Annotated in this window: 93 protein-coding genes and 4 tRNA genes (2 of these 97 cut by a window edge); 58 read left to right on the forward strand and 39 right to left on the reverse strand. The window is 60.9% G+C overall.

Annotation, left to right across the window (positions count from 1 at the left end; genetic code table 11):
- Both BUE92_RS23980 and BUE92_RS23985 read right to left on the reverse strand, forming a co-directional pair.
- A protein-coding gene (locus BUE92_RS23980) for an NEL-type E3 ubiquitin ligase domain-containing protein (protein WP_256673999.1) crosses the window boundary here: on the reverse strand, positions 1-3,370 show its 5' portion. Its footprint begins 1,346 nt before the window's first position; only the first 3,370 of its 4,716 coding nucleotides appear in the window; its start codon is at positions 3,368-3,370; its stop codon lies beyond the left edge, outside the window.
- Between the two features lie 105 nt (positions 3,371-3,475).
- The gene (locus tag BUE92_RS23985; protein ID WP_073526678.1) at positions 3,476-5,113 is read right to left on the reverse strand and encodes an AMP-binding protein; all 1,638 of its coding nucleotides are present in this window, start codon (positions 5,111-5,113) and stop codon (positions 3,476-3,478) included.
- Positions 5,114-5,263: 150 nt separating this feature from the next.
- On the opposite strand from BUE92_RS23985, the gene BUE92_RS23990 reads away from it, so the two are divergent.
- From BUE92_RS23990 to BUE92_RS24005, 4 genes are all read left to right on the forward strand, one after another.
- A complete protein-coding gene (locus BUE92_RS23990) occupies positions 5,264-6,427 on the forward strand; it encodes an isovaleryl-CoA dehydrogenase (protein ID WP_032896578.1) in 1,164 nt (387 codons plus the stop codon).
- A 12-nt stretch (positions 6,428-6,439) separates the two neighbouring features.
- Entirely contained in the window at positions 6,440-8,047 is a 1,608-nt protein-coding gene (locus tag BUE92_RS23995) for a carboxyl transferase domain-containing protein (protein ID WP_073526679.1), read from the forward strand.
- A 133-nt stretch (positions 8,048-8,180) separates the two neighbouring features.
- On the forward strand, positions 8,181-8,987 hold the full coding sequence (locus tag BUE92_RS24000) for a gamma-carboxygeranoyl-CoA hydratase (protein WP_073526680.1): 807 nt from the start codon (positions 8,181-8,183) through the stop codon (positions 8,985-8,987).
- Positions 8,984-10,909, forward strand: a complete 1,926-nt coding sequence (locus tag BUE92_RS24005; RefSeq protein ID WP_073526681.1) for an acetyl/propionyl/methylcrotonyl-CoA carboxylase subunit alpha — start codon at positions 8,984-8,986, stop codon at positions 10,907-10,909. Before BUE92_RS24000 ends, BUE92_RS24005 begins: the two co-directional genes overlap by 4 nt.
- Here BUE92_RS24005 and BUE92_RS24010 read toward each other — a convergent pair.
- Positions 10,906-11,541 (reverse strand): LexA family protein, encoded by a 636-nt coding sequence (locus BUE92_RS24010; protein WP_073526683.1) that lies wholly within the window; start codon positions 11,539-11,541, stop codon positions 10,906-10,908. The two genes, BUE92_RS24005 and BUE92_RS24010, sit on opposite strands and share 4 nt — an antisense overlap.
- A gap of 178 nt (positions 11,542-11,719) precedes the next feature.
- On the opposite strand from BUE92_RS24010, the gene BUE92_RS24015 reads away from it, so the two are divergent.
- A complete protein-coding gene (locus tag BUE92_RS24015) occupies positions 11,720-12,013 on the forward strand; it encodes a DUF6124 family protein (RefSeq protein ID WP_073527209.1) in 294 nt (97 codons plus the stop codon).
- Between the two features lie 463 nt (positions 12,014-12,476).
- Entirely contained in the window at positions 12,477-13,628 is a 1,152-nt protein-coding gene (locus BUE92_RS24020) for a M14 family metallopeptidase (RefSeq protein ID WP_073526684.1), read from the forward strand.
- A gap of 54 nt (positions 13,629-13,682) precedes the next feature.
- Here the strand turns inward: BUE92_RS24020 and BUE92_RS24025 are convergent, their stop codons facing one another.
- Together BUE92_RS24025 and BUE92_RS24030 are read right to left on the reverse strand one after the other, a co-directional pair.
- A complete protein-coding gene (locus BUE92_RS24025; protein ID WP_073526685.1) occupies positions 13,683-14,222 on the reverse strand; it encodes a cytochrome b in 540 nt (179 codons plus the stop codon).
- Entirely contained in the window at positions 14,219-15,301 is a 1,083-nt protein-coding gene (locus tag BUE92_RS24030; RefSeq protein WP_073526686.1) for a catalase family peroxidase, read from the reverse strand. The genes BUE92_RS24025 and BUE92_RS24030 overlap by 4 nt, the downstream gene beginning before the upstream one ends.
- Before the next feature lie 167 nt (positions 15,302-15,468).
- On the opposite strand from BUE92_RS24030, the gene BUE92_RS24035 reads away from it, so the two are divergent.
- The 4 genes from BUE92_RS24035 to BUE92_RS24050 all read left to right on the forward strand — a co-directional run bounded on the left by BUE92_RS24035 (position 15,469) and on the right by BUE92_RS24050 (position 19,213).
- Positions 15,469-15,975 carry a sigma-70 family RNA polymerase sigma factor gene (locus BUE92_RS24035; protein WP_073526687.1) on the forward strand — a complete coding sequence of 169 codons (507 nt, stop codon included), beginning with the start codon at positions 15,469-15,471 and terminating at the stop codon, positions 15,973-15,975.
- Positions 15,972-16,709 (forward strand): anti-sigma factor family protein, encoded by a 738-nt coding sequence (locus BUE92_RS24040; RefSeq protein WP_073526688.1) that lies wholly within the window; start codon positions 15,972-15,974, stop codon positions 16,707-16,709. Before BUE92_RS24035 ends, BUE92_RS24040 begins: the two co-directional genes overlap by 4 nt.
- Positions 16,710-16,791: 82 nt before the next feature.
- The gene (gene zapE, locus BUE92_RS24045) at positions 16,792-17,886 is read left to right on the forward strand and encodes a cell division protein ZapE (RefSeq protein ID WP_073526690.1); all 1,095 of its coding nucleotides are present in this window, start codon (positions 16,792-16,794) and stop codon (positions 17,884-17,886) included.
- A gap of 37 nt (positions 17,887-17,923) precedes the next feature.
- A complete protein-coding gene (locus BUE92_RS24050) occupies positions 17,924-19,213 on the forward strand; it encodes a protein kinase (protein WP_073526692.1) in 1,290 nt (429 codons plus the stop codon).
- Between the two features lie 133 nt (positions 19,214-19,346).
- Here BUE92_RS24050 and BUE92_RS24055 read toward each other — a convergent pair whose 3' ends face one another.
- Together BUE92_RS24055 and BUE92_RS24060 are read right to left on the reverse strand one after the other, a co-directional pair.
- Positions 19,347-20,051 (reverse strand): YebC/PmpR family DNA-binding transcriptional regulator, encoded by a 705-nt coding sequence (locus BUE92_RS24055; protein ID WP_003192227.1) that lies wholly within the window; start codon positions 20,049-20,051, stop codon positions 19,347-19,349.
- Between the two features lie 150 nt (positions 20,052-20,201).
- The gene (locus tag BUE92_RS24060; RefSeq protein ID WP_073526695.1) at positions 20,202-21,056 is read right to left on the reverse strand and encodes a LysR substrate-binding domain-containing protein; all 855 of its coding nucleotides are present in this window, start codon (positions 21,054-21,056) and stop codon (positions 20,202-20,204) included.
- 111 nt (positions 21,057-21,167) lie between these two features.
- Here BUE92_RS24060 and BUE92_RS24065 point away from each other — a divergent pair, with 111 nt between their 5' ends.
- The 3 genes from BUE92_RS24065 (at position 21,168) to BUE92_RS24075 (ending at position 23,895) form a co-directional block, all read left to right on the forward strand.
- Entirely contained in the window at positions 21,168-22,292 is a 1,125-nt protein-coding gene (locus tag BUE92_RS24065) for a 2-aminoethylphosphonate--pyruvate transaminase (RefSeq protein ID WP_073526697.1), read from the forward strand.
- 100 nt (positions 22,293-22,392) lie between these two features.
- Entirely contained in the window at positions 22,393-23,220 is an 828-nt protein-coding gene (gene phnX / locus BUE92_RS24070) for a phosphonoacetaldehyde hydrolase (protein WP_073526699.1), read from the forward strand.
- Between the two features lie 114 nt (positions 23,221-23,334).
- Positions 23,335-23,895 carry a cytochrome b gene (locus tag BUE92_RS24075; protein WP_073526700.1) on the forward strand — a complete coding sequence of 187 codons (561 nt, stop codon included), beginning with the start codon at positions 23,335-23,337 and terminating at the stop codon, positions 23,893-23,895.
- 107 nt (positions 23,896-24,002) lie between these two features.
- On the opposite strand, the gene BUE92_RS24080 is transcribed toward BUE92_RS24075, so the two are convergent.
- Both BUE92_RS24080 and BUE92_RS24085 read right to left on the reverse strand, forming a co-directional pair.
- Positions 24,003-24,890 carry a 1-aminocyclopropane-1-carboxylate deaminase/D-cysteine desulfhydrase gene (locus BUE92_RS24080; protein WP_073526701.1) on the reverse strand — a complete coding sequence of 296 codons (888 nt, stop codon included), beginning with the start codon at positions 24,888-24,890 and terminating at the stop codon, positions 24,003-24,005.
- Between the two features lie 56 nt (positions 24,891-24,946).
- Complete coding sequence (locus tag BUE92_RS24085; protein ID WP_073526702.1) at positions 24,947-26,986, reverse strand: NADPH-dependent 2,4-dienoyl-CoA reductase; 2,040 nt, start codon at positions 26,984-26,986, stop codon at positions 24,947-24,949.
- A gap of 211 nt (positions 26,987-27,197) precedes the next feature.
- On the opposite strand from BUE92_RS24085, the gene BUE92_RS24090 reads away from it, so the two are divergent.
- The 3 genes from BUE92_RS24090 (at position 27,198) to BUE92_RS24100 (ending at position 30,710) form a co-directional block, all read left to right on the forward strand.
- Positions 27,198-28,328: a carbon-nitrogen hydrolase family protein gene (locus BUE92_RS24090; protein ID WP_073526703.1), complete on the forward strand. Its 1,131-nt coding sequence runs from the start codon at positions 27,198-27,200 to the stop codon at positions 28,326-28,328.
- Positions 28,329-28,332: 4 nt separating this feature from the next.
- Positions 28,333-29,367: an AraC family transcriptional regulator gene (locus BUE92_RS24095; RefSeq protein WP_073526704.1), complete on the forward strand. Its 1,035-nt coding sequence runs from the start codon at positions 28,333-28,335 to the stop codon at positions 29,365-29,367.
- A 326-nt stretch (positions 29,368-29,693) separates the two neighbouring features.
- Positions 29,694-30,710, forward strand: a complete 1,017-nt coding sequence (locus BUE92_RS24100; RefSeq protein ID WP_073526705.1) for a transketolase-like TK C-terminal-containing protein — start codon at positions 29,694-29,696, stop codon at positions 30,708-30,710.
- Between the two features lie 4 nt (positions 30,711-30,714).
- On the opposite strand, the gene BUE92_RS24105 is transcribed toward BUE92_RS24100, so the two are convergent.
- Positions 30,715-31,185 (reverse strand): MarR family winged helix-turn-helix transcriptional regulator, encoded by a 471-nt coding sequence (locus BUE92_RS24105; RefSeq protein ID WP_073526707.1) that lies wholly within the window; start codon positions 31,183-31,185, stop codon positions 30,715-30,717.
- A gap of 144 nt (positions 31,186-31,329) precedes the next feature.
- On the opposite strand from BUE92_RS24105, the gene aceE reads away from it, so the two are divergent.
- Entirely contained in the window at positions 31,330-33,990 is a 2,661-nt protein-coding gene (gene aceE / locus BUE92_RS24110) for a pyruvate dehydrogenase (acetyl-transferring), homodimeric type (protein WP_073526709.1), read from the forward strand.
- Between the two features lies 1 nt (position 33,991).
- Here the strand turns inward: aceE and BUE92_RS24115 are convergent, their stop codons facing one another.
- Both BUE92_RS24115 and BUE92_RS24120 read right to left on the reverse strand, forming a co-directional pair.
- Entirely contained in the window at positions 33,992-34,795 is an 804-nt protein-coding gene (locus BUE92_RS24115) for a DUF2242 domain-containing protein (protein ID WP_073526711.1), read from the reverse strand.
- Positions 34,796-34,884: 89 nt separating this feature from the next.
- Positions 34,885-35,784 carry a LysR family transcriptional regulator gene (locus tag BUE92_RS24120; protein ID WP_178380749.1) on the reverse strand — a complete coding sequence of 300 codons (900 nt, stop codon included), beginning with the start codon at positions 35,782-35,784 and terminating at the stop codon, positions 34,885-34,887.
- Positions 35,785-35,901: 117 nt separating this feature from the next.
- On the opposite strand from BUE92_RS24120, the gene BUE92_RS24125 reads away from it, so the two are divergent.
- Both BUE92_RS24125 and nhaA read left to right on the forward strand, forming a co-directional pair.
- Positions 35,902-37,083 (forward strand): MFS transporter, encoded by a 1,182-nt coding sequence (locus BUE92_RS24125; RefSeq protein WP_073526713.1) that lies wholly within the window; start codon positions 35,902-35,904, stop codon positions 37,081-37,083.
- Between the two features lie 118 nt (positions 37,084-37,201).
- Complete coding sequence (nhaA, locus tag BUE92_RS24130) at positions 37,202-38,545, forward strand: Na+/H+ antiporter NhaA (RefSeq protein ID WP_073526717.1); 1,344 nt, start codon at positions 37,202-37,204, stop codon at positions 38,543-38,545.
- 81 nt (positions 38,546-38,626) lie between these two features.
- Here the strand turns inward: nhaA and BUE92_RS24135 are convergent, their stop codons facing one another.
- The 10 genes from BUE92_RS24135 to BUE92_RS24180 all read right to left on the reverse strand — a co-directional run bounded on the left by BUE92_RS24135 (position 38,627) and on the right by BUE92_RS24180 (position 48,052).
- Positions 38,627-40,501, reverse strand: a complete 1,875-nt coding sequence (locus BUE92_RS24135; protein WP_073526719.1) for a SurA N-terminal domain-containing protein — start codon at positions 40,499-40,501, stop codon at positions 38,627-38,629.
- Between the two features lie 228 nt (positions 40,502-40,729).
- Positions 40,730-41,002, reverse strand: coding sequence for an HU family DNA-binding protein (locus BUE92_RS24140; RefSeq protein ID WP_003174819.1), 273 nt, complete (start codon positions 41,000-41,002; stop codon positions 40,730-40,732).
- A 149-nt stretch (positions 41,003-41,151) separates the two neighbouring features.
- Positions 41,152-43,548 (reverse strand): endopeptidase La, encoded by a 2,397-nt coding sequence (lon, locus tag BUE92_RS24145; protein WP_073526721.1) that lies wholly within the window; start codon positions 43,546-43,548, stop codon positions 41,152-41,154.
- Positions 43,549-43,736: 188 nt separating this feature from the next.
- Positions 43,737-45,020: an ATP-dependent Clp protease ATP-binding subunit ClpX gene (gene clpX, locus BUE92_RS24150; RefSeq protein ID WP_003192254.1), complete on the reverse strand. Its 1,284-nt coding sequence runs from the start codon at positions 45,018-45,020 to the stop codon at positions 43,737-43,739.
- A gap of 112 nt (positions 45,021-45,132) precedes the next feature.
- Positions 45,133-45,768, reverse strand: a complete 636-nt coding sequence (gene clpP / locus BUE92_RS24155; RefSeq protein WP_003192255.1) for an ATP-dependent Clp endopeptidase proteolytic subunit ClpP — start codon at positions 45,766-45,768, stop codon at positions 45,133-45,135.
- Positions 45,769-45,859: 91 nt separating this feature from the next.
- The gene (gene tig / locus BUE92_RS24160) at positions 45,860-47,170 is read right to left on the reverse strand and encodes a trigger factor (protein ID WP_014718988.1); all 1,311 of its coding nucleotides are present in this window, start codon (positions 47,168-47,170) and stop codon (positions 45,860-45,862) included.
- Positions 47,171-47,571: 401 nt separating this feature from the next.
- Positions 47,572-47,647, reverse strand: a tRNA-His gene (locus BUE92_RS24165).
- A gap of 77 nt (positions 47,648-47,724) precedes the next feature.
- A tRNA-Leu gene (locus BUE92_RS24170) sits at positions 47,725-47,809 on the reverse strand.
- A 58-nt stretch (positions 47,810-47,867) separates the two neighbouring features.
- Positions 47,868-47,943, reverse strand: a tRNA-His gene (locus BUE92_RS24175).
- A 32-nt stretch (positions 47,944-47,975) separates the two neighbouring features.
- Positions 47,976-48,052: transfer RNA gene (locus BUE92_RS24180), tRNA-Arg, on the reverse strand.
- Between the two features lie 275 nt (positions 48,053-48,327).
- On the opposite strand from BUE92_RS24180, the gene folD reads away from it, so the two are divergent.
- A complete protein-coding gene (gene folD / locus BUE92_RS24185) occupies positions 48,328-49,182 on the forward strand; it encodes a bifunctional methylenetetrahydrofolate dehydrogenase/methenyltetrahydrofolate cyclohydrolase FolD (protein ID WP_073526723.1) in 855 nt (284 codons plus the stop codon).
- A 207-nt stretch (positions 49,183-49,389) separates the two neighbouring features.
- Positions 49,390-50,313, forward strand: coding sequence for a D-alanyl-D-alanine endopeptidase (pbpG, locus tag BUE92_RS24190; protein ID WP_073526726.1), 924 nt, complete (start codon positions 49,390-49,392; stop codon positions 50,311-50,313).
- A 24-nt stretch (positions 50,314-50,337) separates the two neighbouring features.
- Here pbpG and BUE92_RS24195 read toward each other — a convergent pair whose 3' ends face one another.
- On the reverse strand, positions 50,338-51,003 hold the full coding sequence (locus BUE92_RS24195; protein WP_073527211.1) for a peptidase C39 family protein: 666 nt from the start codon (positions 51,001-51,003) through the stop codon (positions 50,338-50,340).
- Between the two features lie 336 nt (positions 51,004-51,339).
- Here BUE92_RS24195 and BUE92_RS28565 point away from each other — a divergent pair, with 336 nt between their 5' ends.
- Complete coding sequence (locus BUE92_RS28565; RefSeq protein ID WP_178380746.1) at positions 51,340-51,501, forward strand: hypothetical protein; 162 nt, start codon at positions 51,340-51,342, stop codon at positions 51,499-51,501.
- Here BUE92_RS28565 and BUE92_RS24200 read toward each other — a convergent pair.
- Positions 51,498-51,908, reverse strand: a complete 411-nt coding sequence (locus tag BUE92_RS24200) for a PA0061/PA0062 family lipoprotein (protein ID WP_073526728.1) — start codon at positions 51,906-51,908, stop codon at positions 51,498-51,500. The genes BUE92_RS28565 and BUE92_RS24200 overlap by 4 nt on opposite strands.
- A gap of 206 nt (positions 51,909-52,114) precedes the next feature.
- Between BUE92_RS24200 and BUE92_RS24205 the strand changes: the two genes are divergently transcribed.
- Genes BUE92_RS24205 through BUE92_RS24215 form a run of 3 tightly spaced genes read left to right on the forward strand, consistent with a single transcriptional unit; the run spans position 52,115 to position 57,894 of the window.
- Positions 52,115-55,336 (forward strand): efflux RND transporter permease subunit, encoded by a 3,222-nt coding sequence (locus tag BUE92_RS24205; RefSeq protein WP_073526730.1) that lies wholly within the window; start codon positions 52,115-52,117, stop codon positions 55,334-55,336.
- Complete coding sequence (locus tag BUE92_RS24210) at positions 55,326-56,495, forward strand: efflux RND transporter periplasmic adaptor subunit (protein WP_073526732.1); 1,170 nt, start codon at positions 55,326-55,328, stop codon at positions 56,493-56,495. The genes BUE92_RS24205 and BUE92_RS24210 overlap by 11 nt, the downstream gene beginning before the upstream one ends.
- Complete coding sequence (locus tag BUE92_RS24215) at positions 56,479-57,894, forward strand: efflux transporter outer membrane subunit (protein WP_073526735.1); 1,416 nt, start codon at positions 56,479-56,481, stop codon at positions 57,892-57,894. Before BUE92_RS24210 ends, BUE92_RS24215 begins: the two co-directional genes overlap by 17 nt.
- 119 nt (positions 57,895-58,013) lie before the next feature.
- Here the strand turns inward: BUE92_RS24215 and BUE92_RS24220 are convergent, their stop codons facing one another.
- Together BUE92_RS24220 and BUE92_RS24225 are read right to left on the reverse strand one after the other, a co-directional pair.
- Positions 58,014-59,297: a Zn-dependent hydrolase gene (locus tag BUE92_RS24220; RefSeq protein WP_073526737.1), complete on the reverse strand. Its 1,284-nt coding sequence runs from the start codon at positions 59,295-59,297 to the stop codon at positions 58,014-58,016.
- Between the two features lie 177 nt (positions 59,298-59,474).
- Positions 59,475-60,962 carry an NCS1 family nucleobase:cation symporter-1 gene (locus BUE92_RS24225; protein WP_073526739.1) on the reverse strand — a complete coding sequence of 496 codons (1,488 nt, stop codon included), beginning with the start codon at positions 60,960-60,962 and terminating at the stop codon, positions 59,475-59,477.
- A gap of 592 nt (positions 60,963-61,554) precedes the next feature.
- Here BUE92_RS24225 and hydA point away from each other — a divergent pair.
- The 3 genes from hydA to preA all read left to right on the forward strand — a co-directional run bounded on the left by hydA (position 61,555) and on the right by preA (position 65,797).
- Positions 61,555-62,994, forward strand: a complete 1,440-nt coding sequence (gene hydA, locus BUE92_RS24230) for a dihydropyrimidinase (protein ID WP_073526740.1) — start codon at positions 61,555-61,557, stop codon at positions 62,992-62,994.
- 161 nt (positions 62,995-63,155) lie between these two features.
- Entirely contained in the window at positions 63,156-64,523 is a 1,368-nt protein-coding gene (locus BUE92_RS24235) for an NAD(P)-dependent oxidoreductase (RefSeq protein ID WP_073527212.1), read from the forward strand.
- Positions 64,523-65,797, forward strand: coding sequence for an NAD-dependent dihydropyrimidine dehydrogenase subunit PreA (gene preA, locus BUE92_RS24240; protein WP_034127958.1), 1,275 nt, complete (start codon positions 64,523-64,525; stop codon positions 65,795-65,797). Before BUE92_RS24235 ends, preA begins: the two co-directional genes overlap by 1 nt.
- 635 nt (positions 65,798-66,432) lie before the next feature.
- Here the strand turns inward: preA and BUE92_RS24250 are convergent.
- A complete protein-coding gene (locus tag BUE92_RS24250) occupies positions 66,433-67,053 on the reverse strand; it encodes a TetR/AcrR family transcriptional regulator (RefSeq protein WP_014719000.1) in 621 nt (206 codons plus the stop codon).
- Positions 67,054-67,169: 116 nt separating this feature from the next.
- Here BUE92_RS24250 and copC point away from each other — a divergent pair, with 116 nt between their 5' ends.
- From copC to BUE92_RS24300, 9 genes are all read left to right on the forward strand, one after another.
- On the forward strand, positions 67,170-67,535 hold the full coding sequence (copC, locus tag BUE92_RS24255) for a copper homeostasis periplasmic binding protein CopC (RefSeq protein ID WP_073526741.1): 366 nt from the start codon (positions 67,170-67,172) through the stop codon (positions 67,533-67,535).
- Between the two features lie 3 nt (positions 67,536-67,538).
- The gene (gene copD, locus BUE92_RS24260) at positions 67,539-68,396 is read left to right on the forward strand and encodes a copper homeostasis membrane protein CopD (protein ID WP_073526742.1); all 858 of its coding nucleotides are present in this window, start codon (positions 67,539-67,541) and stop codon (positions 68,394-68,396) included.
- Between the two features lie 277 nt (positions 68,397-68,673).
- On the forward strand, positions 68,674-69,936 hold the full coding sequence (locus BUE92_RS24270) for an OprD family porin (RefSeq protein ID WP_073526744.1): 1,263 nt from the start codon (positions 68,674-68,676) through the stop codon (positions 69,934-69,936).
- Positions 69,937-70,147: 211 nt separating this feature from the next.
- A complete protein-coding gene (locus tag BUE92_RS24275) occupies positions 70,148-70,966 on the forward strand; it encodes an NAD-dependent epimerase/dehydratase family protein (protein ID WP_073526746.1) in 819 nt (272 codons plus the stop codon).
- Between the two features lie 26 nt (positions 70,967-70,992).
- A complete protein-coding gene (locus BUE92_RS24280; protein ID WP_073526748.1) occupies positions 70,993-71,868 on the forward strand; it encodes an SMP-30/gluconolactonase/LRE family protein in 876 nt (291 codons plus the stop codon).
- Positions 71,869-71,913: 45 nt separating this feature from the next.
- The gene (locus tag BUE92_RS24285) at positions 71,914-72,876 is read left to right on the forward strand and encodes a TRAP transporter substrate-binding protein (RefSeq protein ID WP_073526751.1); all 963 of its coding nucleotides are present in this window, start codon (positions 71,914-71,916) and stop codon (positions 72,874-72,876) included.
- Positions 72,877-72,942: 66 nt separating this feature from the next.
- Positions 72,943-73,470 carry a TRAP transporter small permease gene (locus BUE92_RS24290; protein WP_073526754.1) on the forward strand — a complete coding sequence of 176 codons (528 nt, stop codon included), beginning with the start codon at positions 72,943-72,945 and terminating at the stop codon, positions 73,468-73,470.
- Between the two features lies 1 nt (position 73,471).
- Complete coding sequence (locus tag BUE92_RS24295; protein ID WP_073526756.1) at positions 73,472-74,752, forward strand: TRAP transporter large permease; 1,281 nt, start codon at positions 73,472-73,474, stop codon at positions 74,750-74,752.
- 160 nt (positions 74,753-74,912) lie between these two features.
- Positions 74,913-75,773 (forward strand): aldose 1-epimerase, encoded by an 861-nt coding sequence (locus BUE92_RS24300; RefSeq protein WP_073526759.1) that lies wholly within the window; start codon positions 74,913-74,915, stop codon positions 75,771-75,773.
- Positions 75,774-75,894: 121 nt separating this feature from the next.
- On the opposite strand, the gene BUE92_RS24305 is transcribed toward BUE92_RS24300, so the two are convergent.
- The 6 genes from BUE92_RS24305 to BUE92_RS24330 all read right to left on the reverse strand — a co-directional run bounded on the left by BUE92_RS24305 (position 75,895) and on the right by BUE92_RS24330 (position 86,073).
- Positions 75,895-77,040, reverse strand: coding sequence for an HlyD family secretion protein (locus BUE92_RS24305; RefSeq protein WP_003192298.1), 1,146 nt, complete (start codon positions 77,038-77,040; stop codon positions 75,895-75,897).
- Positions 77,037-78,680: an MFS transporter gene (locus BUE92_RS24310; RefSeq protein ID WP_073526760.1), complete on the reverse strand. Its 1,644-nt coding sequence runs from the start codon at positions 78,678-78,680 to the stop codon at positions 77,037-77,039. Before BUE92_RS24310 ends, BUE92_RS24305 begins: the two co-directional genes overlap by 4 nt.
- Before the next feature lie 181 nt (positions 78,681-78,861).
- Positions 78,862-83,493: an SET domain-containing protein-lysine N-methyltransferase gene (locus tag BUE92_RS24315; RefSeq protein WP_073526761.1), complete on the reverse strand. Its 4,632-nt coding sequence runs from the start codon at positions 83,491-83,493 to the stop codon at positions 78,862-78,864.
- 141 nt (positions 83,494-83,634) lie between these two features.
- The gene (locus BUE92_RS24320) at positions 83,635-84,441 is read right to left on the reverse strand and encodes a sulfite exporter TauE/SafE family protein (RefSeq protein WP_073526762.1); all 807 of its coding nucleotides are present in this window, start codon (positions 84,439-84,441) and stop codon (positions 83,635-83,637) included.
- Positions 84,442-85,686, reverse strand: coding sequence for an NAD(P)/FAD-dependent oxidoreductase (locus BUE92_RS24325; protein ID WP_073526763.1), 1,245 nt, complete (start codon positions 85,684-85,686; stop codon positions 84,442-84,444).
- A gap of 51 nt (positions 85,687-85,737) precedes the next feature.
- Complete coding sequence (locus BUE92_RS24330; protein ID WP_073526764.1) at positions 85,738-86,073, reverse strand: ArsR/SmtB family transcription factor; 336 nt, start codon at positions 86,071-86,073, stop codon at positions 85,738-85,740.
- Positions 86,074-86,167: 94 nt separating this feature from the next.
- On the opposite strand from BUE92_RS24330, the gene BUE92_RS24335 reads away from it, so the two are divergent.
- Positions 86,168-87,031 (forward strand): MBL fold metallo-hydrolase, encoded by an 864-nt coding sequence (locus BUE92_RS24335; protein WP_073526765.1) that lies wholly within the window; start codon positions 86,168-86,170, stop codon positions 87,029-87,031.
- A 498-nt stretch (positions 87,032-87,529) separates the two neighbouring features.
- Here the strand turns inward: BUE92_RS24335 and bkdR are convergent, their stop codons facing one another.
- The gene (gene bkdR / locus BUE92_RS24340) at positions 87,530-88,018 is read right to left on the reverse strand and encodes a Bkd operon transcriptional regulator BkdR (protein WP_003174877.1); all 489 of its coding nucleotides are present in this window, start codon (positions 88,016-88,018) and stop codon (positions 87,530-87,532) included.
- Positions 88,019-88,213: 195 nt separating this feature from the next.
- On the opposite strand from bkdR, the gene BUE92_RS24345 reads away from it, so the two are divergent.
- The 5 genes from BUE92_RS24345 (at position 88,214) to BUE92_RS24365 (ending at position 94,372) form a co-directional block, all read left to right on the forward strand.
- Entirely contained in the window at positions 88,214-89,449 is a 1,236-nt protein-coding gene (locus BUE92_RS24345) for a 3-methyl-2-oxobutanoate dehydrogenase (2-methylpropanoyl-transferring) subunit alpha (protein ID WP_054898243.1), read from the forward strand.
- Between the two features lies 1 nt (position 89,450).
- Entirely contained in the window at positions 89,451-90,509 is a 1,059-nt protein-coding gene (locus BUE92_RS24350) for an alpha-ketoacid dehydrogenase subunit beta (protein WP_005789444.1), read from the forward strand.
- Positions 90,510-91,775, forward strand: a complete 1,266-nt coding sequence (locus BUE92_RS24355) for a dihydrolipoamide acetyltransferase family protein (RefSeq protein ID WP_073526768.1) — start codon at positions 90,510-90,512, stop codon at positions 91,773-91,775.
- A 4-nt stretch (positions 91,776-91,779) separates the two neighbouring features.
- Entirely contained in the window at positions 91,780-93,159 is a 1,380-nt protein-coding gene (gene lpdA, locus BUE92_RS24360; protein WP_073526770.1) for a dihydrolipoyl dehydrogenase, read from the forward strand.
- A gap of 193 nt (positions 93,160-93,352) precedes the next feature.
- Positions 93,353-94,372: a branched-chain amino acid aminotransferase gene (locus BUE92_RS24365; RefSeq protein WP_073526771.1), complete on the forward strand. Its 1,020-nt coding sequence runs from the start codon at positions 93,353-93,355 to the stop codon at positions 94,370-94,372.
- A gap of 113 nt (positions 94,373-94,485) precedes the next feature.
- On the opposite strand, the gene BUE92_RS24370 is transcribed toward BUE92_RS24365, so the two are convergent.
- Complete coding sequence (locus BUE92_RS24370) at positions 94,486-95,379, reverse strand: GNAT family acetyltransferase (protein WP_073526772.1); 894 nt, start codon at positions 95,377-95,379, stop codon at positions 94,486-94,488.
- 282 nt (positions 95,380-95,661) lie between these two features.
- Here BUE92_RS24370 and ctlX point away from each other — a divergent pair, with 282 nt between their 5' ends.
- The 7 genes from ctlX to BUE92_RS24405 all read left to right on the forward strand — a co-directional run bounded on the left by ctlX (position 95,662) and on the right by BUE92_RS24405 (position 101,544).
- Complete coding sequence (ctlX, locus tag BUE92_RS24375) at positions 95,662-96,588, forward strand: citrulline utilization hydrolase CtlX (RefSeq protein WP_073526773.1); 927 nt, start codon at positions 95,662-95,664, stop codon at positions 96,586-96,588.
- A gap of 11 nt (positions 96,589-96,599) precedes the next feature.
- On the forward strand, positions 96,600-97,646 hold the full coding sequence (locus tag BUE92_RS24380; protein WP_073526774.1) for an ornithine cyclodeaminase: 1,047 nt from the start codon (positions 96,600-96,602) through the stop codon (positions 97,644-97,646).
- A gap of 227 nt (positions 97,647-97,873) precedes the next feature.
- The gene (locus tag BUE92_RS24385) at positions 97,874-98,653 is read left to right on the forward strand and encodes an ABC transporter substrate-binding protein (RefSeq protein ID WP_032896457.1); all 780 of its coding nucleotides are present in this window, start codon (positions 97,874-97,876) and stop codon (positions 98,651-98,653) included.
- Between the two features lie 143 nt (positions 98,654-98,796).
- Positions 98,797-99,498, forward strand: a complete 702-nt coding sequence (locus tag BUE92_RS24390; RefSeq protein ID WP_014719023.1) for an ABC transporter permease — start codon at positions 98,797-98,799, stop codon at positions 99,496-99,498.
- On the forward strand, positions 99,495-100,208 hold the full coding sequence (locus BUE92_RS24395; RefSeq protein ID WP_073526775.1) for an ABC transporter permease: 714 nt from the start codon (positions 99,495-99,497) through the stop codon (positions 100,206-100,208). Before BUE92_RS24390 ends, BUE92_RS24395 begins: the two co-directional genes overlap by 4 nt.
- Before the next feature lie 3 nt (positions 100,209-100,211).
- Positions 100,212-101,042 (forward strand): ABC transporter ATP-binding protein, encoded by an 831-nt coding sequence (locus BUE92_RS24400; RefSeq protein WP_256674001.1) that lies wholly within the window; start codon positions 100,212-100,214, stop codon positions 101,040-101,042.
- Positions 101,043-101,046: 4 nt separating this feature from the next.
- Positions 101,047-101,544 (forward strand): Lrp/AsnC family transcriptional regulator, encoded by a 498-nt coding sequence (locus tag BUE92_RS24405; RefSeq protein WP_003192319.1) that lies wholly within the window; start codon positions 101,047-101,049, stop codon positions 101,542-101,544.
- A gap of 139 nt (positions 101,545-101,683) precedes the next feature.
- Here BUE92_RS24405 and BUE92_RS24410 read toward each other — a convergent pair whose 3' ends face one another.
- From BUE92_RS24410 to BUE92_RS24425, 4 genes are all read right to left on the reverse strand, one after another.
- Entirely contained in the window at positions 101,684-102,517 is an 834-nt protein-coding gene (locus BUE92_RS24410) for a TIGR03915 family putative DNA repair protein (RefSeq protein ID WP_073526776.1), read from the reverse strand.
- Entirely contained in the window at positions 102,514-103,734 is a 1,221-nt protein-coding gene (locus BUE92_RS24415) for a putative DNA modification/repair radical SAM protein (RefSeq protein ID WP_073526777.1), read from the reverse strand. Before BUE92_RS24415 ends, BUE92_RS24410 begins: the two co-directional genes overlap by 4 nt.
- Positions 103,735-103,908: 174 nt before the next feature.
- A complete protein-coding gene (locus BUE92_RS24420; RefSeq protein WP_073526779.1) occupies positions 103,909-105,246 on the reverse strand; it encodes a lysine N(6)-hydroxylase/L-ornithine N(5)-oxygenase family protein in 1,338 nt (445 codons plus the stop codon).
- Positions 105,247-105,365: 119 nt separating this feature from the next.
- The gene (locus tag BUE92_RS24425) at positions 105,366-105,848 is read right to left on the reverse strand and encodes a sigma-70 family RNA polymerase sigma factor (protein ID WP_073526781.1); all 483 of its coding nucleotides are present in this window, start codon (positions 105,846-105,848) and stop codon (positions 105,366-105,368) included.
- 326 nt (positions 105,849-106,174) lie between these two features.
- Here BUE92_RS24425 and BUE92_RS24430 point away from each other — a divergent pair, with 326 nt between their 5' ends.
- The 8 genes from BUE92_RS24430 to BUE92_RS24465 all read left to right on the forward strand — a co-directional run.
- Positions 106,175-107,344, forward strand: coding sequence for an efflux RND transporter periplasmic adaptor subunit (locus tag BUE92_RS24430; RefSeq protein WP_073526782.1), 1,170 nt, complete (start codon positions 106,175-106,177; stop codon positions 107,342-107,344).
- A gap of 1 nt (position 107,345) precedes the next feature.
- Positions 107,346-109,316, forward strand: a complete 1,971-nt coding sequence (locus BUE92_RS24435) for a MacB family efflux pump subunit (RefSeq protein WP_073526783.1) — start codon at positions 107,346-107,348, stop codon at positions 109,314-109,316.
- Positions 109,309-110,721, forward strand: a complete 1,413-nt coding sequence (locus BUE92_RS24440; protein WP_073526784.1) for an efflux transporter outer membrane subunit — start codon at positions 109,309-109,311, stop codon at positions 110,719-110,721. Before BUE92_RS24435 ends, BUE92_RS24440 begins: the two co-directional genes overlap by 8 nt.
- Positions 110,722-110,828: 107 nt before the next feature.
- Complete coding sequence (locus tag BUE92_RS24445) at positions 110,829-111,584, forward strand: alpha/beta fold hydrolase (protein ID WP_073527213.1); 756 nt, start codon at positions 110,829-110,831, stop codon at positions 111,582-111,584.
- A gap of 112 nt (positions 111,585-111,696) precedes the next feature.
- The gene (locus BUE92_RS24450) at positions 111,697-112,464 is read left to right on the forward strand and encodes a FadR/GntR family transcriptional regulator (protein WP_073526786.1); all 768 of its coding nucleotides are present in this window, start codon (positions 111,697-111,699) and stop codon (positions 112,462-112,464) included.
- Between the two features lie 229 nt (positions 112,465-112,693).
- Positions 112,694-113,896 carry an ABC transporter substrate-binding protein gene (locus tag BUE92_RS24455; protein WP_073526787.1) on the forward strand — a complete coding sequence of 401 codons (1,203 nt, stop codon included), beginning with the start codon at positions 112,694-112,696 and terminating at the stop codon, positions 113,894-113,896.
- Positions 113,897-113,953: 57 nt separating this feature from the next.
- Complete coding sequence (locus BUE92_RS24460; protein ID WP_073526789.1) at positions 113,954-114,814, forward strand: branched-chain amino acid ABC transporter permease; 861 nt, start codon at positions 113,954-113,956, stop codon at positions 114,812-114,814.
- A gap of 1 nt (position 114,815) precedes the next feature.
- Positions 114,816-115,343, forward strand: partial view of a branched-chain amino acid ABC transporter permease gene (locus tag BUE92_RS24465; RefSeq protein ID WP_073526791.1) — the 5' portion only. 483 nt of this gene lie beyond the right edge of the window; only the first 528 of its 1,011 coding nucleotides appear in the window; its start codon is at positions 114,816-114,818; its stop codon lies off the right edge, out of view.

Below are 115,343 nucleotides of genomic sequence, written 5' to 3' on the forward strand. Positions count from 1 at the left end.
CGCTCGCATTGATCGTGACCAAACCCTCACCACCGTTGGCAAACTCCGGCAGACGCATGAAGTTGTTGTTGCTGATATCCAACCAACGCAAATCGCCAAATGCGCTTAAGAAAGGCAAGGATGCATCCGAAAGATACATTCTCGATAAGTCCAGACAGTCCACATGATCCATATTCGCTGTGATCGGCGGCAACTCACCGACTTGCTCATCGGCCAAACGCAGGATGTACCTCATAGGCTCCTGCTCGGCAACCAGAGCCTGTTGCGGCGACCTGCGTTGCCATGCGTCTTTGAGAATATTGGCCACCCGGCCCCGGGTCCTGCGCTGTTGCCACTCACCTGCGTCGCGCCACGCATCCAGGTCGGCCTTGAATTTCGTAAATTCGCGATTGAGTTCTTCCATTTTTGCCAGGAACTCAATATCGCCGACGCCTTGCAGCCCCCACATCTGCTCCACCTGCTCAATGGACTGGGTTGGATAAAGGTCTAGCGCTGCCTTTTCACACGCATAAGGCCGACGGCCCGCTGCACCTACCGGACTCAAGGGGTAACCCACACGCCCATCAGCCAGGCGCATTGGTGGTTTGTAGCGTGGTTTGACAGGCTGCATCCGTAACAACCTGCGCAGTTCCTTGCGCGGCATCAGTGGCATTTGCTCCAACGCCTGCTTCAGGCTCGCACCACCATCATGGGTAGTCAGTTTCATCGATCTCCACGCTTCGGGCGAAACCGCTGACTGGACAGCCCCATAAATATCAGCCTGCGAATTCAACACCGCAAACTTGTCGTCCTGGACTTCATAAAGGTTCTTGGGGCCAAACTTGATAAAGCGACGCTTGACGGCCGCATTCTCTGGTCCCAACGAATCCAGCAGACGCTCTCCTGCGGGCAGCCGTTCAACGATATCGATGCGCAAGTCGGATGGCCAACCAGGCAGCTTATTCAGGCTGTGCAGTACCATGCGTTGTGCGTCGTCATTGCCCAGGGTTTTGCGATACAGCCCTTCATAAGCCCGCGCCAGACGTACTTGTTGTTGATAATGGCGAGCCTCTTCAGCCAGGCGCAATGGCAGGCGATTGTGTTCCGTGAGCATCTGCATTTCTGCGCCATTGGCACCGTTCAACAGCTCTTCGACCACCGCCTTGGGCAGCGAGGGGAATGAACGTTTGATTAGTTTTGCGAGCTCGCTACCTGCGCTCTCGGCTGCGATATAACGCTGGGCGAAAAGCTCAGACTGATACGCCGCCCTTCGTGAAGCGCTGACAGTGCCGGACTCCTGTGCTGCCACACTGTCTATTTCAAATCGCTTCAAGGTATCGGCCAGCAGCGCAGGCAGTGCTGACTGATGGACATGCACCTTGCGCAGCATGTCCACGTCGATTGCAGCCATTTGCATGATGCGGTTGAGCTTGAGCGGCTCATCAGCAAAACGCTCAGCCACCGGGCCCAACCGACGCATCAACTGCGACTCGGTCAGTGCCAACGGGTTCTCGTGCTCATGGGCCCAGGCCTCGGCGCTCGTACGGCTTACCCGTGGGGTATAGGCTTTCGGATCGTGTGGATGCAAGATCTTGTAGTCATTACCTGACCCGACCTGCTCCACCCGGTAATACGCCGTGTTTTCCCGCAGGTACAACCCTCCTTCATGTTCAATCAGCCCGTCCCCATTTACAGTGAGTTCCTCAGGAATCGATACCTGTTGCTGGTAGGGCCTCAGATCAGGCGCATGCAGGCGGATATTTCCGTCAGGACAACGCACATGGGCCAGGCTCTCGACAAATGCGCTCTTGGCCCAGGGTAACAATCTGGCGCCCACGACGGCGATCGCCACATTGAAGCCAATGGCTGAAACGTGAGCCCAGGCCGCTTTCTTATCCCCCTCCTCCCAGGCCTCTATACCCGAGGCGACCTCTTGCAACATTTGCAATGCGCCGACCACCAACATAACGGGTGCCAGCTCTGGAAAGACAAAGACAGCCACGTTTAATACATTCAACGCGGTACTGCCCAACCTGACCAGCCAGGCGTTACGCGCGCGCACGTCCGCAGCGTCGGTGGAGACGGCCATCGCTCGGGCGTTGCTCAGCATCAAGTCCAGCTTTTTCCGCGAATGGTCCTGCCAGAGCAAGGAATAACGCGTTCCGTAGCTGGCGGTGAGCGACTTTATATTTTTCTTGCTCGAGTCGAAGTCTTCAAACTCTGCCAACTGCCCAGTGGGATCGAGATGCTGCTTGAGCCTGGAAAAAAAATCCCCCTGCCGCTCGTGGGGTATGAACTGACAGAAAAACTGCCGATAGCTGGCCATGCATAGTCGCTCGACCAAATCAAACTTGAGCGCCGCCAGGTCCGTGTACTCCTTCAGCATGCAAACGGGGTCTCCCGGAATAAACGCCAGGCAAGGCTCGCTCAAGAACACCACATTACCGCGCACGGGATAGTGAATATTCACATGACCGATGACGATGATTTGCTGAAGCGGTTGCCCCAGGAAGTTCAAGCTGGAAAAGGTGACTGCCTTACCACGCCATTGCAGACCCTGCTGACGTCTCATCAGCTGTTGTATCAGTTGGTAGGCATCGTGACGGATGTCCCCGCACCCAACTGCGACCTCAGCGGCGAATTGCAACTGATGCCGGGTCGCATTCACCATAAGGTTACGCACAGCCCTGGTCTTGCTGCCCATCTCGGTTCCAGGGAGGTCCAGTGGGCTAATGAACGACTCGACATGGGCCTGGTAGCGCCCTCCCAAGTCCAATTCGCGGCACAGGCTGGCGAACGCATGCGGCGCTATCGAGACTTTACGGTGGAGAACGTCCGACTCGTTGAATGTGCCGCGCCCAGCGTGCTCATGGAAATCATAGCGAGTGACAAGGCTGACGCTCCCGTCGGCCTTCTCAAACGTGTCTTCCAGGGCAAAATTGCCCAGCGCCGCCTCGATTAGGCTCACGCCTTGGTAGTAGCAATACCCGGAAGCTTCAATGCTACCGACCTTTGAACGATCGGGGGGCATGAACGCCTTACGCGCGAAGAACAGCCGTTTTACATCGTAGTCTCCAGCAAACTTTTCTTTCAGTGCCGCCACCAGCAGCGGCTCGGAAAACGCTATGACACCTTCTAGCCCGTTAAAAACACTATCCAGCCGGTTCAGCGATTGGAAGCTACGCGCATAAGCGTCACTCAGTGCCGATTTCCTGTCCGGCGAAAGCGCTCCATACCATTGCGGCATCGTGAATTGCGTTTCAGAAAACTCCTTTTTACGCTTGAGGTCGGCGGCGCCATACCAGGATGGCAACCGATCCTGTATCACCCGTGTATGCACGCTCCGAACCGCCAATGATTGACTGCTGCCAGGTTGATCAAGCTCACTCATTTACCGAATTCCATTTGATAGAACAAACGACCAATCTGCGGTCATTCGCTTTTCAAACAGCGGTATTCATCTACCTCGCACTCAGGGTATACAGGCCGCTACCGCTCATTCGCGGACAGACGCCAACTCCTCAATGCTGATCTCGCGCATGCGAAATTTCTGAATCTTGCCCGTCACCGTCATCGGAAACTCATCCACGAATTTGAAATGCCTGGGTGTCTTGAAATGGGCGATACGGTCCTTGCACCAGCTCAACAGTTCCAGCTCGTTGGCCATCTGGCCGGGATGGAATTTGATCCAGGCCACGATCTCTTCGCCATAGCGCTCATCCGGAATGCCAATGATCTGCACGTCCGCCACGGCCGGATGGGTAAAGAAAAACTCTTCCAGCTCGCGCGGGTACACATTCTCGCCCCCACGAATGATCATGTCCTTGTTACGCCCGGCAATGCACACGTACCCCTGCTCATCCATGGTTGCCAGGTCGCCAGTGTGCATCCAGCCGGCATCATCGATGGCCCCGCAGGTGCCTTCAGGGTTGTTCCAGTAACCGAGCATCACGCTATAGCCTCGGGTGCACAGCTCACCGATCACACCGCGGGCCACGGTGTTACCGGCCTCGTCGACAATCTTGGTTTCCAGTTGCGGCTGGGTGCGGCCCACCGTGGTGACACGCCGTTCTATATCGTCATCCGCGCCGGTCTGCAGCGACACCGGGCTGGTTTCGGTCATGCCGTAGGCGATCTGCACTTCACGCATGTGCAGTTCGTGGATGACCCGGCGCATCACTTCGATAGGGCATGTCGCCCCGGCCATGATGCCGGTGCGCAGGCTGGCCAAGTCGAACTCGGCCCGGCGTGGGTGATCAAGCAGGGCGATAAACATGGTCGGCACGCCATACAGGCCGGTGGCTCGTTCTTCAGCGACGGCAGTCAGCGTCAGCAACGGGTCGAAACCGTCATTGGGATAGATCATGGTGGTGCCATGGGTAATGCAACCGAGGTTACCCATGACCATGCCGAAGCAGTGATACAGCGGCACCGGGATCACCAGACGGTCCCCTGCCGTCAGGCCCAGGCTTTCACCAACCATGTAACCGTTATTGAGGATGTTGTGGTGACTGAGGGTGGCGCCCTTGGGAAAGCCAGTGGTGCCGGAGGTGTACTGGATGTTCACCGGTTGATCGAAATGCAGGCTGGCCTGGCGGCTGTGTAGTTGCTCCACCGGCACGCCTGCGCCAAGGGCCGCTAACTGCGACCAGGGCAAGAACCCCGGCGGCGGGCTGGGGTCGAGGCTGATGAGGCTGCGCAGGTCGGGCTTCAGCGCCTGGAGCATGGCGTGGTAATCGGAGCTCTTGAACGAACCGGCGCATACCAGCCATTGGCAGCCGGATTGCTTGAGCACATAGTCCAACTCGCCGCTGCGATAGGCCGGGTTGATATTGACCAGGATCACCCCGAGCTTGGCGCTCGCCATCTGGCAGACCAGCCACTCGGCGCAATTGGGTGCCCATATCCCCAGGCGGTCGCCGACTTGCATACCCAGGGCGAGAAACGCCCGAGCGTGCAGATCAACCGTCTCGGCCAGTTGCCGCCAGGTGTAGCGCCGCTGTTGGTGACGGACCACCAAGGCTTCGCCATCAGGATATTGCGCGACGGTGTGATCGAACGCCTGGCCGATGGTCATGGCCAGCAAGGTCTTGTCCTGGGAGCCACGGCTGTAACTCTGGTTCGGTTGATCCATAACGACCCCTGTTATCTTTTTTGTAGGTTGACGTATACGTAAACTACGATTGACAGCGCCGTAACGCAAGCTTACGTTAACGTAAAGGTGAGCGCCCTCCTCCCGCGCCCTGCCCACACAACAACAAAGCTCACATTAAGGTGCCTGTCCATGAGTTACCCGTCCCTGAACTTCGCCCTCGGCGAGACCATCGACATGCTGCGCGACCAGGTGCAGTCCTTCGTGGCCAAGGAGATCGCACCGCGCGCGGCCCAGATCGACATCGACAACCTGTTCCCCGCCGACCTGTGGCGCAAGTTCGGCGACATGGGCCTGCTGGGCATCACCGTGCCCGAGGAATACGGCGGTGCCGGCCTGGGTTACCTGGCCCATGTGGTGAGCATGGAAGAAATCAGCCGTGGCTCGGCCTCGGTGGCGTTGTCCTACGGGGCGCACTCCAACCTGTGCGTCAACCAGATCAACCGCAACGGCAACCACGCACAAAAACTCAAGTACCTGCCCAAGCTGATCAGCGGCGAACACATCGGCGCCCTGGCCATGAGCGAGCCGAATGCCGGTTCCGACGTGGTGTCGATGAAACTGCGCGCCGACAAGCGCGGCGACCATTACGTACTCAATGGCAGCAAGACCTGGATCACCAACGGCCCGGACGCCAACACCTATGTGATCTACGCCAAGACCGATCTGGAAAAAGGCCCCCACGGCATCACCGCCTTCATCGTCGAGCGCGACTGGAAAGGCTTCAGCCGCAGCAATAAATTCGACAAGCTGGGCATGCGCGGCTCCAACACCTGCGAGCTGTTTTTCGACGACGTCGAGGTACCCGAAGAAAACATCCTCGGCGTGCTCAATGGCGGCGTGAAAGTGTTGATGAGCGGCCTGGACTACGAGCGCGTGGTGCTCTCCGGTGGCCCTACCGGGATCATGCAGGCATGCATGGACTTGATCGTGCCCTACATCCACGACCGCAAGCAGTTCGGCCAGAGCATCGGCGAATTCCAGTTGATCCAGGGCAAGGTGGCCGATATGTACACCCAGCTCAACGCCAGCCGCGCCTACCTCTACGCGGTGGCCCAGGCGTGTGAACGCGGCGAGACCACGCGCAAGGACGCTGCGGGCGTGATCCTCTACAGCGCCGAGCGCGCCACGCAAATGGCCCTGGATGCGATCCAGATCCTGGGCGGCAATGGCTATATCAATGAATTCCCCGCCGGGCGCCTGCTGCGTGACGCCAAGCTCTACGAAATTGGTGCGGGCACCAGTGAGATTCGGCGGATGTTGATCGGTCGCGAACTGTTCAACGAAACCCGCTGAAGGAGCACGCCCATGGCCACCCTGCACACCCAGCTCAACCCGCGCTCGGCGGAATTCGCCGCCAACCGCGCGGCGATGCTTGAACAGGTCGACGCCCTGCACAGCCTGCTCGCCCACGTCCACCAAGGGGGCGGCGCCAAGGCCCAGGAACGCCACACCTCCCGCGGCAAACTGTTGCCCCGCGAGCGTATCAACCGTCTGCTCGACCCGGGCTCGCCGTTTCTCGAGCTGAGCCAACTGGCCGCCCACCAGGTGTATGGCGAAGACGTCCCGGCTGCCGGGGTGATTGCCGGCATCGGCCGGGTGGAAGGCGTCGAATGCATGATCGTGGTCAACGATGCGACGGTCAAAGGCGGCTCCTATTACCCACTGACCGTCAAAAAACACCTGCGCGCCCAGACCATCGCCGAGCAGAACCGCCTGCCGTGTATCTACCTGGTGGACTCCGGCGGCGCTAACCTGCCGCGCCAGGACGAGGTGTTCCCCGACCGCGAGCACTTCGGGCGGATCTTCTTCAACCAGGCCAATATGAGCGCCCAAGGCATTCCCCAGATTGCCGTGGTGATGGGCTCGTGCACCGCCGGCGGCGCCTACGTGCCGGCCATGGCCGACGAAGCGATCATGGTGCGCCAGCAAGCCACCATCTTCCTCGCCGGCCCGCCGCTGGTGAAGGCCGCCACCGGTGAAGTGGTAAGCGCCGAAGACCTGGGCGGTGCCGATGTGCACTGCAAGGTCTCCGGCGTGGCCGACCACTATGCCGACAGCGATGAACACGCCCTGGCCCTGGCTCGGCGCAGCGTGGCCAACCTCAATTGGCGCAAGCAAGGTGAGCTGTTGCAACGCCCGCCGGTGGCGCCGCTGTACAGCAGCGAAGAGTTGTACGGCGTGATCCCGGCGGATGCCAAGCAACCCTTTGATGTGCGCGAAGTCATCGCACGGCTGGTGGACGGCTCGGTGTTCGATGAGTTCAAGGCCCTGTTCGGCACGACCCTGGTGTGCGGCTTTGCGCACTTGTATGGCTACCCGATAGCGATCCTGGCCAATAACGGCATCCTCTTCGCCGAAGCCGCGCAAAAAGGCGCGCACTTTATCGAACTGGCCTGCCAGCGCGGGATTCCGCTGCTGTTCCTGCAAAACATCACCGGCTTTATGGTCGGCCAGAAGTACGAAGCCGGCGGCATTGCCAAGCACGGCGCCAAGCTGGTCACCGCCGTGGCGTGCGCCAAGGTCCCGAAATTTACCGTGATCATCGGCGGCAGCTTTGGCGCGGGTAACTATGGGATGTGTGGCCGCGCCTACGACCCGCGCTTTTTGTGGATTTGGCCCAACGCACGCATTGGCGTGATGGGTGCCGAACAAGCCGCCGGGGTGCTGGTGCAGGTCAAGCGCGAACAGGCTGAGCGCGCCGGCAACGGTTTCAGTGCCGAGGAGGAAGCCGCGATCAAGCAACCGATCCTCGATCAGTATGAAACCCAGGGCCACCCTTACTACTCCAGCGCGCGCTTGTGGGATGACGGCGTGATCGACCCGCTGCAGACCCGCGACGTGCTGGCCCTGGCCTTGTCTGCCGCACTGAACGCCCCCATCGAGCCGAGCCGCTTCGGCGTGTTCCGCATGTAACCTGTAGGAGCGAGCTTGCTCGCGAAGAACCTCAGGGCAACGCGGTCATTCAGAAGCCCCGCGTTATCGTTGACGACTTTCGCGAGCAAGCTCGCTCCTACAGGAGGCCTCTCATTATCATGGAGCTCCTTGCATGAGCGATTTCAACACCCTCGAACTGATCACCGACAGCCGTGGCTTTGCCACGCTGTGGCTCAGCCGTGAAGCCAAGAACAACGCGTTCAACGCCGAGATGATTCGCGAATTGATCCTGGCCCTTGACCGCGTACAAGGCGACCCGTCCCTGCGTTTCCTGGTGCTGCGCGGGCGTGGCAAACACTTCAGCGCCGGTGCCGACCTGGCCTGGATGCAGCAGTCGGCCGAGCTGGACTACCACACCAACCTGGACGACGCACGGGAACTGGCGGAGCTGATGTACAACCTGTCCAAGCTGAAAATCCCCACGCTGGCGGTGGTGCAGGGCGCGGCCTACGGGGGCGCGCTGGGCCTGATCAGCTGCTGTGACATGGCCATCGGTGCCGACGACGCGCAGTTCTGCCTGTCAGAAGTGCGTATCGGCCTGGCACCGGCGGTGATCAGCCCGTTCGTGGTGCAGGCCATCGGCGAACGCGCTGCCCGTCGCTATGCACTGACAGCCGAGCGGTTCGGCGGCCAACGCGCACGGGAGATCGGCTTGCTGGCGGAAAGTTATCCGGCCGAGAGCCTGGATCAACAGGTGGACCAGTGGGTCACCAACCTGCTGCAAAACAGCCCGGCGGCCATGCGTGCCAGTAAGGATTTGCTGCGCGAAGTGGGCAACGGGGCCCTCACCCCCGCATTGCGACGCTATTGCGAAAACGCTATTGCGCGCATTCGGGTGAGCGCCGAGGGCCAGGAAGGTTTGCGCGCGTTTCTGCAAAAACGTGCGCCAAGTTGGCAAACCCAGGAGCCGCGTTCATGAGCACACTCACCACCGTTCTGGTGGCCAACCGTGGCGAAATCGCCTGCCGGGTCATGCGCACCGCCAAGGCCATGGGATTGACCACCGTGGCTGTGCACAGCGCCATCGACCGCGATGCCCGCCATAGCCGTGAAGCCGATATCCGCGTCGACCTGGGCGGCAGCAAAGCCACCGACAGTTACCTGCAAATCGACAAGCTGATCGCCGCCGCCCACGCCAGCGGCGCCCAGGCGATTCACCCCGGTTACGGCTTCCTCTCGGAAAACGCCGGCTTCGCCCGGGCCATCGAGGCGGCAGGCTTGATCTTCCTCGGCCCGCCCGCCTCGGCCATCGACGCCATGGGCAGCAAATCCGCGGCCAAGGCTCTGATGGAAACGGCTGGCGTACCTCTGGTGCCGGGTTATCACGGCGAGGCCCAGGACCTGGAGACCTTCCGCGCCGCCTGTGAGCGTATCGGCTACCCGGTGCTGCTCAAGGCCACGGCGGGTGGCGGTGGCAAAGGCATGAAAGTGGTCGAGGACGTCAGCCAATTGGCCGAAGCCCTGGCTTCCGCCCAGCGTGAGGCGCTGTCGTCCTTCGGCAACGGGCAGATGCTGGTGGAGAAATACCTGCTCAAGCCGCGGCATGTCGAGATCCAGGTGTTTGCCGACCAGCAGGGTCATTGTTTGTACCTCAATGAGCGCGACTGCTCGATCCAGCGGCGCCATCAGAAAGTCGTGGAAGAAGCCCCGGCGCCAGGCCTGAGTGTTGAACAGCGTCGGGCCATGGGCGAAGCGGCGGTGCGCGCCGCCCAGGCCATCGGTTATGTCGGCGCGGGTACGGTGGAATTTTTGCTGGACGCCCGTGGCGAGTTTTTCTTTATGGAGATGAATACGCGCCTGCAAGTGGAGCATCCGGTGACCGAAGCGATTACCGGCCTCGACCTGGTGGCCTGGCAGATTCGGGTTGCCCAGGGCGAGGCGCTGCCGATCACGCAAGAACAGGTCGCGTTGAACGGTCATGCGATTGAAGTGCGGCTATATGCCGAGGACCCGGCCAATGACTTCCTGCCGGCCACTGGGCACCTGGCGCTGTATCGCGAGTCCAACCCCGGCCCTGGGCGCCGGGTGGACAGCGGCGTCGAGCAAGGGGACAGCGTGTCGCCCTTCTACGACCCGATGCTCGGCAAGTTGATTGCCTGGGGCGAAGACCGCGAACAGGCGCGCCTGCGCTTATTGAGCATGCTTGATGAGTTTGCGGTCGGTGGGCTCAAGACGAACCTGGGCTTTTTGCGGCGCATCATCGGGCACCCTGCGTTCGCGGCGGCCGAGTTGGACACTGGCTTTATCCCGCGCTATCAGGATGAGCTGTTGCCAACGCCAGGGGCCTTGAGCGATGAGTTCTGGCAAGCGGCGGGCTCGGCGTTCATGCAGAGCTTGCCGGTGGGTGACGGGCCTTGGGCCAATCGCCAGGGCTTTCGCGCGGGCCTGCCTGCCGAGATGTCGCTGCACCTGAGTTGCAATGGGCAGGACCGGCTGGTGACGCTGGCGGGGCACACAGCGCAGTTATGCGATGAACAGTTGCTGACTGAACATCAGGGCGTGCGCCGTGCTCATCTGGCAGTGCGCAATGAAGGCAGCCTGTTCCTGCGTTGGGAAGGCGAGATGCATGCCGTCAGCCTGTTCGATCCGATTGCGGCGGTCGAGGCCAATCAATCTCATCAGGGCGGCCTCACCGCCCCCATGAACGGCAGCATCGTGCGGGTGCTCGCAGAGGTGGGCCAAACCGTTGAAGCCGGGGCTCAACTGGTGGTGCTCGAAGCCATGAAGATGGAACACAGTATCCGTGCGCCCCACGCCGGGGTGGTCAAGGCGCTGTTCTGCCAGGAAGGTGAAATGGTGGCCGAAGGCAGCGCGCTGGTGGAGCTTGAAGCGGCCGGCTAGAACTTCGCCGTGGCTTGCACCACCACACCCAGGAGGCGGCAGCCGTCGGTGAGCAGCACCTTGGGGTAAGTGGGGTTGAGCGGCACCAGGTAGTGCTGGCCGCTTTCTTCCTGCAATTGGCGAAAGGTCGCCTGGGGATTACCGGCCCATTGGGCCACCACCAGTCTGCCGGGCTCGGGCGCGATGGCCGGGTCAACCAGGATCATCATGCCAGCCGCAATGCTCATGCCCGTGGGGGCGGTCATGGCGTCTCCCGTCACCGGCAGCCAGAATGCCTCGCCTTGAGCGTGGTAATCGGTCAGTTCGTAGCGCTCGGCTCTATACGGCGCACGCTCCTCACGCAGCTCGCAGGCCTGCTTCCAGTCGCTGACCGGGTAGCGGAAATACGGGTTGTAGTGCGGTTCCAGTTCTGGCGCTTGCGCAGCCCGCTCACGAATTTCCAGCGCCACCTCCAAGTACCCCAACCCCAGTTCGGCCAGCACGCGGTTCATGTCCGCCAGGCTCGGCACGCGGCGTTTGTTGAGCCAATGGCCGACGCCGCCCTGGGACATGCCCAGGCGCTGCGCCAGTTCATCCTGCGTGACCTTGCGGTCTTTCATGTTGGCTTTGACCAACGCTATCCAGTTATCCATGGCGCATCACAATACGGCGCCCATTTTTGCGGGCAATAAACAGTTTGTAGTAATCCATAAAACGACATGAATACGATACGTACTATCATCAAGCCCAAGGATTTCGACACCCACCGGAGTACTGCCGCTTATGACGACCCGCACGCACCCAACGCCCGAACTGACTGAAGTAAACGACATGTGCAACAGTGGCGCGGCCCAGCGCGCACTGGACTATTACTTGAAAGAAAATCGGTCGACGCCCGATGCGGACGGGGCCATGTTCGCGATCAAACCCGAAGTCAGCCAGGAGGAAGCCCTGGTACACGCCTCGGACCTGTTGCGCAGTGCAGCGGCTACCGCCTACGAGTCGGCGTGCAGCCATCAGGGCAACCAGCGCGACCTGGCGTTTTCGGTGGTGTATTTGATCGATATGGCGAAGGCGATGGTGGAGCGGTCGTTGCAAGCGCCAAGAGCAGCGGCAAACGCATAGCAGGCATGAAAAAAAATATTTCTATCCCACGGATAAAAACATTTGACTTGCAAATGATAATGATTATTATTGGGCTCAGCTGATCGCGAGATCAGTCGATAGACCAAGAGACCTTAGGTCGGACTCTTGGAATATCTCCTCATCAGGCTAATCACGGTTTTTGACCCGGCTCTTTGGCCGGGTCTTTTTTTTGCCAGTTTTCCTGGCGTGGCTTCAGGCTAATGAAGACTGTGTGTTGCTTGATGGCGCGCATGGTAGCAAAAGACTATCGCCCAAAGAAAGTCGTCCGAGTGCTCTAGCGCGTATCTCTGCGAATTAGCGCTTGAGAATCAATCTCATAGACTCTAAGCTGCGGCGGCGTCACGGATGACGCCCCCTCCCCTGCAACAATTTTTGCATCCAGGTTTTACCGAACGCCTGTGTAAGATAGCCGCCACATCACTCATATTCAGGCAACCAGACTATGACCGTGGCCTTGACCTCTATCAAGATCAGCACCGACTTCGACAGCGGCAACATCCAGGTCCTGGATGCCAGCGACGCTTATCAGTTGTTGCTGGCAATCAAACCCGACACCCGCAGCGATCACTACCAATGGTTCCACTTCAAGGCCGAAGGCATGCACGTGGGGCACACCCATACCTTTCGCTTGAGCAACGCAGGGCGCTCGTCCTACAAGCATGCCTGGAGCGGCTACAACGCCGTGGCGTCCTATGACCATATCAACTGGTTCCGGGTACCGACGCGCTTTGATGGCGAGATCCTGCACATCACCCTCCAGACCCGGCAAAAGCACGTCTGGTTCGCCTACTTCGAACCCTACAGCCGTGAACGCCACGACTGGCTGATCGAGCAAGCCCTGAAGTACGCCGGGGTCACCCTGCTGGCCACCGGCAAGAGCGCTGAAGGCCGCGATATCCAACTGCTGCGCCGAGGCAAAGGAATCGAAGGCCGGCGCAAGGTGTGGATCATCGCCCAGCAGCACCCCGGTGAACACATGGCCGAATGGTTTATGGAGGGCGTGATTGAGCGCCTGCAAAAGGACGGCGACGCCGAACTGAAAAAACTGCTGGCCGTCGCCGATCTGTACCTGGTACCGAACATGAACCCGGATGGCGCCTTCCATGGCCACTTGCGCACCAACGCCATGGGCCAGGACCTCAACCGCGCCTGGCAAAGCGCCAGCCAAGAACGCAGCCCGGAAGTCCTGTTCGTCCAGCAACAGATGGAAAAGTACGGCGTGGATATGTTCCTCGACATCCACGGCGATGAAGAGATCCCCTACGTGTTCACCGCCGGCTGCGAAGGCAACCCCGGCTACACCCCGCGCATCGAAGCCCTGGAAACACACTTTCGCAGCCATTTGAGCCACCTGACCCGCGACTTCCAGACCACCCACGGCTACACCCGTGACCTCCCCGGCGAAGCCAACATGACCCTGGCCTGCAACGCGGTGGGAGAAAAGTACGACTGCCTGTCCCTGACCCTGGAAATGCCCTTCAAGGACAACGACGACGCGCCTAACCCGCAAACCGGTTGGTCAGGCGACCGTTCGAAACAGTTGGGCAAGGACGTATTGAGCAGCATCGCCGATATCGTCGGGCGCTTGCGCTAACCCCTGAGGCGAGCTCTTGTGGCGAGCGAGCTTGCTCGCTCGCCACAAGAGCGGTCAGTCCTTGCTGCCGGTCATGCTTTGCAAGACACCGTCGCGGCGGATCAAACCGTGGAACAACGCGGCCGCCAGATGCACCAGCACGGTGAGAAACAGCAGATAGGCCAGGTAGCCGTGGGCCTTGCGCAACAGCGCGAACAACGGCGCATTCGCCCCCACCAGCGCGGGCAGTTGCAGGTTACTGCTCAGCATCACCGGGTCGCCAGCCGCTGAAATCATCGCCCAGCCCAGCAGCGGCAACACCAGCATCAAGGCGTACAACAGCACATGGGAAGCCTTGGCTGCGAGCCTTTGCCATACCGGCAAATCCGCTGGCAACGGCGGCTGACGCGTGGAAAAACGCACCACCAAACGCACGACCACCAGTGCCAGAATCGCAATGCCCAGCGGCTTGTGCAGGTGGATCAGCCACTCATGGCGCTCCGACACCGACGCCGCCAAACCCGCGCCGATAAACAGCATGGCGATGATCATCAACGCCATCAGCCAGTGCAGCACGCGCGCCAGGGGCGCAAAGAACCGTGGTTGAGCATTCATGGCTTCGACTCCTGAGGGGCGCTGTGCAACGGGCTGACTTCACCGGCGCGGCGCAGGTACGAACTGGCATACGCGGCCGAACGGGCGGCCAGCAAGGGGTCGTTGGAGGCTTGGATACCACTGGGCAGAATCAACGGGTCAAAGTTGATATCGCGGCAATCACCGTCTGCCTGAGGCTGGCTGCTTTGCAGCACCAACGTACCGGCGTTGAGTACCTTGTGCGCGCCGGTCCAGGGCTTGCTTGCGTCGTCCAGCGGGTCGCCGGGGTTGGCCAGGGTCATGTTCAACTGCCAACGCAACGGCCCGGCGCTCAGGCGTCGCACCAAGTCCTGCTCGAGGAAGTCACTGCCAGCAGGTGTGGTATCACCCGCCGCGTCCTGGCTCTGGGGCACCACCTCCCAACGCACGGCCTGACGCGTACCATCGGCAGCCACCAGGTAAAACGCGTTGATGCCGTTATAGGTTTCAGTCGCATAACTGGCCGATGGCTTGGCGGTCTTGACCCAGGCCAGGAATGGCGCTGTCTCCGGGTGTGCGGCGAAAAACGCCGGCATGCTTGACGGGTTCGGCTTGCCCGTGGCCGGGTCTGGCGCGCCGGCCTTGAGCAACTGGTAAAACGCCTCGGGCGTGCCCACCGGGAACACCGGCATGCTGTTCATCCCCGTACGCCATTGCTGGACGTTGGCCTGGCTGAACTGCACGGCGAAACTGCGAATCGGCACACTGCTGTCCGGCGCGTAGGGGTTACCGCTGGGCAAGGCAAACCGGCCGATGATCGGGGTCTTGGCCTCGCTGAACACCTGGGCGCTGGAATAGGCACGGGCCTCGGTACTGCTCTGGAAATAACCCGCCACGCATACGCCCTTGGCATGGTTACGGCGAAAGCCCGGATGCACGCCGTTATTGGTTTCCAGGGCATTGACCAAGGTTTTTGGCCGCAGGCGTTGTGGGTCGAGCGTGCCATTGACGTAGGCAAATGCGCCGGCAACAACCGCAACCACAGCACCGATGCCGGCGAGTCGTGCGATCAGGCTCGCAGTGCTCAAGGGAGGACGGGGGGGTGATGAGTGATCTACCATGCAGGAACTCCAGGGCCAGAGGCCTCAGGCTGAAACATAAGGTCGGAGCATTAAGACGAACGCCGATTGGCTCTATTCCCAGGCCCTGGATTTATTTTGCGGGACGGGGAATAACCTTCAACGCCGAACGTCTCTCTAGTCCCAGCGTAGTGACCAGCCAGACGCCCATGCATGAACTCGACGAACAGTTGCGTGAACTCATCCCCAGGTTGCGGCGTTTTGCCGTGTCCCTGACGCGCAACAGCAGCAGCGCCGATGATCTGGTGCAATCGACCCTGGAGCGCGCCATCGTCGCCTGGGCCGATAAACGTATCGAGGGCGACCTGCGCGCCTGGCTGTTTTCGATCCTCTACCGCCAGTTCCTCGACGCCCACCGCCGCAGCCGCCGCTATGCGCGCATGCTTGAATTCTTTACCGGCCGCGATGACGTGCAACCTTCGGTGGAACGCACGGTGCTGGCCCAATCCACCCTGCAAGCCTTCGACCAACTGAACACCGAACAGCGCGCCCTGTTGCTGTGGGTGTCCGTCGAGGGCTTGAGCTACAAGGAAGTGGCCGAGATCCTCAAGGTACCCATTGGCACTGTGATGTCACGCCTGTCCCGCGCACGCCAAGCGTTACGTCAACTCAGCGATGGCGAAATGACCGGCCCTTCCCTGCGGAGACTCAAATGATCAGCCTGCCCCCCAGCGAACGCGATTTACATGCCTACGTCGATCACCAATTGCTCGACAATGATCGCCGTGTGCTTGAAACCTGGCTGGCCAGCCACCCCGAAGTGGCGGCCCAGGTACAGGCCTGGCAACAGGATGCGCAGTTGCTGCGTGCGTCGTTGAGCGGCGCCCTGCAACAGCCGCACAACCCGGCATTGGACCCGGCGCTGATTCGCCAGCGCATCAAGAAACAGTCCCGTCGGCACCTGGCCACGGCGGCGTTGTTGCTGATCGCCGTGAGCCTCGGCGGGTTTGGCGGTTGGCACGCCCGTGAAGCCACCCAGCCGCCGCTGTTGCCGATGACCGACGCCATGCAGGCCTACCGCCTGTTTGCCCAGGACGGCATCATGCCCGCCGACTACAACGCCCAGGACCGCGGCACCATGCAAGCCTGGCTCGACCGCTACTTCAATCAAGCCCATCGTTTGCCGGACCTCAGCCAAGCCGGTTTCAAGCCGGTCAGCGGGCGCCTGCTCACCACCGACCAAGGCGCGGCGGCCATGGTGCTGTACCAGGATGCCCAAGGCCGGCGCATCAGCTTCTACATCCGCCCGCCGGGCCCGAACAACGGTTTCCTGCCTCGCGGCAGCCGCAGTGCCGATGGCTTGCAGGCCGACTACTGGTCGGGCGGCGGCTACAACTACGCGATGGTCAGCCCGGTGGATCAGGCCGCCGCGCTGCAGGTGAAATTCTAGAACCCGGCGCCCAGCATGGAGTTAGCCATTTCAGTTCGCACGCCCTACAGTGAACGACCACCGCAATACAGAGTGATTATTCTTGGCCGTGCTTGCCCTGCTCCAGCGCCTGCTGGGTAAAAAAACCGACGCCTCGGACGCCTCGCCTATCCCGGCGTATTTTCAAAAAAAAGCCGTACAACAGGGCTATACCCTCAGTGATGGGCAAATCCGGGCGATTACCGCCCTGAATCGCGAGGCCCAGCACCTGCTCAACGGCCAGGCCACGCGCAGCCTGTACCTGCACGGCCCGGTGGGGCGCGGCAAAAGCTGGCTGTTGGACGGATTTTTCCAGGCACTGCCCATCGCCGAGAAACAGCGCGTGCATTTCCACGAATTCTTCACCCGGCTGCACCAGGGCATGTTCCTGCACCGTGAGCATGATGACGCTCTGGGCGTTACCTTGGATAAGCTGCTGGCCGGCTGCCGCGTGCTGTGTTTCGACGAATTCCATGTGCACGATATCGGCGATGCGATGCTCATCAGCCGCTTGTTCAAGGCCTTGTTCCAGCGCGGCGTGCTGGTGCTGGTGACCTCCAACTACCCGCCGGAAGGATTGCTGCCCAACCCGCTGTACCACGAACGCTTCAAGCCGGTGATCGAGCTGATCGCCGCGCGCATGGAGGTGCTGGAAGTCACTGCGCCTCAGGACTTTCGCAACCTGGCTCAGGCCCACGCCCAACAACGCTTCACGGGCGGCCAGTATGTCTGGCCAGGTACGGCAGACCAGCGTGAAAGCCTGGGCCTGCCTGCCACAGATTGCCCGGCGCAAACCCTGAAGGTCGGCACTCGGCAGTTGCAGTGCCGAGGCCATCAGGCACGAACCATCGCGTTCACCTTCAACGACCTGTGCGAACAGCTCACGGCGGTCATGGATTACCTGTTGTTGTGCCAGGACTTCGACCACTGGATCATCGACGGCCTGCCGCAGCTGGCCGAATGCCCCATCGCCGTGCAACAGCGCTTTATCAACCTGGTAGACGTGCTCTACGACCAAGACAAGCAACTGACACTTATCGGTCACCAGCCCCTGGATAAATGCCTGGAAGGCCAGGCCATCGACCTCGCCCGCACCGCCAGCCGCCTGCGCCAATTGCACACGCTCTGCCCGCAACCCGCGCCCGAGCCGCTATCATGAGCGCCTTTTACGCCTCCTTCCGAGCACTGCGCCCTGCATGAATACCCTCGCCCAACTCAAGGCTGGCCAATTGGCTGGCGTTACGCGCCTGGACCTGGCCTGCGGGCTGACCGAGTTCCCCCGGGAAATCTTCGAACTGGCCGATTCGCTGGAAATCCTCAACCTCACCGGCAACGCCCTGAGCAGCCTGCCCGACGACCTGCACCGCCTGACGCACCTGCGTGTGCTGTTCTGTTCGGACAACGCCTTTACCGAACTGCCGCATTGCCTGGGCCAGTGCGCCAAGCTGAGCATGATCGGCTTCAAGGCCAACCAGATCAGCCAGGTACCCGCTGCCGCCCTGCCGCCGCTGTTGCGCTGGCTGATCCTCACCGATAACTGCATCAGCCAGTTGCCCGATGAACTGGGCCAACGCCCCTTGCTGCAAAAGTTGATGCTGGCCGGTAACCAGTTGGCCGACCTGCCGCCAAGCCTGGCCCAGTGCCAAAACCTGGAGTTGCTCCGCATCGCCTCCAATCGCCTCACCCACCTGCCGCAGTGGCTGCTGACCCTGCCGAGCCTGACCTGGCTGGCCTACGCCGGCAACCCGGTGGAAATGGCCGTGCAGGTAAGCGCCGACGAGGCGACGCCGAACATCGCCTGGCAGGAACTTGAAATGGGCGAAGTCCTGGGCGAAGGCGCTTCGGGGATTATTCGCAAGGCGCTGTGGAAACCCCGTGCGTTGCCAGTCGCGGTCAAGCTGTACAAGGGCACCATCACCAGCGACGGTTCACCGCTGCATGAAATGCAAGCCTGCATTGCCGCCGGGCTGCATCCCAACCTGATCAAGGTGCAAGGACGCGTCATCGGCCACCCCGACAACCAGGCCGCGCTGGTGATGGAGCTGATCGATCCGAGTTACCGCAACCTCGCAGCCCTGCCGAGCCTGGCGTCGTGCACGCGGGATGTCTACGAACCCACCACCCGTTTCAGCCTGGACGTGGCACTGCGCATGGCGCGGGACATTGCTTCGGTGGCGGCGCACCTGCATCGGCACGGTATTACCCATGGTGACCTGTATGGTCACAATATTTTGTGGAACGCAGCAGGTGATTGCTTGCTCGGAGACTTTGGCGCGGCGTCATTCCATGCCACGGCGGACACGCCGGAAACCCGTGCGTTGCAGCGTATTGAAGTGCGAGCGTTCGGGGTGCTGCTGGGGGAGTTGTTGGAGCGGGTGGGAACCAGCGACGAAAGCTTGCAGGCACTGAAACAACGCTGCTGCCAGCCGGATGTGCTGGCGCGACCGAGCTTCGAAGAGATCGAAGCCTTGCTGCACGCTATCTAACTGTAGGAGCGAGCTTGCTCGCGAAAAACTCACCGGCGCTGCGTTTATTCAGGATGCACGCGTTATCGTTGACGTTTTTCGCGAGCAAGCTCGCTCCTACAAGGCAATTTGACCGCGTGTACTCAGATAGAAATCAGCCCGCCAGGCCGACAAACATATCCTGGACATCATCATGGTTGTCCAGGCCTTCCAGGAACGCCTCGACTTCAGCCATCTGCTCATCGGTCAAACCGCTGACCGGGTTCTTGGAGATATAGCCCAGCTTGGCCGACAGCACGGTAAAACCCTGCTCCGGCAACGCTTTCTGCACGGCATCCAGGTCGGTGGTTTCGGTGATGAACAAGGTGGCGCCTTCTTCACCCTCTTCAAAGTCCTGGGCGCCTGCTTCGATGGCGGCCATTTCTGGATCGGCGTCCGGCGTGTCCGGCGATGCTTCGATCAGGCCCACATGGTTGAAATCCCAGGCCACCGAACCGGAAGCGCCCAGTTGGCCCTTGCGGAAGGCCACGCGGATTTCCGCCACGGTGCGGTTGATGTTGTCGGTCACGCACTCGACGATCAAAGGTACCTGGTGGGGCGCGAAACCTTCGTAGGTCACGCGGTGGTATTGCACGGTTTCACCGAGCAGACCGGCGCCTTTCTTGATCGCGCGGTCCAGGGTTTCCTTGGGCATCGAGGCTTTTTTGGCCTGTTCCACCACCAGGCGCAGGTGCGCGTTGGTCGCGGTATCGGCGCCGTTGCGGGCGGCGATGGTGATTTCTTTCACCAGCTTGCCGAAAATCTTGCCCTTGGCATTGGCTGCCGCTTCTTTATGTTTGACTTTCCACTGTGCGCCCATGACTCACTCTCTTATTTCCATCGCGCCGAAACGTCTACTGGCCGGCGCTTTGGGGGCAGAGTTTATAGCGCAAGAACGCTTCGTTCCACCAAAAAACCGGCCAGGGTACTCAGGTGCGCAAGGGTTAGATCGCGATGTGTGCAAGCGTCTTCACGCCAACTCGAAAAACGCCTGAATCAAGCGCAGCGAGCGACGGCGCTCCATGCAGCCGAGCATATGCCGGTTCAGCAGGCCATCGCCGAGGATCGGCACCGCCTGTACACGCGGGTCCGGGCTGACCTCCATCGACGACACCACGCCCACGCCCAACTCTGCCGCCACCGCCTCGGCCACAGCTTCCCGACTGTCCAGTTCCAGCAGCACTTTGGGTTGCACATTCGCCGCCAGGCACGCGTTATCAAAGGTGCGGCGGGTGATGGAACTGGGCTCGCGCAGCACCATGATCACCTCATGCAGCTGCGCCAGTTCAATACCCTCAGGCTGCTTGGCCCACGGGTGCGCGGCCGGCACCAAGGCGCAAATCCGTGACTCGTCCAGGGATTGCAAGTGCAGGCCATTGCGTGGCTCCACCTCGGTGAGCACCGCCACATCCGCATGTTCGGACAGCAGTGCCGCCAGGGTCTCCTGGGCATTGCCCAAACGCAGGTTCACGGTAATGCCAGGGTAGCGCGCGCGCAGGCTGGCGATCATCGGCATCACCAGATGCGGGCCATCCGCCGCCACTTCCAGGCGCCCGGTGAGCAACTGGCGGTTGGCCTCCAGCATGGTTTGCGCCTCGTCGACCAAACCGAAGATCGCCCGAGTGATGGCCGCCAGGCGCGCGCCTTCCTCGGTCAATTCCACCCGGCGTGCGGTGCGGCGCAACAGCGGGATCTGGTAGTGCTCTTCCAGCGCCTTGATATGCCCGGTCACCGCCGGCTGGCTGATAAACAACCGAGCCGCCGCGCGAGTAAAACTGCCCTCGCGGGCCACCGCATCGAATGCACGCAATTGGAACAGGTTCATAGCTATCGGCCTCACTGATAGCTCGTATAACAACAAACAATTTGATTGATGACAAGCCAAACTGCAATTTAGGCGCCGTAGCTTCAACCCCGACCCTTGCGAGGATTTGAGATGACCACTGCCGCGCCGATCCTGTTGACCCCTGGCCCCCTGACCACTTCGACCCGCACCCGTCAGGCGATGATGGTGGACTGGGGGTCATGGGATGATCGCTTCAACCAGCTCACTGCCAGCGTCTGCACACAGTTGCTGGCGATCCTCAACGGTGCCGACAGCCATCATTGCGTACCGTTACAAGGCAGCGGCACCTTTGCCGTCGAAGCCGCCATCGGCACTTTGGTGCCCCGCGAGGGCAAGGTGCTGGTGCTGATCAATGGCGCCTATGGCAAGCGCCTGGCGAAGATCTGCGAGGTGCTTGGCCGCGCGTTCAGCACCTTTGAAACCGCCGAAGACGAGCCCACAACCGCTGCCGATGTGGATCGCCTGCTGCGCGCCGACAGCGCCATCACCCACGTCGCGCTGATCCATTGTGAGACCAGCACCGGCATTCTCAACCCGCTGCGGGAGATCGCCCAGGTGGTCGAACACCACGGCAAACGCCTGATCATCGACGCCATGAGTTCCTTCGGCGCGCTGCCGATCGATGCCCGCGAAGTCCCGTTCGAAGCGTTGATCGCCGCCTCCGGCAAATGCCTGGAAGGCGTGCCGGGCATGGGGTTTGTCTTCGCAGAAAAACATGCGCTGGCCGCTGCCCAAGGCAACTGCCATTCCCTGGCGATGGACCTGTTCGACCAGCACAGCTACATGACCAAAACCGGCCAGTGGCGCTTCACCCCACCCACCCACGTGGTCGCCGCCCTGCATGAAGCGCTGTTGCAATACGCCGAGGAAGGCGGCCTGCCCGCCCGTCACCAGCGCTACGCGAATAACTGCCAGGCATTGCTGGACGGCATGGCCGAACTGGGCCTGCGCAGCTTTCTGCCAGCGGCGATCCAGGCGCCGATCATCGCCACCTTCCACGCCCCCGACGATCCTCGCTACGAGTTCAAAGCGTTCTACGAACGGGTCAAGGCCAAGGGTTTCATTCTGTACCCGGGCAAATTGACCCAGGTGGAAACCTTTCGCGTGGGCTGCATCGGCCATGTCGACGCGGCCGGCATGCGCGCAGCCGTCAAGGCCATCGCCGAGGTGCTGCAAGAAATGTGTAGGAGCGAGCTTGCTCGCGAAGAGCGTTAACGATAACGCGGGCATCCTGAGTTAACGCGGCGCCTGGATGTTTTTCGCGAGCAAGCTCGCTCCTACATAGATGAATGTCATTACCCACAGGATCTGAACCATGAACTATCAAAACCCCAACACCCTCCAGGCCGTTATCCTCGACTGGGCCGGCACCGTGGTCGATTTCGGCTCCTTCGCCCCCACGCAGATTTTTGTCGAGGCCTTCGCCGAGTTCGACGTGCAGGTCTCTATCGAGGAAGCCCGTGGCCCGATGGGCATGGGCAAGTGGGACCATATCCGCACCCTCTGCGACCAGCCGCAGGTTGCCGAACGCTACCGCCAGGCGTTCGGCCGCACGCCCACCGACGACGACGTGACCGCCATCTACCAGCGCTTCATGCCGCTGCAGATCGAGAAAATTGCCGAGCACTCGGCCCTGATCCCCGGCGCCCTCGACACCATCGCCACCCTGCGCGGCCAAGGCATCAAGATCGGCTCCTGCTCCGGCTACCCCAAGCAGGTGATGGACAAGGTCGTGGCCCTGGCCGCCACCAATGGCTACGTCGCCGACCACGTCGTGGCCACTGACGAAGTGCCCAACGGCCGACCATGGCCGGCCCAGGCGCTGGCCAACGTGATCGCCCTGGGCATTGATGATGTGGCGGCCTGCGTGAAGGTCGACGACACCGTGCCGGGCATTCTCGAAGGCCGTCGTGCCGGCATGTGGACGGTGGCCCTGACCTGCTCCGGCAACGCCCTGGGCCTGACCTACGAGCAGTTCCGAGCCCTGGACAGCGCCACCTTGGCCAGCGAGCGCACGCGTATCGAAGCGATGTTTGCAGGTTCGCGCCCGCACTACTTGATCGACACCATCACCGACCTGCCGCAGGTCATCGCCGACATCAACGCGCGCCTGGCCCGTGGGGAAATGCCGCAGGCTTACTGACAGAGGTCAAAACAACGGCATTGGCAACAAGCGCACCACTCAAAACAGGCATAGAGTTAATGCACTCCATCGCTAAAGAATGGAGGTATGCCCTGATGAGTGAGGAACACAGCGATGCCGTGGAAAAATTCCGATACACGCTACAGCACTATGTCGATTGCGTTGCACTGGTTGATGGTGGTGCTGCTGGCGGTGGTCTACGCCTGCATTGAACTGCGCGGCCAATTCCCCAAAGGCAGCGGTGCGCGCACCTTGATTGTTGAGATGCACTTCATGCTCGGCCTTACCGTGTTTGTACTGGTATGGCTGCGCCTGTTTGCACGCAGCCTGGGGATGGCGCCGAAGATCCTGCCGGCACCGCCACAATGGCAGAGCCTGCTGGCGACGCTGATGCACGCTGCGTTGTACGCGTTGATGATCGGCATGCCGATTGCCGGTTGGTTGATTGTCAGCGCCGAAGGGCACTCGGTGATGTTCTATGGGATGGAATTGCCGCCGTTGATTGGGGAAAACAAGGCACTGGCCAAGGAGATTGAAGGCTGGCATGTGCTGTTTGGCCAGATCGGGTACTGGCTGATCGGGCTGCACGCGTTGGCGGGAATCTTTCATCATTACGTGATGCGCGATAACACGGCGCTGCGCATGATGCCGGGTGGGCAAAAACGCATCAGCTGATAGCCGCTACCCTGTAGGAGCGAGCTTGCTCGCGAAGAACTCCCAGGCAACGCGATCATCCAGAATGCACGCGTTATCGTTCAGGTTCTTCGCGAGCAAGCTCGCTCCTACAGGAAGCCTCGGCGGCCTTGCAGGCCGCCGGTATGGATGAAGATCAGGCGCGTGCCGGGGGCAAAGCGTCCGGCCTCGATCTGCTGTTTCAACGCCAGCAGCGCCTTGCCGGTGTAAAGCGGTTCCAGCGGTAGACCGCACGTTTGTTCGGTGCGCTGGATGAAGTCCAGCAACAGCGGATCGACCTTGGCAAAGCCACCGCGACTGGCGTCCAGCAATGTATAACCGTCCTGCACGATGACACTCACGTTCTGCGCCACACCGTGATCATCCGGCACCGCCAGGGCGCCATACACCGGATGCGCGCCCGCCTCCGCCAGTGCCAGCCCGGCCAGTGTCGTGCCGGTACCCGCCGCCAACCACCAGGCGTCGTAATCGCTCCAACCGAGCTTGCCCAACTGCGCCCGCGCCTGCTCGACCAACACGCCACAGCCCTGCGCCCCGGCCAGCCCACCGCCGCCTTCGGGTATCGGATAAAAGCCAGGATACTGCTCGCGCCAAGGCAACCAGAAACCCGCTTCATGCCGCCCCCGATAACCGCCATAACCGAGCCAATGCAGCTGCATGCCAAACGCTTTGAGGTCGAGAACCGTGGGGGTGTCTTGAGGATGGCCCCGCAGCAGGCCGACCGTGGGAAAACCAAAGCGCTTGCCCGCCGCCGCCAGCGCATGCAGATGGTTGGAGTAGGCACCGCCGAGACTGATCACACCGGTAGCCCCAGCGCGTCGGGCCTGGGCCAGGTGCTCGGTGAGTTTGAACCACTTGTTGCCGCTGATCAGCGGGTCGATACGGTCCAGACGCAGCACGGCCAACTCGACCCCGTTCAGCCAATCAAGCTGCAAAGGTTCAAGGGGCGCGTGAGGAAGCCAGTCGAAAGGGCCCATCGGCAGGTATCTGAATGAAAAAGGGGCGGTAGTCTAACACCGCCCCTCTTGTCGCCTTACAGCTCGGCAGCCAAGCGCGAGCCCTGGTTGATGGCGCGCTTGGCATCCAGCTCGGCCGCCACATCGGCGCCGCCGATCAGGTGCACTTTCTGGCCGGCAGCGACCAGGCCGTCGTGCAATTCACGCAACGGATCCTGGCCGGCGCAGATGACGATGTTGTCCACCGCCAGCACCTGCGGCTCGCCCTCGGCGCCGATGCGGATATGCAAGCCCTCATCGTCGATCTTCAAGTACTCGACGCTGTTGAGCATCTGTACCTGCTTGTTTTTCAAGCCGGTGCGGTGGATCCAGCCGGTGGTTTTGCCCAGGCCGTCGCCGACCTTGGAGGCCTTGCGTTGCAGCAGGAACACTTCACGCGCCGGCGCATGCCGTTCGGGCTTGATCCCGGCCACACCGCCACGGGCCTCGAGTTGGGTGTCGATGCCCCACTCTTTCCAGAACGCTTCGCGGTCCAGGCTGGTGGATACGCCTTGGTGCACGAGGAACTCCGACACGTCAAAACCGATACCGCCGGCGCCGATCACCGCCACGCGCTTGCCCACCGGTTTGCGCTCCAGGATCACGTCCAGGTAGCTCAGCACCTTGGCGTTGTCGACACCGGGAATCGCCGGAGTACGCGGAGCGATACCGGTGGCCAGGATCACCTCGTCATAACCACCCGCTACCAGTTGCGCAACATCCACACGGGTGTTGAGGCACAGCTCGACGTGGGTGGTCTGCAATTTGCGTTTGAAATAACGCAGGGTCTCGAAGAACTCTTCCTTGCCCGGCACGCGCTTGGCGATATTGAACTGGCCGCCGATCTCGCTGGCGGAGTCGAACAAGGTCACCTGATGCCCGCGCTCGGCGGCCACGGTGGCAGCGGCCAGACCCGCAGGGCCCGCGCCGACGACCGCGACCTTTTTGATCTGCTTGACTGGCAGGTAATTGAGCTCGGTTTCGTAGCACGCCCGCGGGTTGACCAGGCAGGTGGTGAGCTTGCCGCCAAAGGTGTGGTCCAGGCAGGCCTGGTTGCAGCCGATACAGGTATTGATTTCATCGGCACGCCCGGCGGCGGCCTTGTTGACGAACTCGGGGTCGGCGAGAAACGGCCGCGCCATCGAGACCATATCGGCGTCGCCTTCAGCCAGGATCTGCTCGGCGATTTCCGGGGTGTTGATGCGGTTGGTGGTGATCAGCGGGATCTGTACCGAACCGCGCAATTTGGCCGTGACTTTACTGAACGCACCGCGGGGTACCTTGGTGGCGATGGTCGGGATACGTGCTTCGTGCCAGCCGATACCGGTGTTGATGATCGTCGCGCCGGCCTGTTCGATGGCCTTGGCCAACTGCACGATTTCTTCCCAGACGCTGCCGCCTTCCACCAGGTCGAGCATCGACAGGCGGAAGATGATAATGAAGTTCGGGCCTACGGCTTCGCGTACGCGGCGCACGATTTCCACCGCCAGGCGCATGCGATTTTCAAAGCTTCCGCCCCAACGGTCGGTGCGATGGTTAGTGTGGGCGGCGAGGAACTGATTAATGAAATAGCCTTCGGAGCCCATGATTTCGACGCCGTCATACTCGGCGACCTGGGCCAGCAGCGAGCAGGTGACAAAATCCTGGATCTGCTTTTCGATGCCCTCTTCATCCAGTTCCTTGGGCTTGAACGGGTTGATCGGCGCCTGGATAGCGCTCGGTGCCACCTGCTTGGGGCTGTAGGCGTAACGCCCGGCATGGAGGATCTGCATGCAGATCTTGCCACCCGCGTCGTGCACGGCTTGGGTAACGATCTTGTGCTTGCTCGCCTCTTCTTCGGTGGTCAACTTGGCTGCACCGGCGTACACCCCGCCTTCATCATTGGGGCCAATGCCGCCAGTGACCATCAGGCCCACGCCGCCACGGGCGCGCTCGGCAAAATAGGCCGCCATACGCTCGAAACCGCCGGGCTTTTCTTCAAGGCCTGTGTGCATCGAACCCATCAGGGTACGGTTGCGCAAGGTGGTAAAACCCAGGTCCAACGGGGCCAGCAGGTGCGGGTAGGCAGCAGCGGTCATGGTACAGCTCCACAACGGATCATCACGGGACGTGGCGCACTCGAACGGCGTGCCATCGGTTTATGTCCCACAGACTAAGAGGCGGTGGACCACGGCTCAATGACTGAAACTGACAAGTTATTGATCCAAATGCACAGCGCCCCTTGGCAAGCCACGCCATGGGCCCTACCCTAGTCGCGAACCCTGCACCTGGTCTGTTGTCTGTTGCCCCATGCGTAAACTTCTAGCGTTCACCGTCATCATGGCCCTGGTTGCCTCCCTCGCCGCGTATCTGGTCTGGACCCAGGAGCGCCCCGTGGCGCATTACCTGTCCGACCTGCGCATCACCCTCGCCGTCAATGAGGGCGAACCGGCCGATCGGGGCAACCTGCTCGGCATTCAGCCGGAACTGTTCCCTGCCGACTACCAGAGCCTGGAACGCCTGCACCTGAAGCTGTCGGCCTACCTGCAACACGCCCGGGACCTTGGGCTGATCAATGCCAAGACCGTTGTAGTGCTGCCGGAACATATCGGCACCTGGTTGATGCTCGGCGGAGAAAAGAATGAGCTGTACCAGGCCGCTCACCTCAAGGACGCCATGAACTGGCTGTCGATCAGCAACCCGCTGCAATTTGCCAAAGCCTGGATCAGCGCCACTGGCGACAACCGCATGGACGATGCGTACCTGCGCATGAAAGCCCCGGCCATGGCCCGCGACTATCAAGTGGTGTTTGGCGGCCTCGCCAAAGAATTTGGCGTGACCCTGGTGGCCGGTTCCATCGCCCTGCCTAACCCGAGCGTGATCCAGGGGCAACTGGAGATCGGCCACGGCGCGCTGTACAACGCCAGCATGGTGTTCGCCGCCGACGGCTTGCCGCTGGGCCAGCCGCAGCGCCAGCTCTACCCGATCTACGATGAACGTGGCTTTATCGAGCCTGGCGATGAGCATGTCGTCAACGTTGTCGATACACCTGCCGGGCGCCTGGGCATTCTGGTCGGCAGCGACAGTTGGTACCCGGACAACTACCGCAAACTCAACGAGCAAGGCGCGCAACTGATCGCAGTGCCTGCCTTTGTTACCGGCCGCGACACCTGGGAGCGTCCATGGCGCGGCTTCAAGAGCGTATCCACGCCCTCTGAAGTGAGCCTCAAGCCTGAAGAAACCAGCGAGGGCGCTGCCTGGCGTCGTCTCACCCTGATCAGCCAGCCCCCTGTCAGCCAAGCCACCGCAGGCATGAGCGTGTTTCTGCGCGGGCAGTTCTGGGACCTGGGCAGCGCCGGCCAGAGTTTTCTCAGCCGCAATGGGCAAGTCTTCGCCGATGGCGACGCCCGTGGTGCACGCCTGCTGAATATCTGGCTGTAGCGCCTTGAAGCCGGTGCGCCTGGGGGATCTGTCGGTGGGCTTCGTGCACACCCTGGCCGACGCCATCCACAGCCACGGCCTGGATCCACAGCCCCTGCTGCTGCAATACGGCCTCGATCCATCTCGCCTGGCTGAGGCCGGCGCACGCTTGTCGATCCCGCGCTACATGCGCCTGGGCCACGCGGCCATCCAACTGACCGGCAACCCCGGCCTGGGCCTGCGTATGGGCCAGCTCAGCCGCTTGAGCCAAGCCGGTCTTGCCGGCGTCACTGCCGCCCAAGCGCCCACAGTGCGCGAAGCGGCACGCACGCTCACACGCTTTGAAGCACTGTACGGCTCTAACTATCGCGGGCAATCAAGCTTTCATGAAGACGCCGAAGGCGCGTGGCTGAGGTTTTATTCCATCAGCCCCTATAACGCCTATAACCGCTTTGTGGTGGATTCGATCATCGCCGGCTGGCTGCAGCAACTGTCCGGCCTGGCGCAACAGCCGGTGCAGGCCCAGCGGATTGAAATCGAATTCGACGCGCCGGACTACCACGACCACTACAGGATCCTGGGAGAGGGCGTGGTCCACTTCGGCGCCGACGTCAATCAACTGCGCCTTAGCCAGTCAACCCTGGCGCTGCGCAACCCGCAGCATTGCCCAAGCACCTGGCACCTGTTGCTACAGCTGTGTGAAAGGGAGTTAGAGCAGTTGACCCGCACCCGCAGCCTGCGCGAGCGCATTACCCGGTTGCTCGGGCCGATGCTCAATGGCGGCCGGGAACCCGACCTGGAAGAAGTGGCCGCACGCTTGAAGCTGCCAACCTGGACATTGCGGCGCAAACTGGCCGAGGAAGGCACACAGTTTCGCGCGATTCTCAATGACACCCGTCGCGACCTGGCCATGACCTACATTCGCGATACGGAACTGGCGTTCGGCGAGATCGCCTACTTGCTCGGTTTTGCTTCGGCCCAAGCCTTCCAAAGGGCCTTCAGACGCTGGAACAACCAGACCCCAGGGGAATTTCGCCGCAGTCAGCGACAATCCGCCTGAAGTCAGTGTTACAGCTCAGTGGCATCGTCGACAGGGTCCAGTGGGTCTAGCTCGAATGCCTGGTACTCCAGCAGCTCTTCCTGGTAATCGTCCATGGTGGACTCCTTTTCGTGTTGAAAGCGGTTGCAGATTAATGACCTGCGAACCCAGCCTAAAGTGCCGTCATGACGAAAAAATGTCGACGTCGTGACATTCCTGCTCTTGAGATTAAACGTAGCAGGGCTGGAGTGATTTAGCGGACGGCCCACTTTAATGCAATTGCAATCATTGCAAGTGCAATCATATTTCCATTAGGGTACAAGCCTACGTTGCCAGGAGCTTGAACCATGCCCGCCTCTACCGCGCACGCTGCGCAGCTCTGTATTCACGCACTGAACAGCGCCGAATACTCCGCCAGCTCGCCGCTGGACGCCGTCTTGACCATGGCCGACACCCTGGAATCCGCCCGGCAAGCCTGGGTGATTCGTGGCCAATCGCTCAGTCGCCGGGTCGACAACTGGCCCATTTGGTTCGCGCGCGATACGGGCGAAAAGCCGATGCTGTACCTGCACCGCGCGTCGTCCTCTGCACAGTTGTGCGCACTCTCGAAGCTGACAGCCCAGCGTGGCATCTTGTGCAATGACATTGAAAACCAACCGTCCCCGTGGCCCAAGGGAGCGCGCCCCTCACTGCCGCTGTGGCTGGCGACTCATCCACAGTGCACACCCTATGACCCTGCCTCGGGGGACGAAGCGAGGGCGATTGTGCTGGCGGGATTACGCACCTTGTATGTCGACGGCAAGCCCGGCTTTTACTATCTGGCGCTGCATGATCAGGACGGCAACGCGACACTGGGTACACAGGACCATGAGGGCGCGCACAAAGGTATGTACCCGATCCAACATGGCCCGGTGGCAGATGTGCGCTTGCTCGGTGCTGGTCGGGCTTTCGAAGAGGTGCTGCAGGCCGCTCGGCTGCTGGAACAGGACTGGCAAATTATCGCGCACGTGTGGAGTTGCCCCAGTTATACGCGGCTGGCCCGTGAGGCGGCGGCGGCCGCACGCTGGAACCGCTTGCATCCCACAGCGCGCAAACGCAGCTGTCATTTACGTGATTGCCTGGCGGCAAGCACAGCGCCGGTGATTGCCGTCACTGGCTACCCGCAGGCTATCGTCGACCCGCTGGCAGCGTATGTGGATGCGCGGTTTGTGGCGCTGGGGGCAGGTTCGGTGCAGGCAGCCGCGCCGAGTCGTTATTGGATAGCAGTGTCAGCACTCAGGGCATTGGCGCAGGAGGGCCGTATCGACAATCGAGAGGTTGAAACAGCAATGAATCGTTATGCACTGACAGGCGCCCACAGTTGATTGCTCAGGGCTTGCGCCGGCTTCGAGTCTGCACGCCGGCCTCCATCGCCAACCCTGCTGTGCGTTCCAAGGCGTCGGCAAACGCTTGGCGTTGCTCGGGCTCGATTTGCGACAGAAATAGCTCATCCACCGTATTTTCGTAGATCTTCCACATCTTTTTACGCAGCGCGCGACCGGCATCGGTGATCGAGGCAAACGCCGCACGCCCATCGCCATCTGAGCGAGAGCGCACCACCAGGCCGTCCTTTTCCAGGCGGTCCACCAGACGCGTGAGGTTGTAGCGCTCGATGGCCAGCACATCGGCCAATTCGTGCATGCGACGGGTTCCGTCGGGCCCGCTTTCCAAGCCCCACAACGCGTCATACCAGGCGTAAGGCGGCAGGTCCGCCGCAGCCAGCCGCCGCTCGATTTCACGGATGACTGTCCTGTGGGCCCTGACAAAACGGAACCATACATCCGGTTCTTTCGACGACATGCAACACCATCCGGGGAATTTCAAGAAGGTTGCAATAGTAGCTCATCCCGCGCTAGATTCCGGCATGTAGTTGCAATTGCAATTATATTTGCATCACTCCCACGAGGAGCTCGCTGCTTGAATCCGCCTACCCTGGAGCCTCACATGACCCCGAATGACGCAGTAAGACTCGACGATGATCCACAGGAAACCCGCGAATGGCTGGAGTCCATCGAATCGGTGCTGTCCACCGAGGGCCGCCCCCGCGCTCATTACCTGATCGATCAGTTGCTGGATTTCGACGTAGCACGGCATGGCGACTTCTACGGGCGGGTGACCACCCCCTACGTCAATACCATCCCGGTTGAGCGCCAGCTGCCCTACCCCGGCAACCAGGCTATCGAGCGACGCACCAATGCGTTTATCCGCTGGAACGCCATGGCGATGGTATTGCGCGCTGGCAAACACTCAGGCGTGGGTGGGCATATCGCTACTTACGCGTCAGCCGCCGTGCTGTATGACGTAGGCTTCGATCATTTTTTCCGTGGCCGAACCGACACATTCGATGGCGACCTGGTGTACATCCAGGGCCACTCCTCACCAGGCATTTATGGTCGCGCCTACCTGGAGGGCCGCATCAGCGAAGCGCAGCTGGATAACTTCCGTCGCGAGGCCGATGGCAAGGGCCTGTCCTCCTATCCTCACCCACGGTTGATGCCGGACTTCTGGCAATTCCCTACGGTATCCATGGGCCTGGGCCCCATCACTGCGGCTTACCAGGCGCGCTTTATGCGGTATCTGGAGTTCCGAGACCTCAAGCAGCATCAGGGTCGCAAGGTCTGGGCATTCCTCGGTGATGGAGAAATGGACCAACCCGAATCCCTGGCGGCGATTTCCCTGGCGGGCCGCGAAAAACTCGACAACCTGATCTTCGTGGTCAACTGCAACCTGCAACGCCTGGATGGTCCGGTGCGCGGCAACGCCAAGGTGATCCAGGAATTCGAGAGTCTGTACCGCGCCGCCGGCTGGAATGTGATCAAGGTGATCTGGGGCGGCGGCTGGGACGCACTGCTGGACAAGGACCAGAGCGGCCTGCTGCGCCAACGCATGATGGAATGCGTGGACGGCGACTATCAGAATTACAAATCCCAGAATGGCGCCTATGTGCGTGAACACTTCTTTGGCAAATACCCGCAGTTGCTGGCGCTGGTTGCGGACATGTCCGACGACGATATCTGGAAACTTTCACGGGGCGGGCATGACCCGGACAAGGTCTACAATGCCTACGCCGCCGCCGTGCGCCATAAGGGCCAGCCCACGGTGATACTGGCCAAGACGGTCAAGGGCTTCGGCATGGGTGAAGCTGGCGAAGGCCAAAACATCAACCACCAGTTGAAGAAGATGGGGGCCGACGCGGTAAAAGCTTTCCGCGACCGCTTCGGCTTGGAGGTCGACGATGACCGGCTCGAAGAAATCCCTTACCTCAAACCCGCCGTCGACAGCGAAGAGGCCCGCTACTTCGCCGCACGACGACGGGCACTGGGAGGCTATGTGCCGGCGCGTTACACCGGCACTGCGCCGTTGCAAATCCCCGCGCTGAGCGCCTTCGCCACTCAACTCAAAGACACCGGTGAGCGCGCCATCTCCACCACAATGGCCTTTGTGCGCATCCTCGGCACGCTGCTCAAGGACCCGCATTTAGGCAAGCTGATCGTGCCTATCGTGCCGGATGAGTCGCGCACCTTTGGCATGGAAAGCCTGTTCCGCCAGATCGGTATCCACTCAGCCGTCGGCCAGCTCTATACCCCACAGGACGCCGGGCAATTGAGCTACTACAAAGAGAGCAAAGACGGACAGATCATGCAGGAAGGGCTGAATGAATCCGGCGCTATTTCTTCCTGGATCGCGGCAAGTACGTCCTATAGCAACCATGGCCTGATGACCGTGCCGTTCTATATTTTCTACTCGATGTTCGGCTTCCAGCGCGTCGGCGACCTGGCCTGGGCGGCGGGCGATGCGCGAGCGCGGGGTTTCCTGCTGGGCGCCACGGCCGGGCGCACCACGCTGATGGGTGAAGGCTTGCAGCATGACGACGGGCACAGCCATATCCTGGCCTCGGTGATTCCCTGCTGCGTGGCCTACGACCCGACTTTTGCCTATGAACTGGCGGTGATTATTCGCGAGGGTATGCGGCGCATGTATGTCGAACAGGAGGACATTTACTACTACATCACCCTGCTCAACGAAAACTATCCGCACCCGGCGATGCCGGAAGGCGTTGAAGAAGGCATTCTCAAGGGCATGTATCCGCTGAGCACGCACCCGCAAGCGCAGGTGCAACTGATGGGCAGCGGTTCGATCTTACGCGAAGTAATCGCCGCGGCTGAGCTGCTTGCCAAGGATTTCGAGGTGCAGAGCGATGTCTGGAGTGCCACCAGCCTGACCGAGCTACGCCGTGACGGGCACGCGGCAGAACGCTGGAACCTGCTGCACCCGCAAAGCGAACCACGCCTGAGTTACGTCGAAACCTGCCTCACCGGGAAAAGCGGGCCAATGGTGGTGGCGACGGACTACATGAAGTTATTCGCCGACCAAATCCGCCCTTTTGTACAGGGTCGCCGTTTTGTAGCCCTGGGCACGGATGGGTTCGGGCAGTCGGATACACGGGAAACGCTGCGTGAGTTCTTCGAAGTAGACCGCCACTTCATCGTGCTGGCAGCCTTGAAGGCTTTGGCCGATGACGGCCTGATCGGTCGCGACAGAGTGGTCGAGGCCATCAGCCGCTACGGGATCGACGTCGACAAAGCGAACCCCGTAGCCGTCTGAGTTACTGGGCCGGCGTTGGCAGGGCTGGAATCGGCTCTGTCGGTGCCGGCAGGCTTGGGATGGTTGGTTCAGGCGCGGGCTCAGTGACAGGCGCCGGGTTCACCTGCGGGTTCGGCGCGATCGGTGCCGCCTCAGGTGGAGGTGCAAGCAGTTGCGCAGCGGGCGCCATCGGTACGTCCTGGGGTGCCTCGACCTTCTCGGCTACCGGAGCGGCCTTGGGCTCGGGCACGCCCAGGTCGGCCTTGGGCTGCTCTGGAATATGCTCGGCCTGCTTTACTTCCTGCGGCAGGAACACGTCCACCAACGCGAAGTAACGCTCGTAGAACTTCGGTGCAGAGACGGTCTCGCTTGCCACCTTCACCATCGAGTCGTCGGTGGAGCCAATCGGCATCGACACCGAGCCCAGCACGCCCACACCGAGGCTCGCGGAGTTGTTGACCTTCTTCAGTGCATAACGGTCCTGCAAGGCGTTGGCAAACATCGTCGAGTGATTGCTGCCCTTGCCATCAGCGGCGCACACCACATTGAAACTGATCTGCAGGTGGGTCTCGCCGGTCTGCTGGAAGCTCTTGTTGCCGGCCACCAACTTCGGATCGCTGCTGGTGATGATGTAGCCCTGGCTCAGCAGGGCACGGCGCGCAGCTTCACAGGCCGCCACATCGCTGACCGGGTAATCGCGGGAAAACGTACCGGAATCGTCGAAGTTCTCATGTTCGTAGATAGCGGTCTTGGGTGACGAGCAGCCCGCAGCGCCCGCCAGCACCAGCGCCAACCCGAGATTGCGCAAGTGAAATGATGTCGACATTGAAAATCCTGAAGAAAACGGTCCGGACGGTATTGTGCAACAGAACGCGACATCGAAGCGCGCATTCCTGTCGGTAAAACATCTCAGGCTCAGGAAGCGGCGTCAGTAGGAAAAAGCCCGGCGCACATGTGATCGATAAAGACCCGCAGCTTGGCCGAAGCATGGCGACTGGCCGGCCACAGTAACCAGAAACTGCCGCGATGTTCGAGGTGCTCGTCCAGCACCCGCCGCAACCGCCCTTGCCGTACGGCCTGGTTGACCATGTAGTCCGGCAGGCACGCGATGCCAAGCCCTTCCTGAACCACGTGATTGAGGGACTCGATGGTGGTGCTGACCAGCGGTGCACGCAAGTTCAGCTCTGCGGCTCCAGGCACGTGGCGCAGTGGCCAGGGCTCCAGTTTGCCGGTGGCGCAGAATTTGTGCCGCAGGCAGGCGTGATGATTCAGGTCCTGTGGCCGATGGGGGGTGCCGTGCTGGTCGAAGTAGCCGGGCGTACCGACAAGGACCAACTGGTAATGCCCTAGATGGCGCACCATCAAGCGCGAATCTTCTGGCTTGCCGGTGCGAATCACCGCGTCGAAGCCCTCCTCTATCACATCCACCATGCGGTCGGAAAAATCCACATCCAATTCGATGTCCGGGTAGGCACGCATAAAATCGCTGATCACCGGCATCAACAAACCACGCACTTGGGGCACACTGACCCGCAGCTTGCCGCGAGGCTTGGCAGTGACCCCAGTCAATTCCTGTTCGGCCGCTTCCAACTCCGCCAGGATGCGCCGCGAACGCTCCAGGAACAGCGCGCCCTCGCTGGTCAGGGTGATGCTGCGGGTGCTGCGATGAAACAACCTGACGCCCAGGCGCTCTTCCATCCGCGCAATGCTTTTACCCACCGCCGACGATGACACGCCCAGTGCGCGGCCCGCAGCGGTAAAGCTAAGGGTTTGCGCGACCTGCACAAAAACCGAGAGACTGCCCAGATTGTCCATGGTGATGCCTTTGTCGATTGCGGACATCAACATCCGATAAGTTCGGAACCTTAGCCTGTTTTTCCGCGCCTCGCAGCCACCTACCCTGGCTCCTTGCCCTTTTCAAGGAGAGCCCCGATGAACGACAGTCCCCAATTGGTCGATACAGCCCCCCACGCTGAACCCCTGCCCCTGGCCGGCCTGCTGGCGTTGGCCTGCGCCGGCTTTATCACCATTCTCACCGAGGCAATGCCCGCCGGCCTGTTACCGCAAATCGGCGCAGGGCTTGGGGTATCCCAGGCCCTGGTCGGGCAACTGGTGACGCTCTATGCGCTCGGCTCGTTGCTCGCCGCTATCCCGCTGACATTGCTGACCCGTGGCTGGCGCCGGCGGCCGTTGCTGTTGATCGCCATCGGCGGCTTTGCATTGGTTAACAGCGTCACCGCGTTCTCCAGCCACTATGGCTTGACCTTGGCTGCACGATTTTTCGCCGGTGTGTTCGCGGGCTTGCTGTGGGCCTTGCTGGCGGGTTACGCCAGTCGTATGGTCGCGCCTCATCTGCAGGGCCGGGCGATTGCCGTGGCCATGCTGGGCGCGCCGCTGGCCTTGTCCCTCGGCGTGCCCGCCGGCACCCTGCTGGGTACTCTTGTCGGATGGCGCGCCAGTTTTGCCATCATGACTGGCCTGACCCTGTTACTGCTGGTATGGGCGCGTTGGCAACTGCCAGATTTTGCCGGTGAACCGCCAAGCAAACGCCTCGGCTTACGTCAGGTACTGGCGTTGCCAGGCATCCGGCCGGTGCTCTGGGTGACCTTTACCTACGTGCTGGCCCATAACATTCTCTATACCTACATCGCCCCTTTGCTGGTGCCCGCCGGTATCGACCGCGAGATTGATCGCGTGCTGCTGGTGTTCGGCCTGATGGCCCTGCTGAGCATCTGGCTGGTAGGCATCTGGATTGATCAACACCTGAGGCTGCTGACCCTCATCAGTTGCGCGATGTTCGCCGTTGCGGCCCTGCTGCTCGGATTGTGGTTCAACTGCGTAGTCGTTATTTATGTCAGCGTGGCGTTGTGGGGACTCGCCTTCGGCGGCCTGCCCGCTTTATTGCAAACCGCGCTGGCCAAATCGGCTGGCAATTCGGCCGATGCCGCCCAATCGATGTTGGTCACAGTATGGAACCTGGGCATCGCCGGGGGTGGATTGGTGGGCGGCCTATTGCTCCAACGTTGGGGAGTTGTGGCATTTCCATGGGCAGTTCTAGGATTGGTCGTGTTGGCGCTAGGCGCAATTCGGGGCAAAGCGCAGCCCGCACGATGACAAGTTTGTTTACAACTTATTCCTCACCTTCCTATCATCGCCCCAGGGTGCGTTGCTGCATAAAGCACGGCGCAGGTTAAAAGCCAAGCATTGGTCGGGCCGCCAATGGAGATTTGTCGTGCCTGATAAACACCCCGCCATCCCCCGCCCCCAGCGTTTGACTGAGGGCGCGCTGTCCGCCCTTGAGCGCTTTTCACACATCGAAGCCGTCAGCGGTATCGTGCTGCTGTTGGCCGCCATCGTCGCGCTGGTGTGGGCCAACAGCCCCGCCGCCGCGACCTACGAGCATTTCTGGAACACGCCCATCACCCTCGGGCTGGGCGATTACAGCGTGTCGCGCTCCCTGCATTTTCTGGTCAATGACGGGCTGATGACCATTTTCTTTCTGGTGGTCGGTGCCGAGATCCGCCAGGAAATCAAAGACGGCGCCCTCGCCAACCTGAAGCTGGCCACGCTGCCGTTGGGCGCGGCGTTGGGCGGCGTGCTGATGCCCGCACTCATCTACACTCTGCTCAACCACGGCACCGCCGCCGCGAGTGGCTGGGCGGTACCCACCGCGACCGACATCGCCTTTGCCGTGGGCGTGCTCGCGTTGCTGGGCAAATCGATTCCCAGTGGCGTGCGCATCCTGCTGCTGGCCTTGGCGATCATCGATGACATCGTGGCGATCCTGATCATCGCGATCTTTTTCACCGCCAGCCTCGACTACATGGGCTTGGTGATTGCTGCTGGCGGGCTGGCCCTGGTGCTGGTGTTCCAACGCATGGGCATCAGCAAGGCGGCGATCTACCTGCTGCCAGGCGCTATCGTGTGGTTTGGCCTGCTCAAGACCGGCGTGCACCCAACGCTCGCCGGGGTGATCCTGGGCTTGATGACTCCCGTCAATTCCAAGCCCACCAGGGAACGCCCGCTGGAAACCATCGAACGCACCTTCAACGAGCTGATGGACCGGTTCTCGCAACCAGCCGAAGGGGCCCAGCAAGTCGCCACGCCCCTCAAGCAATTGCGCGAAGCCCAGCGGGAAATACTGCCGCCGGTGCAGCGTGTTCAATCGGCGTTGCACCCCTGGGTAGCGTTCGGCGTGATGCCGCTGTTTGCATTGGCCAACGCCGGTGTGAGCCTGGACGGTTTCAATCTGGATGACCCGCTGGCCCACGGTGTGTTCATGGGCGTCATCTTCGCCCTGGTGCTCGGCAAGCCTCTGGGCGTGATGCTGGCGAGCCTGGCGTTGGTCAAACTCAACATCTGCAAGCTGCCGGACGGTGTGACCTGGACGGGCGTTGGCCTGGTCGGCCTGTTGGCGGGGATCGGTTTCACCATGTCGATCTTTATCTCTTCCCTGGCATTTTCCGACCCGGCCCTGCTGGCGGCTGCGAAGCTGAGCGTATTGGCCGCTTCAACCCTGGCGGCGGTGATCGGGTTGACGTGGGGCAAGCTCAAGTTTGCAGCTAAGAACGCCTGAAGCGCATTCAGCACTCACTTTATCAAGGGCAAAAAAAGACCCCGGCCTTTTCAGGTCGGGGTCTTTTTATTCAGGCCGGCATCAGTACTTCTTGATGTCTGCCTGGGTTTCCAGCTGCTTGCGGTAGGCCGCAAAGTCCTGCTGGCCAATACGGGAAGCGAGGAAGCGGCGGTATTGCGCCTTTTCTTCGTCCGTAGGGGCCGCCGCTTCGTTCACGCCGTTCAAGCGCACGATCACCAGGCTGCCATCGCGCAGGGTCACGGTGGTGAAGGTCGGCTTGTCCTTGGCCGCAGGCTTGGGCATGCGGAACAAGGCTTGCAGCACGGCCGGGTCGATGGAGTCCTGACCACGGGTAGCTGCCTCAGTCACCTTCCAGGCCTGGCCGTCAACCGGCTGGTCCAGCGCGGTCTTGCCATCACGCAGGCTGGCGATCAACTCGTCGGCATGGGCTTTGGCGGCAGCGCTCGCGCGCTCCTTGGTCATCTGGGTGCGAATGGCCGCAGCGACGCTCTCCAGCGGCAACTGGGCCGGCTTGAGATGCTCTTTGGCACGCAGCACGATGATGGTTTCCGGGTCCAGCTCGATAGCGCTGCTGTTGGCACCTTCATCCAGCACTTCCGGGCTGAAGGCTGCAGTGACCACGGCACGATTGGCCGCAACACCTTCGCCACCTTCACGGCCAAACGGCGCGGAAGTGTGGACGGTCAGCTTCAAGTCAGACGCCGGCTGGGCCAGGTCAGAGGCTTCGAATGCCGCATCTTCCAATTGCTTGGTCGCTTCGACAAAACGCTGTTCCACCTGCTGTGCCTTGAGCTCGCGGGTCAGCTTGTCTTTAAGGCTGGCGAACGACGGCACCTCAGGCGCTTCAACGCCCAGCAACTTGATCAAGTGCCAGCCGAAGGCAGTGCGCACCGGCGTCGACACCTGGTCTTGCTTCAAGCCGTACAGCGCGGTTTCGAAGTCCGGGTCATAAACGCCAGGGCCGGCAAAGCCGAGGTCACCGCCATTGTTGGCCGAACCTGGATCCTGGGAGAACTCCTTGGCCAGGGCTTCGAACTTCTCACCCTTGGCCAGGCGCGCCTGGATGTCTTCGATCTTGGCCTTGGCTTGCGCCTCGGTGACCTTGTCGTTGACCTCAATCAGGATGTGCGCGGCACGACGCTGTTCAGCGAGGTTGGCGGTTTCCTTCTCGTAGGCAGCCTGCAGCTCATCGTCCTTGACGCTGACCTGGTCGAAGAAGGACGACTTCTTCAACTCCAGATAGTCGATGACCACCTGGTCCGGGGTCATGAACTCTTTGGCGTGCTGGTCGTAGTAGGCCTTGACCTCGTCGTCGGTGAGTTTCACCGCCGCAGGGTCAGCCTTGATGTTGACGGTAGCGAAGTCGCGGGTCTGTTTTTCCAGACGTGCAAACGCCAGCACCTCGGCGTCGGTCACAAAACCACTGCCGGCGATACCTGCGCGAACCTGGCCGATCAGCATTTCCTGGGTCAGCATCTGACGGAATTGCATGCGGCTATAGCCCAGCTGACGGATCACCTGGTCAAAGCGTTCGGCGTTGAACTTGCCGTCCACCTGGAATTCCGGCGTCTGCAGGATCACCTGGTCCAGCGCCGCTTCCGAGAAGCCGAACTTGGAATCGGCAGCACCTTGCAGCAGCAGCTTGCGGTCGATCAGGCCCTTGAGGGCAGCATCGCGCAGCAGTTTTTCGTCCAGCAGGGAAGCATCGAAATCCTTGCCCAACTGTTGCATCAGCTGGCGCCGTTGCATGTCGACGGCCTGGCTCAGCTCGGTCTGGGTGATTTCTTCACCATTGACCTTTGCCACGTCCTGCGTGTTATTACCCGAAGCCTGGAAAATGGCTTCGATACCGGTGAACGCCATCAAAGCGACGATGATCCCGATAATGGTCTTGGCAATCCAGCCTTGTGAATTGTCCCTGATATTTTGCAGCATGCGTCCCCCAGAAACGGTTGAACTTCAAAAATTAGGCAACCGTGGAGCGTGGGTAGAGTCCGGATAGAAGAAAGGCGCATCCGAGGATGCGCCTTCTCGTAACTGGCGGAGCGGACGGGGGTTCGAATCTGCACCCCCGGCGTGGCGACCCGATAAGGGGGTCAACTACCGCTCCGCTGCCAGGCCAGACCTGCGTCCGACCCGGGTAAGCAAAGGCTTGAACGAAGCTTAGTTAACGGCTTCTTTCAGGGCTTTACCGGCTTTGAAACCTGGTTTCTTGGCAGCAGCGATTTGCAGTGCTTTACCGGTCTGTGGGTTACGGCCAGTGCGAGCTGGGCGGTCAGTCACAGAGAAAGTACCGAAGCCTACCAGTACCACGGAGTCGCCGGCCTTCAGAGCGCCAGTGACGGATTCGATTACTGCGTCCAGCGCACGGCCAGCAGCAGCTTTCGGGATATCAGCGGATGCAGCGATAGCATCAATCAGTTCCGACTTGTTCACTCTAAGTCCCCTTATATATCTATTGAGTATGATTCTAAGTTTTTTGGTAAAAAGCAAAACCAGTGCTGAATGGCCTACAGACACTTAAGAGCCGCTTTATAACAAGGGCTCTAAAAAGCTGTCAAGGAAGCCCCCCAGGCTCCAACACATTAATGCGTGCTAATTCTTTCCTTGGAATCGGACTCGCGTTTTTCGTCCTTCGCGACTATCTCCGGGACCACATCCGGCAAGGGCTCCGGCGCGTATTGCAGCGCAATTTGCAGGACCTCGTCAATCCATTTAACCGGTTTAATCTGAAGATCCTGCTTGATATTGTCAGGAATTTCCTTCAAGTCGCGAACATTCTCTTCAGGAATGATCACGGTCTTGATTCCACCCCGGTGCGCAGCGAGTAATTTCTCTTTCAGACCACCGATCGCCAATACCTGACCACGCAGGGTAATTTCCCCGGTCATCGCCACATCGGCGCGCACAGGAATGCCGGTCAGCGCTGATACCAGCGCCGTGCACATGCCTACGCCAGCGCTAGGGCCGTCTTTGGGGGTCGCCCCTTCCGGCATGTGGATATGGGTGTCGTGCTTCTCGTGGAAGTCCAGCGGGATGCCCAGGCTGCGGGCGCGGCTGCGCACCACGGTCTGCGCGGCGGTAATGGATTCGACCATCACATCACCCAGGGAGCCGGTCTTGATCAATTGGCCTTTGCCCGGAATCACCGCGGCTTCGATGGTGAGCAATTCGCCACCCACCTGGGTCCACGCCAAACCAGTCACCTGGCCGACCTGATCCTGCTGCTCGGCAAGGCCGTAGCGGAATTTCTTCACGCCCAGGAAGTGTTCCAGGGAATCGGCAACTACCTTCACAGAGAAGCGTTTTTCCAGCGCGTGCTCCTTCACGGCCTTGCGGCAGATCTTCGCGATCTGGCGCTCAAGGCCCCGTACACCGGCCTCGCGGGTGTAGTAGCGCACGATGTCACGGATCGCCTCGACCTCGAATTCGATCTCGCCCTTCTTCAGGCCGTTGGCCGAAATCTGCTTGGGCGCGAGGTACTTGACCGCGATGTTGATCTTCTCGTCTTCGGTGTAGCCCGGCAGACGAATCACCTCCATCCGATCCAGCAAGGCTGGCGGAATGTTCATGGAGTTGGAGGTGCACAAGAACATTACGTCAGACAAGTCGTAGTCGACTTCCAGGTAATGGTCGTTGAAATTATGGTTCTGCTCGGGATCAAGCACTTCGAGCAAGGCAGACGCCGGGTCGCCACGCATGTCGCTGCCCATTTTGTCGATTTCATCGAGCAGGAACAGCGGGTTGCGCACCCCCACTTTTGTCATCTTTTGAATCAATCTTCCTGGCATCGAACCGATGTAAGTACGGCGATGACCACGAATTTCCGCTTCGTCACGCACGCCACCCAAGGCCATGCGCACGAATTTGCGGTTGGTCGCGCTGGCAATCGATTCCGCCAGGGAAGTTTTACCCACACCAGGAGGCCCGACCAGGCACAACACAGGACCGCGGATTTTCTTCACACGCTTTTGCACGGCGAGGTACTCAAGGATGCGCTCCTTGACCTCTTCCAGGCCGTAATGGTCAGCGTCGAGGATCTCTTCAGCACGGGCCAAGTCCAGGCGCACCTTGGTCTGGGCCTTCCACGGCACTTGCACCAACCAGTCGATATACGAGCGCACCACGGTGGCTTCGGCCGACATCGGCGACATCTGCTTGAGCTTGTTCAGCTCCGCGGTGGCCTTGGTCAGGGCGTCTTTGGGCAGGCCAGCGGCATCGATACGCTTCTTCAGCTCTTCGATTTCGTTGTGGCCTTCCTCGCCGTCACCGAGTTCCTTCTGAATGGCCTTCATCTGCTCATTCAGATAGTACTCGCGCTGGCTGCGCTCCATCTGCTTCTTCACACGGCCACGGATGCGCTTCTCAACCTGCAGCAGGTCGATTTCGCCATCCAGCAACGCCAGCACGTGTTCGACACGGGCCGACAGGTCGATGATTTCGAGGATGTCTTGCTTCTGCTCGATCTTCAGCGCCATGTGGGCGGCCATGGTGTCGACCAGGCGGCTTGGCTCATCAATGCTGTTGAGGGACGACAGGACTTCAGCCGGAACTTTCTTGCCCAACTGCACATACTGCTCGAACTGCGAGAGCAGGCTGCGCACGAACACCTCGGACTCACGCTCCGGGGCTTCGACTTCTTCGATCAGCGCCACTTCTGCGCGCAGGTGGCCGTCCACCTCCATGAAACGCTCTACGGCGCCGCGCTGCTCACCTTCGACCAACACCTTGACGGTGCCATCGGGCAGTTTGAGCAATTGCAGGACAGTGGCAATGGTGCCGACGCGATACAGGGCGTCTTCACCCGGATCGTCATCAGCAGGATTCTTCTGGGCCAACAGCAGGATTTGCTTGTCGCCCGTCATCGCGGCCTCGAGGGCTTCGATAGACTTCTCGCGCCCCACGAACAGCGGGATAACCATGTGCGGATAGACGACGACATCACGCAACGGCAGGAGAGGCAATTCGATGGTTGTCTTCATGATTTCGCCTCTATGACAGTTCAAAAATAAGCTTGAAACCAAGATGGGGGTTACATGCAAAAAAAACAAGCTCAATGCCAGTAGTTAAACGCATGAATACACGCGAATTTAACCACCGCTCCGAGAAAAGCCCCAAAAAAACAAGGGGCCCCTAGAGGCCCCTTGCTTGTACCGCAACTGCTGAACGCTTACGCGTCGGGTGCAGCCTTGGCAGCCGGCTCACTGTTTTCGTAGATATACAGTGGCTTGGACTTGCCTTCGATCACGCTTTCGTCGATCACCACTTTACTCACCTCGGACTGCGAGGGGATTTCGTACATGGTGTCGAGCAATACGCCTTCAAGAATAGAACGCAGGCCACGTGCACCGGTCTTGCGCTCCAGTGCCCGCTTGGCCACTGATTTCAACGCGTCGGTACGGAACTCGAGGTCTACACCTTCCATCTCGAACAATTTGCCGTATTGCTTGGTCAGTGCGTTTTTCGGCTCGGTGAGGATCTGGATCAAAGCCGCCTCATCCAACTCGTCCAACGTGGCCAGGACCGGCAGACGACCAACGAACTCCGGGATCAGACCGAACTTGACCAGATCGTCAGGCTCGACTTCACGCAGGGACTCGCCCACCTTCTTGCCTTCTTCCTTGCTACGCACTTCCGCACTGAAACCAATGCCGCCACGGGTGGAACGTTGCTGAATCACCTTCTCCAGACCGGAGAACGCACCGCCACAAATGAACAGGATGTTGCGTGTATCAACCTGAAGGAATTCCTGCTGCGGGTGCTTGCGGCCGCCTTGTGGCGGTACGGAAGCAACCGTGCCTTCGATCAGTTTCAACAGGGCCTGCTGCACGCCCTCGCCGGAAACGTCCCGGGTGATCGACGGGTTGTCAGACTTGCGCGAGATCTTGTCGATCTCGTCGATATAGACAATACCCATCTGGGCTTTCTCTACGTCGTAGTCGCACTTCTGCAGCAGTTTCTGAATGATGTTCTCGACATCTTCACCCACGTAGCCAGCCTCGGTGAGGGTGGTGGCGTCGGCGATGGTGAACGGAACGTTCAGCAGGCGAGCGAGGGTTTCTGCAAGCAGGGTTTTACCCGAGCCTGTAGGACCGATCAGCAAGATGTTGCTCTTGCCGAGTTCAACCTCGTCACCTTTCTTGTCACGCTGGTTCAAGCGCTTGTAGTGGTTGTACACCGCTACGGCCAGAACCTTCTTTGCACGCTCTTGACCAATGACGTACTGGTCAAGGATGCCGCTGATTTCTTTAGGCGAAGGTAATTTATGCGCACTGCTCTCGGCCTGGGCTTCCTGCACCTCCTCACGGATGATGTCATTGCACAGGTCGACGCATTCGTCGCAGATAAACACCGAGGGGCCGGCAATCAATTTGCGTACTTCATGCTGGCTTTTGCCACAGAAGGAGCAATAGAGCAGCTTGCCGTTGTCCTCGCCGTTGCGGGTGTCAGTCATTCGTTCGATCCAAATCCGATAGGCTTGCAACACAAGATGAAGGCTTATGCGGGCTTTTTCAAGCCCGCCAGTGGTCGGACATGCCGACCAGCCCTATTTTGAGCGGCTTATATTAAGCGGGGCGCTTGTCGATCACTGCGTCGATCAACCCGTATTCCTTGGCGGCTTCAGCGCTCATGAAGTTGTCACGGTTGGTATCGCGCTCGATTTCTTCCAGGGTACGCCCGCTGTGCTTGGCCATCAGCGTGTTGAGACGCTCACGAATGAAGAGGATTTCCTTGGCGTGGATTTCGATGTCCGACGCCTGGCCCTGGAAACCGCCCAGTGGCTGGTGAATCATCACGCGCGAGTTCGGCAGGCAGAAACGCTTGCCTTCGGCACCCGCAGTCAGCAGGAAGGCGCCCATGCTGCACGCCTGGCCAATACAGGTGGTCGACACGTTTGGCTTGATGAACTGCATGGTGTCGTAGATCGACATGCCCGCAGTCACCGAACCGCCCGGTGAGTTGATGTAGAGATGGATGTCCTTGTCCGGGTTTTCCGCTTCAAGGAACAGCAATTGCGCACAGATCAGGTTGGCCATGTAGTCCTCTACCGGGCCAACCAGAAAGATCACTCGCTCCTTGAGCAGGCGCGAGTAGATGTCGTAGGCGCGTTCGCCACGAGCGGACTGCTCGACAACCATCGGGACCAGGCCGCCTGCGGCCTGGATATCAGAGTTCTGCTGAATATAGGAATTACGGAACATGCTCTGCAGTTACTCCCAAATAGTCATGTCTTGAAAACGCATAAGCCAGCACGAGGCTGGCTTATGGTTGAATTTCCAACGAGTTGGACAATCAGTCGGCTTGTGCTGCTTCCGCCGGTTTGACTGCTTCTTCGTAAGAGACCGCTTTATCGGTCACCTTAGCCTTCTGCAGAACAGTATCCACAACTTGTTCTTCCAGCACAACCGAACGTACTTCGTTCATCTGCTGCTCGTTCTTGTAGTACCAAGCCACGACCTGCTCAGGCTCCTGGTAGGCCGAAGCCATTTCCTGGATCATTTCGCGAACGCGGTCTTCGTCTGGCTTGAGGTCGAACTGCTTGACCACTTCAGCCACGATCAGGCCCAGCACAACGCGGCGCTTGGCTTGCTCTTCGAACAGCTCGGCCGGCAGTTGGTCAGGCTTGATGTTGCCACCAAACTGCTGAACCGCTTGAACGCGCAGGCGATCCACTTCGTTGGACAGCAGGGCCTTGGGCACTTCGATCGGGTTGGCGGCCAGCAGACCGTCCATGACCTGGTTCTTGACCTTGGACTTGATAGCCTGGCGCAGCTCACGCTCCATGTTCTTGCGAACTTCGGTGCGGAAGCCTTCGATGCCGGTTTCCTTGATGCCGAACTGGGCGAAGAACTCTTCGTTCAGCTCTGGCAGCTTAGGCTCGGAAACGCTGTTGACGGTAACGGTGAACTCGGCGGCTTTGCCAGCCAGGTCCAGGTTCTGGTAGTCAGCAGGGAAAGTCAGGTTCAGAACGCGCTCTTCGCCGGCTTTGGCGCCAACCAGGCCGTCTTCGAAACCAGGAATCATGCGGTTGGAACCCAGCACCAGCTGAGTGCCCTTGGCGGAGCCGCCAGCGAAGACTTCGCCGTCAACCTTGCCAACGAAATCGATGTTCAGTTGGTCTTCGTTCTGGGCGGCACGGTCGGCCACTTCAAAACGCGTGTTCTGCTTGCGCAGGATTTCCAGCATGTTGTCCAGGTCCGAATCAGCCACTTCGGCGCTCAGACGCTCGATTTCGATACCGTCGAAACCGGCCACTTCAAATTCCGGGAACACTTCGAATACGGCAACGTATTCCAGGTCCTTGCCCGCTTCCAGGGACTTGGGCTCGATCGAAGGCGAGCCAGCCGGGTTCAGCTTTTGCTCGACAACGGCTTCGTAGAAGGAAGCCTGGATCACGTCACCTACAGCTTCCTGGCGCGCATCGGCACCAAAACGACGCTTGATTTCGCTCATAGGCACTTTGCCTGGACGGAAACCAGCGATCTTGGCCTTTTGGGCAGTCTGCTGCAGACGCTTGTTGACCGCAGTCTCGATACGCTCTGCCGGCACGGTGATGCTCAGGCGGCGCTCGAGAGCAGTAGTATTTTCAACAGAAACTTGCATGGATATTCCTCGTTGCACAGACATTAGCCGGCCATTTCCGACCCCAATCAAGGGCATGCATTCTAGTGGGTCAAACTCAAGAAGTCACCCTACTGAAAACACCGCGAAAAACAGCCGGCAATTTATCGGTACGAAAGCACTGAAGTACCTCGCCCCGGTGACAAATACAGCCAAATTGCGCCAGGGCTCTGCGCCGCCCCTCTCTATATATAGAAGGAACAACCATTCATCTCCCTGGCGGCCCGCCCTGCGAACAAAGCGAGCAAGCAACGCGGCATCATCGAGATACATAAATACGACGACACGCCCTGCCGGGGCAGCCCAGCACCTGCAACCACCCAATCTCAAACCGCCAAAACCAAAAAAGGCGCCAGACTGTTAAATCTGGCGCCTTTCGAATATGGGGTGGACGAAGGGGATCGAACCCTCGACAACGGGAGTCACAATCCCGTGCTCTACCAACTGAGCTACGCCCACCATATTGCGTTAACAAAGAAACCAAACCACTTCTTTGTTGAGCCCTGCCCCGCCTGACGACTGGGAAAAGCTTTAATTGGTGCGGATGAAGAGACTCGAACTCTTACGCCTCGCGGCGCTGGAACCTAAATCCAGTGTGTCTACCAATTCCACCACATCCGCGCTTGAAGCTCTTAAAACAAAGGCGCCAGACTGTTAAATCTGGCGCCTTTTCAGAATATGGGGTGGACGAAGGGGATCGAACCCTCGACAACGGGAGTCACAATCCCGTGCTCTACCAACTGAGCTACGCCCACCATATAGCGCTACTTGTGCCAAAGCTGCCTAATGGCGCACCCGGCAGGACTCGAACCTGCGACCATCCGCTTAGAAGGCGGATGCTCTATCCAGCTGAGCTACGGGCGCCTTATTAATCTGTACTCTTGGAGGATTACAAACTAAGTGCTTCCAGCCTTGCAGTACAACTATTCTGCTCGGCCTTCTTAACCAGTGCTAGGCTGTGCCCGACAAGTGCGACGAATAGTATAGATGCCCTGGAAACCCGTCAAATCTTTTTTGAAAAAAACTGATTTTATTTAAGGGGTTAGGGCAATTTGCGGACCAAGCGCCTTTGCCCTCGCGGCTTGGCATGCGAGAATGCGCGCACTTTTCTTCCCCCTCTCGATGGTTAATCACGCGTAATGACTGCACAACTTATCGACGGCAAATCAATCGCCGCCAGCCTGCGCCAGCAGATCGCCAAACGAGTCACCGAGCGTAGCCAGCAAGGCCTGCGCACGCCTGGCCTCGCGGTGATCCTGGTCGGCAGCGATCCTGCCTCTCAGGTTTATGTCTCGCACAAGCGTAAAGACTGTGAAGAGGTCGGCTTTATTTCCAAGGCCTACGACCTGCCTTCGGACACCACTCAACAGGCCCTGACCGACCTGATTGACAGCCTCAACGATGACCCGGGCATGGACGGCATCCTGCTGCAATTGCCGCTGCCCGAGCACCTGGACGCCTCCAAGCTGCTGGAGCGCATCCGCCCGGACAAAGACGTCGACGGTTTCCACCCTTATAACGTCGGCCGCCTGGCCCAACGCATTCCCCTGCTGCGCCCATGCACTCCTAAAGGCATCATGGCGCTGCTGGAAAGCACCGGTGTGGATCTATATGGTCTGGACGCCGTCGTGGTAGGCGCATCCAACATCGTCGGTCGCCCGATGGCCATGGAACTGCTGCTGGCCGGCTGCACCGTGACCGTCACCCATCGCTTCACCAAGGACCTCGCCGGCCACGTCGGCCGGGCCGACCTGGTGGTAGTCGCCGCCGGCAAGCCGGGCCTGGTCAAGGGTGAGTGGATCAAGGAAGGTGCCATCGTCATCGACGTGGGCATCAACCGCCAGGAAGACGGCAAGTTGGTGGGCGACGTAGTGTATGAAACCGCCCTGCCCCGTGCGGGCTGGATCACGCCGGTCCCCGGCGGTGTCGGGCCGATGACCCGGGCCTGCCTGCTGGAAAACACCTTATATGCAGCGGAAACCCTGCACGGTTAATAACCAGACGTAATGAAAAAGCCCTGCCTTAGCGCAGGGCTTTTTCATTACGCGTAAAAAACCCGTTTTTTCTTAGTTTTTAAGCACTTTCGTCTGGTTCTAGAAGAACATTCGACAGTTCTTCATCCATACTCCTAAAATGTAACGCCATTTGTCATAAGACCCGTTCTACAACGGCATTTCCTTACTTTTAGCGAGTTCATCCGCGTGAAAATTCGTCTTTCTATCATCAGCCTGTTTTTTGCGTTAACAGGCACCTTCGCCCACGCCGCCGAATCCACCCTGGCCCCGCGTGACGCCTCCAAGCTGCAGATCGCTTCCGGCAGCGCCATGCTGGTGGATTTGCAAACCAATAAAGTCATTTATTCCAGCAATCCCGACGTGGTGGTACCCATCGCTTCCGTGAGCAAGCTGATGACCGGCCTCATCGTGCTGGAAGCCAAGCAGAACATGGATGAATACATCGACATCAACATCACCGACACACCGGAAATGAAAGGCGTGTTCTCACGGGTGAAGATCGGCAGCCAGATGCCACGCAAGGAAATGCTGCTGATCGCGCTGATGTCTTCGGAAAACCGCGCCGCCGCCAGCCTGGCCCACCACTATCCGGGTGGCTATGCGGCGTTCATTGCGGCGATGAACGCCAAGGCCAAGTCCCTGGGCATGACCAGCACCCACTACGTGGAGCCCACCGGCCTGTCGATCCATAACGTGTCGACCGCCCGCGACCTGAGCAAGCTGCTGGCCTATGCGCGCAAATTCCCGATGCTGAGCCAGTTGAGCACCACCAAGGAAAAGACCGTGTCGTTCCGCAAGCCTAATTACACCTTGGGCTTCTCCAACACCGACCACCTGATCAACCGCGCCAATTGGGATATCAAGCTGACCAAGACCGGCTTCACCAACCAGGCTGGCCATTGCCTGGTGTTGGTGACGAGCATGGGCAATCGCCCGGTGTCGCTGGTGATCCTGGATGCCTTTGGCAAGTTCACCCATTTTGCCGATGCCAGCCGTATTCGTAGCTGGGTCGAGACCGGCAAAGGGGGCGCAGTGCCGGATGTGGCGCTGCGTTACAAGGCCGATAAAAACCTCAAGAATCGAGCGACCGCTACGGAAGTGCGTCGATAAGCCCGCTCCCACATTATTTGAGCTTCACTTCTTCTCTGCCAACACCTTGAGCGCTTGGGCCGCCGCTTGCTCCTGCCCCGCCTGGGCCGTGGCATTGGCCGCATCGCGCCAGCGCTGCGCGTCCACATTGGCCGGCAACTGGCTCGGGCGCTGGGTCAGGATGGCCCATTGGCCCGCGTTCTTCCACGCCGACTCGAAGTCGCTGAAGCTCATGATCAGCCGGCGCTCCTTGCCTGAGCGCAACAGCACCGTACTCTTCTGCTGGTTGAACCCCACCACCACGACATAGCGCGCCCCGGACCAATAACTGGCGTTGATCCGCGCCATCACCGGGTAACCCGCCGCCACCTGCGCCAGCACGGCGGTCAGCTTGGCCTCCAGTGGATACACCATCAGCCCGTATTCACGTGCCAGCACTTGCATGTTGCGCTCAAGGTCCGCCTCGGCGCCGGGCAGGTGCAGCGGTTTATCAAGCAAACCCGGTGTCATGACAATGCCTTGTTGCGACAGCATGCTGGCAAGTGCCGTAGGACCGCTCTGATAAGCCTCGCTGCGAAAGGTCGGCACACCAGTGAGTTCAACACGCTCCGGCAATCCAGGCAGTTTCGATGGTGTGCTGCTGGCACAGGCCGCTAGCCCAAGGGCAGCGGCGAGCAGCAAGGAAGTTTTAAGGTTCGACCGTAAGCGCAATTTTTTCACTCTCTTGATCAACTGCCGGTAAAGGCCCCGATCATAGCCCAATCGCGCTTTCTCTATCCCGTAGGAGCGAGCTTGCTCGCGAAAAACTTACAGGCGCCGCGTTTATTCAGGAAGCCCGCGTCAACGTTGAGGTTTTTCGCGAGCAAGCTCGCTCCTACAGGGGGGGCCGCGCATGACATCTATAGCCGACCCGTGCAGTTAAGCCGTGACGATAGAGCAAAGAAGTTGGACAGACTCGACCATTGGTCAATAGCAGGCAACCGCCAGCTGACTAGACTGTCCATTGAGAAGACTGTGTGTGCCCCAAGTGGGCGAAAGGAGGCCCGAATGAGCCTTGCGACAACGATTTTCCTGTTGATCTGTGGTTGGCTGGCCGTCGCCGCCGCCATGCTGTGGGGGGTCATGCGCGTGACGCGCCGGCATCATCACCCCCACGTCAAACCTGCTACACCCGCAGAACCGCACAAGGCGACGGCGCATCACGCCTAGCCAGGCATGCAATTGAAGTCCTGGGTCGCCGCAATCTCCTTGCCGTGGCCGTCCTCAAGGGACGCGCGCACCGTGGTGCCCAGGCTCGACTCCACCAGGGTGTAGTGCTCACCTGCCTTGAAATGCTTGTACTCGATGCGACCCTGGCAGTCCTGCTGGTTGTTATCACCCGGCTCGTCTTCAAATAAAGTCACGTCCAGGCGATGGTCCCCCGGGGTCACTTCAAAATAGCGCCCATCGTCCACCCGCTTGCCATCGACACGCTCGGCCATCAGGTCATTCGGCGCTTCTTCCTGCAAGCCGATCCAGGCTTCGCTGGGGTCCGCCTTGGGGATCGGGCCGGCGCAGGCCGACAGTAAACAGACAAAGCCAAGGACGGGAACTAACAACAGTGGTTTGAGTGACATGACAGGGCTCCAAAGGGCATGAATGAAAAGCTCGTATCCGATGGCTGACAAGCTTGATGAACCGCCCTTCCTGGAACAAATGAATCCCTGTGAAAGTATCTTCAGCCCTTGACTAAAACTTCCTTCACCTGGCTGAAAGGTGCGTGTTAGGTGGGTCGGGCAAGACTGCCGGGGTTTGCAATCCTGCTCTTCTCGGAGACTCACGCATGCTCGGGCTGGTAAAGACCGCACTGCAAAAGCCGTACACCTTCATCGTGCTGGCTATATTCATCTGCATCATCGGGCCCATGGCGGCCCTGCGCACGCCCACGGATGTTTTTCCCGATATCGGCATTCCCGTGGTCGCCGTGGTGTGGCAGTACAACGGCCTGTCTCCGGACGCCATGGCCGGCCGGGTGATCTACACCTACGAACGCTCCCTGAGCACCACCGTCAACGACATCGAACATATCGAGTCGCAATCGCTGCCCGGCATGGGCATCGTCAAGATCTTCTTCCAGCCTGGCGTCGATATACGTACCGCCAATGCCCAGGTCACGGCGGTGTCACAGACCGTGCTCAAGCAAATGCCACCGGGCATCACCCCGCCACTGATCCTCAACTACAGCGCCTCCACGGTGCCGATCCTGCAAATGGCGTTCTCCAGCCCCAGCCTTTCGGAAGCCAAAATTCGCGACCTGGTGCAGAACAATATCCGCCTGCCCTTGAGCGCCCTGCCCGGCCTGGCCATGCCCACCCCAATGGGTGGCAAGCAACGGCAGATCACCCTCGACCTCGACCCTCAAGCCCTGGCCGCCAAAGGCTTGTCGGCCCAGGATGTGGGCAATGCCCTGGCGCTGCAGAACCAGATCATCCCGGTGGGCACCGCCAAGCTCGGCCCCAACGAATACACGATCCTGCTCAACAACAGCCCCAAGGCCATCGATGAACTCAACGACCTGCCGATCAAAACCGTCGACGGGGCGTTGATCACCATCGGCCAAGTGGCCCATGTGCGCGACGGTTCACCACCGCAAACCAATATCGTGCGGGTCGACGGCCATCGCGCCGTGCTGATGCCGGCGCTGAAAAACGGCAGCATTTCCACGCTGTCGATCATCGACGGTATCCGGCAGATGCTGCCGCGCATCAACGAAACCTTGCCACCGTCGCTGAAAACCTCGCTGCTGGGCGATGCCTCGGTGTTCGTCAAGCAGTCGGTGGGCAGCGTGGCCCAGGAAGGCATCATTGCCGCACTGCTCACCAGTGCGATGATCCTGCTGTTTCTCGGCAGTTGGCGCTCGACCTTGATCATCGCCGCGTCGATTCCCCTGGCAGTGCTGTCGGCCATCGCGCTGTTGGCCGTCAGTGGGCAAACCCTCAACGTGATGACGTTGGGCGGGCTGGCGTTGGCGGTGGGCATCCTGGTGGACGACGCCACGGTGACCATCGAAAACATCAACTGGCACCTGGAGCAAGGCAAGGCGGTGAAGGCCGCGATTCTCGACGGCGCCGCGCAAATCGTCGGCCCGGCGTTCGTCTCGCTGTTGTGCATCTGCATCGTGTTCGTGCCGATGTTTCTGCTGCAAGGCATCGCCGGTTATCTGTTCCGGCCAATGGCGCTGGCAGTGATCTTTGCCATGGCCAGTTCGTTCATTCTCTCGCGCACCCTGGTGCCGACGCTGGCGATGTTTTTGCTCAAGCCGCACAGGCCAGAGCAAGGCGTGGGGCACCATCCCGAAGACGAATTCATCAACCATCATGAAGGTGAGCAACACGCGAAACCGCGCAATGCGTTGCTGCAATCGGTGCTGAATTTCCAACAGGGTTTTGAGCGCCACTTCTCCAATATCCGTGACACTTACCATGGTGTGCTCACATTGGCACTGGGCGCACGCAAGCGCTTCATTGTCGGGTTCCTGGCCTGCGTACTCGCGTCGTTCCTGCTGTTGCCGAGCCTGGGCCAGGACTTTTTCCCGGCCACCGATGCGGGTGCCTTGGCCCTGCATGTGCGCTTGCCACTGGGCACGCGCATCGAAGAAAGTGCCGCGGCGTTCGATCGCATCGAAGCACGGATCCGCGAGGTCATCCCCGCCGAAGAACTGGACACCATCGTCGACAATATTGGCATTCCGCTCAGCGGCATCGACATGGCCTACAGCAGCAGCGGCACCATCGGCCCGCAGGACGGTGACATCCAGGTCAGCTTGAAAACGCACCACGCGCCCACCGCCGACTATGTGAAAAAACTGCGTGAAGCCCTGCCGCAAAGTTTCCCCGGCAGCCACTTTGCGTTCCTGCCGGCGGACATCAGCAGCCAGATCCTCAACTTCGGCGCTCCCGCCCCTCTGGACGTCAAAATCTCCGGGCGCAATGACGCGGAAAACCGCGCCTATGCCGTCGAGCTTGAACGGCGCTTGCAACATGTACCGGGGATTGCCGACCTGCGCATCCAGCAGTCCACCGGCTACCCCTCGCTGCAAGTAAACGTGGACCGTATGCGCGCCAATGGCCTGGGCATCACCGAGCGTGACGTCACCAACAGCATGGTCGCCTCCCTCGCCGGCAGCTCGCAAACCGCGCCGACCTTCTGGCTCAACCCGGCCAACGGCGTGTCTTACTCCATCGTCGCCGCCACCCCGCAATACCGCCTCGACAGCCTGCCGTCCCTGGAAGCGCTGCCAGTGACCGGTGCCGATGGGCAGGCGCAAATTCTCGGCGGCGTGGCAACCATCTCCCGGGTACAGAGCCCTGCCGTGGTGACCCACTACAACATCGAGCCGACCCTGGACCTGTACGCCAACGTGCAAGGCCGCGACCTCGGCGGTGTGGCCCGCGATGTGCAAAAGGTGCTGGATGACACTGCGTCCATGCGCCCCAAAGGCGCGACCATCAGCCTGCACGGGCAGATCGATGCGCTGCATGAGGCGTTCAGTGGTTTGAGCTTCGGACTGCTTGGCGCGGTGGTGCTGATCTACTTGCTGATCGTGGTCAACTTCCAGTCATGGGCCGACCCCTTTGTGATCATCACGGCGTTGCCGGCAGCATTGGCGGGCATCGTGTGGATGCTGTTCCTCAGTGGCACCTCGTTGTCGGTGCCAGCACTCACCGGTGCCATCTTGTGCATGGGCGTGGCGACCGCCAACTCGATTCTGGTGGTGAGCTTCTGCCGTGAGCGCCTGGCCGAACATGGCGATGCGTTGAAAGCCGCGCTGGAAGCCGGCTATACGCGCTTTCGCCCGGTGTGCATGACCGCCCTGGCAATGATCATCGGCATGCTGCCCCTGGCCATTTCCGAGGAGCAGAACGCCCCGCTCGGCCGGGCTGTCATCGGTGGTTTGATCTTTGCCACCATCGCCACTTTGTTGTTTGTTCCCGTGGTCTTCAGCCTGGTCCACGGTCGTCATCCTACTCGCGCAACTGCTGGAGAAACGCCCCATGTCGCCTGATCAAAAACCCTCGCGCAAGCGTCTGATGCTCATGGGTGCCGGTGGCCTGACGTTGGCTGCCCTGTTAGTCGCCAGCGGCCTGCACGCACGTACGCTGCACGAGCAGTCGGTCACCGCCTGGACCGAAGCCGCCGCCGTCCCGCAGGTGATGGTGTTCCAACCCAAGCCAAACGCCGGCGGTGACACCCTGCGCCTGCCCGCCCACCTGGAGGCATGGAGCAAGGCGGCGATCCATGCGCGGGTCAGCGGCTACTTGAAGGACTGGAAAGTCGACATCGGAGCCCAGGTCAAGGCCGGGCAAATCCTCGCCGAAATCGACAGCCCCGACCTCGACCAACAACTGGCCCAGGCCCATGCCCGCCTGATCCAGCAGCAAGCCAATGCACGCCTGGCAGCCACCACGGCGACCCGCTGGCAAAACCTGCTGGCCAGCCATTCGGTATCGCGCCAGGACGCCGATGAGAAAACCTCCAACGCCGCAGCCGCCAAGGCCAACACCGAAGCCGCGGCAGCGGACTACGCACGACTGTGCGCCCTGGAAAGCTATAAGACCCTTCGAGCGCCATTCGCTGGCACCATCACCGCCCGCAACACGGACATCGGCCAGTTGATCAAGGCCGATAACGCCAGCGATCCGGAACTGTTCAACATTGCCGACACCCACCAATTGCGCTTGTACGTGCCGGTGCCGCAGAACTATGCAGCGGTGATTCATACGGGCCTTGAGGCTGAACTGACCGTCCCTGAGCACCCCGGCGAGCACTTCAAGGCACGCCTGATCGGTGACTCCACTGCCATCGACCGCCGCTCTGGCACCCTGCTCGCCCAGTTCGTTGCCGACAACCCCAACGGCGAACTGCTGCCAGGCGATTACGCCGAAGTCACCCTGCCGATTCCGGCCGATACCCGTGGCGTGAGCATCCCGGCCAGCGCCTTGATCTTCCGCGCCCAGGGCACCCAGGTTGCGGTACTGGACGGTCGCAACCATGTGCACCTGCAAGACATTCATATTGGCCTGGACCTCGGCGAGCGCCTGGTGATCGACCAAGGCCTGAAGCCTGCTGACCGCATCATCGACAACCCGCCCGACGCTCTGCGCGAAGGCGACCCGGTGCAACTGGCCGACGCCTTGGGAGGTGCGCATGCGCCCAAGGCTTAAGCCGCTGGCGGCACTGATGGTGCTGGCGTTGCAGGGTTGCTCGATGGCGCCCACCTATACAGTGCCGTCGATTGACCTGCCCGCCCACTACCGCGAACAAACCAGCGATGGCCCCTGGCACAGCGCGCAACCGTCGGATCAACTGGCGCCCCAGTGGTGGCAGCTTTACAACGATTCGCGCCTGAACGCGCTGCAACAGCAACTGCTCAAGGCCAACCCGGACCTGGCCGCGGCGCTGGCGCACTTCGATGCGTCCCAGGCCTACGCCAGTCAACTGCACGCGGGCCTTTTCCCGCAAATCACCGCCAGCGCGCAACCGCTGCGCCAACGTCAATCGGATTCACGACCGCTACGCGGCACTACACAGCCGTCGGTGTACAACAGCAATACCGCTGGGTTCTCCCTGGGTTACGACCTCGACCTGTGGGGCAGAATCCGCAACCAGGTCGCTGCGGGCGATGCCCAGGCGCAAGCGTCCTTTGATGATCTGGCGGTGGTGCGCCTGAGCCTGCAACAGCAGTTGGCGAGCCTGTATGTGCAGCTCAATGGGCTGGATGCACAGGGCCGAATCCTCAACACGTCGTTGCAGGACTTCAGCCAAGCGTTGCAACTGACCCGCAGCCGTTATGAAGGCCAGATTGCGTCGGAACTGGACCTGACCCGCGCGCAAAACCAACTAGCCGAAGCCAAGGCGCAGCTGGACGAAGTGCGTGGCCAGCGCAACCTCGCCGAGCATGCCATCGGCGAATTGGTGGGCGTGACGGCCAGTGATTTTTCATTGCCGCCCAGCCCGCAGTTAATGGCGTTGCCAAGCATTCCGGCGCAGTTGCCCAGCCACCTGCTGCAGCGTCGCCCGGATATCGCCGCGGCTGAAAGACGGGTGTTTGCGGCCAACGCAACGATCGGCGTGGCCAAGGCGGCGTGGTTCCCGGATTTCAGTTTGACCGGTGTGCTGGGCGGGCAGACCCAAGGCGTTGGCAACCTGCTGTCCGCTGGCAACCGGTATTGGGCACTGGGGCCACTGATGAATCTGCCGATCTTCGACGGCGGGCGCTTGAGCGCCAATGAGCGCCAGGCCAAGGCCGAGTTCGAAGAGGCCTCGGCACAGTACCGTAGCCACGTATTGAAAGCCGTGCGTGAAGTGGAAGATAACCTCGCGCAACTGCGGGATTTGCAGCAGCAAGCCGAGGACGAGCAAGCGGCGGCAGATGCGGCGCAACATACCCAGGCCTTGGCGATGAACAGCTATCAGGCCGGGGCGGTGAGTTACCTGGATGTAGTCACCGCCCAAACTGCCGCCCTGCAGGCGCAGAGGACGTTGCAAGCGGTGCAGACCCGGCAGTTGCAGGCGAGTGTGGGACTTTTGACCGCAGTCGGCGGCGGCTGGCAGCCGAGTTAATACCCTGTAGGAGCGAGCTTGCTCGCGAAAAACCCACAGGCACCGCGTTTTCTCAGGAAGCACGCGTTATCGTTGGCGTTTTTCGCGAGCAAGCTCGCTCCTACATTTTTTAGCGCATTTCAGGCCGCGAGTTTGCCGCTGGCGATGGCCGCTGAAGCGGCTACCATGGCGCGCAACAACACCGCACACCCCGCCGCCAAGTCATCCGGTGCGGCGTTCTCGATTTCGTTATGGCTGATACCACCTTCACACGGCACGAAGATCATCCCCGCCGGGCCCAGCTCAGCCACGAAGATCGCGTCGTGCCCTGCCCCGCTGACGATGTCCATGTTCGACAGACCCAGGCCATTCGCGGCATCGCGCACCGCCTCCACACAGCCTTTGTCAAAGTACAGCGGCGGGAAATCGGCGGTGGGTTCCATCTCATAAGTCAGACCATGTTTGGCACAGGTGTCGTCGATCACCTGGCGCACCTGGGCAATCATCGAATCCAGCCGTGCCGGTTCCAAGTGACGAAAATCCAGGGTCATGCGCACTTCACCGGGAATCACGTTGCGCGATCCCGGATACGCTTGCAGGCAACCCACCGTGCCGCATGCATGGGGCTGGTGCGCCAACGCCGCCGCGTTCACGGCGGCCACCACCGCCGCCGCGCCTACCAGGGCATCCTTGCGCAAGTGCATGGGTGTAGGGCCGGCATGGGCTTCAACACCGCGCAGCTTCAGGTCAAACCACTTTTGCCCGAGGGCGCCGAGCACCACGCCGATGGTTTTGTGTTCATCCTCCAGAATCGGCCCTTGTTCGATATGGGCCTCGAAATACGCGCCGACCTTATGCCCGCTGACCGGCCGCGTTCCGGCATAGCCAATCGCGTTCAACGCATCCCCCACGCTGACGCCGTCCGCATCGACCTTGGCCAGGGTATCGGCCAGGCTGAACTTCTCGGCAAACACCCCTGAGCCCATCATGCACGGCGGGAAGCGCGAGCCTTCTTCGTTGGTCCATACCACCACTTCCAGCGGCGCCTCGGTTTCCACATTAAGGTCGTTGAGGGTGCGCAGCACTTCCACACCGGCCAGCACGCCGAAGCAACCGTCGAACTTGCCGCCGGTGGGCTGGGTGTCGATGTGGCTGCCGGTCATCACCGGTGGCAGGTCGGGATTGCGGCCGGGGCGGCGCGCGAAAATATTGCCGATGCCGTCGATGGTGACCGTGCAACCGGCAGCTTCGCACCACTGCACGAAGAGGTCGCGGGCCTTGCGGTCGAGGTCGGTGAGGGCCAGGCGACACACCCCGCCTTTGGCGGTGGCGCCGAGCTGGGCCAGGTCCATCAGCGACTGCCACAGGCGGTCGCGGTTGATGTGCTGATGGGTCGATTGCAGAACGTCGAGGGCAGCGTTCATGGGGATCTCCTCAGGCTACAGGTTCTTATGAGTCGGCTCGATTCAACTGTGTAAAGAAGTCAAAAATGTGGGAGCGGGCTTGCTCGCGAAAGCGGTGTATCAGTCACCAAAAATGTCGCTTGGACTACCGCATTCGCGAGCAAGCCCGCTCCCACATTTGGATTGCATTTCAACGAATTACAACGGGGCCTTGGCGGTGATCGGGCTCGCCCCGCGCTTGGCATTCAAGCCGTAATACAACACCCCGCCCAACGCCGAGCCGGTGAACCAGCCGTAGCTGTAGAACCAGCTGAACGCATCGCTGCCCAACGACAGCAGCGTCAGCACCACCGGTACGCCAAAGGCGATAAAGCCGCTCCAGTTCCAGGCCGGGTACACGTCGTCGCGGTACAGGCCGGCCAGGTCCAGCTGTTGTCTGCGAGTAATGAAGTAGTCCACCACCATGATCCCGGCAATCGGCCCCAGCAGGCTCGAATAGCCGAGCAGCCAGTTGGAATAGACGGTTTCAAGACTCACGTCCGAGACGATCAGCCCGAGTTTTTTCAGCAGTTCATGGGCCATCAGCGCCAGCCCTACCAGGCCGGTGAGGATCACCGCCGTGGTGCGGTTGATCAGCTTGGGCGCGATGTTCTGAAAGTCGTTGGTGGGCGAGACGATGTTTGCCGCGGTATTGGTGGACAAGGTCGCGACGATGATCAGCGCCATGGCGATGGCCACCCACACCGGGCTCTGGATATGACCAATCAGGCTCACCGGGTCGGAGACGCTCACCCCCACCAGTTTCACCGAGGCGGCGGTCATGACCACGCCAAGGGCGGCGAACAGGAACATGGTCAGCGGCAAGCCGAAGATCTGCCCGAGGATCTGATCTTTCTGGCTCTTGGCGTAGCGGCTGAAATCAGGAATGTTCAATGACAACGTGGCCCAGAAACCCACCATCGCCGTGAGCCCCGCCATGAAGTAACCCGTGAGACTTGCGCCTTCGGGGCGCTTGGGTGGAATAGCCATCAGCTCGCTGAGGGACACGTTGGGCATCGCCCATACCAGCAGCCCAATTCCCACTGCGACCAACAGCGGCGCCGACAAGGTTTCCAGGCGCTTGATCGACTCGGCGCCGCGCAGCACCACCCACAGGTTCAGGCACCAGAACAGCATGAAACCGATCACCTCACCGGTACCGCCGAGGGCTTTCCAGCCGTCGAAAATCGAGCCCAGGAACAGGTGGATCGCCAGCCCGCCGAACATCGTCTGGATACCAAACCAGCCGCAGGCCACCAGCGCGCGGATCAGGCACGGTACGTTGGAGCCGAGGATGCCAAAGGACGAACGCAACAGCACCGGAAACGGAATACCGTACTTGGTGCCGGGAAACGCGTTGAGGGTCAGCGGGATCAACACCACGATGTTGGCCAGCAGGATCGCCATCAGCGCCTCCCCCACCGACAGCCCGAAATACGCCGTGAGCACCCCGCCAAGGGTGTAGGTGGGTACGCAGATCGACATGCCGACCCACAGCGCCGTGATGTGCCATTTGTTCCAGGTGCGCTCGTGCACTTTGGTGGGTGCCATGTCGTGGTTGTAGCGAGGGCTGTCGAGGACGTCGGGGCCGGCGTCGAGTTCGTACAGGCCGTTGCGCTCGATAACTTGCGATCTGTTCTGTTGCATGGCCGCTCCACGGTTTTTTTAAAATTATTGTTGCTCACCTGCACGCTGGGTTCAGGTGGCCGGAGTACCGCATCAACAACATGACATCCAGGTTCCGGCCAACTGCCCTTGCACTCAATAACCGTGCCGACAACCGCCTCTGAACCCGCACCACTTATATAACCTGCTGATGTTTATCAGCTTTCCAATTGAGCCTGCGGTACTTGCCGCACGCGTCAGGCTAAACAACACGCAAGTTGCCCGAACCTTCAGGTCTCAATCTGGTGCATCACAATTATTTTTATTTCTCGACGCCGTCAAGCGGCATATCTCAAGCGCCTGATTTGCAATAAGAAATATTGATCAAATCAAGAACCTGTCAAGTGCGTCAAAACAGGGTTGGTGTGCTTCATTTTGGTGAAGACAGTATTTTTACTATATGAATCAAACAGATAAAAACCTCAAAGGCTTGATAAAAATCTTCTTGCTCATTCGAAAAACTCGGGCTAGTTTCTATTCCTGTCACCGACGACAGGAATTAACCAACCCTCGGTACGCAGTATTACAACACTTAGAACTGGCACAAGCCGGTCAAGCCTGTGAGGAACTCGACATGTCGCTGTTGATCCGTGGCGCCACCGTTATTACCCATGATGAAAGTTACCGCGCCGATGTGTTATGCGCAGAGGGTCTAATTCGCGCCATTGGCACGAATCTGGATATTCCCGCAGGCTACGAAATACTCGATGGCAGCGGCCAATACTTGATGCCAGGCGGCATTGACCCCCATACCCATATGCAACTGCCCTTCATGGGCACCGTGGCCAGTGAAGACTTTTTCAGTGGTACGGCGGCAGGCTTGGCCGGTGGTACCACATCGATCATCGACTTCGTGATTCCCAACCCGCAGCAATCGCTGATGGAAGCTTTCCACCAGTGGCGCGGCTGGGCCGAAAAGTCTGCCGCCGACTACGGGTTTCATGTAGCGATCACTTGGTGGAGCGAGCAGGTACGCGAGGAAATGGCCGAGCTGGTCAGCCATCACGGCATCAACAGCTTCAAGCATTTCATGGCCTACAAGAACGCGATCATGGCCGCCGATGACACCTTGGTTGCCAGTTTCGAACGCTGCCTGGAACTCGGCGCGGTGCCCACGGTGCATGCCGAAAATGGCGAGCTGGTGTATCACCTGCAACGCAAGCTGATGGCCCAGGGCATCACCGGGCCGGAGGCCCATCCGCTGTCGCGCCCGTCCCAGGTGGAAGGCGAAGCGGCCAGCCGCGCTATCCGGATTGCCGAGACCATCGGCACGCCGCTGTACCTGGTGCATGTGTCGACGAAGGAAGCCCTGGATGAAATCACTTATGCCCGGGGCAAGGGCCAGGCGGTGTACGGTGAAGTGCTCGCCGGCCACCTGTTGCTCGATGACAGCGTGTACCAGCACCCCGACTGGCAGACCGCCGCCGGCTATGTGATGAGCCCGCCATTCCGCCCACGCGGGCACCAAGAGGCGCTGTGGCACGGCCTGCAAGCGGGCAACCTGCACACCACCGCCACCGACCACTGCTGTTTCTGCGCCGAGCAAAAAGCCGCCGGGCGTGACGACTTCAGCAAGATCCCCAACGGTACCGCCGGCATTGAAGACCGCATGGCGCTGCTGTGGCACGAAGGCGTCAATACCGGGCGTTTGTCGATGCAGGAATTTGTCGCGCTGACCTCCACCAACACCGCGAAGATCTTCAACCTCTACCCCCGTAAAGGCGCGATACGCGTGGGCGCCGATGCCGACCTGGTGCTATGGGATCCCGAGGGCACGCGAACCATTTCCGCCAAGACCCACCATCAGCAGGTGGACTTCAACATCTTCGAAGGCAAGACCGTGCGCGGCGTGCCCAGCCACACCATCAGCCAGGGCAAGCTGGTGTGGGCCGATGGTGACCTGCGCGCCGAGCGAGGGGCTGGACGGTATGTGGAGCGGCCGGCATATCCGTCGGTGTTCGAGCAGTTGAGCAAGCGGGCAGCGCTTTGCAAGCCAGTGGCTGTGAAGCGCTGAACCACCCTTCGCGAGCAAGCCCGCTCCCACATTTGATCCCATTTCAACAGGACAAATGCGGTGGAATGTGGGAGCGGGCTTGCTCGCGAAGAGGCCAGCACAGGCAACAAAAAACCAATGCCCATCAGAGGCAGCACCTCAATAACCGTGAGGCCAACACCGTGATCCAGACCCTGACCCACCTCCCCCACCCCCGCGAAGACGGGGCCACCCTCGCCAGCCAGTTCACCGACCTGGCGCCGCCCCTCAACGCCCGCCAGGCGCAGCTGGAAGCCTCGCGCTGCCTGTACTGCTACGACGCACCCTGTGTGAATGCCTGCCCCAGCGAGATCGACATCCCGTCGTTCATCCGCAATATCCACACCGAGAACGTGCAAGGGGCCGCGCAGAAAATCCTCTCGGCCAACATCCTCGGTGGCAGTTGCGCCAGGGTTTGCCCCACAGAGATCCTGTGCCAGCAAGCCTGTGTGCGCAACAACGCTGAAGAATGCGCCCCCGTGCTGATCGGCCTGTTGCAACGCTATGCCATCGACAACGCGCACTTCAGCGAACACCCGTTCCAACGCGCCGCGCCCACCGGCAAGCGCATCGCCGTGGTCGGTGCCGGGCCCGCGGGTTTGGCCTGCGCTCACCGCGCCGCCTTGCACGGCCATGACGTGGTGATATTCGAGGCGCGGGAAAAAGCCGGCGGCCTGAATGAATACGGAATCGCCAAATACAAACTGGTGGACGACTTTGCCCAGAAGGAACTGGATTTCCTCCTGCAGATTGGCGGCATCGAGGTTCGCCACGGCCAACGCCTGGGCGACAACCTGACCTTGAGCGAACTGCACCAGCAATTCGATTCGGTGTTCCTCGGCCTGGGTCTCGCTGCGAGCAAACAGCTGGGCCTGCCCTTTGAGGACGCCCCCGGCCTGCTCGCCGCCACCGACTATATCCACGAACTGCGCCAGGCCGACGACCTCACCCAACTGCCCCTGGCCGACCGCTGCATCGTGCTCGGCGCCGGCAATACCGCCATCGACATGGCCGTGCAGATGGCCCGCCTCGGTGCCCGCGATGTCAATCTGGTATACCGCCGTGGCCTGGCCGACATGGGCGCAACCCACCACGAACAGGACATCGCCAAGGCCAATCAAGTACGGCTGTTGACCTGGGCCCAACCCGACGAAGTTCTGCTCGACGACCTAGGCCGCGTACGCGGCATGCGCTTTGCCCGCACCCGCCTGGAAAACGGTCGCCTGCTGCCTACCGGGGAAACCTTCGAATTGGCTGCCGATGCGATCTTCAAGGCGATCGGGCAAGGCTTCGACAACGACGCCCTGCACGATCCGCTGGCCCAACAACTGCATCGCGTCGGCGAGCGCATCTTCGTCGATGAGCAACTGCGCACCAGCATCCCAGGGGTGTATGCCGGCGGCGATTGCGTCAGCCTCGGCCAGGACCTCACCGTCCAGGCGGTACAACATGGCAAGCGGGCCGCCGAAGCCATGCATGCCCAACTCATGCTGACTGTGGAGGCTGCGTAATGGCCGATCTCTCGATTGTATTCGCCGGAATCAAAGCGCCTAATCCGTTCTGGCTGGCCTCCGCGCCGCCCACCGACAAAGCCTACAACGTGGTGCGCGCCTTCGAGGCCGGCTGGGGCGGCGTCGTGTGGAAAACCCTGGGGGAAGATCCGGCGGCGGTGAACGTGTCGTCGCGCTACTCCGCGCACTATGGCGCCAACCGCGAAGTGCTGGGCATCAACAATATCGAACTGATCACCGACCGTTCCCTGGAGATCAACCTGCGGGAAATCACCCAGGTGAAAAAGGACTGGCCGGACCGCGCGCTGATCGTCTCGCTGATGGTGCCTTGTGTCGAAGCGTCCTGGAAAAACATCCTGCCCTTGGTGGAGGCGACCGGCTGCGACGGCATCGAGCTGAACTTCGGCTGCCCTCACGGCATGCCCGAGCGGGGCATGGGCGCTGCCGTCGGCCAAGTGCCGGAGTACGTGGAGCAAGTGACGCGCTGGTGCAAGACGTATTGTTCGCTGCCGGTGATCGTCAAGCTCACGCCGAACATCACCGACATCCGCGTGGCGGCGCGGGCGGCCTATCGCGGCGGCGCCGATGCGGTGTCGCTGATCAACACCATCAACTCCATCACCAGCGTGGACCTGGAGCGCATGGTCGCGCTGCCGGTGGTCGGTACCCAGAGCACCCATGGCGGTTACTGCGGCTCGGCGGTGAAGCCGATTGCACTGAACATGGTCGCCGAAATCGCCCGTGACCCACAGACCAACGGCCTGCCGATCTGCGGCATCGGCGGCATCGGTACCTGGCGCGACGCCGCGGAATTCGTCGCCCTGGGCTGCGGCGCGGTGCAGGTGTGCACGGCGGCGATGCTGCACGGGTTTCGCATCGTTGAAGAGATGAAGGATGGCTTGTCGCGCTGGATGGACAGCCAGGGCCATGCCAACCTGCAGGCGTTTTCCGGGCGGGCGGTGGGCAATACCACGGACTGGAAGTACCTGGACATCAACTACCAGGTCATCGCCAAGATTGATCAAGAGGCGTGCATTGGCTGTGGGCGTTGCCATATTGCCTGCGAGGACACCTCGCACCAGGCCATTGCCAGCTTGAAGCAGGCCGATGGCACGCATCTGTATGAGGTGATCGACGATGAGTGCGTGGGCTGCAACCTGTGCCAGATCACCTGCCCGGTGGCCGACTGCATCGAGATGGTGCCGATCGACACCGGCAAGCCGTTTTTGAATTGGACGCAGGACCCGCGCAACCCCTACCGGGAAGCGGTGTAGTTCTTTAGATCGCTATCGCAGGCAAGCCAGCTCCCACATTAACGGTGGGAGCTGGCTTGCCTGCGATAGGCATAGGTATCTACACAACTCTGTAGCGCTCAACGGTAATCACGATGCGAAGCGAGCCGCTCTTGATCTTGCTCTTGATCTGCTTGTGATCTTGATCTCAGGCGCCCCGTTAAACCACGCTGGCCGGAATTCGACAGGGATTTGGGGGGTAAACCGGCAGGGATGCCGGTTTAGCCGCCCCGCGCCATGGATGGCGCGTGGCGGCGGCCCCCCAAATCACTGGCGGATTACGGGCACACCGAGCCCAAGCGAGGTGCCGAGTGGTGGGGCAAGAGCGTTTTGCTTACTTTTGCGCTTTTCAAAAGTGAGCCGCCGTCAGGGCGGAACCCTAAGTGGCCGTTACCTAAATAACGGATATGTACGCGCTCTGATCCAACATCCCAGTTGGCTGTAAGACCGTCTTCGCAGGCAAGCCAGCTCCCACATTTGGATCGCGGCGCATCAGTTAGATCAGCGTCGGATGTCAGGCCATCACGGGAACAAGCTCCCTCGCCACAGGTCCAGCGTCGCCTCGAAGTTGTGTAGATACCTATGCTGCGATAGGGCCTTGAGCCTCACTACAAGGCTTACGGCTCCAACCCAATCCCGCGCAAAATCACACCGGTCACTGTCTGAATGGCCTTCTCGAACTGCCTGTCCGACAACGGCTGGTGGTCATTCAGAATCTTCACTTGGTGGTCGAAGTCGGCATAGTGCTGGGTCGAGGCCCAGATCATGTACAGCAGGCTCGAGGGCTCCACCGGCAGGATGCGTTTGTCTTGCACCCATTGGCGAATCTTCGCTTCCTTCATCTTGGCCCAGTCATACAGGCTTTCATCCAGGGCCTCGCCGAGTGTGGGCGCGCCGTGGATGATTTCATTGGCCCAGACCTTGGAGCCATACGGGCGCGTGCGCGAGCGCTGCATCTTGGCGCGGATGTAGCTGCTGAGCACTACACGGGGGTCGTCAAAGGTTTCAAAGCTCAGGGCGTCCTGCTTCCACAACTCCAGCAAGTCGAACAGCACCGCGCTGTACAGCTCGCTCTTGGTGGTGAAGTAGTAATGCAGGTTGGAGCGCGGCAGTTGCGCTTCTTCGGCGATGTCGGCCATGGCGGTGCTGCCATAGCCTTTGTTGGCGAAGACCTTCTCCGCCGCCAGCAGGATTTTCTCGACGTTGACCCGACGAATTCCGATCTTGTGATTGCCCATGAGGGCTCCCTGACAACAACACGGCCTAAAGACTACCACCGGCTCTAGATCGGGGCGACAGGCCAAGCCGAAACTTCGTACACTGCCGGCTCCTTTCCTCTGATCGGTATTGAACAATGTTGCTCAAGAAGTCCCTGACCGCTGCTGTCCTGTTCACTGCCCTGCTGGGCGCTTCTGCGGCGTTTGCCCACGCTCACCTCAAGAGCGCGGAACCTGCGGCTGACAGCCACGTCGCCGCCCCCAAAGACCTGCGCCTGACCTTCAGCGAAGGCGTCGAAGCCACCTTTACCAAGGTCTCCTTGAGCAAGGACGGCATCGAAATCGCCATCAAGGGCCTGGAAACCCCGGACGCCGACAAGAAAACCCTGGTGGTCACGCCCGCCGCTCCGCTGGCAAGCGGCACGTATAAAGTCGAATGGCATGCGGTGTCGGTCGACACTCACAAAAGCGAAGGCACTTACAGCTTCAAGGTCGGCCAATAACCTATGGCAACCCTGCTGGTGCTGTGCCGCTTCCTGCATTTTTGCGTCGTGTTGCTAATGTTCGGGGCCTGGGTGTTCAGGCCCTGGCTGCTCGGCGCTCATGTGCAGCCGACACTGGACCGGCAATTGCTGCGCATCACCCGTGGCCTGGCCGGCTTGGGGCTGTTCACCGGGGTTGTGTGGTTGCTATTGATCACCGCCAGCATGGCCGGCAGTTGGGACTCGGCGCTGCAACCGGCCACGGTGCAGTTGGTGCTGGGCAAGACCTTTTTTGGCCAGGTATGGGCCTGGCATCTGCTACTGAATCTGCTGCTGGTGATCGTGCTGATCAAGCCCTGGCCGGCCTTGCGCTTGCCGCTGCTCGCCCTGCTGCTGGCGACCCTGGCACCCGTAGGCCATGGCGCCATGCTCGACGGGCTGAGTGGGCGGTTGCTGATCCTTAACCAGGTGGTGCACCTGCTGTGCGTTGGGGCCTGGCTCGGTGGGTTGCTGGTGTTGGTGCTGATCCTTGGGCAGGTGCAAGGCCAGCGCTTGGAACCGATTCTGCGTCGCTTCAGTGGTGTGGGATATGGCCTGGTCGGCGGCCTGCTGGTGACCGGTCTGATCAACGTGCGCGTGCTCACCGGGCAACTGTGGCCCACGCCGCTGTTCGAGGGCTTCGCCTTGATCCTGCTGATCAAGGTGGGGCTGGTGCTGGGTATGCTGGGGTTGGCGTTGTTGAACCGGTTGCGTATCAAACGCTGCGAGCAACGCCTGGGCAGTTTGAGAGCCAGCGTGATGATGGAGTGGCTGTTGGGCATTGCGGCGGTGGCTGCGGTTTCCCTGCTTGGCACCCTGCCGCCGATGGTCATGGCTGGCTGAAACCTGCGTTGCAATGCAATCAATGTAGGAGCGAGCTTGCTCGCGAAAAACGTAAACGATGACGCGTACTTCCTGAATGAACGCGGCGCCCGTGAGTTTTTCGCGAGCAAGCTCGCTCCTACAGGGGGGCGACCGTGCCGCTGCGTTGAATCGTTTCACCCAAGTCATCGTATAACTTCTGCTTGACACGCCCTCAAAACCTCGCAAATATCGCGCCCAATGTTGTACGACGACGTATGACAAATAATAAAAACAACAAAACAAAGGGAGCCTCACTGTGAGTCAATCCGCCCGTCATTCCTGCACGCGCCTGGGCCTTCTCGGTCTCGGCAGCCTGGCCGTCACCCTGCCGCTGGGTGCCAACGCCGAAGGCTTTATCGACGACGCCAAGGCCACGCTCAACCTGCGTAATGCCTACTTCAACCGCAACTTCACCAACCCGACCAACCCCCAGGGCAAGGCCGAAGAGTGGACGCAGAATTTTATCCTTGATGCCAAATCCGGCTTTACCCAGGGCACGGTCGGCTTCGGGATTGACGTGTTGGGCCTGTATTCACAAAAGCTCGATGGCGGCAAAGGCACTGCTGGCACTCAACTGTTGCCGGTGCATGACGATGGCCGCCCCGCCGACAATTTCGGGCGCCTGGGTGTCGCGCTGAAAACCAGGCTGTCGAAGACTGAATTGAAGGTGGGCGAATGGATGCCGGTGCTGCCGATCTTGCGTTCCGATGACGGCCGCTCCTTGCCCCAGACCTTTCGTGGCGGCCAAATCACCTCCAATGAAATCGCCGGCCTGACGCTCTACGGTGGCCAGTTTCGCGGCAACAGCCCGCGCAACGACGCGAGCATGGAAGACATGTTCATGAACGGCAAAGCCGCGTTCACTTCGGACCGTTTCAACTTCGGCGGCGGCGAATACACCTTCAACGACAAACGTACCCAGGTCGGCCTGTGGTACGCCGAACTGACTGATATCTACCAACAGCAGTACCTCAACCTCACCCACAGCCAGCCGCTGGGCGACTGGACCCTGGGCGCCAACCTCGGGTTCTTCAACGGCAAGGAAGACGGCAGCGCCCTGGCCGGCGACCTCGATAACAAGACCCTGTTCGCCCTGCTCTCGGCCAAATACAACGGCCACACCTTCTACGTTGGCCTGCAGAAACTCAGCGGCGACAGCGCCTGGATGCGCATCAACGGCACCAGCGGCGGCACCCTGGCCAACGACAGCTACAACGCCAGCTACGACAACGCCAAGGAAAAGTCCTGGCAGGTGCGCCACGACTTCAACTTTGTGGTGCTCGGCGTTCCGGGGCTGACCCTGATGAACCGCTATATCAGCGGCAGCAATGTACACACCGGGGCGATCACCGACGGCAAGGAGTGGGGACGTGAGTCGGAGTTGGCCTACACGGTGCAGAGCGGTGCGCTGAAGAACCTCAATGTGAAGTGGCGCAACTCGACCATGCGTCGGGACTTCAGCAATAACGAGTTCGATGAGAACCGGATTTTTATCAGCTATCCGATTTCGTTGCTCTGAATGTGGGAGGGCTTCGTCAGGTTTTTGTAGGAGCGAGCTTGCTCGCGAGAAACCCATGGGCGCCGCGTTTAATCAGAAACACGCGTTATCGTTGACGTTTTTCGCGAGCAAGCTCGCTCCTACAGAGAGCTGGACGTTGACAACATCCGGAATCCCTAACACTATTTCCCCATAGTCATACGACAACCTACAACAAAAATCTGGAAGGCCCATGACCACCACTACCCCCACTCCCTTCAACCGCCTGTTGCTCACCGGTGCCGCTGGCGGCCTGGGCAAAGTCCTGCGTGAACGCATGCGTCCTTATGCCCAGGTGCTGCGCCTTTCGGATATCGCTGAAATGGCCCCCGCCACCGATGCTCGCGAAGAAGTGCACATCTGCGACCTGGCCGACAAACACGCCGTGCATCAGTTGGTAGAGGGCGTCGACGCCATCCTGCACTTTGGCGGCGTTTCGGTGGAGCGCTCGTTCGAAGAGGTGTTGGGCGCGAACATCAGTGGCGTTTTCCATATCTACGAAGCCGCCCGCCGCCACGGGGTCAAGCGGGTGATCTTCGCCAGTTCCAACCACGTGATCGGTTTCTACAAGCAGGGCGAACAACTCGACGCCCATTCCCCGCGCCGCCCGGACAGTTATTACGGCCTGTCCAAGTCCTACGGCGAAGACATGGCCAGTTTCTACTTCGACCGTTATGGCATCGAGACCGTGAGCATCCGTATCGGCTCCTCGTTCCCGCAACCGCAGAACCGCCGGATGATGCACACCTGGCTGAGTTTCGACGACCTGACCCAACTGCTCGAACGCGCGCTGTATACGCCCAACGTCGGGCATACCGTGGTCTACGGCATGTCGGCCAACCTCGACACCTGGTGGGACAACCGCTACGCCGCCCACCTGGGCTTTGCCCCCAAGGACAGCTCCGAAGTGTTCCGCGCCCAGGTCGAGGCCCAACCGCCCGTCGCCGCCAATGACCCGGCCAAGGTCTACCAGGGCGGTGCGTTCTGCGCCGCAGGGCCGTTCGGTGACTGAGTGCCCAGCAACCCAAGGGAATGACCATGACTGCTGAACTGATTGTCGATGCCCGCAATGCCGTGGGCGAATGCCCGGTGTGGGTAGCGGAAGAAAACGCCCTGTATTGGGTGGATATCCCCAAGGGTGGCCTGCAACGCTGGAACGCCGCCACCGGCCATCTGGCGGCCTGGAAAGCCCCGCAAATGCTCGCCTGTATTGCCCGCACCAACACGGGTAACTGGGTCGCCGGCATGGAAAATGGCTTCTTCCAGCTCACGCCCCACAACGATGGAAGCCTGGGCACCACGCCCCTGGCCAGCATCGAGCATTCGCGCCCGGACATGCGTTTGAACGATGGCCGCTGCGATCGCCAGGGCCGTTTCTGGGCCGGCAGCATGGTGCTGGACATGGGCTTGAACGCCGCCGAGGGCGTCCTTTATCGCTATGGGTCCGGGGCTGCGCCCCACGCGCAATTGGACGGGTTCATCACCCTCAACGGCCTGGCTTTCAGCCCCGATGGTCGCACGATGTACGCTTCCGATTCGCACCCGCAGGTGCAAAAGGTCTGGGCGTTCGACTACGACATCGAGACCGGCACACCGTCCAATCGCCGCCTGTTCATTGATATGAACGACTTCCCCGGGCGTCCCGACGGTGCAGCCGTGGACGCCGAGGGCGGTTACTGGATCTGCGCCAACGACGCCGGGTTGATTCACCGTTTCACCCCGGACGGTCGCCTGGATCGCTCCCTGAGCGTGCCCGTGAAAAAACCCACCATGTGCGCCTTCGGGGGCAGTCGCCTGGACACTCTGTACGTCACCTCCATCCGTGACGACCCGAGTGAGCAGTCGCTGTCCGGTGGCGTGTTCGCCCTCAACCCCGGCGTCCAAGGGCTGCCCGAACCCCGCTTCATCGCTTAATCGCTGTGCCTTGAATACAACAATAACAAGACAGGAGTGACTTCCATGGACTTCAAACGCACCTTGCTCGCCGCTGCAATCTTCACCCTCAGCAGCGCCGCCCACGCGCTGGAAATCAAGTTCGCCGACATCCACCCCGCGGGCTACCCCACCGTGGTCGCCGAAGAGAACATGGGCAAGGCCCTGACCAAGGCGAGCAACGGCGAGCTGACCTTCAAGTACTTCCCCGGCGGTGTGCTGGGCTCCGAGAAGGAAGTGGTCGAACAGGCCCAGGTCGGCGCCGTGCAAATGACCCGCGTCAGCCTCGGCATCGTCGGCCCGGTGGTGCCGGACGTGAACGTGTTCAACCTGCCATTCGTGTTCCGCGACCAGGCGCATATGCGTAAGGTCATCGATGGCGAGATCGGCGACGAGATCCTCGCCAAGATCACCGACTCCGAATTCGGCCTGGTGGCCCTGGCCTGGATGGATGGCGGCACGCGCAACCTCTATACCAAGAAACCGGTGCGCAAGCTCGAAGACCTCAAAGGCATGAAGATTCGCGTCCAGGGCAACCCACTGTTCATCGATGCTTTCAACGCGATGGGCGCCAACGGCATTGCCATGGACACCGGCGAAATTTTCAGCGCCTTGCAGACCGGCGTCATCGACGGCGCGGAAAACAACCCGCCAACGCTGCTCGAGCATAACCACTACCAGAACGCCAAGTACTACACCCTCACCGAGCATTTGATCCTGCCCGAGCCCATCGTGATGTCGAAAATCACCTGGAACAAGCTCAGCCCCGCCCAGCAGGACATGGTCAAGACCGCCGCCAAGGCCGCCCAGGCTGATGAGCGCGTGCTCTGGGATGCCAAGTCCGCCAGCAGTGAAGAGAAACTCAAGAAGGCCGGCGTGGAATTCATCAGTGTCGATAAAAAACCCTTTTATGAGGCCACCGCCGGGGTTCGCGCCAAGTACGGCGCGCCGTACGCGGACATGATCAAGCGCATCGACGCCGTTCAATAACCTCCCCTGCTCCCTGCACAAGGCCCGGCGCGGTCGGCATCGACGCGCCCGGTCACGGTGAACGCCATGAAGAATCTACTGCTGCGCTTCAATGACCGCCTCTACATGACCTGCATCTGGGTCGCCGGCCTTTCGGTGCTGGGGGTCGCCTTGATCATTCCCTGGGGTATCTTCGCCCGCTACGTCCTCGGCACCGGCTCCAGCTGGCCGGAGCCCACCGCTATCCTGCTGATGCTGGTGTTCACCTTTATCGGCGCCGCCGCCAGTTATCGTGCCGGTGCGCATATGTCGGTAGCGATGGTCACTGACCGCTTGCCGCCGGCCCAACGCCGCCTCGTCGGCATTTTCTCGCAACTGCTGATGGGCACCATCTGCGTGTTCATGACGATCTGGGGCACCAAGCTGTGCCTGTCCACCTGGAACCAATTCATGAGTGCCATCCCTACCCTGCGCGTGGGCATCACCTATATGCCGATCCCGATTGGCGGCGTGCTGACCTTGGTGTTCGTGGTCGAAAAGCTGCTGCTGGGTGACCAGAGCAACCGCAAGGTGGTGCGTTTCGATGTGGTTGAAGAAAGCGAAGGGGCCGCCTGATATGGACGCATTGATTCTATTGGGCAGTTTTATTGCCTTGATCCTGATTGGCATGCCGGTGGCCTATGCGTTGGGGCTGTCGGCGTTGATCGGCGCGTGGTGGATCGACATCCCGTTCCAGGCCCTGATGATTCAGATTGCCGGCGGAGTGAACAAATTTTCGCTGATGGCGATTCCGTTCTTCGTGCTGGCCGGGGCGATCATGGCCGAGGGCGGCATGTCACGACGCCTGGTGGCCTTTGCCGGGGTGCTGGTGGGCTTTGTGCGGGGCGGCTTGTCCCTGGTCAATATCATGGCCTCGACGTTTTTCGGCGCGATTTCCGGTTCATCCGTGGCCGATACCGCCTCGGTCGGCTCGGTGCTGATTCCGGAGATGGAACGGCGTGGTTATCCGCGCGAATTCGCCACTGCAGTGACCGTCAGCGGTTCGGTGCAGGCGCTGCTGACGCCGCCCAGCCATAACTCGGTGCTGTACTCCCTGGCGGCGGGCGGCACCGTCTCCATCGCCTCGCTGTTCATGGCCGGCGTGGTGCCGGGCCTGTTGATGAGCGCGTGCCTGATGGTGCTGTGCCTGATCTTCGCGAAAAAGCGCGACTACCCCAAAGGCGAAGTCATCCCCTTGAAGCAGGCACTGAAGATCGCCGCCGATGCGCTCTGGGGCCTGATGGCCATGGTGATCATCCTGGGCGGCATCCTGTCGGGCATCTTCACCGCCACCGAGTCGGCGGCGATTGCGGTGTTATGGGCGTTCTTCGTGACCATGTTCATCTACCGCGACTACAAATGGCGCGAACTGCCCAAGCTGATGCATCGCACGGTACGCACCATTTCCATCGTAATGATCCTGATCGCTTTCGCCGCCAGCTTCGGCTACATCATGACCCTGATGCAGATCCCGGCGAAGATCACCACGCTGTTCCTGACCCTGTCGGACAACCGCTACGTGATCCTGATGTGCATCAACGTCATGCTGTTGTTGCTCGGCACGGTGATGGACATGGCGCCGCTGATTCTGATCCTCACGCCGATCCTGATGCCGGTGATCCTCGGTATCGGAGTGGACCCGGTGCACTTCGGCATGATCATGCTGGTGAACCTGGGCATTGGTTTGATCACCCCGCCGGTGGGCGCGGTGCTGTTTGTGGGTGCGGCGGTGGGCAAGACCAGCATCGAGAAAACCGTGAAGGCACTGCTGCCGTTTTATGCGGTGTTGTTTTTAGTGTTGATTGCGGTGACCTACATCCCGGCGTTGTCGCTGTGGTTGCCGAGCGTGGTCCTGTAAACCCTCTCTCAGAAACCAAGGTGAGCAACTGTGGGAGCTGGCTTGAACTGCGATAGCGGTATATCAGTCATGAATGCGTTGACTGACCGATCGCTATCGCAGGCCAGCTCCCACACTTGAACCCTCAGTGTTTGTTTTGACTTCATGAGGCAGGTCAATCGTGATTGAGCTTACTGATCAACTCACCCAACTGGTGCTCGCCCCCGCCATCGGCGGCAGCCTCGTCAACTGGACGGTACGCGCCACCGGGCAGCCGCTGTTGCGGCACAGCGACGGGCACGCGATCAATACCGGGCTGCCGGGAAAGCTGGGCTGCTATCCATTAGCGCCCTGGTCCAACCGAATCGCCCATGGTGGCTTCGACAACCCCAATGGCTGGCTGGCCCTGGCACCCAATAGCCTCACTGATCCCCTGCCGATTCACGGTTCGGCCTGGCAAGAGGCATGGCAGGTGGTGAGCCATACCAAGAATGAAGTGGTGCTGGAGTTGGAATCCACCAGGCCCTTCGCCTATCACGCCCGCCAGCGGGTGCGCTTGAACAACGGTGAGTTGAATATCCAATTGTGTGTGACTCACCTGGCCGAGCAACCGGCGTGGCATGGGCTGGGTCTGCATCCCTACTTGCCACGTCGGCCTGGCACACGGTTGCAGGCCAAGGCTGGGCAAGTGTGGATGAGCGATGCAGCCAAGCTGCCCACGGCATTGGCATCAATTCCCGAAGCCTGGGATTTCCGGCAACTCACAGAATTGCCAGAGGGCCTGGTGGATAACGGCTTTTGCGGCTGGGATGGGCGCTGCTTGATCGAACAACCGGAGCTTGGCTACCGCCTCGAATGCCAGGCCAGCGGCGCCGATTACTTCCTGCTGTACTGCCCGCCGGGGTTGGAGTTTTTCTGCATCGAGCCGGTGAGCCATCCGGTGAATGCCCATCACCTGCCGGGCAAGCCTGGCCTTAAGCTGCTGGAGCAAGGCCAGTCAACCCGCTTGGCATTCAGCCTGAAATGCACTCCAAATGCCTGAACTGTAGGAGCGCGCTTGCTCGCGAAAAACGTCAACGATAACGCGTGCTTTCAGAATGAACGCGGCGCCTGTGAGTTTTTCGCGAGCAAGCTCGCTCCTACAGTTAGAGGATGCGTCAGTGTCAGGGTGGGCTGTTTTTCAGGCGCCCTGCCGTATCGATACTCACCACCACCGACAACCCCGGCCGCAAGCGCTCACTCTCGGCCTGGTCCGGGTCAACGGTGATACGCACGGGCACCCGCTGGGCGATCTTGACGAAGTTGCCGGTGGCGTTGTCCGCCTGCAACAGGCTGAACTCGGAACCGGTGGCCGGTGAAATATGCTGCACCGTGCCATGGAATTTGCGGTGGTTCAGCGCGTCCACGGTAAACGTCACCGGCTGGCCGACCTGCACATTGTCCATCTGGGTTTCTTTCATATTGGCAATCACCCACAACTGCTTGGGCACCAGCGCCATCAGTTGCGCGCCGGAATTGACGTAGGCGCCCAGGCGCACGCCGATCTGCCCGAGCTGACCATCCCGTGGCGCCGTGATGCGTGTATTGGACAGGTCGATGCGCGCCAGTTCCACCGCCGCCTCGGCACTCGCGACGGCAGCCTCCAGGGAGCCGCGGTTGACGATCACCGTCTGCAGATCCTGGCGGGCAATTTCCAGGCTGGCCTGGGCCTGGGCCACGGCGGCAATGGTCTGGGCATTGGCTGCACGGGTCACATCCAGTTCGCGTTTGGACACCGAACCGTCACTGATCAACTCTTCATTGCGGCGCAAGTCAGCGGTGCTTTTACGAGCCTGGGCCTGGCTGTCGACCAGCGCGGCCTGACGCAGCTTGATGGTCGCTTCGGCGCTGTTGCGTTGCTGCACCACGTTGGCCAACGAGGCCTTCTGCACCGCCAGTTGCGCCAGCGCCTGGTCGAGGCGCTGCTTGTAGATGCGGTCGTCCAGGCGCACCAGCAGGTCGCCGGTCTTGACGTACTGGAAGTCTTGCACCGGCACTTCGAATACATAGCCGCTGAGCTGCGGGCCGATAATCGTCACCTGCCCACGCACCAAGGCGTTCTCAGTGGTTTCCACCGCGCTGCTGAACGGCGGCAGTTGCCAGGCGTACAGCACGATCAGCACACCGATGATGGCGATGGCGGCAAAGCCCAGGGACGAGATGATACGCACGCGCAAGGGCCGCAATTGGGTCGGCACCGCGCCCGGTGGCGTGCTGCCTTCCGGCGTGGCGGCGATGGCGGTCGTGGTGGTGGTAGAAGGTTCAGTCATGAAGTCGCGCCGCTGGGTTGAACAGGAGGAATTGCCTTGGTGGTGCTCATCAACCACAGGCTGCGGGTGAAGATCCAGAGCATGGTCAGGATCGCGATAATCGCGATCAGCATGAAGACATCGTTGTAAGCCATGACGTTCGCCTCGCGAGTGGCCGCCGTGGCCAGGCTGCGGATGCCCATGAGGTTGCGCAGTTCCGGGTCAGCGACGATCTTGCCATAGGCCGCCCCACCACTCTGCACCCGCGCCGCCACAAGCGGGTCGATCAGGGTCAGGTGCTCGACGATCATGCTCGAATGATACTTCTCGCGCACGATCTGGAAGGTGCCCAGCAACGCCGCGCCGATCAGGCCGCCGAGGTTCTGGCAGATGCCGAACATCACCGAGAAGCTCACCAGGTTGCGCGGGTTGGTCAACACGTTTTTGGTGCCCAGCACCATGGTCGGCCCCAGGAAGAATGTGCCGCCAAAGCCTAGCAGGAACTGGCTGATATAGAGATTCTGCGGGCGGGTCAGGTTGCTGGAAAAACTGTCCATCACCGAACCTGTCGCCATCAGCGCCAGGGAGATGATCAGCGGCATCAGCAAGTGCGCCGGGTTGATGGTCAGCGCACTGATCACCAGCCCGGCAATCGCCCCGGCCAGCATCACCACGTACAGGGTGTGCATCTGCTGGTAGCTCATGTTCAGCATCTGCATGAACCCTACCGCACCAGTGGACTGCTCGGACAGCACCATGCGAATCAGCACCACCGCCAATGCCAGGCGAATCATCACACCGCTGCCCAGCCAGCGCGTCATCAGCATCGGGTTGCTGCGGTTATGCTCGATGGCAAGCCCCGCCATGATCAGCACCAGGGAGCAGGCCGAGGCTACGCCGATCCACGGCGCTTCCAGCCACCAGTCGATGCGCCCCAAGGACAGCACCGCACAGAGCAAGGCCACGCCGCTGGCGAGGATGGCAAAGGTGAGAAAATCGAGTTTTTCAAAGGTCTTGAAGCGATCGCCCGGCGGCAGCTTGAGCAGGAACACGCAGCCCAGGCAGATCAGCGCCAGGCCCAGTTCGAACAGGTACAACCCGCGCCATTCGGCAATCTGCAGCAAGTCTTCGGAGAACAGCCGCGCCAGCGGTAACGCCAATTGCGCGGTGCCCAGCCCCAGTACCAGCGCTTTCAACCGCCACTTGGCCGGGAATGCCTGGATCATGTAGTACAAGCCCAACGAACTGAGCGCCGCACCCACCATGCCATGGGCGGCCCGTACCGCAATCGCCGAACTGAGGTCATTGACGAACAAGTGCCCGAAGGTCACCAGTGCGTAGAGCACCAGGAACACCTCGGTAAACGCACGCAGGCCGAACTGCTGACGAAACTTCACCAGCAGCAGGTTCATGCACACGTTGGTCATTACATACGCGGCGGGCAGCCAGGCCATTTCCGCGGTGGTCGCGCCCAGGGCGCCTTGCAGGTATTGCAGGTTGGCGATGACCAGGGCATTGCCGAGACCGCCGGTGATCGCCACCAGCACCCCGACCATCGCGAAGAGCCAGCGCTTATGCGTAGGGTGCAGCGGCGTCGACGGCGAGCCAGGCAGGCTCGGCCGCTCGTGGGGCTGCCAGGTGTGAGGGGTGTATTTATCCATTCGGTGACCTTGATGAGCCGACGTGCAAGGCCGGAGAGTTGACTCACAGGCAGTATAAACCTGAGCGGCGCTCATCTTGCCATGCCGAAGGGCAATTGGTCGCAGTCGAAGGCGTAAGACTGCATTGGCGCCCGACAAATCGCCACCCACCTCGTCCTACCCACACGTCGAGCCCTTCGATTTACCGACCTGGGTCCGGCTTGATCGCTATATCAGGCACCGGTTCATAAAGCGGCCCATAGTCAAGCAGCAACTCATCGCCCTTCTTGATGTCCTTCAACGCGACATAAAACGTCAGGTTTTTCCCGACCGCTATGGAAACGACATTGTTCAACTTCCACACTGGCCCATTGCGCAGTTGCGAGGTATTGATCAGGCTCAGGGTGTTGCCCGTGTGCAACCCACTGACGGCCCGCGTACCCGAACGTGTACCGAACAGGTAGGTCAGCACAGCTCGCGAACCTTGCTTGCGTTGCTCCTGGAACAATGACGCCTCGTCTGCATGATATTTGCCTGCATACGGGCCTAGCACTTCAAACTGCGCAATATCACGTCGCGCCCACACCGAAGCACCGCGAGCCGGCCCACCATCGTCCAGCGCAGTGACCACCTCCATAGACTCATCAAACCAAGACTGGTGTTGACCTTCGGCCCGCAGCCAGTCTTTTATCGACGCCTTGATTTGGGCTGAAACGCGCGCCTTCGTTGCGCTATCAAGCCCGTCAAGTACACCATTCCAGTGGGCAATACGGATGTCATCGATAGGGCCCTCCAGCGATCGGGTCAAGCTGAGTTTGGGGTTTGTCGGATCCTGCAGAATCGGCAAGGTATTGTCGATCTGATGGCGAGGGAGTAAAGGAGAAACGTCAGGTTCAACCTTGATAACGACGACGTCGGTCGATGATCCAGGGATCTGTTCGCTCTGTGGCGTGTCAGTGGGCTTATGCAGATCTGAAGATTTCGACGGCGGCGGATCCAGAAGGTCTTGCGCGGGCCGTTTTCGTGTTGCCCTCACAGCAGTTTGCCCGGCCCGATTGAGGCGTTGCACCGTCGCTGCTTTCAAACAACCATCGACGTTAACGTGCTGACGCCAAGTGTTTGGGTTGAGCCCATGTTGGTTCAAGAACTGCGACTGCGTGACTGAGTTGCTCGGTTGAGCAAAGAGCGCTCCCCACTGGCGCAAATAGTCATCGGTAAGCACGGTGTAGGTTCGACCGGCCGCCCTGTTTAACAAGGCTTCACCGGGCGGGCCCAGGCCACCGTCTCGCCGCGCACAGTTTGTGAAGGTTCTCGGATTGAGATGATGATGACCGGCAAATCCGTGCATAGTCATGGCATCGCGTGCCTGCTGTGTCATGCTTTGCCAATCACGGATATGGTTTTCAGTCACCATATTGAACGGTGTACTAGCGAGGCGTTCGCGCACAATCTTGCCGGTATCGCTCAACTGACCGTCAGGCTGCACATAGTAGGCAAAGGTTTTCGGGGGGAGCCCCCTCTGTCGGGCAAAGCCCTCTCGGGTAATGCTTCGCTGTTGCGCGGGCGACAACGCCTCCCACTCATGTAAATGTTCAGCCGTGATGATCTGTTGACGTGCCGAAGTCTGGAACGTGGAGCGCGCGGTGTTTTGCTCTGCCTGATTGAGACGTCGCACGGCCGCCTCTTTCAAGGAGCCATCCTTTTTAACGAAACGGCTCCAACTGCCTGGGCTGAGCCTGTGTTGGCTTATGAACTGCGCTGACGTAACTGAGTTGTTCGGTTGCGCCAAGAGCGCGCGCCACTGGCGTAAATGCTCATCGGTAATCACCTCATAGGCAGCACCGGCAGCCCTGCCCAACAGCTCTTCACCCTCCGGCCCCAAGCTGCCATCTACCCGTACGTAGTTCTTGAGCGTATGGCTATTAACGTGATGATGACCGGCAAAACCGTCAATGGTCATCGCGCCACGCTCCTGCTGTGTCATGCCCTGCCAGCTACGAATATGCGCTTCGGTCACTTTATTGAAAGGGGTATCGCTGGGGCGATCACGCACGAGTATCCCGGTCTCGCTCAACTGGCCGTCAGGCTGCACGTAGTATGCAAAGGTCTTCGGGGAGAGGCTCTCTTGTTGGGCAAAGCCTTTAGGAGTGAGCCTTAGCTGTTCGTCGCGCGACAACGCCTGCCAAGCCCGCAAATGATCACCTGTGATTCTCCCTCCTCCGGGCGCCCCAAGTCGTTGCCATTGATCCCCCTGCACGTGCTGGACCAACAACTCGGTCTGCCGGTTATTGTGATAAACCCGCGCCTGCACAACGCCGTCCTCCGTGCGAGCAACTTGCCGGACCTCGTACACCGCCGCTTCACCGCTGCTGTCGACATGGCGTATGTGCGACGAGTGCCCATCGACGGCCACATATACGCCCTGGCTGTTGCGTGACAGCCCATCGATGTTGGCGTCCGGCGCTTTGAAGTGCCCGAACAGCTCATGGCGCAGCTCATCGATATGCGCCGTGTCCACCTCACCGGCTACAGCCCGGGTTGCGACCTTGAAGTCTTCGAGCGGGCTGCCGTAAGGTCGCATGGTGTCAGCGTCGAACGCATACCAGTGGCCGCTCTTGAGTACGGCAGCGCCTTCCACCGTCTGCTCGCCCACCTTCACCACGCCTGTGGCCGCCTCGTCGTACTGTTTGCTGATCGCCTTCAATACATCGTAACTACCGGTGGCGCCTCTGAGCTTGTTGACGGCTTTGGCGCCTTTGGACACTGCATACAGCACAGCGCTGCCCACCAACTTAGGCACATCAGTCACACCTCCCACCGGATTGAGCACCTCAATCGTGGCAACGCCGATGACTTTGACGGCCTTTAGCGCCTTGGCGCCGATGGAAAGCGCAGAACGGCCTACCTTGAGCAGTTTTCCAGCGGTGGCGGTGCCGGCGGTCAGAAAGCCGAAAACATCCAGTAAGAGATCGAAAACCCCGTCGCCATTCCTGCCATTCTGGAAATTGACAATGGCGGACCTGAAGGGGATCAGGTTTAGCAAGAACTCGCTCAACTGCGCGTTTGATTTGTCCAGTGCGGTTTGGCCGCGAGCTTGCTGTTTGATAGCTGGATCGTCGAGATTCAGGTGCTCGACGAACGCGGTGGCAATCCCATGGGATCGCACGCTGGTAAAGCTCTCCCAGAGTGAGTTCTTCACCGGCTGCTCACGCCCCAGATCATCTGCGTTGTGACTAGGTGTGAACACTTTGGTGGTGGATACCTTGTTGCCTGTCCTGGACTCCTTGATCCGCGTTTCGGACAGGCTCGCCCGCTCAATCGTGCCTTTGTTGAAGTCGATGACATAGGCTTGCGACGTACCCTGCAGCTGGGTTTCGAGCAGCAGCCCAGGTTTGTTTTGCCCATACGTATTATTGAAATTACCGTCCATGACGTATGAGCCTTCTTGGAAAAAGCTGATTTTTCCAAACTCAAAATGCTTGCGATCCTCCCATGGCAGTTGCGAAATCATGTGCCTGACCGTTGTGTTGACGGCGGCCTTTTTTTCCTCGATGGCGCAGGTGAACTGCCTCTCGAATTCAGCCGGCACACCAAACTGCGGGTTCTCGTTCAGCGTCGTTAACACCTTGCGCAGGGCTTCGCCCTTAAGTGAACTGCTGGCCTCGTGCGCCTTGAAGGGTCTGGATTCGAGCCAGTCAATCATGGCGATATCCAACAGCGAATGTGTGCCCCCTTCAATCGCCACGTAATGCTGATCGACGGAAAATATCTTTTCTTTGAAAAACGCGCCAAGGTCGCCAAAGCGCTCCTTGAGTGTGGCCAGCGCGATCTCTTCTCGTGTGGGTAAGCCTTTGTCCAGTACCTGGGAGGCTGCGAGCCGGGTGTCCAGTTGCGTGTTGAAGGTGGTTCTTACCGATTCGAGTTGGGTGGGGAGATAGTTGCCACCACTGTTTTTTGTGAGCACGCCATTGGCCACTGCCCAATCCTGCAACGCGGCCGTTTGTGCCGTTTGGGTAACCGCCGGGTCAACCAGTCGCGCCTCATCGGCTGCGCTCATGACCTGGGCAAACGTCATGCTGAGGACTTTGCCCGGGGTCTGAGCCTCGATTGTCATGGCTGCGATCGTCAGGCTGGCCCATGCCTGGCTGCCAACTTTCACATTCGGGGGAATATCTTTGATCAGAAACTGCGGGGCCGACCTGGCCAGTAACAGGTAGGCCCCCACTTTGCCCAACCCGGTACTGGTTCTGCCAGTGCTGCTTAAGTGTTCAGCCAAGCCGTCCATGACCGCAGAGGGCGCGCGCCCCCAATGGTTGTGACTGTCCAGATCGAAGCCGGCTATCGTGTGGCGATTGGGGGCGCTGATCGACTCATGATTCATCTGCAATGCGATGGCCGCCAGCAGGTAATCCGTCACGCTGCTATCACTTTCAATACCCTGCATCCGTTGTTGCAGCGCTTTGCCCATCAGTTGGCCCTGGGGGGAACGGACCAGCGCTTCGAGCATCTTGGCAGGGTCGTTACCCACCGATGCCGGGAGGGGCCGGCAATAACGCAGGAACTCCAGCACACCGCCCTTGGTTTGCATCACCAGCGGCTGATCGCCCAGATGGTGTGCGTGATTCATCGTGATAAGCCGCAAGCGCCGCCGTTCGTCTGCGCTCAAGGGAATCGGCCAGGACAATGCCCCGCCCAGGTTACCCAGCGAGGCGATGGGGCTGCTGGGTAACGCTAAATCTGGGTTTGGGACAGCTCGGATAGCAGCGGGCGACTGATGTTCAGGTGTCAGTAGTAAAGGTGAGGAATGTGGGGGTGCAGGGTAAATAGTTGTCATGAGAGATGCCCGTCCAAAGTCAAAAACATGCTGGCGGCTGCAGCGCTCACTGAGTGTCTAGATAAATGATAAGGTTCCTCACCCTGTACAGTGCGGTGTGACGGGTAATGGGCCGCGGTCCTGCTCGACGTCGGCAGAGGGTCAGAACAGAGCGTTAAACAGCATCCCAGTCGCCACCAGCACGCACAGGCTGGCAAACCCGACCTGCAACGCTTGCGCAGGGATCACCGAACATAGTTGCCTTCCCGCCAGCATGCCGACGATGCTCGCGCCGATAAACGCCCACCCCACCGGCGCGATGCTCACACCGGCATGGAAAGCCCCCACCACGCCGATCAGCGACAGCAGGCTGACCACCATCAACGACGTGGCGACGATTCCGCGCATTTGCACGTCGGTCAGTTGCTTGAAGGCCGGCACGATCAGGAAGCCGCCGCCCACCCCAAGCAACCCCGAGACCGCGCCGGTCACCGCGCCCAATGCAGCCAAGGTGGCCGTGCATTTGGCGGTCCAGGAAAAACGGCCAGTCTGCTGGTTGAGCATGCAGTTTTTCTGGCCCCACGACGCCGCGCCATGATCACTCGGCCCAGCCTCGCGCTTTTCCCGTTGCAGCATGCGCCAGGCCACCAGCACCATCAGCGCGCTGAACAGCCCCATCAGCACCGGTTCCGACAGTTGGTGGGCGACGAACACGCCCAATGGCGAAAACAGCGCGCCGAGCAAGGCGATCAGTAACGCCGCGCGGTAACGCACCAGGCCATGGCGTAAACCATCGATGGCCCCGACCGCCGCCGCCGCGCCCACTGCGAGCAGTGACACCGGCGCGGCCTGGGTCATGGTCAAGCCCAGCCCCAGCACCAGCGCCGGCACCCCAAGGATGCCGCCGCCCGCGCCAGTCAGGCCCATGACCAGGCCCATCAACACACCCAACAGACTGGCGAGCAGCATTCAGTCCACCTTGCTCAAACGGGTCAGCCACTCGCGGCCTTTGAGCATACCATTCCAGTAAAACCACGGCAGCAGCGTGGCCTTGAGGAACCACATCGAACGGCGTGCCTGAGTAGGATCAAGGGGAAAGGTCGGCAGCAACTTGCCGCCATAGCCGAACTCGGCCAGCACCACCTTGCCCTTCTCCACCGTCAGTGGGCAGGAACCATAGCCGTCATATTTGAGCGGCAAAGGTGCCTGCTTGCGCAGGGCCAGCAGGTTCTCGGCCACTACCACGATCTGCTTGCGCACCGCCGCGGCAGTCTTGGCGTTGGTGGTGCCGCACACATCGCCCAGGCCGAAGATGTGCGGGTAGCGTAGGTGTTGCAGGCTATGGGGGTTCACTTCGCACCAGCCGGCGGCGTCGGCCAGCGGGCTCTGGCGGATAAAGTCCGGGGACAACTGCGGCGGTACGACGTGGAGCATGTCGAAGGTTTTCTCTTGGACCGTCGCGTTGCCTTCGGCGTCTTTGATTTCAAACCAGGCTTTGCGCGCCGGGCCGTCGACTTTCACCAGGTTGGAGTTGAACGCCAGGCGCGCGTTGTATTTCTCGACGTATTTCATCAACGGCGGCACAAAGGTCGGCACGCCGAACAGCGCAGCACCGGCTAGGTTGAACTCCACCTCGATGTTTTTCAGTGCGCCCTGCTTGAGCCAGTGATCGCAGGACAGGTACATGGCTTTTTGCGGCGCGCCGGCGCATTTTATCGGCATCGCCGGCTGGGTGAACAACGCCTTGCCGCCCTTGAGTTGCTGCACCAACTGCCAGGTGTAAGCGGCGTGCTCGTAGCTGTAGTTGGAGGTGACACCGTGTTGGCCGAGGGTGTCTTGCAGGCCTTCGATTTTTTCCCAGGCCAGGCGCAGGCCGGGGCAAACAATCAGGTTCTTCCAGGTGACACGCTGGCCGCTGTCGAGCACCAGGGTGTGCTCATCGGGCAGTACCTCGCTGACGGCGGCCTGCACCCAACTGACGCCATTGGGCAGCACATCGGCCAAGGGCCGGCGGGTCTTGTGCAGGTCGTAGGCGCCGCCGCCAACCAAGGTCCAGGCCGGCTGGTAGCAGTGGTAGTCGTTAGGTTCGATCAGGGTGATGTTCAGGTGCGGGTCGCGCTTGAGCAGGCTGGCCAGCAGGCCGATGCCTGCCGAGCCGCCGCCGATGACTACGATATCGCCACTGATGGTGGGTCCCCAGTGTTGTTCGGTCATTGTCTACTGCCTTTTTGAGTCAATGCACACAAGGGTCGCTGCCGGATGGCGTCACGCCCAGCTTTTCATGACCGCGCCGCAATACAGCCCGGACAGGGTCTTCATCACTTGAATCACTTCGTGGCTGGCCAGCCCGTAGAAAATGTATTTGCCTTCCCGACGGGTGGCGACCAACCCTTCATCGCGCAAGATGCCCAACTGTTGTGACAGGGTGGGCTGGCGTACACCCGTCAGGGCTTCCAGCTCGCCGACATTGCGCTCGCCCTGGGTCAACTGGCACAGGATCAACAAGCGGTCTTCATTGGCCAGGGCCTTGAGCAAGGCACAGGCCTTGGACGCCGATGCACGCAGCTGGGCGACCTCGCCCTCACTCAACGTAGATTCCATTTGCCTCGGGTCCTTTAAGTCACTTAAGCTCAAAACATTATGTGTAAACGTAAACTGATTGTAACCACTTTTTTCTTCATCAGAGACAGCCGCCATGCCAGCGTTGATTCAAGCCTTTCTGGATGACGCATCGTCGACCTACACCTATATCGTCTATGAAGCCGATGGCGGCCCTTGCGCCATTGTCGACTCGGTGCTCAATTACGACCCGGCGTCCGGGCGCACCGACACGACGCAAGCCGACAAGGTGATTGCCTTTGTGCGCGAGCATGGCCTGCACGTGCAGTGGCTGCTGGAAACCCACGCCCACGCTGACCACCTGTCCGCCGCGCCCTACCTGCGCCGCACCCTTGGCGGCAAGATCGCGATAGGCGAGTCGATCAGCAAGGTGCAGGGCGTGTTCAAGAACCTGTTCAACCTCGAGCCGGAATTTCGCGTGGACGGCTCGCAGTTCGATCACCTGTTTGCGCCGGATGAAATCTTTCATATCGGCAACTTGAAGGCCCAGGCGTTGCATGTGCCCGGACACACCCCCGCCGACATGGCCTATTTGATCGATGGCCGCTTGATCCTGGTGGGCGACACCCTGTTCATGCCCGACGTCGGCACCGCCCGTTGTGACTTCCCCGGCGGCGATGCGCGGCAGTTGTATGCGTCGATGCGCAAGCTGTTGGCGTTCCCTTCGGACACCAGGCTGTACGTGTGTCATGACTACCCACCCGAGGGTCGAGAGGCGAAGTGCCAGACCACCGTGGCGGAACAACGGGCGGGGAATATTCATGTGCATGACGGGGTGGATGAAGCTGCGTTTGTAGAGATGCGCACCCAGCGTGATGCCGGGTTGGGGATGCCGACCTTGTTGCTGCCGGCGATCCAGGTGAATGTGCGAGCGGGCAACCTGCCGCCGGCGGAAGAAAACGGCGTGACCTACCTGAAGATCCCCCTCAACCAACTCTAGAAACACCGACCCCCAGTGGGAGCTGGCTTGCGATACCGGTGGATCAGTTGGCCCATTTGCCCGATCCAACAGTAACCACGATGCGAAGCGAGCCGCTCGTGACCTTGATCTGCTTTTGATCTCAGGCGCCCCGTCAAACCACGCTGGCCGGAATTCGACAGGGATTTGGGGGGTAAACCGGCAGGGATGCCGGTTTAGCCGCCCCGCGCCATGGATGGCGCGTGGCGGCGGCCCCCCAAATCACTGGCGGATTACGGGCACACCGAGCCTGGGCGAGGTGCCGAGTGGTGGGGCAAGAGCGTTTTGCTTACTTTGCCGCTTTTGCAAAGTGAGCCGCCGTCAGGGCGGAACCCTAAGTGGCCGTTACCGCAGGAATGGATATGTACACAATCCAGCTGCGTTGACTGTGAGGCCGTCTTCGCAGGCAAGCCAGCTCCCACAGTTGGATCGTGGGGATGCCGTCATCACAGGCAAGCCCCACATTTTTCCCGTATTGAATCAGGAACCGAGGCTGATGCCGTTGGCTGGCAACGGCAATGCAGTTTTGTAGCGCACCTGCTTCAAGGCAAAGCTGGAGCGAATGTTCGCCACCCCTGGCACCTTGGTCAAAAAGTCCATCATGAAGCGCTCCAGCGACTGGATCGTGGGCACCAACACGCGGATCAAATAGTCCGGGTCGCCAGCCATCAGGTAGCACTCCATCACCTCAGGCCGATCCGAGATCGCCCCTTCGAATTGCTGCAGCGCCAGCTCGTTCTGTTTTTCCAGGCTCACATGGATGAACACATTGACGTGCAGCCCCAGCAAATCAGCATCCAGCAGCGTGACCTGCTCACGAATCAGCCCCAGTTCTTCCATCGCCTTGACCCGGTTGAAACACGGCGTGGGCGACAGGTTGACCGAGCGGGCCAGGTCGGCGTTGGTGATGCGGGCATTCTCCTGCAGGGCGTTGAGAATGCCGATATCGGTACGGTCCAGTTTGCGCATGAGACAAAATCACCTGTTTATTATGTTTATGCAGTTTTTTTATCCGCAAATGGCCAGCGGCGCAATGAAACAGAGATAAATATTCTTCTTCGCCACGCCTATGATTGTTGTAGGACAAGATTTCTTCTACCCGAAGACTGACTGTCAGCTAGCGCGCCCACTACAAGAAATTCACAAGATAGAGCGTAGAAAGCCATGACCCAGCCGTATGCACCGCTGCGCCTGCACGTTCCCGAACCCTCGGGCCGCCCAGGCTGCAAGACCGACTTCACCTACCTGCGTCTGACCGACGCCGGCCTGGTACGCAAACCCGCCATCGACGTAGAGCCCGCCGACACTGCCGACCTGGCCAAGGGCCTGATCCGCGTGCTCGACGATCAGGGCCAGGCCCTGGGCCCGTGGGCCGAAGGTGTCTCCACCGAGATCATGCGCAAAGGCATGCGCGCCATGCTCAAGACGCGCATTTTCGACAACCGCATGGTGGTCGCCCAGCGTCAGAAAAAAATGTCGTTCTACATGCAAAGCCTTGGCGAAGAAGCCATCGGCAGCGCCCAGGCCCTGGCCTTGAATATCGACGACATGTGCTTCCCCACCTATCGCCAGCAAAGCATCCTGATGGCCCGCGAGGTGCCGCTGGTGGACCTGATCTGCCAACTGCTGTCCAACGAGCGCGACCCGCTCAAGGGCCGCCAGTTGCCGATCATGTATTCGGTCAAGGAGGCGGGTTTCTTCACTATTTCCGGCAACCTCGCCACCCAATTCGTCCAGGGCGTGGGCTGGGGCATGGCCTCGGCGATCAAGGGCGATACCAAGATCGCCTCGGCCTGGATCGGCGACGGCGCCACTGCTGAATCGGACTTTCACACCGCCCTCACCTTCGCCCACGTGTACCGCGCGCCGGTAATCCTCAACGTGGTCAACAACCAGTGGGCGATTTCCACCTTCCAGGCCATCGCTGGCGGTGAAGCCACCACCTTCGCCGGACGCGGCGTGGGTTGCGGCATCGCTTCCCTGCGCGTGGACGGCAACGACTTTATCGCCGTGTACGCCGCCTCGGCCTGGGCTGCCGAGCGTGCGCGCCGCAACCTGGGGCCCACCCTGATCGAGTGGGTCACCTACCGCGCCGGCCCGCACTCCACCTCCGATGACCCATCCAAGTACCGTCCCGCCGACGACTGGAGCCACTTCCCCCTGGGCGACCCGATTGCCCGCCTCAAGCAGCACCTGATCAAGATTGGCCAGTGGTCCGAAGAGGAACATGCGGCGGTCAGTGCAGAACTTGAAGCCGAAGTGGTCAAGGCGCAGAAGGAAGCCGAACAGTACGGCACCCTGGCCGGTGGCCAGATTCCAAGCGCCGCGACCATGTTCGAGGATGTCTATAAAGAGATGCCGGAGCACTTGAAGCGCCAGCGTCAAGAGCTGGGGGTGTGACATGAACGACCACAACAACAGTATCGAACTGGAAACCGCCATGACCACCACCACCATGACCATGATCCAGGCCCTGCGCTCGGCCATGGATGTGATGCTTGAGCGTGACGACAACGTGGTGGTGTTCGGCCAGGACGTCGGTTACTTCGGCGGCGTGTTCCGTTGCACCGAAGGCTTGCAGACCAAGTACGGCAGCTCGCGGGTGTTCGACGCGCCCATCTCGGAAAGCGGCATCGTCGGCGTGGCCGTGGGCATGGGCGCCTATGGCTTGCGCCCAGTGGCGGAAATCCAGTTCGCCGACTACGTCTACCCCGCCACCGACCAGATCATTTCCGAGGCGGCGCGCCTGCGTTATCGCTCGGCCGGCCAGTTCACTGCGCCCTTGACCATGCGCATGCCCTGCGGTGGCGGCATCTATGGCGGCCAGACGCACAGCCAGAGTATCGAAGCGGTGTTCACGCAAGTATGCGGCCTGCGCACGGTGATGCCGTCCAACCCCTATGACGCCAAGGGCCTGCTGATCGCCTCCATCGAAAACGATGACCCGGTGATCTTCCTCGAACCCAAGCGCCTGTATAACGGCCCGTTCGACGGCCACCACGACCGCCCGGTAACGCCGTGGTCCAAACACCCCCAAGCCCAGGTGCCGGACGGTTACTACACCGTGCCCCTGGACGTAGCCGCCATCGTGCGCCCAGGCTCGGCCGTGACCGTGCTGACCTACGGCACCACCGTGTATGTGTCGCAAGTTGCCGCCGAAGAAACCGGCATCGACGCCGAGGTCATCGACCTGCGCAGCCTGTGGCCGCTGGATCTGGAGACCATCGTCAAGTCGGTGAAAAAGACCGGCCGTTGCGTGGTGGTGCATGAAGCCACGCGCACCTGTGGCTTTGGTGCCGAGTTGGTCTCGCTGGTGCAAGAGCATTGCTTCCACCACCTGGAAGCGCCGATTGAGCGCGTCACCGGTTGGGACACCCCCTACCCGCACGCGCAAGAGTGGGCGTATTTCCCAGGGCCGTCCCGAGTGGGCGCGGCGTTGAAACGGGTCATGGAGGTCTGAATGGGCACGCACGTTATCAAGATGCCAGACATTGGCGAAGGCATCGCGGAAGTTGAATTGTCGCAATGGCATGTGAAGGTCGGCGACCTGGTGGTTGAAGACCAGGTGCTGGCGGATGTGATGACCGACAAGGCGATGGTGGATATTCCCTCGCCGGTCCACGGCAAGGTGATTTCCCTCGGCGGCGAGCCGGGTGAGGTCATGGCAGTGGGCAGTATTTTGATTAGCATTGAAGTGGACGGCGCAGGCAATACCAAGGATATGCCGGTGGTTGCCGAACCGGCGAAGGCCGCGCGGCCTGTGGCCGAAACCAAACCGGTAACGGCACCGGTAGAAAGCAAGCCCGCTGCGGTAGTGGAGGCCGCGCAAGCACCCGTCGCCCGTGAAGCCAGCGAACGCCCGCTGGCCTCCCCTGCTGTACGCAAACATGCGCTGGATGCCGGGATTCAACTGCGTCTGGTCCAGGGCACCGGCCCGGCGGGCCGGATTCTGCACGAAGACCTGGAGGCTTACCTGCGCCAGGGCCCGGCAACGGGCGCCAGCGCCGCCAACCCGTATGCCGAGCGCACTGACGAGCACCAGATCCCGGTGATCGGCATGCGCCGCAAGATCGCCCAGCGCATGCAGGACGCCACCCGCCGCGCCGCGCATTTCAGCTACGTGGAAGAGATCGACGTCACCGCCCTCGACGAGCTGCGCGTGCACCTCAACGAGAAGCACGGCGCGACACGCGGCAAGCTGACCTTGCTGCCGTTTATCGTGCGGGCCATGGTGGTAGCCTTGCGCGACTTCCCGCAGATCAATGCGCGTTACGACGACGAAGCCCAGGTCATCACTCGCCTTGGTGCCGTGCACGTGGGCGTCGCCACCCAGAGCGACGTGGGCCTGATGGTGCCGGTGGTGCGTCACGCCGAAGCCCGCAGCCTATGGGGCACTGCCGAAGAAATCGCGCGTTTGGCCAACGCCGCACGTACAGGCAAGGCCAGCCGTGAAGAGCTGTCCGGTTCGACCATTACCCTGACCAGCCTTGGCGCTCTGGGCGGCATCGTCAGCACGCCAGTGCTGAACCTGCCGGAAGTGGCCATCGTCGGCGTCAACCGCATCGTCGAGCGGCCGATGGTGATCAAGGGCCAGATCGTGGTACGCAAGATGATGAACCTCTCCAGCTCCTTCGATCACCGCGTGGTCGATGGCATGGACGCGGCGCAATTCATCCAGGCCATTCGCGGCCTGCTCGAACAACCCGCCAGCCTGTTTTTGGAGTAAGGGCATGACTCAGACATTGCACACCACGCTGCTGATTATCGGCGGCGGCCCCGGCGGTTATGTCGCGGCGATTCGCGCAGGCCAACTGGGTATCCCCACCATTCTGGTGGAAGGCCAGGCACTGGGCGGCACCTGCCTGAACATCGGCTGCATTCCCTCCAAGGCGCTGATCCATGTGGCCGAGCAGTTCCAGCAAACCGTGCACCATAGCCAGGGCTCGCAACTGGGCATTGAAGTGGATGTGCCGACTTTGGACATCCGCAAGAGCGTGGAATGGAAAGACGGTATCGTCGACCGCCTGACCACCGGCGTCGCCGCACTGCTGAAAAAACACAAGGTGCAGGTAATCCACGGCTGGGCCAAGGTCATCGACGGCAAGACCGTCGAGGTGGGTGAGCAGCGCATCCAGTGCGAACACCTGCTGCTGGCAACCGGTTCGAAGAGCGTCAACCTGCCGATGCTGCCGATTGGCGGGCCGATCATCTCCTCCACCGAAGCCCTGGCACCGACACACGTGCCCAAGCGCCTGATCGTGGTGGGCGGTGGTTATATCGGCCTGGAACTGGGAATTGCCTACCGCAAGCTCGGTGCCGACGTCAGTGTGGTCGAGGCCCAGGCCCACATCCTGCCGGCCTACGACGCCGAGCTGACGCTGCCGGTGGCTGAATCCCTGAAGAAACTCGGCGTGAAGCTGTACCTGGAACACAGCGTCACCGGTTTTACCGACGGCAAACTGCAAGTGCGTGCGCCCAGCGGCGACACCTTGGCACTGGACACCGACCAGGTGCTGGTAGCCGTAGGGCGCAAACCCAACACCCAAGGCTGGAACCTCGAAGCGCTGAACCTGGACATGAACGGCGCAGCGATCAAGATCGACAGCCGCTGCCAGACCAGCATGCGCAACGTGTACGCCATTGGCGACCTCAGCGGCGAGCCGATGTTGGCGCACCGGGCCATGGCCCAGGGCGAAATGGTTGCCGAACTGATCAGCGGCAAGGCCCGCGAATTCAACCCGGCGGCGATACCCGCGGTGTGCTTTACCGATCCGGAACTGGTGGTGGTCGGCCAGACCCCGGACGAGGCCAAGGCTGCGGGCCTGGATTGCATCGTGTCGAACTTCCCGTTCGCCGCCAATGGCCGAGCCATGACGCTGGAGTCCAAAGCCGGCTTCGTGCGGGTGGTGGCGCGACGTGACAATCACTTGATTGTTGGCTGGCAAGCCGTGGGGGCTGGGGTGTCCGAGCTGTCGACCGCGTTCGGCCTGAGCCTGGAAATGGGCGCGCGCCTGGAAGATGTGGCCGGCACCATCCATGCCCACCCGACCCTGGGTGAAGCCGTGCAGGAAGCCGCGCTGCGGGCGTTGGGGCACGCGTTGCACCTGTAAGAACACAACCCCTGTAGGAGCGAACTTGCTCGCGAAAATCGCCAACGATAACGCGGACCACCCGATTAAACGCGGCGTCCTTGCGTTCTTCGCGAGCAAGCTCGCTCCTACAGGGGATGCGAACAGCCCCGTGAATGCAGTATTGTTGCGCCATCCAGAAAAAAAACCGACTTGACCAGAGATAGAGGGTGTCATGGGTAACGAGAGCATCAATTGGGACAAGCTGGGTTTTGACTACATCAAGACCGACAAGCGGTTTCTCCAGGTCTGGAAAAACGGCGAATGGCAAGCTGGCACCCTGACCGACGACAATGTGCTGCACATCAGCGAGGGCTCCACTGCCCTGCATTATGGCCAGCAATGCTTCGAGGGCCTGAAGGCCTACCGTTGCAAGGACGGTTCGATCAACCTGTTCCGCCCGGACCAGAACGCCGCCCGCATGCAGCGCAGCTGTGGTCGCCTGCTGATGCCACAAGTGCCGACCGACGCGTTCATCGACGCCTGCCAACAAGTGGTCAAGGCCAACGAGCGCTTCATCCCGCCGTACGGCAGTGGCGGCGCGCTGTACCTGCGCCCGTTCGTGATCGGCACCGGTGATAACATCGGCGTGCGTACCGCGCCGGAGTTCATCTTCTCGGTGTTCTGCATCCCGGTCGGTGCCTACTTCAAGGGCGGCCTGGTGCCGCACAACTTCCAGATCTCCGGCTACGACCGCGCCGCGCCGCAAGGCACCGGTGCCGCCAAGGTCGGTGGCAACTACGCCGCCAGCCTTATGCCGGGTTCGGAAGCGAAGAAATCCGGTTTCGCCGACGCGATCTACCTGGACCCGATGACCCACTCGAAAATCGAAGAAGTCGGCTCGGCCAACTTTTTCGGGATCACCCACGACAACCAGTTCATCACGCCGAAGTCGCCTTCGGTATTGCCAGGCATCACCCGCCTGTCGCTGATGGAACTGGCCCAGACTCGCCTGGGCCTGGAAGTGGTAGAAGGCGAAGTGTTCATCGACAAGCTGGACCAATTCAAGGAAGCCGGCGCCTGCGGTACCGCTGCGGTGATCTCGCCGATCGGCGGCATCCAGTACAACGGCAAGCTGCACGTGTTCCACAGCGAAACCGAAGTCGGCCCGATCACCCAGAAGCTCTACAAAGAGCTGACCGGTGTGCAGACCGGTGACGTGGAAGCGCCAGCGGGTTGGATCGTCAAGGTCTGACAGCCATGTGGGAGCGGGCTTGCTCGCGAATGCCGGTCTATCAGCACTGAATCCAGTGACTGACACTCCGCATTCGCGAGCAAGCCCGCTCCCACATTGGATCTCAGGCATTTTCAGGATTGAGCTGGGATATTCTCGGCAATCTTCTTGCCCATACTGATCCTCGGCTCCACCCCATACCCCAACGCCTCATAAAACCCCACCACCACGTCATTGCCGCCGGTGATCTGCAGGTTGATCTTCATGCAACCCAGCGCTGTCAACGCCTGTTCGGCATAGCGCACCAGCGACGATCCCAGGCCATGGCGCCGATAGTCGGTATGCACCGCCACCGAATACAACCAGCCACGGTGCCCGTCATAGCCTGCGAGAATGGTACCGATCACAGCTTTGTTGTCGGTGGCAACGAAGAACAACCCGTCATTGACCGCCAGTTTCTTATCAATCGCCAGGCTCGGCAGGTTATGCGCGGTGTCATAGCCAAACGCCTGCTGCCATAACTCAATCACCTGGGCACGGTGTTGACGGTCGCGATACGGCCCGATGGGGTGGCGGGACAACAGCGCCTTTTCCATGACCAACGTGCGCTCGTTGCCGTGGTACACGTCACGCACGTTGTGAAAACCCAACTTGGCGTAGAAGGCTTGCGCCGTCAGCGAGGACGGCACGCTCAAGACCGTCACGCCGGCTTCACGGGCGCGCAGTTCGATCTCGATCATCAATAGCCGGCCAATGCCCTGCCCTTGCAGCGCCGGGTTGACGAACACCGAGCGCACCACATTGCCATCCAGTGCGGCCGTAGCGACGATCAGTTGATCCTGAGTCGCCACCAACACCACCCGGCGCTGGAGTAAAGCCAATACCGCGTCGGGGGTGAAGTTGCTGGCAACCCGCGCGATCACATCCGCGGGGTAATCACGTGCGTTGCTGCTGTGCAGCGCAGCCAGGATGACTTGGCTGATGCCCTCGGCATCTGAAGATTGGGCAAGGCGAACAGCGGTAGACATGGTTCCTCCTGGCTGACACAGCATTAACAATCACCACAATACCAATGTGGGAGCTGGCTTGCCTGCGATAGCGGTGTGTCAGTCCCATTAATCTACCTGACACACCGCTATCGCAGGCAAGCCAGCTCCACAGGTTGATCGCATTTCAATCAGGCAGCCGATTCGGCTGTGCCGCCGCCAGTTTCAGCTTTCTTGGCTGAGCCTCCCCGCTGTTTCAGCCGGGATCCTTTCCCCACAACGCACACAATAGCGGCACAAGATCCCCAACGGACCCGTGCCCCCATGCAAACCACCAACACCGTCCTGATGATCCGCCCGGCGCGCTTTGCCTTCAACCCGGATACCGCGATCAACAACCGTTTCCAACGCCCGCCGCTGGACCCGCTCAGTGCACAGCACAAAGCGCTGGAGGAGTTCGACGGTTATGTCGACACCCTGCGCCGGCATGGCGTGGAGGTGCTGGTGGTGCAGGACACGCCGGCGCCCCACACGCCCGACTCGATCTTCCCCAATAACTGGTGGAGCAGCCATGCCGACGGCAGCCTGGTGCTCTACCCCATGGAAGGCCAGAACCGCCGACTGGAGCGCAACAAGGGCGTGCTGCAAGTCTTGGAGCAACGCTTTGCGATCAACACCACCATCGACCTCAGCCACTTGGAACAACAGAACATCTTCCTGGAAGGCACCGGCAGCATGGTGCTCGACCGCCAGCACCGCATCAGCTACGCCTGCCATTCGGGGCGCACCCACCACGCGGCCCTGAGCCAGTTTGCCGAACGCCTCGACTACCAACTCTGTGTGTTCCACGCCCTGGACCGTCACCAGGCCCCCATCTATCACAGCAACGTGATGATGAGCGTTGGCCGCGACCTCGCGGTGGTGTGCCTGCAGGCCCTGCCCGACGACAGCGAGCGCCTGGCCCTGGAACGCTCCCTGCGTGACACCGGCAAGGACATCCTCAGCCTGGACTTCGACCAGTTGGAAGCCTTCGCCGGCAACATGCTGGAGGTCCACGACCGGGACGGCCAGCCGTTGCTGGTGATGTCCGCCAGTGCCTGGGGCGCCCTGCATCCGGCGCAGCGTCAGCATGTGGAGCGCCATACGCGGCCGGTGGTGGTGAACATCGACAACATCGAACGCATCGGTGGCGGCAGTGCCCGCTGCATGCTGGCCGAAGTGCATCTGCCGGCCCGTCCCTCATTTCAATAAGGAGTCTTGCCATGACCCGTTATATCGACGTCAACGACCTCAGCTACCTGGTTTCGCAAAAAGGCCTGCAAACCTGCATCACCGAGATGGCCGACTACATACGCGCCGACTACCTGCGCTGGCAGGACTTCGAAAAATGCGCGCGCCTGGCCAACCATTCACCGGATGGGGTGATCGAGCTGATGCCGGTGTCCGACGCTTCGCTGTACGCCTTCAAGTACGTCAACGGCCACCCGAAAAACACCCTGGCCGGCATGCTCACCGTGATGGCGTTCGGTGCCTTGGGCGACGTCGACACCGGCAAACCGGTGCTGCTGGCGGAAATGACCCTGACCACTGCGATCCGCACCGCTGCCACCTCGGCCTTGGTCGCCCGCTACCTGGCCCGCGCCAACAGCCGCAGCATGGCGCTGATCGGCAACGGCTGCCAGAGCGAATTCCAGGCACTGGCCTTCCACGCCATGCTTGGCATTACTGAAATCCGCCTGTTCGACATCGACCCCCAGGCCACCGCCAAGCTCGCCGCCAACCTCAAGGCGTTCCCGGCGATCAAGGTGATCCTGGCCGCCAGCGTCGCCGAGGCGGTCAAAGGCGCGGACATTGTCACCACCGTCACTGCGGACAAGGCCTACGCCACCATCCTGACTGACGAGATGATCGAGCCAGGCATGCACCTCAATGCCGTGGGCGGTGACTGCCCGGGCAAGACCGAGCTGGACCGCCGTATCGTCGAGCGCGCCAGGGTGATCGTCGAGTACGAACCGCAAAGCCGCATCGAAGGCGAAATCCAGCACATGCCGGCAGATTCGCCGGTCACCGAGCTGTGGCAAGTGATCAACGGCCAACAGCCGGGCCGCGAGAATGAACGCCAAATCACCCTGTTCGACTCGGTGGGTTTTGCCATCGAAGACTACTCGGCCCTGCGCTATGTATTGGACGTGGCCAAAGCGCTGGAAGTAGGCAGCGAGCTGGAGCTGGTGCCGGACCTGGTCGACCCGAAAGACCTGTTTGCACGCCTGGCCCAGCAACCTGTGGTACAGCATAAAAAGCGCGCCTGAAACCGCTCTGGCTTGCCGCTTTGCGCCCAGGGCAGGCCAGATTCTGGTGGGTTAAAAGCCGATTTTGCCGGTGTCGCAGCCGATTCCGCTGCATTGCTTGTTTTAACAGCGCAATTTGCGCTTTGCGCAGGGGGTAAACGACACAAAAAACGCACCATCATGAAGCATTCTCTGCTCCCAGTTATTCACTGCCCCTGACATCAATTACAAAATATAGGGACCGACACATGACTCCTCTGCGATCACTCTTCGCTGCGTTGCTGTTGCCACTGTGCGCCACTGCTGCCCACGCCCAGGACTGGAAAGAAATCCGGTTTGGCGTGTTTCCCGAATACCCGCCCTTCGAATCCGTCGCCGCTGACGGCAGCCTGCAAGGTTTCGATATCGAACTGGGCAACGCCATCTGCGCCAAGCTCGAAGTGAAATGCACCTGGGTGCACAACGAATTCGACGGCATGATCCCGGCCCTGCGTGCGCGCAAGTTCGACGCGATCATGTCTTCCATGGCCGTAACCCCGGCCCGCGAGAAAGTCATCGACTTCACCGACCGGCTGTTCCTCAGCCCCACCTCGGTGATCACCCGCAAAAACGCCACCTTCGGTGACACCCCCGAGTCGCTGAACGGCAAGCAAGTGGGCGTGCTGCAAGGCTCGTTGCAGGAAGCCTATGCTCGCGCGCACCTGGCCAAGCTCGGTGCACAGATCAAGGCGTACCAGTCCCAGGAACAGAACTACGCCGACCTGCAGAACGGCCGCCTCGACGCCACCCTGACGGACAAGCTCGAAGCCCAGCTCAACTTCCTGTCCAAGCCCGAAGGCGCCGACTTCAAGACCGGCCCGGCCTTCAAGGACCCGACCCTGCCCCTGGACATCGCCATGGGCCTGCGCAAGAACGACCAGGCGTTGCGTGAGCTGATCAACAAGGGCATCGCCGCCGTCCAGGCCGATGGCACCTACGCCCAGATCCAGAAGAAATATTTTGGCGATCAGGACATCTACAACGAGTAATGCCCGCGCCAGCAAAATCCCCTGTAGGAGCGAGCTTGACTCGCGAAAATCGTCAGCGATAACGCGCTAAGCCAGCATGAACGCGGCGCCCTTGAGTTTTTCGCGAGCAAGCTCGCTCCTACATATAAAGAGACCTCCTTTCCATGAACGACCTCCTCAACCTGCAAGGCTACGGCCCCATGCTGGCCCAGGGTGCCTGGATGACGCTCAAGCTGGCGTTCCTCGCCCTGGCCCTGAGCCTTACCCTGGGCCTGGTCGCCGCTGGCGCCAAACTCTCCAGCGCCAAATGGCTGCGCGTGCCGGCCACGCTCTACACCACGTTGATTCGCAGCGTGCCGGACCTGGTGCTGATCCTGCTGATCTTCTACAGCCTGCAACTGTGGCTCAACGACCTGACCGAAGCGTTCGGCTGGGACTACGTTGAAATCGACCCGTTTACCGCCGGGGTGATCACCCTGGGGTTTATCTACGGCGCGTATTTCACCGAAAACTTCCGAGGCGCGATCCTCAGTGTGCCAGCCGGCCAACTGGAAGCCGCCACCGCCTATGGCCTGAGCCGCTGGCAGCGCTTTCACCTGGTGCTGTTCCCGCAACTGATGCGCTTTGCCCTGCCGGGCCTGGGCAATAACTGGCTGGTGCTGCTCAAGTCCACGGCGCTGGTGTCGATCATCGGCCTGTCAGACCTGGTCAAGGCCGCGCAGAACGCCGGCAAGTCCACCAGCGAGCCGCTGTACTTCCTGATCCTCGCGGGCCTGGTGTACCTGGTGATTACCACCCTCTCCAACCGCATCTTCAAGCGCCTGGAACGGCGCTATAACCTGGGCATCAAGGGGATGGCGCGATGATCGAACTGTTCCAGCAATACGGCCTGGCCTACCTGTTCAGCGATGGCAGTGGCCTGTCCGGTGTCGCCATGACCTTGTGGCTGTTCATTATCTCGGTGGTGCTCGGCTTTGGCCTGTCGATCCCCCTGGCGCTGGCACGCGTGTCAGAGCACTTCTGGCTGCGCTGGCCGGTGGAGGTCTACACCTACCTGTTCCGCGGCACGCCGCTGTATATCCAACTGCTGATTTGCTACACAGGGCTGTACAGCCTGGAGGTGGTGCGGGACAACGCCCTGCTCAACCAGTTTTTCCGCAATGCGCTGAACTGCACGCTGTTGGCGTTTGTGCTCAACACCTGCGCCTACACCGTGGAAATCTTCGCCGGGGCAATCCGCAACATCCCCCATGGCGAGATCGAAGCGGCACGCGCCTATGGCCTGCACGGCTGGCGGCTGAACCTGTTTGTGATCGTGCCCGCCGCGTTGCGTCGCGCCCTGCCGGCCTACAGCAATGAAATGATCCTGATGCTGCACGCCACGTCGCTGGCGTTCACCGCCACCGTCGCCGACATCCTCAAGGTCGCCCGCGATGCCAATGCCGAGACGTTCCTGACCTTCCAGGCCTTCGGCATCGCCGCCCTGCTCTACATGCTGCTGTCCTTTGCACTGGTGGGCCTGTTCAGGCTGGCCGAACGTCGCTGGATGCGCTTTCTTGTTCCTACCCGAGGCTAACCCATGAATCAGTCCGCGCAGGCCCTGGCCGCTTATCCGGTGGATGTACCCGTGACCAACGCTGCAACTGCCGCGATCAAGCTGCAAGTCGAAGGTATCCATAAACGCTACGGCGAACACGAAGTACTCAAGGGCGTGTCCCTCAATGCCCGCCAGGGCGATGTGATCAGCCTGATCGGCGCCAGCGGCTCGGGCAAAAGCACGATGCTGCGGTGCATCAACTTTCTGGAACAGCCTGACGCCGGGGTGATCACCCTGGACGGCATCAGCATCGAAATGCAACCAGGCCGCGCCGGCACCCGCGCGCCGCACCAGGCGCAACTGCAAAACCTGCGCACGCGCCTGGCCATGGTGTTCCAGCACTTCAACCTGTGGAGCCACATGACCGTGTTGGAAAACATCACCATGGCCCCGCGTCGGGTACTGAACGTGAGCGCCGCCGAAGCCGAGAAGCGTGCGCGGTTGTACCTGGACAAGGTTGGCTTGCCGAGCCGCGTGGCGGACCAATACCCGGCGTTCCTGTCCGGCGGCCAGCAGCAGCGCGTGGCGATTGCGCGGGCGCTGGCGATGGAGCCGGAGATTATCCTGTTTGATGAACCCACCTCGGCCCTGGACCCGGAGCTTGTAGGAGAAGTGCTTAAAGTCATACAGACGTTGGCCGAGGAAGGTCGTACCATGCTGATGGTCACCCACGAAATGGGCTTTGCCCGCCAGGTGTCCAGCCAAGTGCTGTTCCTGCACCAGGGCCGAGTCGAAGAACACGGCGGCGCCGAGATCCTCGACCATCCCACCAGCGAACGCTTGCAGCAATTTCTTTCCAACCGTTTGAAGTGAACTCATGGATACCAAGGCCAACGGACCCCATTCTTCCCCTACGCTGGATCGCATCGACGAAGCGATCATCGACGTACTCAGGCATCAGGGGCGTATTACCTACGAAAAGCTCTCGTCATTGGTGCACCTCACCCCCAGGCCCTGCCTGGAGCGGGTGCGCAAGCTGGAGCGACGCGGGGTGATCCGTGGGTATGGGGCGATCATCGATGTGCAGATGGTCTCACCGGGGCTGTCGCTGCTGGTGCTGGTGGCCTTGTCCAACCAAAGCGGGCGCTCGGCGCAAAAGGCTTTCGAAGCCTGCGTGAAAGCCTGCCCGCAGGTATTCGAATGCCAGTTGATCAGCGGGCCGTTCGACTACAGCCTGCGCATGCGCTGCCGGGATATGGAACATTACCGGGTGCTGACCGAGACCTGGTTGAACAATGATGAGTTGCACATTGATAAGTTGGTGGCACATCCGGAGTTGGCGGTGGTCAAGAACACCGCGACTGAACTGGCCTGATACCCACTCCTCCAGGCTGCGAAAATCAAATGTGGGAGCTGGCTTGTGTGGGAGCGGGCTTGCTCGCGAAAGCGGTGGGTCAGTTACACATAAGCTGACTGACCCACCGCTTTCGCGAGCAAGCCCGCTCCCACAGTTTTTAACCGTGCCCACTTAATATTCTCTTGCCTGGCTTGGCCCCCACCAACTTCGCCTGCCCATCCTTCTGCTTGCCCGTGCGCGCCTCGCTGATCAACCCCGGAATCAACTTGCCCTCCGGCAAATTCTTCCAGAAGCGGCTGGGCAAATGCCCTTCCATCACCTTGGGGTTCAGCCGCGCCGGGTTGAAGATGTGGCTGTAGTAGGTCAACCACATCGCACTGTGGGGATCTTCAACATTCTGCGCCAGTTGCTGCCAGGCCTCGGGGCACTGGCGCTGATGAATCAATTGCTCGCCGTCGTAATACACCCCGTCCAGGGGCGTGGCGATCATCCAGCGATGGCGGCCCATGCGCCCGATAAAATGCTCGCTGGCGCTCTTGAGAATGTCATGGGCTGGTTCATGCCAGGCCACGTACTCCGGCAGTTCCGACCCGGCCCCATCCGGCAGCGCGATGAAGCGCACAAACGCATGCAAGTGGTGGGCTTCCCGGCTGACTTGCTTGATGCGCCGCTGCAATTCGCTGCCAAGCTTGTCCCCCGCGAGCATGGCCGTGCGATCACCATGGCTGACCCGCCACAGCACTTCATACAACAGGCTCCAGCGCTGATCACCGTGATAACAGGCAGCGGACTCCAGCAATTGCAACAACGCCTTGGGTATACGCGCCTGAAACGGCCCCAACCCTGGTGGGATCGGTTCATCGGTAGCGAACAGGTCCGCCGCCTGCACCTCGCCCCAGCTCACCTGGCTGGGGTCGACCTGATGGCTGAGCAACCAGCGCGCCTGTTCGCGCCAGGTGCTGAACAGGTTGTCGCACTCCAGGCTGATCATCCCCACAACCCCATCTGTTGCGGCTGCGGACGGTCCCGCAATTGTTCGCGCAACAACACACTGGTGCTGTCGGCCTGCTGCGGGTGGTAGTCGCTGGTGATGAAAAACGGCTTGGCCTTGGCCAGCACGCAGCGCATACGCGCCAGGTCTTCGAAGCGGATCTTGCGTTCACGGCGCAGGTCGACCAGGCGCTGGGTGGTGCGCAGGCCGATGCCGGGGATACGTGCGATCAGGGTCGGCTCGGCGCGGTTCAGGTCCAGGGGGAACACCTCGCGATGCTCCAGGGCCCAGGCCAGCTTGGGGTCGATATCCAGTGCCAGGTGGCCGGGGCCGGCGAACAGCTCATTGGCGCTGAAACCGTAGCTGCGCAGCAGGAAATCAGCCTGGTACAAGCGGTGCTCGCGCATCAAGGGCGGCGCAGCCAGGGGTACGCTTTTCGGGCTGTTGGGGATGGGGCTGAACGCCGAGTAATACACGCGGCGCAGCTTGAAATTACCGTACAACGCCTCGGCACCGTGCAGGATGGTGCTGTCGTCGGTGTCGTCGGCGCCGACAATCATCTGCGTGCTCTGCCCGGCCGGGGCGAAACGTGGCGCGCGGGGTTCGTTGAGCACCGTCTGTTCGCCGGTGTAGATGGTCTGCATGGCCTGCTTGATCGAGACAATCTGCTTCTCCGGCGCCAGTGTCTGCAGGCTGGCCTCGGTGGGCAGTTCGATATTCACACTGAGGCGATCGGCATAACGGCCAGCCTCGGCGATCAGGGCCGGGTCGGCATCGGGGATGGTCTTGAGGTGGATATAACCGCGAAAGTCATGCTCTTCGCGCAGCAGTTTGGCGACCCGCACCAGCTGCTCCATGGTGTAGTCCGACGAACGGATGATGCCGGAACTGAGGAACAGCCCGCTGACGCAATTGCGCTTGTAGAAATCCAGGGTCAGGGTGACCACCTCCTCCGGGCTGAAGCGCGCACGGGGCACGTCGCTGGAGCGGCGGTTGACGCAGTATTGGCAGTCGTAGAGGCAGAAGTTGGTGAGCAACACCTTGAGCAACGACACGCAACGGCCATCGGGCGTGTAGCTGTGGCAGATGCCCATGCCATTGGTGGAACCCAGCCCCGGCTTGCCCTCGGAACTGCGCTTGGGCGCGCCACTGCTGGCGCAGGACGCGTCGTACTTGGCGGCGTCGGCGAGGATGCTGAGTTTTTCGATCAACTGCATGGAGGGCTACCGATACTGGTTTTTTGTACAGTATCAATAGCCACACTTTGTCACAAGTGCCGTCTGTAGGAGCGAGCTTGCTCGCGAAGAACCCAAGAGCGCCGCGTTCATTCAGATGAGGCGCGTTATCGTTGACGTTCTTCGCGAGCAAGCTCGCTCCTACGGAGAGGCCGGTCAGCTGGCGGTGGCCAGGAGCAAGTCCTGCACCGAACGCGCCTTGCCACGGTGATGGTCCAGCGCATACAGCGACGCCGCAATCTCATCCGCGCGAATCGGCAGCACCGACAGCAAGGTATCGCTCAAGCCATGGCTGGCCTGGCTGAAGCCCTGGATGTAGATGCCAGCCTTGCAGCGCTCGTCGGTGACGATGCGGTAGTCGCGGGCCACTTCAAAGTCGCCCATGTAGGCTTGCAGCGGCGCCAGCAGTTCACGGTGCATCTGGCGCTCGTAGCCGGTGGCCAGGATTACCGCGTCGTAATGGTTGAGGCTGGTTTCGCCGGTGGCGGTATTGCGCAGGGCCAGTTCGATGCCCAACGGGCCAGGGGTGGCCTTCTCCACTACGGTCAGTGTGCGGAACGCCTGGCGGGCGATGCCGGAGACTTTCTGGCGGTAGAAAATCCCGTAGATTCGCTCGATCAGGTCCAGGTCCACCACCGAGTAGTTGGTGTTCTGGTATTCGGCGACCAAACGCTCACGCTCGGCACCGACTTGCTGGAACACCAGGTCAGTAAAGGCCGGCGAGAACACTTCGTTGACGAACGGGCTGTCGTCGGCCGGTTTGAGCGCCGAGCCGCGCAGGATCATGTCGACCTGCACCGACGGGAAGCTGTCATTGAGGTCGATAAAGGCTTCTGCTGCACTCTGGCCGCCGCCGATCACGGCGATGCGCATCGGCTTGCCGTCTACGCACGGCTGGCTGGCCATGCGCTCCAGGTACTGGGAATGGTGAAACACCCGGCTATCGCCCTTGAGCGCCTTGAATGCCTCGGGGATGCGCGGTGTGCCACCGGCGCTGACCACCACCGAACGGGTGGTGCGCACATGCTGCTCGCCCTGGGCATCACGGGAAATCACGCGCAACGCCTCGACCTGCTGCTGATGCAGGATCGGCTCGATGGCCAACACTTCTTCACCGTAGTTGGCCTGGGCCTGGAACTGCCCCGCCACCCAGCGCAGGTAGTCGTTGTACTCCATGCGGCAGGGGTAGAAGGTGCCCAGGTTGATGAAGTCCACCAGGCGGTCGTGGGCCTTGAGGTAGTTGACGAAGGAGTACGGGCTGGTGGGGTTGCGCAGGGTCACCAGGTCCTTGAGGAAGGAAATCTGCAGTTCGCTCTGGGTCACCAGGGTATTGCCGTGCCAGCGGTAGTCGGCTTGTTTGTCGAGAAACAGCACGTCCAGCTTGCCCTGGGCCTTTTCACGCTCCTGCAGGGCGATGGCCAGCGCCAGGTTCGAAGGGCCGAAACCGATCCCGATCAGGTCATGAACCGCGGGCGAAGCAATTGCCTGTGTCATTCCAGTGTCCTCTGGATAAGCCCCTTGGCGGTGGGGCGGGAATACCTTCATGGCCTGAACAACAGGCCGTGTGTTGATAGGAAACGAGGACAGTGAAATAAAATTTAACTAACAGCCGATCAGTGCGCTTCCCACTCGCGCATGCGCACCCGGCAGTGCTTCATCGCGTTGACGATATGTTTTTCCACCAGGCTGCGGGAAATGTTCAGGCGTTCAGCGATTTGCAGATGGGACAGGCCTTCGAGTTTGCGCAACAGGAAACTGTCGCGACAGGCCGCCGGCAGCTCGGCCAAGGCGCGCTCGAGCATCTCCAGGCGCTGGCCCTGGTCATGGCTGGAGTGGGGGGAACAGGCGGCGAAGCGCTCTTCGCTGTCCAGCACCTCCAGGGGCTCGGCCTGGCGCAAGGCGTTGCGCCGGTGGCCGTCGATCACCAGGTTCAAGGCGGTGCGGTACAGGAAAGCGCGGGGTTGTTCTATCGGGGTGTCGCTGGAACGCTCCAGCACCCGCACATAAGCGTCATGCACCACATCTTCGGCCACCTGACGGTTGCCCAGCTTGGCGTTGAGGAAACACACCAGCTCGCGATAGTAGTTTTCCAACATGACTCCTGACCCCACGGCCTTGGTACAAACGACACCCACCCCTGTAGGAGCGAGCTTGCTCGCGAAAAACCCGAGAACGCATCCCCTTACCCTGGACGCACCCGCAACCATTGACGGTTATGCCATCACCGATGATGGCAGTTTGAGTGTGTGCAATTTATAGTAATTCTCATCTACTTTTAAAGAACTCTCTCATCAGCGGTCGGTTTTTTTCGCAATTGGAGCTGTAACTACTTATGTAACAGCCTAAATTACGGAGCATTTTCCTCGTTTACCTGTCAGCTCTGCGCGACTGCGCCCCGAACTTTCCTGGCTGGAAGCTACCCATGAAACGCCCTCGACCTGCCCGACGCGCCCTGCTTGTGGTGGCGTGCCTGATTCCCATCGTTGCGTTTGCCACCTGGCAGGGCCTGACGCAGGGCCGCGACGCCCTGGCCACCGTCACCGTGACCCGCGCCGACATCGAAAACAGCGTCACCGCCCTGGGCACCCTGCAACCGCGGCGCTACGTGGACGTCGGCGCCCAGGCCTCCGGGCAGATCCGCAAGATCCACGTCGAGGCCGGCGACCAGGTCCAGGAAGGCCAATTGCTGGTGGAGATCGACCCCGCCACGCAAAAAGCCAAGCTCGACGCCAGCCGCTATGCCATCGAAAACCTGCAGGCCCAGTTGCAGGAGCAGAAAGCCCAGCACCAACTGGCCCGCCAGAAGTACCAGCGCCAGCAACGCCTGAATGCCGGCAACGCCACCCGCGAAGAAGACGTGCAGACCGCCAAGGCCGAACTCAGCGCGACCCAGGCACGGGTCCAGATGTTCCAGGCACAGATCCGCCAGGCCCAGGCCAGCCTGCGCAGCGATGAGGCCGAGTTGGGCTACACGCGCATCTACGCGCCGATGACCGGTACCGTGGTGGCCGTGGACGCGCGCGTCGGCCAGACCCTCAACGCGCAACAGCAAACGCCGTTGATCCTGCGCATCGCCAAGCTGTCGCCAATGACCGTGTGGGCGGAAGTCTCCGAAGCCGACATCGGCCATGTCAAACCTGGCATGAGCGCGTATTTCACCACCCTGAGCGGTGGCAGCCGGCGCTGGACCAGCACCGTGCGCCAGATCCTGCCGATCCCGCCCAAGCCCTTGAACGAAACCCAGGGCAACGGCAGCCCGAGCAGCACCAGCAAGAGCGGCACAGGCCGAGTGGTGCTGTACACGGTGCTGCTGGACGTGGACAACGCCGACAACGCGCTGATGGCCGAGATGACCACCCAGGTGTTTTTCGTCGCCAGCCAAGTCAAGGACGCCCTCTCCGTACCCGTCGCCGCCTTGCAAAGCGTGCCCGGCTCCGCAGCGCAAATCGCCCGGGTGGTCGCCAAAAACGGAGCCATCGAAGACCGTGAAGTGCGCCTGGGCATCAGCGACCGCCTGCGGGTGGAAGTGCTCGAGGGGTTGAGCGAGGGCGACCACCTGTTGATCGGCCCGGTTGATAGCCATGGGGGCTGAAATGGCCACGCCCCTGATTGAGCTCAAAGGCATCCGCAAATCCTACGGCGGCGGCGACAGCCCGCAGGTCGATGTGTTGCGCGGCATTGACCTGTCGATCCATGCCGGCGAGTTCGTCGCCATTGTCGGCGCGTCGGGCTCGGGTAAATCGACGCTGATGAACATCCTCGGCTGCCTCGACCGCCCCACCGAGGGCGACTACCTGTTCGCCGGGGAAAACGTCGCGCACCTGGGCAGCGACGAACTGGCCTGGCTGCGCCGCGAAGCCTTCGGTTTTGTGTTCCAGGGCTACCACTTGATTCCCTCAGGCTCAGCCCAGGAAAACGTCGAGATGCCGGCGATCTATGCTGGCATCAGCGCCGCCGAGCGCCATGCCCGCGCCAGCGCCCTGCTCACCCGCCTGGGCCTGGCCGAGCGCACCGGCAATCGGCCGCACCAGCTGTCGGGTGGGCAACAGCAACGGGTGTCGATCGCCCGCGCCCTGATGAACGGTGGTCATATCATCCTCGCCGACGAACCCACCGGCGCCCTCGACAGCCACAGCGGCGCCGAGGTCATGGCCTTGCTCGACGAACTGGCGAGCCAGGGCCATGTGGTCATCCTGATTACCCACGACCGTGAAGTGGCAGCGCGGGCCAACCGCATCATCGAGATTCGCGACGGCCAGATCATCAGCGATTCGGCTGACACCCGCGCGGCCACGCCCAGCGTGGCGGCCGGCGCCTTGCACGCCGTGGACCTGCGCCAACGCCTGGTCGACGGCGCCGAGCACAATGGTGCCTGGAAAGCCGAATTGCTGGACGCCGTGCAGGCCGCCTGGCGGGTGATGTGGATCAACCGTTTTCGCACGGCGCTGACGCTGCTGGGCATCATCATCGGCGTCGCGTCGGTGGTGGTGATGCTGGCAGTGGGTGAAGGCAGCAAGCGCCAGGTCATGGCGCAGATGGGCGCGTTCGGCTCCAATATCATCTACCTCGGTGGCTCCTCGCCCAACCCGCGCACGCCGCTGGGTATCGTGACCCTTAACGATGTCGCCGCCCTGGCGACGCTGCCTCAGGTCAAGCGCATCATGCCGGTCAACGGCACCGAAGCTGGCGTACGCTTCGGCAATGTCGATTACATGGCCTACGTGGGTGGCAATGACACCAACTTCCCGGACATCTTCAACTGGCCGGTGGTCGAGGGCAGTTACTTCACCGAAGCCGATGAACGCGCCGCAGCCACGGTCGCCGTGATCGGCTCCCGTGTGCGCCAGAAACTGTTCAAGGATGTGCCCAATCCCATCGGCCAGTACATTCTGATCGAGAACGTACCCTTCCAAGTGATCGGCGTGCTCGCGGAAAAAGGCGCAAGCTCCGGCGACAAGGACAGTGACGACCGTATCGCCATTCCCTATAGCGCCGCCAGTGTCCGCCTGTTCGGCAGCTACAACCCCGAATACGTGGCAATTGCCGCCACCGATGCGCACAAGGTGCATGAAGCCGAACGCGCCATCGACCAGTTGATGTTGAAATTGCACAACGGCAAGCGCGACTACGAGCTGACCAACAATGCCGCGATGATCCAGGCCGAAGCGCGCACCCAGAACACCCTGTCGCTGATGCTCGGCTCGATTGCCGCGATTTCCCTGCTGGTGGGCGGCATCGGCGTGATGAATATCATGTTGATGACCGTGCGCGAGCGCACCCGTGAAATCGGTATCCGCATGGCCACAGGGGCACGCCAGCGCGACATCCTGCGCCAGTTCCTCACCGAGGCGGTGATGCTTTCGGTGGTCGGCGGCCTGTTCGGCATCGCCCTGGCATTGCTGGTGGGCGGCGTGCTGGTGCTGGCCGAAGTGGCGGTGCAGTTTTCCCTGGTGGCGGTGCTCGGTGCGTTTGGCTGTGCGCTGGTCACCGGCGTCGTATTCGGCTTCATGCCGGCCCGTAAAGCTGCCCGGCTCGATCCGGTTAAGGCGTTGACCAGTGAATAAACGATCAATCACCCCGCCGTTGTCCGCGCTCAGCCTGTGCCTGTTGCTCACGGCCTGTGGCGCTAACCCGCCCGCCATCGACAGCGGCCTCGCCGCGCCCGCCGCCTGGCACTATGCCGAACGCGATGCAAACCAAGCCACCAATCAACGCTGGTGGACGCAGTTTGGCAGCCCGGCGTTGAACCGCCTGATCGACCAGGCCCGCCGTGACAGCTTCGACGTGGCGGCCGCCATGGCGCGTGTCCGTCAGGCCCAGGCCACGGCGGTGATTGCCGGCGCACCGCTGCTGCCGGAGCTGAAGTTCAACCTTACCGCCAGCCGGCAAAGGCTGTTGCGCGGCAGCGGCAACTCGGACCTGGACGCCACCGAAAGCAACAAGACCGTCAACAGCTATGACGCCAACCTTACAGCCAGCTATGAAATCGACTTCTGGGGGGGCCGCGCCGCTGCGCGCGACAGCGCCGTGCATAGCCTGCACGCCAGTGAGTTCGATCAGGCCAACGTGGAGCTGACCCTGCTCAGCAATGTCGCCGACCGCTACGCGCAAACCCTGGCCGCACGTCAGCGCCTGCAGATTGCCGAGCTCAACCTGGCGAATGCGCGCAATGTGCTGAACCTGGTACAGACCCGCCACGACGCCGGTTCCGCCACGGCCCTGGAACTGGCACAACAGAAGAGCCTGGTGGCCAGCCAGCAACGGCAACTGCCGCTGATCCAGCAATCGGTCGAAGAGTCGCAAATCACCTTGGCCGCCTTGCTCGGTCAACCCGTACAGGCACTGGAACTGGGCACTGAACCCTTCCAGGCATTGACTTGGCCGAGTATCGGGCCCGGCATACCGAGCCAGTTATTGAGCCGGCGCCCCGACCTCGCCCAGGCCGAGGCCCAGTTGGCAGCGGCCCGTGCCGACGTCACGGTGGCGCGTGCAGCGATGCTGCCTTCGGTGACATTGGGCGCGACGCTCGGCTCTGGCGCATACAAGGCCCAAGAGGTCCTGCGCAGCCCCTTCTACACCCTGACCTCGGGCCTGATGGCACCTATTTTCAACAATGGCCGGCTGAGCGCCGAGCGCGACAAGGCTCGGGCACGCCAGGATGAACTGCTGCAAAACTACCGCGGGGCGATCATCAACGGCTTTGCCGATGTGGAAAAAGCCCTCAGCAGCATCACCCGCCTTGACCAGCAACGCCAATGGCAAAGCGAGGAGCTGCAGCAGGCGCAGACCGCGTTTCAGATTGCGCAAAGCCGCTACGAAGCGGGTGCCGAAGACCTGCTCACAGTGCTGGAAACCCAGCGCACTTTGTACGGCGCCCAGGACCAGAGCGTGCTACTGCGCCTGTCGCGCCTGCAAGCCAGCATCGCCCTGTACAAGGCATTAGGCGGTGGCTGGAAAACCAACATCTGATAAACGAAACTCATATTTCATACACGAGCTGTTACTTCACCCTACATTCTCCACCTCAAGGTCCTTGGTAAAAAAGCCGTTATCACACGGAAGCCCGGGACCTCATGATGAAACCCAGCGTTGTTGTAAAAGGCCTGGCCTGCATTGGCTGCTGGTTGATACCGAACCTGGCGCTGGCCAAGCCCTTGATTGCCCCCACCGCCATCGACTGGCTGCTGGACTGCCCCCTCACCACGACGGCGCACTTGAACCCACAAGTGGTTGGCCGCACCCAATGCGGCCTGGTCAACGTACCTCGCGACCATGCCGCCCCCCAGCGCGGCCGCCTGCGCCTGAGCGTGACACGGGTAGGCGCACGGCAACCGCTCAACCGTGAAGGTGTCGTGTTCATCCAGGCCGGCGAACCCCTCCAGGCCAAGGACGCGCCTTTCGTTCTTCACCTCGCCAGTCGCTGGGAGTCGCTTGCCACCCAGGCCTATCGCACCCTGGTCGACCGTTATGACGTCATCGAGCTGAGCGCCCGCGACCTGCGCGAGGGCAATGCCGTGGAACAGGCTGCGCGGGACATGGAGTTCGTGCGCGGGCAACTTGGCGAGGCGCGCCTCAACTACCTGGGCAACGCCGCTGCCACCCGCCTGGGCAGCCGCTACGGCACGCTGTTTCCCGAGCGTGTCGGGCGCATGGTGCTGATCAATGCCGAGCCTGGCGAAGCAGTCGCCACCGGTGTCGAGCAACTCTTGCTCAAGGAATCGGCGCGCGCAGGCACCGACGGCTGTGTCAGCCGCTGGCTGGGGGATTTTCTCGCCTATGGTAGACAACCGCCGGCGTCCACGCGCTGTCTCGACCTCAGCGCCTGGGAATAATTAATCCACGCATTTACGACCTCTTGCCACCGAAAACGACAGCCTGCGTTGACGCACTTCCCCAATCGTTATTAAGTGCTATTTATCCGCATTAATACGATAAATCACCGCCATGCTGACTCGCCCGCTACGCCGCAAACGCCAGAAGCTGTCCGATGTGATTGTCGAGTCGGTCAAGCGCTCGATCGTCACCGACGCCTTGAAGCCCGGCGACCGCCTGCCCACCGAACGCGAGTTGATGGAAAGCTTCCAGTGTTCCAAGGGCTCGGCACGCGAAGCGCTCAAGGCGTTGGAGGTCGAGGGCTTGGTGAGCACGCGCACCGGCCCCAGCGGCGGGGCTTACTTGAACCAGGCCGGCACCGAGCCGGCCAGCCGCGCCTTGCGCAACTACCTGCACTTCCAGCACCTGGATGGCGAGCAGGTCTACCAACTGCGCAAGGTCATCGAAGTGGAATTGGCGGTGTCGGTGCTCGGGCGTTTGAGCGAAAACGATTACACCGCCCTGCAAGCCAATGTGGACTTTTGCAGCGCCCCCGAAGACAGCGAAGCCGGCCAGCGCGAACAGCGCCTGGCGGAACTTGAGTTCCACAACCTGTTGGCCCGGGCCTGCCCCAACCCGCTGCTGAGCTTCATGGCGCAGTTTCTCAATGACTTGCTGCGCGACCTGGTGGTGCTGAAAAAAGCCTACAAGCCCAAGCGCAAGCAGTTCGACGCGGCCAACCTCGACTATCACAAGCAACTGCTGATCGCCTTTCGCGCCGGGGATGAAAGCGCGGTGCGCAGCTTGATGCATGAACACATGTGCGATGCCGAACACCATATGACCGCGCTGGAAGGCCAGGTCAGCCCACACTTCCTTCTGGAGTTTGATCACCGTTAAGCACACCGACCACCCAATGTGGGAGCGGGCTTGCTCGCGAATGCGGTGCATCAGTCACTGCATGCGTAGCTGACCCACCGCATTCGCGAGCAAGCCCGCTCCCACATTTCGATCTGGTTCCAACCTTTAGATCGTTTCACTCAGTCCAATAACAAGCCTGCCCACAGGCCCTTGCTCCACCGTATCGCCCTTGCCGCTCCTGCCAATAACTAAACCAGGGAGTCACCCCATGCAGCGTCGTACGTTATTGAAAGCCAGCCTCACCGCGGCCGCCGCCCTCAGCCTTCCGCTGAGCGTGCGTTCGGCATTCGCCGCCGAGCCCTTTACCTTTTACGGCCTCAAGTCCATGTCTGGTGCTTTTGCCAGCTATGGCAAATTTGCCGACATGGGTTCGCGCCTGGCGGTGCAGCAACACCCCCAATTGCTCGGCCGCCCGCTGAACTACAAGGTCATCGACACCGAAGGCAACGCCGGCAAGGCAGTGCGCAAGGTGCAGGAGGCCATCGCGCAGGACGGCGCGCGGTTCTTCCAGGGCTGCACGCTGTCGTCTTCCGCCCTGGCAGTGGCCAAGGAAGTGGACAAGGTCGGCGGCGTGTTCATGACCCCGGTGGGCGCCGATGAAGTGACAGGCAAGGACTGCAACAAGGCGACCTTCCGCTGGTCGGTGCCCACCTACGGCGCGATCCGCGAGACCATGGTGCCGCTGATCAAGCTGCTGCCGGACGCCAAGCGCTGGTACACCATCACCCCGCAATACGTGTTCGGCGAAGCCTTGCTCGAAGGCGCCAGATACGTGCTCAAGGAGCATGGCCTGGAACACGTGGGCAACAGCTACCACTCGTTGCAGGAACAGGAATTCTCCGGCTACCTGACCAACGCTATTTCCACCAAGCCCGATGTGCTGGTGCTGCTCAACTTTGGCAGCCAATCGTCCAACACCCTGCGCCAGGCCGTGAACTTCGGCATCAAGGAGCGCATGAAAGTGCTGCTGGTGTGGTCTGCCGGACTGGACCAGTTCCAGGAACTGGGCAGCGATGTGCTCGAAGGCGTGTACCTGGGCGCGCAGTACTGGCACCAGGTCGACACCCCACTCAACCGTGAACTGGTCAAGCTCACCCAGGCCAAGTACGGCATCAACCCCACCTACCCGCTGGCCGCCGACTACATCAGCACCAAAGTCATGCTCGACACCATCATCGCCACCGGCAGCTTCGACGGCCCGACCGTAGCCAAGGCCATGCAAGGCTTGAGCTACGAAGGCCCGACCGGCAAGGAGTCGATCCGCGCCGGCGACCACCAGGTGATCAAGGATTACTACCTGCTGATCGGCAAGGCCAGCGGCGACATGGCCGACAAGGACGACCTGGCCAAAGTGCTCAGCGCTGGCCAATCGTTCCCTGCGGTCGAGGCGACGGGCTGCACGCTCGGCTGACCGCTTAATTTTTGTCGCGCAGGGCCGCGCAAGCGGCCGCCTGCGGAGGGTGTCTGCATGCTTAATCTGTACCTGTTCCAGATTCTCAACGGCCTTGGGCTGGGGATGATCTACTTCCTGATCGCAGTGGGGCTGACGATCATTTTCGGCCTGCTCAACTTCGTCAACTTCGCCCACGGCGCGTTCTTCCTGCTCGGCGCCTACATCTGCTACACCGCGGTGAGCCTCACCGGCAACTTCTGGCTGGCGCTGCTGATCGCGCCGCTGGTGGTGGCCGCACTGGCCTGGGTGATCGAGCGCTTGCTGATCCAGCGCATCTACCACTTGCCGCACATGTTCCAGATTCTGGTGACCCTGGGGATCGCCCTGATCATCCAGGAAGCCAGCGTGATGATCTGGGGGCCGGTGGGCAAAAGCGTCGCCGTGCCGGAACTGTTGCGCGGCGTGCTGGTGCTGGGTGACTTCGTCTACCCCTACTACCGCCTGTTCCTTATCGTGTTTTCCGGGCTGGTGGGCCTGGGCCTGTGGCTGCTGCTGGAACGCACGCGCTTCGGTGCCCTGGTGCGCGCGGGCAGTGAGAGCACTGAAACCGTCTCGCTACTGGGTACCAATATTTTCCGCCTGTTCTCCATGACCTTCGCCTTGGGCGTCGCGCTCGCCGGTGTCGCGGGGGTGTTGTTCGCGCCGTTGCGCGGCGCCCAGCCCTTTGTCGGCCCGGAGATTCTGGGCATCGCCTTCGTGGTGGTGGTGATCGGCGGCATGGGCTCGTTCAGCGGTGCGCTGGTCGGCGGTTTGCTGGTGGGCGTGGTGCAAAGCCTGATGACCACACTCTGGCCCCAAGGTGCGAGCCTGATGATCTACGGCGCCATGGCCGTGGTGATTCTGGTGCGCCCTTACGGCCTGTTCGGGAGAGCCTGACATGAGCGAGAAAAACCCCCTGCCGTTTGCCAAGACCCAATCCAGAGCCATGTTGCTGTGGGTGCTGGCCGTGCTGATCGGCCTGCCGTTGGTGCTGCCCTCGGCGACCCTGGCCACCGAGATCCTGATCTTTGCCATGGCCGCCCTGGCCTGCAACCTGCTGCTGGGCTACACCGGGCTGTTGTCCTTCGGCCAAGGCATCTTCTTTGGTGCAGGCGCTTATTGCGCGGCGCTGCTGATGATCCACCTGCAACTGGGCCTGTTCACTGCGTTGCTTGGCGCAGCGCTGGCCGGTGGCTTCCTCGCCTTACTGGTGGGCGCCCTGGCGATTCGGCGCACGGGCATTTACTTTGTGATGCTCACGTTGGCGTTCAGCCAGATGGCCTACTTCGTCGCCTACACCCTGAGCGACTGGACCGGCGGCGACAACGGTCTGCTCAGCGTGCCGCGCCCGGAAATTCGTGTGGGCGAAACCGTGCTGCTGTCCCTGGCCGATGCCCGTGCCTTCTATGGTTTTGTCGCGGTGCTG

This window comes from Pseudomonas fluorescens, assembly GCF_001902145.1.
Taxonomy (GTDB): Bacteria; Pseudomonadota; Gammaproteobacteria; order Pseudomonadales; family Pseudomonadaceae; genus Aquipseudomonas; species Aquipseudomonas fluorescens_BV.

Coding starts and splice junctions, on each gene's coding strand:
- BUE92_RS23985 (WP_073526678.1), bottom strand. CDS start 5,113: ATGGATCAACCGAACCAGAGTTACAGCCGTGGCTCCCAGGACAAGACC.
- BUE92_RS23990 (WP_032896578.1), top strand. CDS start 5,264: ATGAGTTACCCGTCCCTGAACTTCGCCCTCGGCGAGACCATCGACATG.
- BUE92_RS23995 (WP_073526679.1), top strand. CDS start 6,440: ATGGCCACCCTGCACACCCAGCTCAACCCGCGCTCGGCGGAATTCGCC.
- BUE92_RS24000 (WP_073526680.1), top strand. CDS start 8,181: ATGAGCGATTTCAACACCCTCGAACTGATCACCGACAGCCGTGGCTTT.
- BUE92_RS24005 (WP_073526681.1), top strand. CDS start 8,984: ATGAGCACACTCACCACCGTTCTGGTGGCCAACCGTGGCGAAATCGCC.
- BUE92_RS24010 (WP_073526683.1), bottom strand. CDS start 11,541: ATGGATAACTGGATAGCGTTGGTCAAAGCCAACATGAAAGACCGCAAG.
- BUE92_RS24015 (WP_073527209.1), top strand. CDS start 11,720: ATGTGCAACAGTGGCGCGGCCCAGCGCGCACTGGACTATTACTTGAAA.
- BUE92_RS24020 (WP_073526684.1), top strand. CDS start 12,477: ATGACCGTGGCCTTGACCTCTATCAAGATCAGCACCGACTTCGACAGC.
- BUE92_RS24025 (WP_073526685.1), bottom strand. CDS start 14,222: ATGAATGCTCAACCACGGTTCTTTGCGCCCCTGGCGCGCGTGCTGCAC.
- BUE92_RS24030 (WP_073526686.1), bottom strand. CDS start 15,301: ATGGTAGATCACTCATCACCCCCCCGTCCTCCCTTGAGCACTGCGAGC.
- BUE92_RS24035 (WP_073526687.1), top strand. CDS start 15,469: ATGCATGAACTCGACGAACAGTTGCGTGAACTCATCCCCAGGTTGCGG.
- BUE92_RS24040 (WP_073526688.1), top strand. CDS start 15,972: ATGATCAGCCTGCCCCCCAGCGAACGCGATTTACATGCCTACGTCGAT.
- BUE92_RS24050 (WP_073526692.1), top strand. CDS start 17,924: ATGAATACCCTCGCCCAACTCAAGGCTGGCCAATTGGCTGGCGTTACG.
- BUE92_RS24055 (WP_003192227.1), bottom strand. CDS start 20,051: ATGGGCGCACAGTGGAAAGTCAAACATAAAGAAGCGGCAGCCAATGCC.
- BUE92_RS24060 (WP_073526695.1), bottom strand. CDS start 21,056: ATGAACCTGTTCCAATTGCGTGCATTCGATGCGGTGGCCCGCGAGGGC.
- BUE92_RS24065 (WP_073526697.1), top strand. CDS start 21,168: ATGACCACTGCCGCGCCGATCCTGTTGACCCCTGGCCCCCTGACCACT.
- phnX (WP_073526699.1), top strand. CDS start 22,393: ATGAACTATCAAAACCCCAACACCCTCCAGGCCGTTATCCTCGACTGG.
- BUE92_RS24075 (WP_073526700.1), top strand. CDS start 23,335: ATGCCGTGGAAAAATTCCGATACACGCTACAGCACTATGTCGATTGCG.
- BUE92_RS24080 (WP_073526701.1), bottom strand. CDS start 24,890: ATGGGCCCTTTCGACTGGCTTCCTCACGCGCCCCTTGAACCTTTGCAG.
- BUE92_RS24085 (WP_073526702.1), bottom strand. CDS start 26,986: ATGACCGCTGCTGCCTACCCGCACCTGCTGGCCCCGTTGGACCTGGGT.
- BUE92_RS24090 (WP_073526703.1), top strand. CDS start 27,198: ATGCGTAAACTTCTAGCGTTCACCGTCATCATGGCCCTGGTTGCCTCC.
- BUE92_RS24100 (WP_073526705.1), top strand. CDS start 29,694: ATGCCCGCCTCTACCGCGCACGCTGCGCAGCTCTGTATTCACGCACTG.
- BUE92_RS24105 (WP_073526707.1), bottom strand. CDS start 31,185: ATGTCGTCGAAAGAACCGGATGTATGGTTCCGTTTTGTCAGGGCCCAC.
- aceE (WP_073526709.1), top strand. CDS start 31,330: ATGACCCCGAATGACGCAGTAAGACTCGACGATGATCCACAGGAAACC.
- BUE92_RS24115 (WP_073526711.1), bottom strand. CDS start 34,795: ATGTCGACATCATTTCACTTGCGCAATCTCGGGTTGGCGCTGGTGCTG.
- BUE92_RS24120 (WP_178380749.1), bottom strand. CDS start 35,784: ATGGACAATCTGGGCAGTCTCTCGGTTTTTGTGCAGGTCGCGCAAACC.
- BUE92_RS24125 (WP_073526713.1), top strand. CDS start 35,902: ATGAACGACAGTCCCCAATTGGTCGATACAGCCCCCCACGCTGAACCC.
- BUE92_RS24135 (WP_073526719.1), bottom strand. CDS start 40,501: ATGCTGCAAAATATCAGGGACAATTCACAAGGCTGGATTGCCAAGACC.
- lon (WP_073526721.1), bottom strand. CDS start 43,548: ATGAAGACAACCATCGAATTGCCTCTCCTGCCGTTGCGTGATGTCGTC.
- clpX (WP_003192254.1), bottom strand. CDS start 45,020: ATGACTGACACCCGCAACGGCGAGGACAACGGCAAGCTGCTCTATTGC.
- clpP (WP_003192255.1), bottom strand. CDS start 45,768: ATGTTCCGTAATTCCTATATTCAGCAGAACTCTGATATCCAGGCCGCA.
- tig (WP_014718988.1), bottom strand. CDS start 47,170: ATGCAAGTTTCTGTTGAAAATACTACTGCTCTCGAGCGCCGCCTGAGC.
- folD (WP_073526723.1), top strand. CDS start 48,328: ATGACTGCACAACTTATCGACGGCAAATCAATCGCCGCCAGCCTGCGC.
- BUE92_RS28565 (WP_178380746.1), top strand. CDS start 51,340: ATGAGCCTTGCGACAACGATTTTCCTGTTGATCTGTGGTTGGCTGGCC.
- BUE92_RS24200 (WP_073526728.1), bottom strand. CDS start 51,908: ATGTCACTCAAACCACTGTTGTTAGTTCCCGTCCTTGGCTTTGTCTGT.
- BUE92_RS24205 (WP_073526730.1), top strand. CDS start 52,115: ATGCTCGGGCTGGTAAAGACCGCACTGCAAAAGCCGTACACCTTCATC.
- BUE92_RS24210 (WP_073526732.1), top strand. CDS start 55,326: ATGTCGCCTGATCAAAAACCCTCGCGCAAGCGTCTGATGCTCATGGGT.
- BUE92_RS24215 (WP_073526735.1), top strand. CDS start 56,479: ATGCGCCCAAGGCTTAAGCCGCTGGCGGCACTGATGGTGCTGGCGTTG.
- BUE92_RS24220 (WP_073526737.1), bottom strand. CDS start 59,297: ATGAACGCTGCCCTCGACGTTCTGCAATCGACCCATCAGCACATCAAC.
- BUE92_RS24225 (WP_073526739.1), bottom strand. CDS start 60,962: ATGCAACAGAACAGATCGCAAGTTATCGAGCGCAACGGCCTGTACGAA.
- hydA (WP_073526740.1), top strand. CDS start 61,555: ATGTCGCTGTTGATCCGTGGCGCCACCGTTATTACCCATGATGAAAGT.
- preA (WP_034127958.1), top strand. CDS start 64,523: ATGGCCGATCTCTCGATTGTATTCGCCGGAATCAAAGCGCCTAATCCG.
- BUE92_RS24250 (WP_014719000.1), bottom strand. CDS start 67,053: ATGGGCAATCACAAGATCGGAATTCGTCGGGTCAACGTCGAGAAAATC.
- copC (WP_073526741.1), top strand. CDS start 67,170: ATGTTGCTCAAGAAGTCCCTGACCGCTGCTGTCCTGTTCACTGCCCTG.
- copD (WP_073526742.1), top strand. CDS start 67,539: ATGGCAACCCTGCTGGTGCTGTGCCGCTTCCTGCATTTTTGCGTCGTG.
- BUE92_RS24275 (WP_073526746.1), top strand. CDS start 70,148: ATGACCACCACTACCCCCACTCCCTTCAACCGCCTGTTGCTCACCGGT.
- BUE92_RS24280 (WP_073526748.1), top strand. CDS start 70,993: ATGACTGCTGAACTGATTGTCGATGCCCGCAATGCCGTGGGCGAATGC.
- BUE92_RS24285 (WP_073526751.1), top strand. CDS start 71,914: ATGGACTTCAAACGCACCTTGCTCGCCGCTGCAATCTTCACCCTCAGC.
- BUE92_RS24290 (WP_073526754.1), top strand. CDS start 72,943: ATGAAGAATCTACTGCTGCGCTTCAATGACCGCCTCTACATGACCTGC.
- BUE92_RS24295 (WP_073526756.1), top strand. CDS start 73,472: ATGGACGCATTGATTCTATTGGGCAGTTTTATTGCCTTGATCCTGATT.
- BUE92_RS24305 (WP_003192298.1), bottom strand. CDS start 77,040: ATGACTGAACCTTCTACCACCACCACGACCGCCATCGCCGCCACGCCG.
- BUE92_RS24310 (WP_073526760.1), bottom strand. CDS start 78,680: ATGGATAAATACACCCCTCACACCTGGCAGCCCCACGAGCGGCCGAGC.
- BUE92_RS24315 (WP_073526761.1), bottom strand. CDS start 83,493: ATGACAACTATTTACCCTGCACCCCCACATTCCTCACCTTTACTACTG.
- BUE92_RS24320 (WP_073526762.1), bottom strand. CDS start 84,441: ATGCTGCTCGCCAGTCTGTTGGGTGTGTTGATGGGCCTGGTCATGGGC.
- BUE92_RS24325 (WP_073526763.1), bottom strand. CDS start 85,686: ATGACCGAACAACACTGGGGACCCACCATCAGTGGCGATATCGTAGTC.
- BUE92_RS24330 (WP_073526764.1), bottom strand. CDS start 86,073: ATGGAATCTACGTTGAGTGAGGGCGAGGTCGCCCAGCTGCGTGCATCG.
- BUE92_RS24335 (WP_073526765.1), top strand. CDS start 86,168: ATGCCAGCGTTGATTCAAGCCTTTCTGGATGACGCATCGTCGACCTAC.
- bkdR (WP_003174877.1), bottom strand. CDS start 88,018: ATGCGCAAACTGGACCGTACCGATATCGGCATTCTCAACGCCCTGCAG.
- BUE92_RS24345 (WP_054898243.1), top strand. CDS start 88,214: ATGACCCAGCCGTATGCACCGCTGCGCCTGCACGTTCCCGAACCCTCG.
- BUE92_RS24350 (WP_005789444.1), top strand. CDS start 89,451: ATGAACGACCACAACAACAGTATCGAACTGGAAACCGCCATGACCACC.
- BUE92_RS24355 (WP_073526768.1), top strand. CDS start 90,510: ATGGGCACGCACGTTATCAAGATGCCAGACATTGGCGAAGGCATCGCG.
- lpdA (WP_073526770.1), top strand. CDS start 91,780: ATGACTCAGACATTGCACACCACGCTGCTGATTATCGGCGGCGGCCCC.
- BUE92_RS24365 (WP_073526771.1), top strand. CDS start 93,353: ATGGGTAACGAGAGCATCAATTGGGACAAGCTGGGTTTTGACTACATC.
- BUE92_RS24370 (WP_073526772.1), bottom strand. CDS start 95,379: ATGTCTACCGCTGTTCGCCTTGCCCAATCTTCAGATGCCGAGGGCATC.
- ctlX (WP_073526773.1), top strand. CDS start 95,662: ATGCAAACCACCAACACCGTCCTGATGATCCGCCCGGCGCGCTTTGCC.
- BUE92_RS24380 (WP_073526774.1), top strand. CDS start 96,600: ATGACCCGTTATATCGACGTCAACGACCTCAGCTACCTGGTTTCGCAA.
- BUE92_RS24385 (WP_032896457.1), top strand. CDS start 97,874: ATGACTCCTCTGCGATCACTCTTCGCTGCGTTGCTGTTGCCACTGTGC.
- BUE92_RS24390 (WP_014719023.1), top strand. CDS start 98,797: ATGAACGACCTCCTCAACCTGCAAGGCTACGGCCCCATGCTGGCCCAG.
- BUE92_RS24395 (WP_073526775.1), top strand. CDS start 99,495: ATGATCGAACTGTTCCAGCAATACGGCCTGGCCTACCTGTTCAGCGAT.
- BUE92_RS24400 (WP_256674001.1), top strand. CDS start 100,212: ATGAATCAGTCCGCGCAGGCCCTGGCCGCTTATCCGGTGGATGTACCC.
- BUE92_RS24405 (WP_003192319.1), top strand. CDS start 101,047: ATGGATACCAAGGCCAACGGACCCCATTCTTCCCCTACGCTGGATCGC.
- BUE92_RS24410 (WP_073526776.1), bottom strand. CDS start 102,517: ATGATCAGCCTGGAGTGCGACAACCTGTTCAGCACCTGGCGCGAACAG.
- BUE92_RS24415 (WP_073526777.1), bottom strand. CDS start 103,734: ATGCAGTTGATCGAAAAACTCAGCATCCTCGCCGACGCCGCCAAGTAC.
- BUE92_RS24420 (WP_073526779.1), bottom strand. CDS start 105,246: ATGACACAGGCAATTGCTTCGCCCGCGGTTCATGACCTGATCGGGATC.
- BUE92_RS24425 (WP_073526781.1), bottom strand. CDS start 105,848: ATGTTGGAAAACTACTATCGCGAGCTGGTGTGTTTCCTCAACGCCAAG.
- BUE92_RS24430 (WP_073526782.1), top strand. CDS start 106,175: ATGAAACGCCCTCGACCTGCCCGACGCGCCCTGCTTGTGGTGGCGTGC.
- BUE92_RS24435 (WP_073526783.1), top strand. CDS start 107,346: ATGGCCACGCCCCTGATTGAGCTCAAAGGCATCCGCAAATCCTACGGC.
- BUE92_RS24445 (WP_073527213.1), top strand. CDS start 110,829: ATGAAACCCAGCGTTGTTGTAAAAGGCCTGGCCTGCATTGGCTGCTGG.
- BUE92_RS24450 (WP_073526786.1), top strand. CDS start 111,697: ATGCTGACTCGCCCGCTACGCCGCAAACGCCAGAAGCTGTCCGATGTG.
- BUE92_RS24455 (WP_073526787.1), top strand. CDS start 112,694: ATGCAGCGTCGTACGTTATTGAAAGCCAGCCTCACCGCGGCCGCCGCC.
- BUE92_RS24460 (WP_073526789.1), top strand. CDS start 113,954: ATGCTTAATCTGTACCTGTTCCAGATTCTCAACGGCCTTGGGCTGGGG.